Source organism: Ruegeria sp. CDSA246 (genome assembly GCF_059611225.1).
Genome location: NZ_JBXWPD010000012.1, coordinates 56671 through 152560 on the forward strand (window position 1 = coordinate 56671; position 95890 = coordinate 152560).

Consider the following 95890-nt stretch of genomic DNA (forward strand, 5'->3'; position numbering starts at 1 on the left):
GCGATCGGCGAGGCGCTGGTCGAGAATGGCAAGGTCATCGTGACCGGCTGTCTGGGCGCGGAACCGGATTACATCCGCGAACATCACCCGCGCATCATGGCTGTTACCGGCCCGCATCAATACGAGCAGGTACTGGATGCGGTGCATTCGGCAGTGCCGCCCGATCCTGATCCGTTTGTGGACCTGCTGCCTGCTGCAAGCGTACAGTTGACCCCCCGACATTACAGCTATCTCAAGATTTCCGAGGGCTGTAACCACAAATGCAAGTTCTGCATCATCCCTGACATGCGCGGCAAGCTCGCCAGCCGCCCGGCCCACGCGGTGCTGCGCGAAGCCGAAAAGCTGGTCGACAATGGCGTGCGTGAATTGCTGGTGATCTCGCAGGACACATCCGCCTATGGGTTGGACCGGAAGTATGACTTAAACCCGTGGAAGGACCGCGAGGTGCGCAGCCACATCACCGATCTGGCGCGTGAGCTGGGGCAGTTGGATGCATGGGTTCGGCTCCACTATGTCTACCCCTACCCGCATGTGCGCGAGTTGATCCCCCTGATGGCCGACGCCGGATGCAACATCCTGCCCTATCTGGACATCCCGTTCCAGCATGCCCATCCGGACGTTCTGAAACGCATGGCACGCCCGGCAGCGGGAGCCAAGACTTTGGATGAGATCGCCGCATGGCGCGCAACCTGCCCGGACATCACGCTGCGGTCGACCTTTATCGTCGGTTATCCGGGCGAGACCGAGGCCGAGTTCCAGACCCTTCTGGATTGGATGGACGAGGCGCAACTGGATCGTGTTGGCTGCTTCCAATACGAAAACGTCGATGGCGCGCGATCAAACGACCTGCCAGATCACGTTCCAGCCGAGGTCAAACAAGAGCGTTGGGAACGCTTCATGGAAAAAGCGCAGGCCATCTCCGAGGCTAAGCTGGCCGCCAAGGTCGGCCAGACCATCGACGTGATCGTGGACGAGGTTGATGACGAAGCCGCCACGTGCCGCACCAAGGCGGACGCGCCCGAGATCGACGGGAACCTGTTCATCGATGAGGGTTTCGATGATCTGAAGCCTGGTGACATCGTATCGGTCGAGATCGATGAGGCCGGCGAATACGATTTATGGGGCAAACGCACCTGACCCTAATATGCCCGTTCACCCCAGATGGGCAGAGCGTGATTTAAGTTTATTGGCTTGAGCCGGGATTTTCCCGGACCATGAATGAAAACCTCAACTTGCTGGAAGGAGGGTTTTCATGGCGTACTTTCGTGCAATCTCATTCAATTGCTTGGCCGCGATACTTGCGTCCCAACTTTTTTCTGGCCCGGCAACTGCAGGCAGCATCACCGTTGGAACGAGCGGCCAAGTTGTTGTTGGGTCAAAATCGCAACATGTTCATAACAGCAATAAAATCCGCATTCACCGGCACTATTACTCTCCGAAAGTCTACACACCAAAAGTCTACCACGCAAAACCGGCCCCTAAGAACGCGCCCTACGTTCAGCAAAAGCAAAAAAAGAAATCCTATCGCTACCTTTATGCACCACGGTACGAGTCAAGGCGTCAACACTATCACCGCAAGTCGTTTGGGCACGGATATTGACGGCTGGCGAGGCGATGATTGCCCATTTTCGACGCATTCTGATCTGACCCGCGCCGGCCTAAAGCGGGCACAAAAAAACCGCCCAACAAGGGCGGTCGGATGCGTTGAGTAAGCGGGCGGCCAAAACAAGACCGCCCGCAGAATTCTTACTGAGCGACCGGGTTACAGATGGTCTGTCCCGCTTCAGTCGTGGCCAGCTCGGTTCCAGCCGGGCAGCTCGGTGTGCCGAACTTGTCGTATTCAGGCGTGATGTAAACCGGCGTCGGCTCTTCCTGCTGCGAGCATGCAGCCAGAACCAGGGCAATTGCGCTAACGGCAGCAAATTTAAGTTTCATGTCCGTCATTCCTCTAAAAATTTTCTCATATTGCCCTATTATCTGGGGCCAGTCTCAAAATACGACCTCGTTGATATTATTGCAACAAAATCAATCACAGTTTTGTGAGAACGGCAAAACCATGCTGCTTGCATAAAGAAACATAAGCGCTCTACACGCCCCCGCGATGGCCTTATAGTTGTTTCACGACATTAGCCAAAAGCGGAGCAGCCACATGTCAGATGAGCCGAAACCTGCCCAAAAAGCCCCCTACCCGGTCGAAGTGACCGAAGGGAAAACCTATTTCTGGTGTGCTTGCGGCAAGTCAGAGCGCCAGCCCTTCTGCGATGGTTCACACAAGGGAACCCAGTTTGAACCAGTGAAGTTTACTGCCGAGACCAGCAAGAAGGTGTTCTTTTGCGGGTGCAAACAAACGGCCAATCCGCCGCTGTGCGACGGTTCGCATTCCAAGCTCTGACTAAGTCTTCAAAGCGTTCAGCGTTTCTGCATTCACGCAGAATTCAGGGGCCGAATCGGCTTTGACCTGTTGTTTCGACAACCACAATTCGCATTGGTCGCTGCATTCAGAGGCACGACAGCGTGTCACAATCTCCTCATAACCATTGGTGGTCAACCGCCCCTCGGCCATCGCTTCGGTCAACGAAACATCTATACATCTGGCTACCGACCGGGTTAGCCAAAAGTGTTTCTCCACGTCGCCCAGAGTATCTCGGGTCATTGGCAGATCTGCCTTTTGTTTGCACAAACGCGGCGATGCGCGGCATGATTTTTCTTAACCGTCGCGCTTGCTTTCCGACAGCGAAGTGAGGCGGTCAAACAGGGACGTATTCCTGCAGTATTCCGGGGTTTTCTGGCCTTGGGCAGATTGTGCCAGAAATTGCGCACAATGATCAGGGTTCGAACAATCACTGCATCGCAGGACCGCATCAGATATCTGGTCAATCGAGACATCACCGCCTATGGCCGCATCTTCCAGATCGACCCCGACGTGGGTTGCCATCTGGTCGACCAGTTCCGCATGTCGTTTCAGAGTATTTTTGCCAAGCATTGCGCTGTCTCCCTGTCGCACAGTTCTGACAGGATAGCGCAGCGGCCCGAACTGGCATTTGACTCAGGTCAAGACCCGGCGCCGATCTGGTCCAGATAGGCGCGGGTGGCATCCTGCACCCTGCGAAAGCGGTCACCGCCCAGCTTTTTACCCCCGTACCAGCGGGTGACAATGATGATGTGGCCCTCCAGTCCGGCCCTTTCGAGCATGCGCAGAATGACCATTCCGGCGCCGCTTTCGCCGTCGTCGGCCTTGAGAGCCCCTGTAGGCAAGATCGTCGCCCAGGTATTGTGCGTCGCCTTGGCATAGGCTTTGTCGGACTTGAGATCTTGCAGAACGGCATCCACGTCCTCGCGCGTTTGCACAGCAGCCCCCGACACCGCGTATTTCGATCCACGATCCGTCAGGATTACGCCCAGCCTTGCTATTTGGGTCATTGCGTCAGCCCAAGTTTTCGGGCCGTGTTCTGAACCATCTGCACACGCTGCGCATTCGGCGGATGTGACGCAAGAAAACTGTCCTCCGGGTCCGGGATGCGGTCAAAGTACTTTGCACCGATCAACGGGTTATATCCGGCATTGTGGGTAATAATTGTGCCCAACTGGTCAGCCTCAAGCTCGAAGGCCTTAACATTCAATTGCACACCCACTTCCGCCCCAATTTTCTGTGTACGCTCCAGGTCTTCTCCCTCTTCTCCAAAGAGCTTGCCCAGATTGTTGAATATGACTGCGCTTTCCTGTGCGTTTTCGGCCTGGCGCGGAATGTGACGCAGCAGATGATGAGCGGTCTCGTGCCCGAGTACAAAAGCCAGCTCATCTGGATTTTGCGCCGACTGAATCATGGATCGGGTCATTATGATCACCGGCTGGCCCCTGTCATCCAAGGTCTGAAACGCATTCGCTTCCGCTTGTGGATTGAGATCAACAAGAACCGTGAAATCGCAATTTTTGACTTTGGCCCGCTTCAGACACTCTGCCCGGGCTTCCTTGCCGATGGAGCGGCTGACATCTCGAACCGCGGCCGCCTCTACCTGATACTCACCCAAGGTCCCCGACCATTGGGTCGCGGGCTGCAATCGCATCTCGCCAGCACTACAGGCCGCCAGAAAAAGAGGAAGAAACAAACAGATCAGACGATACATTCATAATCCTTTGAAACGGTTGGCCCGTTTTCACGACCATAGCGCGGAGCCGCGCCAATCACCACAGCCCGATTGGTAAGGTACGGGTTGCATTGCATTCGGCTGACCTGCACTCTGCTTTCATGTTTTCGATTGAGCATGAATTCGACTCGACAGTCATTACTCTGGTGGACGAAGGCCCCAAGCCTTTGCAAGAGGATGTCGTGATCAACAGCTTCGCCGAATGTGTGACGCTTGAACAATTGGACCCGCGCACGGATCAGATTCAGAGGATCACGTTGTCCCCAGAACAGGTGCGCGATCTGGCGGCGGCTTTGGACTTGCCGGAAGGCGTGTACCAAATCCGGGAAACACCGGATCAGGGTGAATAGACAAATACCTTGTCGCGCGACGTCTGCCCCCGCTTGAGGATCAGAGTGGACGGTGCCACCCCCATGGCCACGGCCAAAATGTTGCGCACCGCCTCGTTTGCCTTGCCATTTTCGGGCGGCGCGGTGACGGTGATGCGAATGTTTCCCTGATCGGTTAAAATCCCATCCTTCGCAGCTTTCGGCGTGACCCGGACCTCGATCCCTTCATCGGGTACGGCGTGCGCGCTCAGATCCGGTACATTTCGCAGCTTTGGTTTGGCCATCTTCCCTCTCTTCTTCTTGAACATCCTTGCACGAACGCTCAGGGAGTGAAATTGATCTCCTGCATCCAGCCACTTGCCCTTGAAACCCGCCAGATGTTCAACCACATACACAACCGCCTATGTAAAGAAAGTTAACATATGTCCTTGAAGAATCCGGCCGCCCTGGAGTTTCTGCAATCGCGCCGGTCGCGCCCTGCAAAAACGCTGGTTGAACCCGCACCGACGCGGGAACAGCTGTTGCCCCTGCTGACAGCCGCCGCACGCAGCCCGGATCATGGCAAGCTGGAACCCTGGCGTTTCATCGTGCTTGAGAAAGGTGCCATGCCGCGTCTGGCGCAGCTGACCGAAGATTGTGGCGCGGCCCTGGGCAAGTCTGCTGAGGATATCGCCAAAGCCCGCAGTCAGTTCGACATGGGCCATCTGGCGGTCGCCGTGATCGAGGTTCAAAAACCCTCCGCGAAAATCCCTGCAATCGAACAGACCTATTCCGCTGGCGCAGTGTGCCTGGCTTTGCTGAACGCGGCGCTTGCTGCGGGTTGGGGCGCGAACTGGCTGTCCGGTTGGCAGACCCACAACCGGGACTTTTGCAAAAAGGCGTTCGGGCTACAAGATAATGAACGCGTCGCGGGTCTGGTCCATATCGCGACCGAGGGCAAAGCACCGCCCGAAAGACCCCGCCCTGACGTGGATGGGTTGACGCAGTGGGTTTCGGAATGACCATTCTCAACGCCTTTTTTGCAGCGCTGGGACAGATCGGCGACCCAAAGTTCCGGGCTGTCCTGTTGCGCGGCGTTGGTCTGACGATTGTTTTGCTGATCGCCGCATGTGCTTTGGCGATCTGGCTGATAAACAGGCTGTCGGGGAACGAGATCTCTCTGCCCTTTATCGGTGCCGTGCCGTGGTTGAACGACGTGCTGAATTATTCCGGCATCTTTGTCGTCCTGATCCTGCCCGTATTTCTGATGGTCCCGGTGGCCTCGGCGATTACGTCGATGTTTCTGGAAGACGTCGCGCAAGCGGTCGAAGACAAGCATTACCCGTCTTTGCCTGCTGTACCAGCCATTCCATTCAGCGAAAGCCTGCGCGACGGGCTGAGCTTCATGGGAGTTCTGATCGTTGCCAACCTGCTGGCCCTGATTCTCTATGCAATCTTTACCCCACTCGCTCCCTTCATCTTCTGGGGCATGAACGGTTTCTTGTTGGGGCGGGAATACTTTACGCTGGCGGCCATGCGCAGGTTGGGTCGCGAAGGTGCACGTAAGCTGCGCGCCAAACACGCAACGACCATCTGGATGGCAGGCATTTTGATGGCGATCCCGCTATCCGTGCCCCTGGTGAACCTTGTGATCCCAATCCTTGGGGTCGCAACGTTCACCCATATCTACCACAAGCTATCAGGGTCTATGGCTTAAAGATCAGCGCTGCGGCTCCAGCTGGTTCAGCCAGTCGAAGTCTCGCACGGAAATCATGCCGGACAGGATGATGCCTGCGATAATGGCCCAGATCACCACCGTGATACCGGTGGTGATCCACATCTTTTTCTTCAGGTGATGCTCTTCAGGTGCGCCCGCGTGGGTGCCCGGAACGATATCACCCAGATCGCCCTGTGTCTTGATGCGAATTGGCAGCACCACCAGCAAGGTCATGAACCAGATCACAGCGAACAGAACGGCCGCACCAGTAATCGACATCTTATCCCCTCCGCGGTTAGGTTACACCTGTTCCAGCTCGACCAGGCAGCCGTTAAAATCTTTGGGGTGCAGGAACAGCACCGGTTTACCATGCGCACCGATCTTGGGCTCACCCGAACCCAGCACGCGCGCGCCGGTTTCTTTCAGGTGATCGCGGGCAGCGATGATATCCTCGACCTCATAGCAGACATGGTGGATGCCGCCAGCGGGGTTCTTTTCCAGAAACCCGTTGATCGGGCTGTCATCGCCCATCGGATAAAGCAGTTCGATCTTGGTATTGGGCAGTTCGATGAACACAACTGTGACGCCGTGATCCGGCTCATCCTGCGGCGCGCCGACTTTCGCGCCCAGCGCGTTGCGATACTGCTCCGAGGCGGCCTCAAGATCGGGTACGGCAATGGCTACGTGGTTCAGGCGACCAATCATGGAACTCTCCTCTGTTCTGCGTTGCAGCGGTTATGGGGGCTGATTGAACAAAGAACAAGTGCGCCAAATTGCCGTTAACGCCCTGTTAGCCAGAAGTTCCTAGCGTGAGGTATCTGCTGATTAGGAGTTCCGCCATGGACGATTCGAGCCCCTTCGCCTCTCCCGCGCAGCCGACGGCCACGCGGCCCCTGCTGGGACAAACTATTTTGGTTGTGGAAGACAGCCGCTATGCCTGCGACGCCATTCGGCTGATGTGCCTGCACAGCGGCGCACGCATCAGGCGGGCGGATTGCCTGCAATCGGCACGGCGTCACCTGCAGATCTACCGCCCGTCTGTCATCATCGTAGACATGGGTCTGCCGGACGGGTCCGGCGCGGATCTAATCGCTGATCTGTCTGAGGCTGCGCCCCGCATTGGGGCCATTCTTGGCATGTCCGGGGATGACCATATGAAACGCACCGCAATGCGGGCCGGTGCCGACGGGTTCTTAGCGAAACCCCTAAAGTCGCTGGCCTATTTTCAGACGTCCATCCTAGAACGTTTGCCCGAAGATCGCCGACCCAGCAGCCTGCATGCCGTCCGGGATGAGATCATTAACGCCGATCCGTTGGCCTATCAGGATGACATGGCGCATATCGCCGACATTCTGGCCGGTCCGAATGATCAGCGCACGCTGGATTACGCGGCACAGTTTCTGCGCGGGGTTGCCCGCGATGCCGAGGATACGGTTTTGGCCGAAGCGGCCCAGCGGCTTGCCGAGTCGCGGGCAGACGGAACCCTAGTAACGGCCGTGGCTGCTCAGGTCGCCGGGATTGTGCAGACCCGTTTGGAACAGCGTGAGGCGATTTGAGATGATGACCGCTTACTTCATAACCGCAACGATCTTGTGCCTTTGGGTCTACTGGCAAACCCGCGCCACCGCCCGCGATATTCGCTCTAGCCGGAAGTCATTTAGGGACCCATGGGAATAGGTCGCCAACAAACGAGCTATGCAAACCTGCGACCAAGCGATGAATACCGGTCCATAGCCATGACCTTTGTACAAGCACAAGCTATGAAAAAACCCGCTGCAGGGTCAGCAGCGGGTTTTGCTATTCTCAGTCCTGAGGGATGATCCGCAGGCCCAGCTCCATCATCTGATCCGAGGTCGGATCGGATGGTGCGTCCATCATTAGATCCTCGGCACGCTGGTTCATCGGAAACATCATGACCTCGCGGATGTTGGCTTCATCGGCCAGCAGCATCACGATACGGTCGATACCAGCGGCGCAGCCACCGTGCGGCGGCGCACCATAATGGAAGGCGTTGAACAGCGCACCAAAGCGGCTTTTTACTTCTTCTTCGCCGTATCCAGCCAGTTCAAAGGCTTTCAACATGATTTCCGGCTTGTGGTTCCGGATCGCGCCCGACACCAGCTCATACCCGTTACAGGCCAGGTCGTACTGATAGCCACGCACGTCCAGAGGATTGCCTTCCAGAGCCTCCATTCCGCCCTGCGGCATCGAGAACGGGTTGTGTTCAAAGTCGATCGCGCCGGTTTCTTCGTCCTGCTCGTAGATCGGGAAGTCCACGATCCAAGCAAAAGCAAAGCGGTTTTTCTCGGTCAGGTTCAGTTCCTCACCGATCACGTCGCGAGCCTTACCTGCGACTTTTTCAAAGGTTTTTGGCTTACCACCCAGGAAGAACGCCGCATCACCAACGCCCAACCCCAGTTGCTGACGGATCGCCTCGGTGCGCTCGGGGCCGATGTTTTTGGCCAGCGGTCCTGCGGCCTCCATCCCTTCGCCCTGATCGCGCCAGAAGATGTAGCCCATGCCGGGCAGACCCTCTTTCTGGGCAAAAGCGTTCATACGGTCACAGAACTTGCGGCTGCCGCCGGTCGGCGCCGGGATGGCGCGGATTTCGGTGCCTTCCTGCTCCAGCAGCTTCGCGAAAATCGCGAAGCCAGACCCGCGGAAGTGGTCAGAGACCACTTGCATTTTGATAGGGTTCCGCAGGTCGGGCTTGTCGGAACCGTACCACAATGCAGCATCCTTGTAGGAGATCTGCGGCCACTCCTGATCGACCTTGCGGCCACCGCCGAACTCTTCGAACACACCGGTTAGAACCGGCTGGATCGTGTCGAACACGTCCTGCTGTTCGACAAATGACATCTCAAGGTCAAGCTGGTAGAAATCAGTGGGCGAGCGGTCGGCACGTGGGTCTTCGTCACGGAAGCAGGGGGCGATCTGAAAATACTTGTCAAAGCCCGACACCATGATCAGCTGTTTGAACTGCTGCGGGGCCTGCGGCAGCGCGTAGAACTTGCCCGGGTGCAAACGCGACGGCACAAGGAAGTCACGCGCGCCTTCAGGCGACGATGCGGTGATGATCGGCGTCTGATACTCGCGGAAGCCCTGATCCCACATACGTTTGCGCATGGAAGAAACAACATCCGAGCGCAGGGTCATGTTGTTCTGCATCGCCTCGCGGCGCAGGTCCAGGTAACGGTAGCGCAGACGCGTTTCTTCGGGGTATTCCTGATCTCCGAACACCATCAGCGGCAGTTCGTCAGCCGCGCCCAGAACCTCAAGCTCCCGCACGTAAACTTCAATCTCACCGGTCGGCAGTTTCGAGTTCACCAGCTCCGGGTCACGTGCTTTGACGGTGCCGTCGATGCGGATACACCATTCCGAACGTACTTTCTCAAGCTCGGCAAAAGCTGCACTGTCGCCATCACACAGAACCTGTGTCACACCGAAATGATCGCGCAGATCGATGAACAGCACGCCGCCGTGATCTCGTACCCGATGCACCCAACCGGACAGGCGGACGGTTTCACCGACATTGGCGGCGGTCAGTGCGGCGCAGGTGTGGCTGCGGTAGGCGTGCATGGATTTATCCCTTCGGGCGTAGAATTCGTCGCGCCGGTACACCCTGTCAGGCTTGGAAAGTCAAGGCAGGTCGCGCCGTCAAAACGGCCTTTGCACGTTGCCGGAATAGAAATAGATGCCCAGACCCGCCGCAAAGATAACATTACCCGCAATAGCATGCAGCAGGACCGCGTAGAAAAACGACCCGCGTTGGCGGTAGGCCCAAGTGAACAACAGCCCTCCGCCAAAGGTCATGATGGCGACAATCCAGCTCCAGTACATCAGGTGGGCCAGCGAAAACAAGGACGCGTTCAGTAGGTAAGCCGCCTTCCCGTTTGGCAGGATCGCCTGGTAGCGGCGGAAGAACAGCGACCGGAACAAAAGCTCTTGCGGAAGGGCCGAAGCAATCGGGTAAGCCAGCCAGATCACTGCCAGGAATTCGGGCCGGTAGAGAAGCATGCGAAATGCAACATCCGGTCGCATCGCCATGACGACCGCCGAGCAAAACGCCGCCATGGCAACAGTGAAGAGAGCGAGCTCGCGCCACGTCCAATTGCGCCAGTTGTACCGAAGTTCGGCCCAGGCAAAACCCGGCGTGTAATGGAGCAGGATGATACCGATGGCCGTGAAGGTGAACAGCGACGGAAACATCCAATTCGGAGGAAAAAAGACTGCAATCAGAACTGGCACTGCGATAAAGAACAGGCCGAACTCCAGCCGTAGCCGCAGGTGATGCGTCCCGTCATGCGCCCAATCGCTTTGTTTGCTCACAATACCGCCAATTCCGCCCGGATCAGGCCACGTAAGGAATTCCCTACGAAAACTTTTTCCGCGTTTTTCAGATCGGTCAAGGACAAGACGCTTTCGGTAACCTGTTTATTATCAATCAGTTCTTCTCGCAGAATCCCCGGAAGCAAACCACAGGTCAGCTTTGGCGTCAGACGACGGCCGTCCGGCATATGCAGGAACAGGTTGGTGATGGTCCCTTCGCACAGTTCTTCACGTTCATTCAGAAAAAGAAATTCGTCTATTCCGTCCGGCAGCGATGCGCGAGCCGTATCATAAACAGAGCGTTGTGTCGTCTTGTGCTGCAACCAAACATCCGACGCGGAAAGCCGCATTTTGGTGACCGCGACCCGCCATAATGGTGGGTTGTCGGCCAAAGCTCCGGTTGTCACATCGTATGTTCCATCAACTGCCAGTGTAAGCCGGCACCGCAGAGGAGATTGCCCTCCGACAGTGTCCAGTGCCTGGATGGCTGCGCCCACATCGATAGGCATGCCCATGGCCGCAGCTGACCGGGCCATACGGGATAGATGTCGATCCCGGCGAACGAACCCTTGGCCGGGTCGAAAGGCCAGTGTTTCGATCAGGCGGAAGTCAGGGTCAGCTGGTGGGCAAAGCGAGCTTTCCATAGCGCTTCCTCATATTCCGATGGGGCCGTGCTGTCCCAGATCACTCCACCGCCGACATTGAGGGTGGCCGCGCCATCCTCGACCATCAGGGTTCGGATGGCCACGTTGAATTCGGAACGCCCGTCCGGCGCAGCCCACCCGATTGCACCGCAATAAACATCGCGAGGCCAGGGTTCGAGATCGGACAGAATCTCCATGGCTCGAATTTTGGGGGCACCGGTGATGGAACCGCAGGGAAACAGAGCAGTCAGGATATCGGACAGCTCGGCGCCCATATGCAGCTGCGCCTGCACCAGCGAGATCATCTGATGCACGGTCGCATAAGTTTCGACTTTGAACAGTTCGGGCACCTTGACGGATCCGGGCATCGCGACGCGGCTGATATCGTTGCGCAACAGATCGACGATCATCAGGTTTTCAGCCCGGTTCTTTTCGTCGACCGCCAGGAACGCGCGACGCCGGGCGTCTTCAGCCATATCCTCGCTGCGGGGTTGGGTCCCCTTCATTGGGCGGGTTTCGATCCCGCGGTCCGCGTTCGTGCGAAAGAACAGTTCGGGAGACCGGCTGAGCAGATCGGGCAACCCATCCTGCTGGATCAGCGCGCCGTGACCTACGGGCTGTCCGGCCGTGAGCGCGGCATAAAGCGCGGCGCTATCGCCCTCTACAGTCATATCAATCGGGAATGTCAGGTTGGCCTGATAAATATCCCCTGCCCCAATGGCGTCGTGCACGTGTTGAAACGCCTGCGTGTACCGCGCCTCGTCCCAGCGCGGCTCAAACTGGGTCACGCCACCGGATGCAACCGGCAATTCCCGCTGAATGGGGCGATCATAAACGCCGAAGCATAGTAAAGGCAGCCGGCGGCCTTCTGGCAAACGCTCAGACAGGCGCGGTTCCAGCACGTACCCTAGCTCATAGCTGGCATAGCCGGCCAACCAAGCCCCTTGCGCGCGCGCCGCGTCCAGCGCCTCCAACGCTTGGGGCACGTCCTCCGCATTGTCCGCGCGGATCATATCGGCTGGCCGGTCAAAACTGGTTCCTGACCCGGCTGGCCCCTGATCAAAACGAATACGCAATTGCATCCTCATTTGTCGTGCTGCGCGGTATAGAGAATACGCCGCCAAGGGAAAGGGGGGAAAGCGGCAATTTCGCCCCTGTTTCCGATCCCCCTTGCACCTTTTCGCGCGGTCCCTATAACGCAGGACAATTTGGGCGCTTGGGGGTGCCCTGAATCGCGGACAATCGAAGGAACGTGGCCATGCCGAGAAGAACCGACATTCAGTCGATCATGATCATCGGGGCGGGCCCCATTGTTATTGGTCAGGCTTGCGAGTTCGACTATTCCGGCGCTCAGGCCTGCAAGGCACTACGGGAAGAAGGGTACCGGGTCATCCTGGTGAACTCAAACCCCGCCACGATCATGACCGACCCCGAATTGGCCGACGCGACTTATATCGAACCGATCACGCCAGAAGTTGTCGCCAAGATCATTGAAAAAGAACGCCCCGACGCGCTGCTGCCCACCATGGGCGGGCAGACCGGCCTGAACACCTCGCTCGCGCTGGAAGAGATGGGCGTGCTGGACAAGTTTGGCGTCGAGATGATCGGTGCCAAGCGCGACGCCATTGAAATGGCCGAAGACCGCGCCTTGTTCCGCGAGGCGATGGACCGGCTGGGCATCGAAAACCCCAAGGCCGAGATCGTGACTGCCCCCAAGAACGAAAGCGGCAAGAAAGACCTGGACGCCGGTGTGGCGCTGGCCCTCGAAACCCTTGAAAATGTAGGCTTACCCGCCATCATCCGCCCCGCCTTTACGCTGGGCGGCACAGGCGGCGGCGTGGCGTATAACCGCGAAGACTATATCCATATTTGTCGCACCGGCATGGATGCCTCGCCAGTGGGCCAGATCCTAATCGACGAAAGCCTTTTGGGATGGAAAGAATACGAGATGGAGGTGGTGCGCGACACCGCCGACAACGCCATCATCGTCTGCTCCATCGAAAACATCGACCCGATGGGCGTGCACACGGGTGACTCGATCACCGTCGCCCCGGCCCTGACGCTGACTGACAAAGAATACCAGGTCATGCGCAATCACTCGATTGCCGTGCTGCGCGAGATCGGCGTCGAGACCGGCGGATCGAACGTACAATGGGCGATCAACCCGGTCGACGGACGGATGGTCGTGATCGAGATGAACCCGCGCGTATCGCGTTCTTCGGCGCTGGCGTCAAAGGCAACCGGTTTCCCGATTGCCAAGATCGCCGCCAAGCTGGCCGTCGGTTATACGCTGGATGAGCTGGACAACGACATCACCAAAGTCACCCCGGCCAGCTTTGAGCCGACCATCGACTATGTTGTCACCAAGATTCCGAAATTCGCGTTCGAGAAATTCCCCGGCTCCGAGCCCTACCTGACCACCGCCATGAAATCGGTGGGTGAGGCCATGTCTATCGGCCGTACTATCCACGAATCGATGCAAAAGGCGCTGGCTTCGATGGAATCGGGTCTGACCGGGTTTGATGAGGTGGAAATCCCCGGCCTGAATGTCGGTGTCTGGGACGAAGCCGACGACAAGGCCGCCGTCATCAAAGCAATCAGCCAGCAGACGCCCGACCGTCTGCGCACCATCGCGCAAGCAATGCGCCACGGGCTGACCGACGATGAGATCTTTGGCGTCACCAAGTTCGACCCTTGGTTCCTTGCCCGTATCCGCGAGATAATCGAAGCCGAACGCCAGGTGCGCAAAGACGGCCTGCCCGTGACCGAGGAAGGCATCCGTAAGCTCAAGATGCTGGGCTTTACTGACGCGCGTTTGGGAAATCTGACTGGTCGTGACGAAGACAACGTCCGCCGGGCGCGCCGCAATCTGGGCGTTACAGCCGTGTTCAAACGCATCGACACCTGCGCCGCCGAGTTCGAGGCGCAGACGCCCTATATGTACTCGACCTACGAAGCCCCCATGATGGGTGACGTAGAATGCGAGGCGCGTCCGTCTGACCGCAAGAAAGTCGTCATCCTTGGCGGTGGCCCGAACCGGATTGGTCAAGGCATCGAGTTCGACTATTGCTGCTGCCACGCCTGTTTCGCGCTGACCGACGCTGGTTATGAAACCATCATGATCAACTGCAACCCCGAGACCGTGTCGACCGATTACGACACTTCGGATCGTCTGTATTTTGAACCTCTGACTTTCGAACACGTCATGGAAATCCTGACGAAGGAGCAGGAAAACGGCACCCTGCACGGCGTGATTGTTCAGTACGGCGGTCAGACGCCCCTGAAACTGGCCAACGCGCTGGAAGCCGAAGGCATTCCGATCCTGGGCACTACTCCGGATGCCATCGATCTGGCCGAGGATCGTGAACGCTTCCAGGCGCTGGTCAATGATCTGGGCCTGAAACAGCCCAGAAACGGCATCGCATCAACCGACGCACAGGCGCTGGATATTGCTGAAGAGATAGGCTTCCCACTGGTGATCCGCCCCTCTTACGTTTTGGGCGGTCGTGCGATGGAAATCGTGCGCGATATGGATCAACTGAGGCGCTACATCAACGAGGCCGTGGTCGTCTCGGGCGACAGCCCTGTGCTGCTGGACAGCTACTTGGCCGGTGCGGTCGAGCTGGACGTGGATGCGCTGTGCGATGGTACCGACGTGCATGTTGCGGGCATCATGCAGCATATCGAAGAGGCGGGCGTACATTCCGGCGACTCGGCCTGTTCGCTGCCGCCCTACTCGCTATCGGCAGAGATTATCGATCAGATCAAGGGCCAGACGTTCAAGCTGGCCAAGGCACTGAACGTTGTCGGCCTGATGAATGTGCAGTTCGCGATCAAAGACGATGAGATCTACCTGATCGAAGTGAACCCACGCGCCTCGCGGACCGTACCGTTTGTGGCCAAGGCGACCGACAGTGCGATTGCTTCGATTGCGGCACGCGTCATGGCCGGTGAGAAACTTTCGAACTTCCCCATGCGCCCCGCTTATAAGGAAGGTCAGGACACCAAGATTGCCGACCAGATGACGCTGGCCGATCCGGACATGCCGTGGTTCTCGGTGAAAGAGGCTGTTTTGCCTTTTGCCCGCTTCCCCGGCGTTGACACCATTCTGGGCCCGGAAATGCGTTCCACTGGCGAGGTCATGGGCTGGGACCGCGACTTCCCGCGCGCCTTCCTCAAGGCGCAGATGGGCGCAGGCATGGTTCTGCCCTCTTCGGGTCGTGCGTTTATCTCGATCAAGGACGCCGATAAAGGTGCCGCTATGCTTGAAGCCGCTCAAGTTCTGACGGAACAGGGCTTTTCGCTTGTCGCGACCCGTGGCACACAAAGCTGGTTGGCCGAGCAAGGCGTTGCCTGTGAGATCGTCAACAAGGTCTATGAGGGCCGCCCGGACGTGGTCGATATGTTGAAAGACGGCCAGGTTCAGCTGTTGATGAACACCACCGAAGGCGCGCAAGCGGTTGAGGACAGCAAAGCCATCCGATCCATCGCACTGTATGACAAGATCCCATACTACACGACAGCTGCCGCAAGCCACGCCGCCGCGCTGGCAATCAAGGCGCAGGCCGAAGGCGATGTCGAGGTTAGATCGCTGCAGGGCTGATCGGCCTTAACCTGCTTACACGACCGAACGTTTCGCGCGCCCGTTGACCTTGTGTCCCCGGGCGCGCATCTTTTCTATGATTGAGCAGAAGGAAAAAAACAAATGCGCAGGTTTATGGTTTTCGCCGCAATGATGACGCTTGCAGCGTGTGATGTGCCCTTTGTCCCGTTGATCTAAAACAGATTTCAGTGCTGTTTTTCTGTAACCCTCCGATATAAAGGCCGTGTGATACCGTCCCTATATCGGGGGAAGCCGTGCGCCTGTACGTCACTTATGGAACAAATGACCTGTCGCGGGCCATTAAGTTCTATGACGCGATCTTTTCTGTCTTGGATCTGCCACGCCTTCCGGGATGGACCAAAGATCGTGCGGGTTGGGGAACCGAACCAGACGATGGGACCGGGTTCTGGATACACACACCCTTTGACGGGAACCCTGCCAATGTGGGCAACGGGACGATGATCGCATTTCCCACCCAAAGCGCCGCAACGGTCCGACAGTTTCACACAGCAGGGCTGGAGCATGGTGGCACAGACGCTGGTGCCCCGGGTACAAGAGACTATTACGCACCTGATTTCTATGTCACTTATCTGCGCGACCCTGACGGGAACAAACTGTCCTGTTTTTATTATCACTATGACCCGGCAAGGGATCCGGGCGACTGAACCCGGCGCCAGAAATACCGATGAGCTGGCGATCTAAGCGCATGTAAGTTGGCGGCAACAATTCGAAATTGCCAGCAAGTTTAAGGCAACGACTTTGACACAAGAGCACTATCCGATTTTTGCCTCCAGCAGCCTTACGGAACTCGGGCTACGCCGCGAAATGAAACCGGGCCATGTTGGCCCAGACTATACCGAGCACGTGTACGACTATGACACGTTCTGGTACGATGCATTTTGGGACCGGGGCAGCCTGGTGGTTTTCTGCCCAAAACTGTTCGGCCTGTACCACGTGATCCGAGAAGGCCAGTTTTATCTGGATGAAGACAAAGTCGGGAAACCCCGCCTGAAGTCCCATGAGTTCTATGATCTATTGATCATCCGGACGTCAAAGAAGCCACAAACCCTAAGGTTTGAATGGCGCGGTTCTGGTGTCGAGTCGCCCGTGAATTCGGTCCAGCAGGATTCGGCCCCTCACACTGGGAAAAACGTGGCCGTAACCTTGTCGCGTGACAACGACCTGACCTGGATTGAAGATTTTGCCCGTTACCATTGTCAGATGCATGGGCTGGAGCAGATGCTGTTCTTCGACAATGCCTCAACCCGGTATGGGCTGGACGACATCCGCGAAGCGCTGAGGCGGGGTGGGATCCATAACCCAACGGTGCTGTCCGCGCCTTTCAGGTACGGCGTTGTTTCGCAAGACAGAAAGGGCAAAAACCGTCACAATACGATGTTTCTGCAGACTTCGCTGCTGAACATCGCGCGCTTGCGTTTTCTTTCGGGCGCTCGCGCGGTTCTTCAATGTGATATTGATGAACTGGTCTGGTGCAAAAGCGGTTCAATTTTTGACCTCACCCAAAAACGGCCAACCGGGTTTGTCCGCCTGGGTGTGGAATGGCGGTATCCGGATGCAGGCTGCACCGAAAATTTTCGACATTCCGATCACATCCGCAAAAAGGCGGACGACAAACTGTGCAGAGCCAAATACTGCATCGCGCCCTCTGGTCCTCTTTGGTTTACGTCATGGCACGTCCACACAATCGGGCTGTTGAAGTCACGAGGCAGTCTGATCACCCCAAAATCCAATGGCGTCTGGCATTGCAAGGCAATCACGTCGAGCGCTTGGCGAAGTTATGACACTAATGCCCGATCCAACTATGACATTGCCCCTGAAACGCAGGCGGCCTTAGACCGAGTCAATTGGTCGAAAAACCCGGCTGGATAGGACACCAGCCGGGTTTGAGAAATTCGACAAAAATCTGAGCTGTTACGCAGCGGCTTCTTTAATCTCACGCTTTTCATCTCGCGCGAAGAAGATCATGTAGAAGACGGGCGCTGCGACCATCGTCAGGATTGTCGCGAAGGCCAGGCCGCCCATAATCGTCACCGCCATGGACTTGAAGAACGCATCTGTCAGCAACGGCGCCATGCCCAGAATAGTGGTGATCGCGGCCAGCATCACTGGGCGCAGACGTGAGACCGAGGCCTCGATGATCGACTCGCGCAAGCCTTTGCCGGTTTCGCGGACCAGATCGATTTCCTCGACCAAAACAATGCCGTTCTTGATTAGCATCCCCGACAGGCTGAGCAGACCCAGCAGCGCCGTGAAGGTGAACGGAAGACCAGTACCCAACAACCCGATAACCACGCCATTTACGGACATCGGCACCAGCAACCAGATGATAATCGGCTGACGGATGGCGTTAAAAATCAACACCGAAATCAGCACCATGATCAACAGGCTGACCGGCAACTGACGGCCCAGGCTTTCGTTGGCGTCACCGGCGTTTTCGAACTCGCCACCCCACTCCATGCGATACCCTGCGGGCAGTTCCATCTCTTCGATGGCAGCGCGAACTTCCGAGTGGACCTGAGCCGCCGTCAGACCCGCCGGAATTTCGGCGCCGACGGTAATGGTCAGCACCCGGTCACGACGATGAACCAGCGTGTTGAGCGATTTGTACTCGAACCCGTCGACCATCTGTTCGATTGGCACAAACTTTTCGGACTGATCCGAGTACACGACCTGATCGACGATCGAGTAATCTCCGTCCGCAGGGCGGCGGATGATGATCGGGATCAAACGGTCGCGTTCCCGGAATACACCCGCCCTGATACCATCGGTCGAAAATTGCAGCGTTCCGGCGATGTCTTCACGGGTGACACCGGCAGTCTGCGCTCGTTCTGTCGCATAGATAGGCTGAACCGCCAGTTCCTTCTCACGCCAGTCCTGATAGACATGCAAAGCGTTCTCGGACGCACCGCGCATCCGCTGAATCGCTTCGTCCGCAAGCTGCCGCAGAACAGCCGGATCACTACCCGAGAACCGGGCCTGGATCGGATCACCGCCGCCAGGGCCAAAGATCAGACGCTTGGTGCGGAACTCACCTTCGGGGAATTGAGCGGAGCCAAACGCCTCTAGATCAGCCTGCAATGCGGGAATGTCATCCAGAGTTTCTGTACGGATGATCATGTGGCCATAGCTGGGGTTCGGTTTCTCTGCCGAATAGGTCAGCAGAAACCGGGTTGCCCCCTGCCCAACAAATGTGGTGACGGCAACGACATCGTCGCGTTTGTCCAGCCATTCTTCGAATACAGCCATATCCTCGGCCGTTCGCGCGATGGGCGTACCTTGCGGCAGTTTGTAGTGCACGAAGAACAGCGGCGTGTTCGAATCGGGGAAGAACTGCTGTTTGACCAGTCCAAACCCGGCGAAACAGGCAACAGTGACGCTTATCAAACCGGCAACAACCAGCCAGCGGAACCGGAGCGCCCAGCGCAGGATGCTGCCGTAGACACGGAACATGATCCCGCCATAGGCATCCACAGCGCCTGCCTCACCCTGCTTGAAGAAATAGTGGCCCAGCATTGGTGTCACCGTCAGAGCCAGCACCCAGCTCAGCAGCAGTGAAATACCGATCACCGCAAACAGAGAGAACAGGAACTCGCCCGTCGCATCCGGGCTAAGACCGATCCCTGCAAAGGCCATGATCCCGATGACGGTCGCGCCCAACAACGGGATTTGCGTCTTGGAAGCAGCTTCATCCGCAGCATCGCGCGAGTTTTTCCCGCGCAGCATCGCGATCTGCATGCCCTCAGCCACAACGATGGCGTTATCCACCAACATACCCATCGCGATAATCAGCGCACCCAACGAGATCCTCTCCATCTCGATTGAGAACATCGACATGAACAGCAGCGTTCCCACCACGGTCAGCAACAGGGTTGAGCCGACAACAACCGCCGCGCGCCATCCCATGAACACCGCGAGTACGATAACCACAATGGTCACGGACATGGCCAGATTTACCAGAAAGTCATTCGAGGCCTGCTCGACCACCACGTGCTGTTGGTAGATCGGCAGGATTTCGACGCCAAACGGGATTTGCGAGTCCAGCTCGGCGAATTTTGCATCAGCGCGTTTGCCGACCTCGACAATGTTTTCGGTGGACAGACCCGCAATGCCCAATGTGAAAGCTTCGGTCCCGTTGAACCGGATCATCACCTCGGGGTCGGTCTGGCGACCACGATACACGTCGGACATATCAAACAAGTTGATCACCTGCCCTTGCGAGCCTACCGACAATCCCGCAATCGCTGAGACACTGTCCGACCCTTCGGCAGTCAGGATGGTCGTGCGGTCATTCTCTGAGCGGACCGAGCCCGAAGCGTTCACCGAATCCGCATTGGCAATAGCTTCATTGATGGACTGCAGCGGCACATTCTGGTTCACCGAGATGGCCAGATCGGGTTCCACAAAGATAGCCTCTTGCGGCAGGCCCATCACTTCTACGTCTGCGACGCCTTCGACGGTCAGCAATTCGCGCCGCAAGAAGGTGGACAGCTCGTGTTTTTCAGCGTCCGAAAACCCATCAGCCGTTACCGCATAGAACAGCCCGAACACGTCGCCGAACCTGTCATTGACCAGCGGCGCCTGCACTCCGGACGGCAGGCTGCGGGCCGTATCACGCACCTTGGCGCGCAGCTTGGTCCAGATTTCGGGCAATTCGGTTCCGTCATATGTCGATTGGATCTCAACTTCGATCAGCGAAAGCCCGGGCTGATTCACGGATGTGATCGTATCAACCTCACCCATTTGCTGGATGGCGGATTCCAGTGGCTCGGATACCTCCAGCGCCACCTGTTCAGCCGTTGCACCGGGATACTGGGTCACGATGACCGCGTTTTTAATAGTGAAGGCCGGATCTTCCAGACGTCCCAACGACAGAAACCCCCAGACGCCACCAAACAGGGCGATCAGGATTATCAGCCACGTATAGATCGGGCGATCAATGGATGCGCGCGCAATGTTCATCGATCCGCCCTTCAGTTTGCAAAGCCGACAAAGCGGCGAACGGCTTGGCCATCTGTCAACGTGCTGCCACCCGCGACGACGATCTCGTCACCATCGTTCAACCCTGTCAGAACACGGACTTCGCCGGTCTGCGTGGGTTCGATGGTAACCGGCACAAGCTGGACGGCGCCTTCATCGGCCCCAACCGGTGAAAACACCATGACGCCCAGACCGCCCTCAGCGTCCGAAATGATGGCCGTTGCGGGCACAACGATACCTGTCCGGGCGTCCTGGACTTTCACATTCACGGTCACTGACGAACCCGGCAAAATCTGCAATCCTTCAGGTGGCGTGAGGCCAAACTGGATGCGGAAAGTCTGACCCACGCTCGAGGTTTCGGCGTCAAATTCCCGGATCTGCAGGGGGAAGACCTCGTCGCTGGTTGGAAACTTCGCCGTAATCGCAATGTCATCTTCCTGACCCGATCGTTGGAACAGGATTTCCGGAACATCTACTTCGATCCGCAATTCGGACATATCGTGGATACGCACGATGGGCGCCCCTGCGTTTACAGTGGTAAAAGACTCGACCGTTCGGCGTGAGACCAGCGCGTCAAACGGCGCGGTCAGTGTGGCGTGTTCCAGATCATATTCGGCATCGCGGACGGCGATATCCGCCAGTTGCGCTTCGGTTTCCGCGTCGTCCACCGCCACCTGGCTGGCTGTGGTTCCGCGCAAACGAGAAAGACGGGCCACGGTACGATCCGCCTGATCCTTTTGCAGGACAGCGCGGTCATAGCGGCGCTGGAATGGTTCCTGATCCAGTTGCGCGATCAGCTCGCCCTTGGGTATCACAAACCCCTCGGTCACCGGCATTTCGACGATTTGCCCGGAAACCTGAAAGGCCAGATCGACGGTTTGCCGCGCAGCGACGCGACCAAAAAACTGGCGCGAGAAGCCGGGCGATGTCTCTTGGACCATCATTAGTTTTACGGGCTTGGCGCTATCCTGCGCCAAAACGGAGGTGGCGAACACGGTCAGAGCGACGCTCAGTACAGTGAAGAGTTTCATTTCTTCAATCCCTCAGGAATTCCTGTTTTCATTATGTTTTCCCGGATCTTCCGGGCCAGTCGTGCAAATTCGGCAGTTTCGTCAGCATCCAGCCCAGAAGCTCTGCGGAACAGGTCTCCCGCCTCGGACATCAGAACCTGTCGCATCTCAAGCCCCTTGTCGGTCAGAACCAACAACCAAGCCCGACGGTCTTCCGGATCGCGCTGGCGGGTCAGGTACCCTGCCTCTTCCAGCGCGTCAGCGGTTGACGTGATGGTGGACGGCACCGTCAGCATGTCTGCAGCCAAAACGCCCATGCGTTTGGGTCGCTCAAGCTTGACCATCATATGGCATTCCTGATGGCTCAGCCCGACCTCTAGTGCGTCCAGGCTTTCTTCCAGTTTCCAGTAGAGCGCATAGACTCCCATCATCGCCTGCACTTCGGGGCTGAGGCAGCGGACCAGCGCACTGTCGTCATGGGTCATCGGTGAATCCGTTTGTAACTTTGGCCTCGCATATACTTCGAAATATGAACTATTCAAGATGTGAAGTGGATTTCAGCCCAAACTTTGACATTCCCTTGGGTCAACGTCTCTTGATCTAACCCATATATGACTGCATTTTGGGCGAATCCGAAACATTCAGGTCTTATCATGTACACGCCCGCGATCACCGGCTCAGGTGTTTTCACCCCCGAAAACGTCATCACCAACGCCGAACTTGTCACGGCCTTCAACGCCTATGCCGACAAGATGAACGCCCAAAACGCAGACGCAATCGCGGCGGGTGAGATTGAGCCGATGCAGCATTCGTCGGAAGAGTTCATCTTCAAGGCCTCGGGTATCGAGAAACGCTACGTGATGGACAAGGACGGTGTTCTGGACCCTGACGTGATGCATCCTTTGTTGCGTCAACGTGGCGATAACGAACCGGGCATCATGACCGAGATGGCCGTGGATGCGTGTAAAAAGGCGCTGGAACAGGCCGGGCGCAGCGCTGAGGACGTTGATCTGGTGATCTGTGCCGCGTCTAACCACGAACGCGCCTATCCCGCCGTCGCGATCGAAATCCAGCAAGCGCTTGGGATCAGCGGGTTCGGGTTTGATATGAATGTCGCCTGTTCTTCGGCCACTTTCGGGATTCAGGCCGCCGCGGACATGGTCCGCTCCGGCTCGGTCCGCGCCGCATTGGTGGTAAACCCCGAGATTTGTTCAGGGCATCTGGAATGGCGCGACCGCGATTGTCATTTCATCTTTGGCGACGTGGCCACCGCCACTTTGATCGAGCGGGTCGAAGACGCGAAGGGTCCGCATTTCGAAATTCTGTCAACACGCTGCGCGACCGAATTCTCGAACAATATCCGCAACAACAACGGCTTCCTGCGTCGTTCACGCCCTGACGGGGTGGTCGACCGCCGTGACATGCAGTTCATGCAGAACGGACGCAAAGTCTTCAAAGAAGTGCTGCCAATGGTCAGCAAGCACATCTCGGATCACATGGACGCGGAAGGCGTGAACAGCGATGACCTGAAACGCCTGTGGCTGCATCAGGCCAACAAGACCATGAATGACTTCATCGGCAAGAAGGTTCTGGGACGCGAACCCGAGGTAGGCGAACAGCCCAACATCCTGCAGGACTATGCAAACACGTCCTCGGCCGGTTCCATCATCGCGTTTTCCAAGTATTCAGATGATCTGTCAGACGGAGATGTCGGCCTGATCTGTTCCTTCGGCGCGGGCTATTCGGTGGGATCGGTAATCGTCAAGCGGCACGAGTGAAGTATTGGCGCCGCGACACATCCATCACAACCCAGGAAACGCCGTACCACAGCACGCAAAACGACATCAGGAACGCTTGATTGGGACGCAAAAGGTATAATGCCCGCTTAATTTACACTGCGGTGTAGAATCGTGGAAAGGCGTTCCGTTCCATCCCAATGGACAGCCTTCCATCCTGCAGATCGGGCTGCCTCAATATTCGGAAGGGTATCATCGACCAGCAAAAATTCACCCGGTAGGCGCCCGACCTCCTGCGCTGCGAAAGCGAAGAACTCAGGCGTTGGCTTTCTACACCCCGCTTTTGCAGAGTACACGATGCCGTCAACTTCGTCGCCAAGCTCCATTGTATGCATGAGATAGATTGCTCTCATGTGATCCTGGTTGGTTGCAAGATAAACAGGTATGCCTTTGCGTCTCGCCTCGCGCACATCCGCAACAGTGGTTTCGACTATGCGTGAATCCCCTCGAAACCAATAGTCTATCAAATCAGGGGCTTTGATGGTCGGTGCGACACGCTTCAGAACACCCTCTAGTATCGGCAGGAGTTCAGCCCGTCCCTCGACAATGGCAGTCCATTCAGTTTTGAAAAACTCTTCCGCAAGCAGTTTAGGATCAAGTCCCAGATCCTTCGATAAATCAGTGTCCCATCGCAGACCATCGCCGGGACGACCGTCGACGAGGACACCATCAACATCAAGCATCAGGCATTTTGCCATTACCGAACCATTTAGTGACGCAACTGTAGTGGTGCACTTGTCGCTTGTAGGACAATTGAAACGAAACACACCTGTTCAAATCCAACTCAATATAAGGACTGCTAAAAAGGTTGCGGGTTGTTCACAGGAACATCGTCCTAATCCCTGAGCGGCGCACACCGAAACTTCAGCTTACGCTTTCCTCTTCCAGATGCAGCTTCATATCCAGCAGAACTTGTTGCAGCTGGCTGGTTTCCCTCAGAAGACGCTTGGCTTCGTTTACCGTGATGATGCCATCCTCGATTGCTGACTGGTATTCGGTCATCAGCATTGCAAACCGCTGGCTCAGCGCGATGACGTCGGAATTCACTCCGCCAGTACGGGGGCTGTCGTCATTGCGCCCGTCATAGGACAGGGTGATATTTTTCAGATCGGCCAGCGCCGAGGTGACGTGGGGGAAGTTTGCCACTGCTTCAAGCCGCGCCACCGCATCGACCGGCATGAACCGATCAGTATGTTCGACATTGTCAGAATAATAACGGCCCAACGTGGCTTTGGATTTGCCTGTAATCTCACACGCGGATTCGATTCCCACGTCTTTAACCAGCGCTTCAGTGTGTTTTTTCAGGTAGGCCCCGATATCTGCCATGTTTTTACCTTTACTGCCTGCACGCCCCACTAAATCTGCCATTGCGGGGGAAAGGGAAAAGAAAATTCCCATACTCGATTCATAATTGAAATGTCATATGTTGGCTATCCCTCAGATATGCGGGGGTTTTGTGAGTGAGTGGAGGCATTTAATGCCAGTAATGAGTGATTGCGGGTCGGTATTCTTGTCCTGCTACGGTTAGGCCGCATGTTGGCCGACGGCGTCGCTGTTGTTGAGGCGGGGGAATCCATCCCCAATGGGCTTACGCTCGACCTCTGCAACAATAACGGCGACGTCGCTTATTAAAGCTCTTGATGGCTTGCCCGATCAAAGCAGGCGTTTTAGACCCGACCCATGGCAAAACTATACTTTAATTATTCGACGATGAACGCGGGAAAATCGACCGTGTTACTGCAAGCCTCGCACAATTACCGTGAGAGGGGGATGGACACCTATTTGATGACCGCGGCCCTTGATGGCCGGGCCGGTGTTGGCAGGATTGCGTCGCGGATCGGCATATCGGCTGATGCGGACACGTTCGCCGCTGGAACCGACGTGTTCGCGATGATTGAACAGCGCCTGAAAAAAGGGAACGTCACCTGCGTTTTTGTCGATGAGGCGCAATTTCTGACCGAAGAGCAAGTCTGGCAATTGGCCCGGGCGGTCGATGATTTGCGGGTGCCTGTCCTTGCCTATGGCTTGCGCGTGGACTTTCAGGGCCGCCTGTTTCCCGGTTCAGCTGCCCTGCTGGCGCTGGCCGACGAGATGCGCGAAGTGCGGACTATTTGCGAATGCGGACGAAAGGCGACGATGGTCATCCGTCAGGACGAAAACGGCAACGCCATTACCGAAGGCGCGCAGGTGCAGATCGGCGGCAATGAAACCTATGTTTCGCTCTGCCGCAAACACTGGCGCGAGGCCGTCGGGCGCTAGACCGGGTTCGGCAAAGATCGCCCCGCGACGAAAGCTGCAACGTTGTCCAGCGCTATATGCCCCATATCGGTGCGCACCTCTTCGGTCGCTGTGCCAAGATGGGGCAGTATCGTCACATTCTCCATATCGCGCAGGGCCTGCGGAACGGTGGGTTCGAACTCATAAACATCAAGGCCCGCGCCTGCGATCTGACCTGATTGCAGGGCGTTGACCAGTGCGGATTCGTCCACAACTTCTCCGCGCGCGATGTTGATCAAGATGCCCGAAGGTTTCATCGCCTCCAGCACCGGCGCATTGATCAGGTGGCGCGTTTGCGCACCGCCTGGAACGGCGAGCACCAGGAAATCGACCGCAGCCGCCAGTTCTTTCAGGTCCGGTATGTTTTCTGCGGGAAACTCCACCTCTTTCGGGCTGCGCGACTGGTACGCCACGTCCATCCCAAAACCGAAATGACAACGCCACGAAATGGCCTGACCAATTCTGCCCATCCCGACGATCCCAACGCGTTTTCCGGTCACATGATGCCCCAGCATTTGCGTCGGATGCCAGCCTTGCCATTTGCCCGAACGAACCAGCCGTTCCCCCTCGCCCGCGCGGCGCGCGGTCGACAACAGCAACGTCATCGCGATGTCTGCCGTGGCATCGGTTACCGCACCGGGGGTGTTTGAGACCTGAATCCCTGCAGCCCGCGCGGCTACGACGTCGATATGATTGTACCCTACGCCGAAATTTGCCAGCAGTTTGCAGCGCGGCTGCGGCACTTCCGCGAAAATTGTGGCCGAAAACTGATCGCCCAGGGTGGGCACGACCACATCAAATTCGGCCAATGCGTGCCGCATTTCGTCGGGCGACATTGGCAACGTGCTGCTGCGGATCTCGACGTCGAACTCGGCGCGAGCGCGCGCCTCGACGGCGGCCGTCATGGGGCGTGCGATCAAAAGTTTCATCAGTGCATCCGCCCGCCGGTTGGAACCTCGCCATCCGGACCGATCAGAACGATCTCGCCCTTGTCGTCGGGCAGGCCCAGCACCAGAACCTCGGACATGAACTTGCCGATCTGGCGCGGTGGGAAATTGACAACGGCCATCACCTGCTTGCCAACCAACGTCGTCGGATCGTAATGCGCCGTTATCTGGGCTGAGGTTCGGCGCTCGCCAATTTCGTCTCCAAAGTCGATCCACATCTTGATCGCGGGCTTGCGGGCCTCTGGGTAAGGCTCGGCGCGGACAACCTTACCGACCCGAATGTCGACCTTCAGAAAATCATCGAATGAAATCTCACTCACGGGACAGCTCCTTGGATCGGTCAGTTGCAGCCTTGACGGCGCGGTGCAACAGATCGGGGAAACCTTCTTCCTCATGCATCAGCACTTCAAGCGCAGCTTGCGTCGTACCGTTGGGCGACGTCACGTTGACACGCAGCTGCGATGGGTCTTCCTCTGCCGCCATGGCCAAAGCCCCTGCCCCGGCAACGGTCGATTTGGCCAGTTTCATCGCCAGATCAGGCGGCAAGCCTTGCGCCTGTCCGGCTGCTGCCAGCGTTTCGATCAGGTGGAAGACATAAGCAGGCCCCGAACCGCTCAGCCCGGTCACCGCGTCCATCTGCGCCTCGTCCTCAAGGCGAACTGTGTCACCAATTGCGGACAGCAGGTTTTCCGTTAGGGCTACATCGGTGTCTGAGGCGTTTGCATTGCCGATCAATGCTGTGATCCCCTGCCGGATCGCCGCCGGTGTATTTGGCATCGCCCGCACAATTGGGGTGCCTTCACCCAACAAAGCTTCAAAGGTGGCGATTGATGTGCCCGCTGCGACTGACACAAACAGGCTGCCGCCTCCGCCCAGCGCTTTGATCGCTGGCAGTGCCTCGCCCATCATCTGTGGCTTGACGGCCACCAATACGACCGCCGGGGCCTCGGGTAATGGAGTGTTGATATTGACGCCCTGCGCCTTCAGCCAATCCGAAGGATACGGGTCGATCACCCAGACGGCTGACGTAGGAAGGCCATGCTCCAACCAACCGGCGAGCATGGCCGAACCCATCTTGCCGCATCCCAGAAGAACCAGCCCCTGCTCGGCGACGCGTGACATGTCCATGATTGCCCCTCTCCATATCCGGTTTGGGGCAAATCTTTACGCGCGGCCGTAGGCCTCTGCAATGGCGACCTGCATCGCGTCCTCGGGATCGCGGTTGCCCCAGGTGACCAGTTGGATCGCGGGGTAATAGCGCTCGGCGCTCAGAACCGCGGCGGTGATCATTGTGTCGATCTGTTCCGGGCTGGCCATCTGGCCACCCGCCAGAACCAAACCGTACCGGTAGACCATCAGCTTTTGATTGGCCCAATACGTAAATGCACCAGCCCAGCACTGATCATTCATCTTGTTGAGCAGCTCATAAAGCTCGTTCTCGCGCTCGGATGGAGGTTCCATTTCGAAAGAACACACCATGCGGAGCGTTTCGTCATAGTTGGACCAGGCCAAGGTGATCGAATAGGTGCGCCACTGTCCTTCGACAGCCATGGCAATCTGATCATCCCCGATCCGGTCGAAATCCCAGTCGTGGTGTTCGGCAAGATGTTCAACAATGTCGATTGGATGAAGGTCTTCTTCGAGAAACTGTTCGGAAAGGGCCATAATGCCACCTCACTAATCTCTAGCCTTTTAGGGGCTGGCAGCGCCCCAGCGCTAGTTGCTTGCTCTACAAGCCGGGCTTCCCCAGTCTGCCTGTACTAGATATGGTGCGCCGCTGGCAGGGTTCTGGCAACCCTATTTGTTGGGGATAACATCAATAAGTTGTGGACAGTCGGCAACGGCGATCAAAATATTGGCGCCACCGCCAGCTTTGTCTTGATTAAATTTGGTAAGGTGTCAAAATACACAACACCGCACAATCCCAGCGTGGATTGCGCGGCGGTTTTCTTTTTTCAAAATCTCGAGTGTGCGGAACTTATTTGTCCAGCTTGGCTTCAAGCGCGGCAATACGTGCCTCAAGCGCTGCGTTCTCTTCGCGCGCCTTCTGGGCCATGGCGCGCACAGCATCAAATTCTTCGCGCGTGACGAAATCACGATCGGCTAACCAGCGGTCGATCATCGACTTCATGGCGTTCTCGGCTTCTTCCCGCGCGCCTTGCGCGACGCCCATGGCGTTGGTCATCAGTTGGGAAACGTCATCAAGAATCTTATTACGGGTTTGCATGGCTTTACTCCGGTATCGCGGTTGGTCTCTATATGGGCAAAGAATGGCCCGGGCTCAAGGTTGACTTGCCCCGCTAACCCCGGGCAATGAGACGCACATGCAGGCTGTTCTGAATTTCCCCGACCTTTCGCCCGAAGTTTTCTCGATCTCGCTGTTCGGGATGGAGTTCGCACTTAGATGGTACGCGCTGGCCTATATCGCCGGTATTCTGATCGCATGGCGATTGGGTACTGCGGCGCTGAAGCGTCCGGCCCTTTGGCCTGCAGATACTCCACCGATGAAACCGCAGCAGTTGGAGGATCTGATCACCTGGATCATCCTCGGCGTGATTCTCGGCGGGCGTCTGGGGTTCGTTCTGTTTTACCAACCGGCTTACTACCTATCGCACCCGTTGGAGATATTGATGATCTGGCAGGGCGGTATGGCCTTCCATGGTGGTTTGCTGGGGGTCGTCGTTGCGTCCTATCTCTATGCGCGGCGTTACCAGGTCCCGGTTTTGTCTTTGGCCGATCTGATCGCACACGCTGTGCCGCCCGGACTGCTGTTGGGGCGGTTGGCGAACTTCACTAATGCCGAGCTTTGGGGGCGACCCAGCGACGTTCCATGGGCAGTGATCTTTCCAGGTGGCGCCGCGCAGGACTGCCCTGGTGTTGTGGCCGGGATGTGTGCCCGACACCCCTCGCAGCTTTATGAAGCTGCACTGGAAGGTTTGTTGCTGGGCGCACTTCTACTGTGGATGGCCTATCGGCGTGGGGCGTTTCACAAGCCCGGTCTGGTGATGGGTGTATTTCTGGCAGGTTATGGCGCCTCGCGTTTCATTGTTGAGTTCTTTCGTCAGCCTGACGCACAGTTCGTCTCGGCCGGGAATCCGCTGGGGCTGGCGTGGCACGTGGGCGGCTATGGCCTGACCATGGGGCAAATGCTATCGCTGCCAATGATCGCGCTTGGCCTTTGGTTTGCACTGCGCGCGCGACGCACTCAATGAACCTTAAGGATCACCTACTGGCGCAAATTGCGCTGAATGGCCCGATGAGCGTGGCCGATTTCATGACTGAATGCCTGCTGAACCCTAAGTTTGGATACTACACCACCCGCGATCCGCTGGGGGCGCAGGGGGATTTCATCACTGCACCGGAAATCAGCCAGATGTTCGGAGAGTTGATCGGGCTTGCTCTGGCGCAAAGCTGGATGGATCAAGGCAAGCCGGACAGGTTCATTCTAGCAGAGTTGGGACCGGGTCGCGGCACACTGATGGCAGATATCCTGCGCGCAACCAGCAGCATATCTGGATTTCACGAGGCCGCAGAAATTGTTTTGTTCGAGGCCTCCCCTGCCCTGCGGGACAGGCAGGCGCAATTGCTGAGCGGTCACAACCCGCGCTGGATCGATACGCTCATCGACCTGCCCGAAGCCCCCCTGTTTCTGGTGGCGAACGAGTTTTTTGATGCCCTGCCAGTCCGCCAATTCATACGTGAAGGTGATGGCTGGCGCGAACGTCTAATCGGTGCGCAGGGCGAATCGCTTACGTATGGGCTGGGGCCGAACACGGCTCAGATCGGTCTGGCAGATCGCATGACCGACACCCAAGATAGCGATTTGGTTGAACTTTGCGCGGCCGCAATTCCGATCCTGACCGTGATCGCTGGGCGGATCGCCACTTATGGCGGGGCGGGTCTGATCGTGGATTACGGTGACTGGCATTCGCTGGGCGACACGTTTCAAGCTTTGCAATCACATGAACGTGTTGATCCCCTGCAAGCTCCGGGTCGGGCGGATCTGACCGCGCATGTAGATTTTGAGCCCCTTGCTATTGCCGCACGCGCCGCCGGTTGCGCCCATACAAAGCTGACACCTCAGGGCATGTTTCTGGAACGGCTGGGCATCACGGCCCGCGCACAGGCGCTGGCTGCGCCACTCGGCGGGTCTGAGCTTGAGGCGCTCATTGCTGCACATCGCCGGTTGACGCATCCCGAGGAAATGGGAAATCTGTTCAAAGTACTGGGCCTCTACCCTTCTTATGCTGCACCTCCACCGGGACTGGAACCATGACATTGGAAATTCTGACCTCGGACGTCCTATCGCCTGTCCGCCACGGGTTTTTCAGCCGTCGGGGCGGAGCGTCTTCCGGAATATTCGCGGGTTTAAACTGCGGCTATGGCTCGTCTGACCAAACCGAAGCGGTGGCAGTGAACCGTCAGCGCGTGGCCGCGGCGATGGAGGTCAACCCGGACGCATTGGTCGGGGTGCATCAAGTGCATTCCCCAACCGTTCTGACAGTGGACGCTCCGATAAATGGCGACAAACCCAAAGCGGATGCGGTTGTCACCGCAACCCCGGGATTGGCGCTGACGATTCTGACAGCGGATTGCCAACCGGTCCTGTTTGCCGATTCTGACGCGAATGTGATCGGGGCTGCGCATGCCGGGTGGCGCGGTGCTTTGGACGGTGTATTGGAGGCAACCCTGGACGCGATGGAGGCATTGGGCGCGCAGCGGGAAAACACCGTCGCTGTCATTGGTCCTACGATTTCTCAAAACGCGTATGAGGTCGGTCCAGATTTCCTGGATGAATTCGCAGCGGATTCGCCCGAAAACCTTAGGTTCTTCGCGAATGGCAATGGGGATCGACTGCAGTTCGACCTGCCCGCCTTTGGTCTGCACAGATTGCGACAAGCCGGGGTGGGTCAGGCGGAATGGACGCGGCACTGCACCTATTCAGACCCGGACAGATTTTATTCCTTCCGCCGCTCGACCCACGCGAAAGAAGCCGATTATGGCCGTTTGATCTCCGCCATTAAATTGTAGAGCGCGCCCAAAATGTGGCGAAATCGCCGCTTTTTCGCCACATTTGTTGTGTCTGTTTGAGTCGAGACATTTTGACTTTTATTGTCCGCACTCAGGTGTTTATCAAACGATTATCCCGCGGTGCGAGGCATTCCAAAGAAGAGGATCTGCCGACCTTCGACTTTACTGTTTAAATCCTGAGTCAGCCTTATCGGTGCCGCATTGACGCGCCACACTGATCCTACACAGGAACCCGGGGTAGCTGCCCCGGTACGACTAGGAATAATAACATGAAGGTTAAATCTCGTTTTCTCAGTGCCGTTGTTGCGGCCACGCGAGAACAGGCACCGGAAATGCCGTGGAAACGGGTTTCCAGTTCTTCGATCAGGGTCGCGCGCCGCTCGGCACGCCAACGCTGATCAAAAGCCCAAGGAACCATGCTGCCGGTTCCAAAGGTCAAGACGCACATCGGAGGGGTGCTCCGGGCCGGTGTGTGACCAACCGCTGAAATTTCCAGCGGCCTGGTTCAGGGGTGTGTGTGCGCAGGTAATTTCCGCCTGTGTTTTAGTGAGTTTGTCTGGGGGGTCAGTGTGTTGACCAAAGGAAAGCGAAAGTTCATCGCGTTGCGACGCCGCAAAGGCGTGCGCCCTGAGGTCGCTATCTCATTAAAGACAAAGAATACGCCGGTCAGGTTGCCCTGTACGGAGGGCTTTACCCATCTGAACGGTATTTTAGGAGGGACGGAATAAAAATGACAATTCCACATTCCTTGACGCGCGCAGCCAGAAACGCGGTCGAAACTTCGGCCATGCTGCGCGAAATTCCGAAGACAAACGCAAGACCAAAGGCGCAGTTGCGGCGCTATGAGGTCAGTACCTTGATGCCGAACGGAGATGTTTCGCAAACGCGCCACATCGCCCCGGCATTGCCCATGTTCGAAGACGCCTTTTGTGCCTTTACACGCGGATCCCTGGTGGAAACCGAAAACGGCCCATTGGCGATCGAAGATCTGCTTCCGGGCGACATGGTTCTGACGCAGGATGGCGCACTGCAGACCGTGTTGTGGAAGGGGTCGGTGACCCTGATTCCCGGGCGCGCGGATTCGCGTGGGCGTACACGCCCGCTAACTCGGATCATGGCCGATACATTTGGAATGCAAAAGCCGCTGTCCGGCGTAATCGCGGGACCTGCAGCACGTCTGCTGGGCGCACCTGCGCATCTGCGCCATTTACACGACGGGGGCGAAATTCTGACCCCTGTCCATGAATTCCAGGACGGTATGAGCGTGATCGAAACATTGCCGCCGACCCCGATTGAGCTGTTTCACATCTGCCTGAAACGTCATTCGGTCATCAAGGTCGATGGCCTGCAATTCGAATCATACCATCCGGGAGTCAATGCCGCACGCCAGGTTAGCCAATCGCTCAGATCGATCTACTTGAACTTGTTTGCGCATATCGAATCGCTGAGCGATTTTGGTCCACTGGTTCTACCACGCGCAGGAGACGGTGAGATAAATGCGCTTTCTGCGTGACAACGAAAACTAACTGCAATGTGGGGGCATTATGCAGCTGATAATTAGTTGGGTTCTATCATTAACGGTCGCTGCTTTTCTGCCGCCGTCAAAACCGCATCAAAAGCGAATGATGTTCACGCCGTCCGGTTCATTCGTTCTTCCAGAACGTCGAAGGGAACGCCGGGTTCGTCCTTGGCGCCGCGAATAACCAGCGATGTTTTTACGCTGGCTACATTGGGCGTGGTCAGCAGCTCACCCGTCAGAAACTGCTGAAAACTGCTCAGGTCGGGGGCGACGCATTTCAGGATAAAGTCCACCTCGCCGTTCAACATGTGGCATTCCCGGACCAGCGGCCATTCACGGCAGCGTTCCTCGAACGCGTTCAGTTCGGATTCGGCCTGGCTTTCCAGCCCCACCATGGCAAAGACCTGAACCTCGAACCCCAACTCGCGTGAGTTCACATCGGCATGGTAGCCGCGGATAAGCCCGGAATCCTCAAGCGTACGCACGCGCCGCAGGCAAGGCGGCGCAGAAATACCTACGCGTTTTGCCAGCTCTACATTGGTCATGCGACCGTCTGCCTGCAATTCTGCCAAAATCTTGCGGTCAATCTCATCCAGCCGTATCGCGACCATGAAATGCTCCTAATTTTTCGGTTGTTATATCAGCACCCGACCAATGCGCAATTATCTTTCGTACCTGCGCAATATTCTATATTTTCAATGTTCTTTTTTTGGGCGCCTTGCCGCAAATGCATTGCTGCCTGTCAAAAGGTTGGGGGTTTAAGCCCTGCGCGACGCTCGCTATATCCATCCGTCAGGGGCCACGCGCCCCAATCAGGCAGATCGAGTTGGGGGTACTATGGCCGAAACACGACACACCAGGGTTCTGATCATCGGATCGGGACCGGCCGGTTACACGGCCGGCGTTTATGCAAGCCGCGCGATGCTAGAGCCGATTCTGGTTCAGGGCATTGAGCCGGGTGGCCAGCTGACCACAACGACCGAGGTTGAAAACTGGCCCGGAGACACCGAGGTTCAAGGCCCTGACCTGATGGTGCGTATGCAGGACCATGCCAAGGCGATGGGTTGTGAGATCATTGGCGACATCATCACCGATCTGGACGTCAGCAAACGCCCGTTCACCGCAACAGGCGACAGCGGCACAGTCTATACGGCTGATGCTGTCATTTTGGCCACCGGCGCGCGCGCCAAATGGCTGGGGCTGCCGTCGGAAGAGAAATATAAGGGCTTTGGCGTTTCGGCGTGCGCGACCTGCGACGGCTTCTTTTATCGCGGGCAGGAAATCGTGGTAATCGGCGGCGGCAACACCGCCGTGGAAGAGGCGCTGTTCCTGACCAATTTTGCCAGCAAGGTCACGCTGATACACAGACGGGATGAGCTGCGCGCGGAAAAGATCCTGCAGGACCGGCTGCTGAAGCATGAAAAAATCGAACCCCTGTGGTTCCACGAGTTAGAAGAAGTGACCGGCACCGATGCCCCGCTGGGCGTCGAAGGTGTGCGGGTCAAAAACGTGAAGACCGGCGAGATTACCGAAATCCCCTGCAAAGGCGTTTTTGTCGCGATCGGACACGCACCTGCCAATGAACTGGTCAAGGACTCGCTGGAAAGCCATATGGGCGGCTATGTCGTGACCAAGCCAGGTTCGACCGAGACCTCGGTGCCGGGTGTATTTGCGGCGGGCGACCTGACTGACCACATCTACCGGCAAGCTGTCACCAGTGCGGGAATGGGATGCATGGCCGCACTGGACGCCGAGCGCTTCCTAGCCGAACAGGACTAATCAGATGCTGGAATTCTCTGGCCCGGTCTGGAGAATTTTGTTTCTGTCACAATTGGACGCCCCTTTGGCCCCTGCCCGGGCGCCAGAGGGGCGTTTTCATTACGCGGGACAATCGGCGCTTTACGCTTCGCACAGCGCGGAAGGCGCCGGAATCGCCATTCGGCGATATGTCACGGCAGGCGATCCACCAAGGGTGTTGGTGCAGGCAAACGTGACAGACGCAAAGCTGCTCGACCTACGGGGCCAGTCTGACGCATCCGTCATATGGCAGGATATTCACGCCAAATGGGGCACCTCGCCGACATGGCGGTTCTCGGACCGCGCGCGTGACGCAGGCGCTGACGGGTTGCTATATAGCTCACGCTCGCGCCCCGAACTCAGCCACATTGTCCTGTTCGACCCGTCTCCTTCGCTGATCCGTGTGAATACGCCGTCAACAGATTGGACGCCGCCCTATCCGCAACCTGCGCTTGACCGCTAAGCCGCGGCGTATCAGACTCGGCCTCAGGCGAGACCAACGCAGGTGATCTGATTGAAAACTGTTCTGTGGCAAGGCGGGTGGGCAACCCGGCTGAGGATCGGCAGCGGCCTGGTTCTATTCGCCTTTGCGTTCTTTCACTTCATCAACATCGGCCTTGGTCTGTTTCACACGGACTACCTGCATGACATGCAGGATGCCCGGCATGTAATCACACGTCACGATGTCGGCAGCATAATACTCTATGCTGCTCTTTTGATTCACTCGGGGTTAGCCCTGTACTCGATCAGCCAGCGCCGGACTTTGCGCATGCCGTTCAGCACAGGGTTGCAGATGGTTCTGGGGTTGTTGATCCCATTGCAGCTGATCTCGCATATCGTGCAAACGCGCTATGCGAACACGGTCTACGATGTGAACGATGAAATGGGCTATATCATCGTTCTGATGTGGCCCAGCTACGCGGTCTGGATGCAAAGCCTGTTGTTGCTGGTGGTGTGGGTACATGGCTGTATCGGACTGCACATGTGGCTGCGGCTGACCCGCTGGTGGCCCAAACTGGTGCCATATCTGATTGGCCTGGCTGTGTTTGTTCCCACATTTGCCCTTGCCGGAGTGCTGACGGAAGGGCGCCGTATCTGGGCCGATTTTGCAGACCCGTTTTTGCGCGAACAATATATCGAGCATTACAACTGGCCCTCTCCCGAAGACTTCCAGCACCTGTTCAGCGTAAAAGACAATGCGCTCATGGCGTTCTGGGTGGCCCTTGGCGCATCCCTGGCGGTATTTGCGATCCGCAAGCTGTGGCGCCGCCGACATTCCGTGCGCGTCAAGTACGCTCAAGGCCCTGAGGTCGTTGCCGAAAAAGGGATGACCCTACTTGAAATTTCCCAAGCCAACGGTATTCCACACACGGCGCTATGCGGTGGCAAAGGGCGCTGCACCACCTGCCGCGTGATTGTCGAGGCGGGCGGGGATCAACTGCCCGAACCTGGTGAGGTCGAAGCCCGAAGCCTAGCTGCGGTCAGCGCCCCGGCGGGTGCCCGGCTGGCATGTCAAATCCGACCGATGGCTCCGATCACAGCGTTTCGCATGTTCCGTCCAGATGGCGCCCGACACCGGGCACATGCAAGCCAGGGTCAGGAACGGCAATTGGCGGTCCTGTTTCTGGACATGCGCGGCTTTACCTCGCGCACCGCTGGCCAACTGCCCTATGACATCGTTTTCCTGCTAAACCGCTTTTTCGACGCCATCGTCCCCGCGATCACGGCCGAGGGCGGAGTGGTCGACAAATACATGGGCGACGGCCTGTTGGCCGTGTTCGAAACCAACGACGCCCAAAGCTCTGCTCGGGCCGGGATGAAAGCGGCCATTGATATCAGCCTTGCCTTGCAGCGTTTCAACCAGCAGCTGGAATCCGAGGGCAGCCCCCGGATCCGCATCGGAATGGGCCTGCATCTAGGGGACCTTGTTCTGGGTGAAATCGGTGCCGCAGGCCACGCCGCCCGTACAATCATCGGCGACACCGTAAATGTGGCCAGCCGGTTAGAAGCCGAAACCAAATCCCTGGGCTGCGAACTTCTGGTCTCGGAAGAGTTGTTGCTGGCGTCAGGATATGACGGCGATATGCGGCAGGTTCGCCCATTCGAGCTGCGTGGCGTGACGCGACCGATTCCCGCCCTGCCCGTCCCCAAAGCCGCGGATCTGAACGCCAATGTCACTGCATAAGAACACTCGCCCTGAATTGGGTGGAATTGTTGCCCACATCGGGAACCAGCTTCGCAGATTGCCACGCAAACCGGAATTTCCTTCCATTGCGTGGAAAAACCGCGCATATCGTCCTTTGTTTCACCAAGGTATATGGACTTCACCCAAAAGCCGGGGCAAACGCCCCGTAATCAACGGCAAAGCAGCACTTTTACAAGAGTATTCCCATGACGATGTTAAGTAACCTGGCCCCAATCCCCGAATTGTTCGTGTCCTACGATTCAGCACAGAAACTGAAGGTGGAAGCCGCCGATCTGACCAGCTGGGACCTGAGCCCGCGCCAAATCTGCGACCTGGAATTGCTGATGAACGGCGGGTTCAACCCTCTCAAAGGCTTCCTGAGCCAGGCGGACTACGACAATGTCGTTGAGAACATGCGGCTGGCCGATGGTACCCTTTGGCCGATGCCCATTACTCTGGACGTAGACGAGGCGTTTGCCGACAAAGTCGAATTGGGCCAGGACATCGCGCTGCGCGATCAGGAAGGCGTCATTCTCGGCACCATGACCGTCACCGACAGTTGGACACCGGACAAAGCCCGCGAGGCCGAGAAAGTCTTTGGTGCCGATGACGAGGCGCACCCGGCGGTGAATTACCTGCACAACGTGGCGGGTAAAGTGTATCTGGGCGGACCCGTGGTCGGCATTCAGCAGCCCGTCCACTATGACTTTCGCGCGCGCCGCGACACTCCGAACGAGTTGCGCGCCTATTTCCGCAAAGTCGGCTGGCGGCGTATCGTGGCGTTCCAGACCCGCAACCCTCTGCACCGCGCGCACCAGGAACTGACCTTTCGCGCCGCGAAAGAGGCGCAGGCCAACCTGCTGATCCATCCGGTCGTGGGCATGACCAAACCTGGCGACGTCGATCACTTCACCCGCGTGCGCTGCTATGAGGCAGTGCTGGACAAATACCCGGCCTCGACCACATCGATGTCGTTGTTGAACCTGGCAATGCGCATGGCTGGCCCGCGCGAAGCTGTCTGGCACGGGCTAATCCGTGCAAACCACGGCTGCACGCATTTCATCGTGGGTCGCGACCATGCGGGCCCGGGCAAGAACAGTCAGGGCGAAGATTTCTATGGCCCCTACGATGCGCAGGATCTGTTCCGCAAGTACCAGGATGAGATCGGCGTCGAAATGGTCGACTTCAAGCACATGGTTTTTGTGCAGGAACGCGCGCAATACGAGCCGAACGATGAGATTTTGGATAAGGACAATGTCACTATCCTGAATATATCGGGCACCGAGTTACGCCGTCGTCTGGCCGAAGGTCTGGAGATCCCGGAATGGTTCAGCTTTCCCGAGGTTGTCGCCGAATTGCGCAAGACCCGCCCACCGCGCAGCCAGCAGGGCTTTACTGTGTTCTTCACCGGCTTTTCGGGCTCGGGCAAATCCACCATCGCCAACGCGCTTATGGTCAAACTGATGGAGATGGGCGGCCGCCCGGTTACTTTGCTGGATGGTGACATCGTTCGGAAAAACCTGTCGTCCGAACTGGGCTTTTCGAAGGAACACCGCGACCTGAACATCCGTCGCATCGGCTATGTGGCCAGCGAGATCACCAAGAACGGCGGCATCGCAATCTGCGCGCCGATCGCGCCCTATGCCACGACCCGCCGAGCAGTCCGGGAAGAGATCGAACAATTCGGTGCCTTCTGCGAAGTTCACGTGGCCACCACCATTGAGGAATGCGAACGCCGCGACCGCAAGGGACTGTACAAGCTGGCCCGCGAAGGCAAGATCAAAGAGTTCACCGGCATCTCGGACCCGTATGACGTTCCTGCAGACCCAGAACTGAGCGTCGAGACCGAAAATGTCGAGGTCGACAACTGCGCCCATCAGGTTCTCCTGAAACTGGAAAGTATGGGGCTGATTGCAGCATCCTAATTGCTACAACGAACAAGCAAAGCGGCCAGCAGTGGCCGCTTTTTGTGTTGGATTGACAAGCGCACGCTGCCTTGGTGCAAATGCAGACCCTAACCAAAACGCAAAGTGCCCATGACCCGCGACCTGCCTGCAATTGCCAGTTTCTGGTTCGGATCAGACCTGAGCTGGCTCGAGGCGCTGTGCATTCAATCCTATCTGGATAACGGTCACCGGTTTATCCTGTATACCGTGCATGACATCCAAGGCGTGCCCAGGGGCGCCGAAGTACGGCCCGCTTCTGATATCCTTTGGCCCGCGCCGTTTGATTTCCGACCGGAAGACCGGTCAGGGGTCGCAGTGTTTTCCGACATTTTCCGGCTGCGGTTGATGCAGAAAACCCCGTTCATTTGGGTCGATCTGGATGCCTACTGCGTCAAGCCATTCGACTTTTCTTCGACTTACGTTTTCGGGTCGACGCAATCAGGCACTTTTCCCAATGGTGTTCTGCGTCTGCCACCAGACTCAGAGACGCTGGCGCTATGGATTGATTTCGTGATCTCTGCCAACCCGACCCAGCCCTGGCGTGGCGGTCGGCTGTTTCGACACAATCGCAGGCGCATCCGAAACGGAGAGACCTGGGGCATCGAAGCACTTCCCTGGGGCAGCTCCGGCCCCAAGGCGTTGGAGTATTTTCTGCGCCAGACCGGCGAGGACAGCCACGCGATGCAGCCGGATGTGTTCTATCCTTTGGACAAGGAACAGCTATGGAAACTGCACGATCCGCGCATTTCCACGGCCGAGATCGAACGGGATAAGGTGCATTCAGTTCACATCTACGGACATCAGAAAAAATTCATGGCAGCCAAAACCGCCGGGCTGCCGGTCAGCGGATCATATCTGCAGCGCCTTTGCCTTCGACATGGGATCAACGCGCTGGCGAATCCGATCTTGCCGGTGGGATGGCTGGCCCCGCGGCCATTGGACGACTAGGCCGCGTTTATCTGTTCCCGCAGGGTTCGCACCGCTCGGCCTTCAAAGTCACCGAACTCTGCCGCCTTGCTTTGTGCAGCTTTCAGATGCGGCAGGTGTTCGGCATAGTCGTCAGCGGACAGGCTGTTGATTGCGCGCTGAATGTCGGCCTCGGACTCACAGAGGATCATACCGGCTGTGTCCATGAAGTCCCCGATATTCGGGCACCCCCAATAGATCGGGACCGTTGAACACAGGACCGCATCCGTCAGCTTTTCCGAAAAATAGTTCTTCTCGCGCACATTCTCGATCACAACGGAATAGCGATACGGAGCCAGCCCGTCTGATTTACGATCAAACGGCGTGTATCCCCGCCCCATGATATCAACGTCAGCGCCCGTTTCCCGCACCCAGTCAATCACCGAATGGCGAAGTTGGTGCCCTTCCAGATCGCGTTTGGCTGAGGCGATGAGCGAGCAGGATTTCGTTTTCTCTACGTTGAGGTCTCGCCAATCCGGCACCATCGTCACGCCGTAGGGCAGAAACACAGCGTTCGGAAGGTTCTGCAGCAACACGTCGTGGAACGTCATCACGCGAAAGAAACGCCGCCACGTGTAGCGCAGCATCTTGTCGTGCTTGGCGTGAATTGCCGACGGCTCACCCATCATCAGGGAAATCCGGGCGCGGGTCCCTCGGCGCAGGCGCAGATGGACGGTTGAATTAGGGTACATGATCAGGTGATCGGTACGCTCAAGATCGCCAACCGTTTTGCCCATCAGGCGCTCGGGGCACCCTTCGGGCCAGATCAGATCGGACAATGGAACCGAAGCCAGTTTCGGACCCAACCGATGCCCATAAGGAAGGATGGCGATCGCGGGTTCAGTCATTACAGTTGCCCGGGCAAATTGACCTGACCACGCATCAGAATATAGCCACGGCCCGCCACCTTGATACCGGTCATCGCATCGGCAGGTCCAACGCGTGTAACGGTCGCTTGGCCGGGGCGGCCCAAGTCGTGGCCCTGTTCTGCCGTAAACGTGTCCTTGGGCATCAGACCATATTTCCAGAGATAAGCTGCCATCGCCCCGGTTGCGGAGCCGGTGAACGGATCCTCGGGCGGGCTGGGCGGCAACATCAAAAGGCGTGAGAACGTGTCGCCCGCCTCGCTCGCGCCCTCCAGTGTCACAATAAATGGCTCGGCCATGTCCGATCCGGAATACCCTCCGGCCTCTATCACCTTGCACAGTGGTTCTTGTGCCAGCTTTGCGGCACGTAGCGCTTCGACGTCGCGCAGCACAGTGACGCAAAACGGCAACCCTGTGGATACCATCTGAGGTGGCGAGATGATCGCGTTTTCCGGCAGGCTGATGGCGGCGGCAACCAGATTGGCAGGAACCGTCGCACCGAATTGCGGGGCAACCTGCGTCATCTCAATTTCATCACCATTGAGTTGGATGGAAACGATCCCTGCCCCGGTTTCCAGTGTCAGTGCATCCCCCTGAAACAGACCCCGCGACCGCATCGCCGCGACAGTGGCAATGGTAGGATGCCCCGCAAAAGGAATTTCACGGCTGGCCAGAAAATAGCGCACCTTGATATCAGCCACATCCGACGGCCCGGTAAAGGTACATTCGACCAAGGACGTTTCGCGCACGTAAGCGGTACAGACATCTTCGGGCAGGACGGCCCCACCATGCACCACGGCGCATCCATTGCCGCCAAATGCGCGGTCGCTAAATGCGTCCACCCAGTCAAAATCAAACCAGCTCATGTTTGGTGCCTCCGCCCTGCGAACCCGTATTGGTTCGCATATCTCACCCGTGGGGCGGCGGATGTCACGGGAAAATCACACGCCGCGGGGGCCGTATTAGTGCACGGCCACCGGGGAAAAGTCATGTTCGCGCGCCAGAATAAAGGCCAGCTTGCGATCTGCGACCAGGGCCAGTTGCTGACCATCCGAGTCATGCACAGCGTAGAGCTGATCCAGATCACCGGCCTGTTCGCGCACTTCACGCGGCAGGTCAGCCACATCGACAGCTTTTACATAGACGATCCGGTCGCCTTCGGTGTTGATTTCAATCGGTGTATTCATAGCTCTTACCCCTTCCGTATATTGATTGTCTGAACCACGGTTTCGGGCACGGCGCGGGTCAGATCCACATGCAGCAGACCGTTTTCCATGATCGCCTCGCCCACCTCGACACCGTCCGCCAGCACAAACATGCGCTGAAATTGACGTGCCGCGATGCCGCGATGCAGAAAGATGCGCCCCTCGCTGTCGTCGCGTTGACGGCCCCGGATCACCAGTTGGCGATCCTCGATGGTAATCGACAGGTCCTGTTCCGCAAAACCGGCCACGGCCAGGGTGATGCGATAGGAAAAATCCGAGGTCTGTTCGATGTTATAGGGCGGGTATCCTTCGTTTCCGGCCTTTGCAGACCGTTCCAGAAGGCGTTCCAATTGCTCGAACCCCAAAAGATGCGGGTATGAGCCAAGAGTAAGTTTCGACACGTATTTTCGTCCTTTATTGCCAAAGCGACGTGTGGTGCGGTCCCGTTCTGGCAACCGCGTATGATAGAATATGGGAATATGCAGGGATGTCCACAAGGTCTGGCCGGATAAACCCTGACACACTATCTTGTGTGGAAAGCACCAGAACAACAACCGAGTCGTCCATGAACGCGCCCACTGACATTTCAATGAAAACAGATGAAGTTCTTCGGGTCGAGCTGGAGGTCTTTCGCCGCCAGCACCGCGATCTGGACGAAGCGATCGAGGCGCTGCAGGCCACGGGGACTTCGGATCAGTTGACGATCAAGCGGTTAAAAAAACAGAAACTGCGCCTCAAGGACATCATTCGCCTGATCGAAGACCGCCTGACCCCGGATATCATTGCCTAAAATCCCTGTACCGCATTGCCAGATAGGCCGATTTGGCTATAGTGCGCGCTCTTTCGACGGGCAGAGGCGACAAGCGGATGAGCGATGTAAAAGTGGGGATCATCATGGGCAGCCAGTCGGACTGGCCCACGATGAAAGAGGCCGCGGATATTCTGGATGAACTGGGCATTGCGTATGAAAAGCGCATCGTTTCGGCGCACCGCACCCCCGATCGCCTGTGGGACTATGGTAAAACCGCCGTTCAGCGCGGCCTGGATGTAATTATTGCCGGTGCGGGCGGTGCTGCGCACCTTCCGGGGATGATGGCCTCAAAGACGCGCGTACCGGTGATCGGCGTGCCTGTGCAGACCCGTGTGCTGTCCGGCGTCGATTCGCTATACTCCATCGTACAGATGCCCAAAGGCTTTCCGGTGGCGACGATGGCTATCGGCTCTGCCGGTGGGGCCAATGCCGGGTTGATGGCGGCTGGCATCCTCGCCTTGCAGGACGCAGCACTGGCTGATCGGCTGGATGCCTGGCGCGAAGCTTTGTCTGCTTCTATCCCCGAGGAACCCCAAGGATGAGCCGTATCGGCTTTATCGGAACCGGACATATCGCAGCCCCCATTGCGCGTTTTCTTACGGACAAGGGGCATAGCATCGCCGTTACAGAGCGAAACGCCAAAGTCTCAGCTGAGTTGAAGGTTGAACTGGGCGTAACGGTCACAAACCCACAAGCGGTTATCGACGCATCGGATATCGTTTTTCTTTGCCTGCGCCCTCAGATCGCCCCGGAAGTTTTGGACAAGCTGAGTTTTCGCTCGGATCAGCAAATCGTATCGGTGATGGCAGCTGTATCGGTGGACCAGCTTGCATCCCTGTGCGCTCCGGCGACTGACTTCGTTCAAACAATCCCTTTGGGTTTTTTGCGGCAAGGCGGATGCCCGCTTGCGGCGTTTGGCAACGATGCCTTGCTGGCCGAATTGTTTGAACCCGAAAACCCAGTTGTAAAAGTCGAAACCGAGGTAGCGTTGAACGCACATTTTGCGATCTGCGCGATGGTGCCGGGGATTCTGGACGTTATGGCGACAGGTGCCGAGTGGTTGACCGAGCAAACAGGCGACGCGGATGCCTCGGAGTTCTACACAACACAGCTGCTGTCCGGATTTCTGCAGACGATGCAAACCGGGCAAGCCGGGCGTCTCGCCGAGGAACGGGACGCGCTGGCGACGGATGGAACACTCAGCCTGCAGATGACGCAGGCATTGCATGCGGGCAAAGCACATGATGCGCTGCGCTCGGCCCTGCAAGCGATTGGAAAAAGGTTGGAGACTGATTGATGACGGACATGCTTTCTCCGGGCGCGCGGATTGGAATTCTTGGCGGTGGTCAATTGGGCCGGATGTTGTCCGTCGCGGCAGCTCGGTTGGGCTTTGTAACCCACATCTTTGAGCCGGGTGCCAACCCACCCGCCGGTCAGGTGGCGGATCGTGTGACCACTGCAGCCTATGATGACGCAGCAGCGCTGAAGGCCTTTGCCGAGTCCGTCGATGTCATCACCTATGAATTCGAAAATATCCCGACCGAAGCGCTAGACCTGTTGGAAGCACATTGCCCAATTCATCCGGGGCGCGAAGCACTGCGCGTCAGTCAGGACCGCCTGACCGAAAAGACGTTCCTTGCCGGGTTGGGCTTGAAAACAGCGCCGTTCGCCGACATCACCGATCTGGACTGCCTAAAGGCAGCAATTGACCAGATTGGCACGCCAGCCATCCTGAAAACACGTCGTTTCGGCTATGACGGCAAAGGACAGGCGCGGTTGCGCGGCCCTGAGGATGCCGAGGCCGCACTGGCCGATATGGCAGGCGCGCCCGCAATCCTCGAAGGGTTCGTCAATTTCAGCCACGAGGTATCGGTCATCGCCGCCCGCGGTATCGACGGGCAAGTCGCCTGTTTCGACCCAGGTGAAAACGTGCACCGCGATGGCATCCTGCACACCACCACGGTACCCGCCCGCCTCGCCCCGGCGCAGCGAACCGATGCCGTGCTGTTGGCCGCGAATATCCTGAACGCGCTGGATTACGTCGGTGTCATGGGTGTCGAACTGTTCGTGACACCGCAGGGTTTGATCGTGAATGAAGTTGCGCCAAGGGTGCATAACTCGGGCCACTGGACGCAGAACGGCTGCGCGGTGGATCAGTTTGAGCAGCATATTCGCGCCGTAGCCGGTTGGCCGTTGGGCGACGGTCAACGCCATTCAGACGTGGTTATGGAGAACCTGATAGGCGACGATATGGACCGCGTGCCGGAATTGGCGCGGGAACGCGACGTTGCGCTTCATCTCTATGGCAAGGCTGAAGTCAAACCGGGCCGCAAGATGGCGCATTTCAACCGCATCACGCGGTAACTCAGCCCACGAACCGTGCGGCGATATCACCGGACATGAAACTAACCCGCCCGCCAGCCAGCGTAGCAGCGACGTGGTGGGACCGAGCGTCAAGTATCACTAGGTCTGCGCGTTGACCCGGGGCAAGAGTGCCCCGGTCCTGCAACCCAAGAACCCGTGCCGGACCGGACGAGACCAACGCCCAGGCTCCGGCCAGATCCAACAGACCGGATTTGGCCAGCATCAAAGCCGCTCGCCTGGGACTGGGATAATGGTAATCCGAGGCCAGCGCATCACACAGCCCCATGGTGATCAGATCCAGCGCACTAACGTTGCCCTTGTGCGATCCGCCGCGCACCACGTTGGGTGATCCGAGAATAACGTGGTCCCCAGCAGCCCGAGCGGCCTCAGCCGCCTCTAGCGTTTCGGGAAACTCGGCAATCTGAGCACCTCGCTCCCGCCAATCGGCGCGAGTTTCAGCCGTTGCGTCGTCATGGCTGCCCATACGGACACCCTGCTCGGACAATGCCGCACAGAGCGCGTCCAAGGCTGCGGAAACCTCATCGCCTCGGGCATGCATGGACAGCAACATCTCAAAATGTGCTTCAGGATTACGCCCGGCCTTAAGCGCCTGCCCCGTCAGGCGCGGCGGCTTGCGCCCCTCGGCCAGCCTGTCATGTGGCAGGTGATCGTTGAACACCACGTATGGCACACGCCACGCGGCAATACGTTCAGGCAGGCTCGGATATTCCTCGAGCATGTGGGTTTCGAACCGTAGCTGAGGCAGCAAATCGGTGACGACGCGATCTTTGACCGACGCAATAGCATCGAACACTTGGCCAGCGAATTCAGGGCCGCGTACGCCGCCCTCCCAACTTAGAAACTGGGCCAGGACCGCCGTCGTGATCCCGTTGGCGGCCAGTTCGGCCTCGACCGACAGGATGCCCTCGTCCATCTGCTTCATCGCCCCTCGTCGCGGTGCGATGTGACGCTCGAACCCGTCGCCGTGCAGGTCGATGATGCCGGGCATCACCAGATATCCAGACAGGTCGATTGTCCGTCCCGCCCGGTCCCGTTGCACGGCCCCGTCAGAAATGGACAGATCGGCACGAGTCATGCCCTGATCCGGCAACAGAACCTCTGCGCCGGACAAAGTCAGAGAAAGTGCGGTCATTCAGAGCGCTCCGAGTCCGGTTCCGAGCAATCCTGCCCAATGCAGATTTCATCGATGATTTCCATCACCCCATCCAGCCATGTGATCTGCGGATCAAACTGACCGAACTCGATGAAATGCAGCGCTTGCGCCATCACGCGTGGATTGTTCATCATGAACGTGTGAGTCACCGGTAGGACGATATGATCCGCCATCCCTTCGACCTTGGTCGTTTCAACCGAAACTTTCCCGTCATCCGAGCCATCGATCATCGAAGAAAACAGTGGGTTCAACGAATTCTCCCCGGCGATCACACCAAGTTCGAAATCCACGGGGGGCAGTCGTCGTGGGATACCTTCGGGGCCCGTGCCCAGCGCCAGACCGGCCGGGCCATTCAACATCCCGAACACCTCATACGCGCTAAGTTCGTCCACCAGCTGGCTGCCCTGATTGGGCGGGCCGAGCATGACTACGCGACCCAGGTTTTCCGGATGATTGTCCTGCAGCCAATAACGCAACAGAATACCGCCCATCGAATGCGCGACAACATTGACTTTGTCGTCGCTGCATTCCGCAAATGCACCCGGCAGCGTCTGTGCAGCCAGATCGGGAATTGGCAGGTCGGTAGAGGAATACCCCGGGCGCACGACGGTATAATCATGCGTTTTGAACAACTGTTCCATGACGGTAAAAGACGCTTCGGTCCGTGCCAACCCATGCAGCAGGACCACGCATTTTGCCTGCACAATGGCAGGCACAAAGAACAGAAAGAGGGCAAGCAAATAACGCATAGCCGCCAGATAAGGCCTAACGTCCAGCGAATAAACCCCTACCGCGGCGTCCTGCGCAGAACGGCCAGTGCAATTCCGCCCAATACCAGCCCGGCCCCCATGATCAGGCGCAGGCTGGCGGCCTCGCCCAGCAGGAGGACACCGCCAATAATGGCTATAATCGGAACGCTGAGTTGCACGACGGCCGCCGTTGTGGGCGTCAATTCCCGCAGAACCTGATACCACAGCGCATACCCCATCCCTGATGTGACCGCACCGGCCAACGCGGCCAGCAAGTATCCGTTAGCAGTCATGTGCCACGCCCCTCCTGTCGCCAATAAAACCAGCGTTGTCACTGGCAATGCCACGACGAAATTTGCAGCAGTGCCGGATAAGGCATCCGGTTCGGACTTGCCAACCAGCGAATAGATCGCCCAGCCGATCCCGGCAGCAATCATCAGAGCTGCTCCGACCGGGTTGACCTGTATCGATCCGGACGGCCAAAGCACGTAGCCCAACCCCAGCAACGCGATTGCGGCGCCCGCGATCTGCCGACCAGTGGGCAGAGTGCCTTTCACTGATGTCACAGTGAACATCGTCACCTGCACCACCCCGAACAGGATCAGCGCGCCAAGACCCGCGTCCAGCGTCAGATAGGCGACAGAGAATCCGATCATGTACAGGGACAACGACCCTGCCCCGGCAATCCTGCGCCGGTCAAACAGGGGCAAATGGCCAGCCCTCAGAAGAACCAACCCGGCCAGCACCACTGCACCGGCTAAAACCCGCACCACGGCAAAGGCAGCGGGATCGCTGGCGCCACTATCAATCGCTAGCCGATTAAGTATCGAGTTGGACGCAAAGGCGCACATCGTCAGGCACGTGAGTAGGAACAGTTTCATATCAACCGCATAGCCGGTTTCGGCGCGTTTTGCACACTCACATTCCTGCGGGATGGTCCGCAAAACGAAACGGGGCCGCCCGAAGGCGACCCCGTCCCTAGATACTAAGGCTTCCCTCTCGGCAGCTTGGCCTTACAGCCAAGCGCCTGTCGGGACCGTCAGAATTCGCCGAGGCGAATTCGACGTCTTACATCATGCCGCCCATGCCGCCCATGTCGGGCATGCCGCCGCCAGCAGGCGCGCCGTCTTTGGCAGGCTTGTCAGCAACCATTGCTTCGGTGGTGACCAGCAGGCCAGCAACCGATGCTGCATCTTCCAGCGCAGTGCGGACAACTTTGGCCGGATCGATAACGCCGAACGAGAACATGTCGCCATACTCTTCGGTCTGAGCGTTGAAACCAAAGGCCGCTTCCGAAGATTCGCGAACTTTGCCTGCAACAACTGCGCCGTCGACGCCCGCGTTCTCAGCAATCTGGCGCAGCGGCGCTTCGATGGCTTTACGCACGATATTGATGCCTGCGTCCTGATCAGCGTTTGCGCCTTTCAGAGTGTCCAGTGCTTTACCTGCCTGAACCAGCGAAACGCCACCGCCCACAACAACGCCTTCCTGAACGGCTGCGCGCGTTGCGTTCAGAGCATCGTCAACACGATCCTTACGCTCTTTCACTTCAACTTCGGTCATGCCACCTACGCGGATAACAGCAACACCGCCTGCCAGTTTGGCAACGCGCTCTTGCAGCTTCTCACGGTCGTAGTCCGACGAAGTTTCTTCGATCTGAGTGCGGATCTGAGCAACACGTGCTTCGATCTCGGCTTTCTCGCCAGCACCGTCAACGATGGTGGTTTCGTCTTTGGTGATTTCGATTTTCTTGGCGGTGCCCAGCATATCCATGGTGACGGACTCGAGCTTCATGCCCAGATCTTCACTGATGACCTGACCGCCGGTCAGGATTGCGATGTCCTGCAGCATGGCTTTGCGGCGATCGCCGAAGCCAGGTGCTTTGACAGCAGCAATTTTCAGGCCGCCGCGCAGTTTGTTGACAACCAGAGTTGCCAGCGCTTCGCCTTCAACGTCTTCAGCAATGATCAACAGCGGCTTTTGCGACTGGATCACCTGCTCGAGCAGCGGAACCATCGGCTGCAGCGAGGACAGTTTCTTTTCGTGCAGCAGGATCATGCAGTCGTCGAGATCTGCGATCATCTTGTCAGCATTGGTGACGAAGTAAGGCGACAGGTAGCCACGGTCGAACTGCATACCTTCGACAACATCGGTCTCGGTTTCCAGACCTTTGTTTTCTTCGACGGTGATAACGCCTTCGTTGCCAACCTTCTGCATCGCGTCTGCGATTTGCTGACCGATTTCGGCTTCGCCGTTGGCCGAGATGGTGCCAACCTGAGCGACTTCTGCCGAGTCTTTGACTTCACGCGCCATCTCTTTGATGCCTTCAACGACTTTGGCAGTTGCCAGGTCGATGCCGCGCTTCAGGTCCATCGGGTTCAGGCCCGCTGCAACCTGCTTAAGACCTTCGCGAACGATTGCCTGTGCCAGAACGGTTGCGGTGGTGGTGCCGTCGCCGGCTTCGTCATTGGTGCGGCTGGCGACTTCTTTCACCATCTGCGCGCCCATGTTTTCGAACTTGTCTTCCAGTTCGATTTCCTTGGCAACCGATACACCGTCTTTGGTGATGCGCGGTGCGCCGAAGGATTTGTCCAGAACCACGTTGCGGCCTTTGGGGCCCAGGGTCACTTTGACAGCATCGGCCAGGATGTTCACACCTGACAGCATGCGGTTGCGGGCATCGGTGTCGAACTTGACGTCCTTAGCAGCCATGTTGTTTCTCCTTGAGAAAAATGTTGGAAATGAAGATCAGAGAAGCGTGGGCGCTTACTCGATGATCCCCATGATGTCGCTTTCTTTCATCATCAGCAGCTCTTCGCCGCCGACGTTGACCTCGGTGCCCGACCACTTGCCGAACAGGATCTTGTCGCCAGCTTTTACAGCCATTGCGATCAGTTCGCCGCTGTCCTTGCGCGCGCCTTCACCGGTCGAAACGACTTCGCCTTCGCTGGGCTTTTCTTTTGCGCTTTCGGGAATGATCAACCCGCCTGCGGTTTTTTCATCGCTTTCGGTACGACGAACCAGCACGCGGTCATGAAGCGGTTTCAATGCCATCTTTGCAGCTCCTTGGGCTCAAAGTTTATTATCCTCCCCTCGCCGGCTGGCGAGGCGTTAGCACTCAAGGGTAGAGAGTGATAACGACGCATAGCTAGGGGGTCGGAAACCCCGAGTCAACAAGCTGTGATGGATTTTTTAGTTGCGAGGCTCAGCCGGTCTCTTCCCAGCTATAGGCCCAGTGTTTCAACCCTTCGGCTCCTGTGGTCGACAGCGCATAGACCCCCTTATCGACCTTTTCGAACCACCCGTAGTGATTATCCCGCATCAGGCGCGTGGCCTCGGCGACGCCGGTGGATTGGGCAACTTCCGCCCCCTTTGTCGCTCCGCATTCGGCCAGATGGGCTGCACATTTCAGCGCGTCCTGACGATAGGCCGTCACGATCCCGTGCCGGGTGGCCCCTCCTGCATTGGGATCACCTTCAAGCCGGTCAAATTCACGCAAAAGACGAGCCGCTTTTGCTTTGTTTTTTCGCGGTGCATACGGGCCAGGGTCACATTGCACCTCGACCGCACCGTCAGCACGTACGGTGATCAGACCCAGACCAAGCCTGCGGCACAGCGCCAAATTGTCCTTTAACGCACGCCGCGCGGTTCGCCCCTTGGGTTTGCACACACCGATATAGACCTGGTCAGTCACCCTTAACCGCGTGATTGCCTGATGAAACAGCGCCAATGAGAACCGCAGCTTCAGCTCAACAATCACCGGCTCATCGCCATCCCGAACAGCGACGATATCGGCAGCGCCGACTTCGCCTTTGACGGTATAGCCCTGACGCTCGAACAGCGCCTTGATCGGCGGGTATAGATCCTGCTCACGGTCCATTCCGCCATGCTATGCAAATTTGCCGCGAACGCCAGCCATCACCTGCATCTGGCTTGAATACATTGCTGCGTAAAGGCAATGTCGCGGTCACACTGAAGATTCCGAGATGATCCTTATGCGCTTGTTTGCACCTCTGCTGTTCCTATTCCTGCCCGCCGCCGTACAGGCCGCATGCGAAGGGAATGATCTGAGGCCGGGACTTAGCCCCGCGGTAAAGTCCGAACTGCAACAGACAGTGGCCGATATCCCGTTTGCCGAGGGCAATCACTGGATCGCGTCCAAGGGTGACACGATCCTGCACCTTGTTGGTACGTTGCATGCCAATGACGCACGTATGGACGCAGTGGTCGAACGGCTAACGCCGACCCTCGGCGATGCGGACGCGTTTTATTTCGAGGTCACGCGGGAAGAAATGGACGCGTTCGAAAAAGACCTGGCCAAGGACATGAGCCCGGTGATGATCACCTCGGGACCCAGTCTGATTGATCTGATGTCCGAGGAAGACTGGTCCGCCCTGTCGATCGGGCTGTCCGAACGCGGTATCCCCGGCTGGATGGCAGCCAAAATGCGGCCCTGGTTTCTGAGCATGATGCTGGGCGTCCCTCCATGTATGATGCAGGACCCCAGTGCGAACCACGGGATGGACGCCCGTCTGGACCAGTTGGCTGACGAGTTGGGTATCCCCAAACGCTCGCTAGAACAGATTGCCGATCTTATGAGTATGTTCGACAGCCACCCCATCGAAAAGCAGGTTCAGTCCCTTGTGCGGATGGCCGGTGCCATGGGCGGTAGCGAGGATCAACTGGCGACGATGGCCAACGCCTACCTGGAAGAGAAACATGTCGAAATCATCCAGCTCGCCCGTCTTCAGGGATTGGAAGACTCGGGCCTGTCGCCCGAAGTATTCGACGAGGAATGGAATGATTTCGAGCAAAAACTCCTGGTCGAGCGCAACAGCAACTGGATGCAGAAAATTCTGAACATTCAGGACCAAAACGTCGTGATCGCGGTCGGTGCCGGGCATCTTGGGGGCGACTACGGGCTGCTGAACCAATTACAACAGGCCGGGTACACCCTGACCCGCGCCCCGTTCTGACCAACCTCGATTTCAGACCAACCGTCGCAGCGTAAACACTGTCGGGTGACAACCCCGGCGGACCGCCCTATAAGGCGCGCAAAATGATCACCCTCAGGACGCTGACATGACAACGCTCGTATTTGGACATAAATCCCCCGACACCGACTCCACAGGCTCACCTATCCTGTGGTCATGGTACCTGAACGAAATCAAAGGCGAACAGGCCGAGCCAGTTCTGCTGGGCGAACCCAACACCGAAGCGGCATTCCTGCTGCAGCGCTGGGACCTGCCCAAGCCGCGCATCATCGAAGACGTGGCCGAGGGCACGCCGGTTGTCATCGTGGACACCAACAACCCGGCCGAGCTGCCAGCCAGCGTAAACAGCGCGGACATCCGGGCAATCATCGACCACCACAAGCTGGTTGGTGGCCTGGAAACCAAAGGCCCGATCGACATCACCGTGCGCCCGCTGGCTTGCACCGCGACCATCATGATGGACCTGATCGGTGATGACGCCGCTACGATGCCCGACGCCATCAAAGCCGCCGCACTGACCTGCATCCTGTCGGATACGCTGGAATTCCGCTCTCCCACCACCACCGCACATGACCGCGCAGTGGCCGAGAATCTAGCCGCTGATCTGGGTCTGGACGTCGCGACCTATGCCGCGGAAATGTTCGCGGCCAAATCGGATGTCTCGTCCTTCTCGGACGCCGAACTGATCCGCATGGACAGCAAGGAATATGAGGTCGACGGCACCAAGTTCCGCGTTTCGGTTCTGGAAACCACCGCACCGGGCGTTGTACTGGACCGCAAGGCCAGCCTGGCGGGTTCGATGGCTGACGTAGCCAAGGAAGACGGCGTTGATCAGGTTCTGCTGTTCGTGGTCGATATCCTGAACGAAGAGGCCACTCTGTTGGTACCCAACGATCTGGTCAAGGGCGTCGCAGAAAAGAGCTTTGGCGCAAGCGTGGATGGCGATGCCGTGGTCCTGCCCGGTATCATGAGCCGCAAAAAGCAGATCATCCCGAACCTCAAGGTTTGACGCGGACAAACATCCCAACCGAAAGGCGCCCCACCCGGGCGCCTTTTTTCTTTGCTACTAATGTTTTGCGCGAATGGCATCCGTTGGTAGTCTGACATCAATAGCCAGACAGCGAATTGGGTCAGACGACGTTCATGAGTTCCCGCAAGTTCAGCACCACACGCGACATCCTGAGATTTGAAGGCAAGGACAAATCTGCCTATTGGCGACGGTTTGCCATGCTTCTGACCTTATCCGTGGTGATCGCCACGATGGGCATGCTACGCGACTCTGGCGCGGTGGTCATTGCCGCAATGCTTGTTGCGCCATTGATGACCCCGATCCTTGGGGTTGCGGCGGCGATGGTGATGGGATGGCTGGGTCGCGCGTTCAAACTGGCTTTGATTGTCTGCGGTGCCGCGGTAATCAGCGTCTTGCTGGCGTGGCTTCTTGTCTATGTCGCAGACGTCCCGCGCGGCATTCTGATCCCCGATCAGGTTCTCGCCAGAACGGATCCGGGCACCGAGGATCTGATCGTTGCCCTCGCCGCCGGAGTGGCCGCAGCTTACGTTCAAATCAACCGGTCCGAGGCCAGCCTGCTTCCCGGTGCAGCCATCGGCGTGTCCTTGGTGCCACCTCTGTCTGCATCGGGTGTTTTGCTGTATTTCGACGAGCCCGCCGAGGCCTATGAGGCCGGCCTGCTGTTTGCCACCAACCTTGGAGCAATCATTCTGTCGGCCTGCGCGGTTTACATCGTATATGCGGCGCGCGCGGTGGTGTTTAGCAAGGGTCGGCGCAAGCTGAACTTCACCGCAAGCGTGGTGGTGACACTGGCATTCCTGGCCTTCGTTGTCCTTCAACTGGGAAAGTCGACCTACAACCGTTACCTCGAAACCCGGACCGAGGCGCAGTTGGCGCAAACGATCCGGGACTGGGCCGATCCGGTGTCGGTCGAGATCATCCGCGTGGACGTGAATGCCAAACGTAAACACGCCGATATTTGGCTGATCGTGGACCTTCCGATTGAAGCGGCTTACAAAGTATCCTCGATCGCCGGTTTGCTGCCCGAGGCCCTGCGTGACACGCCTTTGGTCGACGTACTTCAGAAAGAACTGGGGCCGGGTTTTCTGGTCGTAGTGCGTTTCCAGAACAGGATCGGCGCACAGATCATATTGGGCACCGAAAACGTCCAACAAGCACCCGATGTCGAAGAAATCGTCGAATGACGCGATCAGACACACCGTGTTCGACCAGCAATTGATATTGCGGGATGGCCAAGAGGTGAAAGCTTTGCCATAGCTGTCACAACTCAGAATTTCAGGTCCCGAGGCTCCCATGACCCAGATCATCCACACGCTTTCCGAGATTTCAGGCCGCTACAAGTCACTGTTCGTTGACCTGTGGGGATGCGTTCACAACGGCATCACTGCCTATCCCGATGCGGTCGCGGCTTTGCAAAACTACCGGGCGCAAGGCGGGATCGTTGTGCTGGTCACCAACTCACCCAAACCGCGTGCTGGCGTGGCTGAGCAGCTTGGGCAGTTCAATGTCCCCGCAGATGCCTATGACACCATTGCCACCAGCGGGGACTCGGCCCGGTCCGCTATGTTCCGTGGGGCGGTTGGTGAAAAAGTCTATTTCATGGGGGAATGGGAACGCGACGCGGGATTCTTTGAGCCGCTGAAAATACTACACCATCCGATCCACATCGAACGTGTCCCGCTGGATGAGGCCGAAGGGATCGTCTGCTGCGGGCCGTTCGACCCAATGGCGGATCCGGCGGTCAATCGCGCCGATTTCCTCTATGCCAAGCAGAAAGGCATGAAGCTGCTCTGCGCCAACCCCGACATCGTTGTCGACCGGGGCGAGATACGCGAATGGTGCGCGGGTGCGTTGGCGAAGCTGTATACCGAGATGGGAGGCGAGAGCCTGTATTTCGGAAAACCCCACCCGCCGATCTATGATCTTGCGCGGCGCAGGCTGCAGGAATTGGGTCATGACATCCCTGATGGCGACATTCTTGTGATCGGCGACGGCCCGCATACGGACATTCTGGGTGGTATGGGCGAAGGGATTGATTCTCTGTTCATCTCGGGTGGTTTGGCCGCAGCGGAAACAAAAACTGAGCATCATCCGCACCATGAATCCCTAAGTGATTATATTGCAAAGGAAAACATTAATCCTACCTACACAATCGGTCGATTGAGGTAGTCAGAAAAGACTTGATTTTCTGCAGTTGCGAAGTAATAAAGTTGCCAAACGGGGGCGACTTGAGTTGTTTTGTTGCCCATTGAACTCGAGTGAGGGCGACATGTTGGATAATCTTCCACGCGGCACGATCTGTATTGAAGACATCGAGATGGGCATGACCCGCCACCTGCGCAAAGTGGTGACGGACGAAGATATCGAGATGTTCGCGCAGGTTTCGACGGACCGGAATCCGGTACACCTGGACGACGACTATGCCCGCGACACGATCTTCGAAGGTCGTATCGCCCACGGCATGTTGACGGCGGGCCTGATCTCAGCCGTGATCGGCGAGCAGCTGCCGGGCCACGGCACCGTGTATATGGGGCAGTCGCTCAAATTTCTGGCTCCAGTGCGCCCCGGAGATATGGTCTATGCCGAGGTCAAAGTGATCGATATTGATTTTGCCAAGCGTCGCGTGAAACTGGATTGTCACTGTGCGGTCGACGGCAAAAAGGTGCTGGTAGGCGAAGCCATGGTTTTGGCCCCTTCGCGCAAGTTCGACTGACGATTCGATACCTTTTTCCTTTTGAAGGGCACTGGGAACGGTGCCCTTTTTTGTTGCGCGGCATTTGTACCAATCAGGTGCTTGAACCCGGTCACCAGTCCCGCTAGGCAAGCTACATGCAGATCATCCGTGATTTCCAGTTTGTCGAGCCAGAAGACCGCGGTGCCAGTGTGGCAATCGGGAACTTTGATGGCGTGCATGTGGGCCATCAGTCGGTGATTGAACTTGCACAAAGCGTGGCCCCGGATGCTCCGCTTGGTGTTCTGACGTTCGAGCCTCACCCTCGCGAGTACTTTGCACCCGATGCCCCACCTTTTCGTCTGATGCGCGGAAACGCACGTGCGCACCGGTTGGAGAAACTGGGTGTACAAAAGCTGTACGAATTGCCGTTCAATGCAGCGCTTGCCGGTCTGACGCCCGAAGGCTTTGCCCGCAATGTCATCTGCGAGGGACTTGGTCTATCGCACGTCGTGGTCGGCGCGGATTTCTGTTTCGGCAAAGGGCGCAGTGGGACCGCCAAAGATATGGCCCGGTTCGGGCAAGAAATGGGGTTTGGCGTCACCATTGCACCGCTGATGGAACGGTCTGACGATGTGGTATCCTCGACTGGTATCCGCACCGCGCTGACCGATGGCCGCCCCCGCGACGCCGCGGCAATGCTAGGCCATTGGCACCGCGTCGAGGGCGAAGTAATCGGCGGTGAACAACGCGGGCGCGAGCTTGGGTTCCCTACCGCGAATATGTCCATCGAAGGGTTGCACCCACCAAAGTTTGGCGTCTATGCGGTGCTGGTCGATGTGCTCGACGGACCTCATCAGGGCAGCTATCACGGCGCATCCTCTGTCGGCGTACGGCCTATGTTCAACGGAGAGGTTCCGAATATCGAGACCTTCCTGTTCGATTTCTCAGGCGATCTGTACGGTTCGACTCTGTCCGTCGGCCTGGTCGAATACCTGCGCCCCGAGATGACGTTTGACGGGCTGGATGCCCTGATCGCGCAGATGGATGCCGATTGTGACAAGGCGCGCATCCTGCTGGCCGCGCTATGACCACCGATCCGATCAATCGCAAAGGCCTTGGCCCGCGGTTCTGGGAACGCAAACCCCTAACCAAGATGAACCAGCGCGAATGGGAAGCCTTGTGCGACGGCTGCGGCAAATGCTGCCTGAACAAGCTTGAGGATGAGGACACCGGCGAGGTCGCCCTGACCTGCGTCGCCTGCCGTCTGCTGGACGATGAGACCTGCCGCTGCACGCAATACGACATCCGCCACCAATTCGTCCCGGAATGCATCGTGATGAAGCCCAACAACATCGACGATCACGCCTATTGGCTGCCCCAAACCTGCGCCTATCGGCTGCTGTGGGAAGGGAAACCACTTTACGAATGGCATCCCCTGATATCAGGTACACCGGACAGCGTGCACGCAGCTGGCATGTCAGTTCAGGGGCGCACGGTATCCGAATTCGAAACCCCCTTGGAAGAGTGGGAAGACTATATCATTGAGGAACCCAGCTGATGTATTTCGCCTCTGACAATTCCGGTCCGGTTCACCCGCGGGTTATGGCCGCATTGAACGAAGCCAATCAGGGCTATCAAATGGCCTATGGCGCGGACACCCTGATGAACGAAGTGCGCGATCGTATTCGCGGAATCTTCGAAGCGCCAGGGGCCGCAGTTTATCTGGTAGCCACCGGGACAGCCGCGAATTCGCTGGCTCTGGCGACACTCTCAAACCCATGGGAAACCGTGTTCTGTTCACCCGTCGCGCATATCCACGAGGATGAATGCAACGCGCCCGAGTTCTATAGCGGCGCAAAGCTGACACTGGTGCCGGGCGGCGACAAGATGGAGCCCGCAGCGCTGCGTCGCTCGATTTTGGCCGAAGAAACACGTGGCGTGCACGGTCCCCAGCGTGGGCCCGTGTCGATCACTCAGGTGACAGAGCGTGGCTCGGTATACTCACTGGCCGAATTGCAGGCGCTTTGCAGTATCGCCAAGGAATACGACCTGCCAGTTCATCTGGATGGTGCCCGGTTCACCAACGCGTTGGTCGCGCTCAATTGCTCGCCTGCTGAGATGACGTGGAAAGCGGGCGTCGATGCGGTCAGCTTTGGCGGCACCAAGAACGGGTTGATGGGTGTCGAAGCGGTAGTTTTCTTTGACGAATCCAGGGCCTGGGAATTCGAACTGCGGCGCAAGCGTGGTGCGCATCTGTTCTCCAAGCATCGTTACTTGTCCGCCCAGATGGCCGCATATCTGAACGATGATCTGTGGCTGCAGATGGCGCGACAAGCCAACGCCAACTGCGCGCATCTGGCCGACGGTCTACGCGGCAAAGGCGCAACCTTTCTACATGAGCCGCAAGCCAATATGATCTTTGCGCAGTTTTCGCGCGCGCGTCACAAGCAGTTGCACAAAGCGGGTGCGGTCTATCATCTGTGGGGCGCAGAACTGGACGGTGCGGATGACGACGAGATCCTGGCCTGTCGACTGGTCTGCGACTGGTCGATCAACTCGGACGAAATCGACCGGTTCATCGGCTTGTTGTGATTTCAGGGATTAGGGGCGTCATCCTGTCCACAACATGGTTCAGGATAGACCACCCCAAAACTTTCGAATGACGGCAGCCGTCTGATCCGGGTGAGTGATTGGGACCATGTGGTCAGCACCCGAAACAACGCCCGTTCCGGCATTGGGAAGCCGCCGGGCAAGACCTTCTCCGATCGCGGGCATAACGGGGTGCGTCTCAGACCCGCTCAGGATCAGAACCGGCATAGATGCGCGGTCGAGAACGCCAGGGTTCAGCATCCCCTTCTGATCAAGGAACAAAGCGTCATCAACGGCGGGCACAACGTGAATACCACGGATCATTCCCGCGCGTGTCCGCTCTGGCAATTCGGGCCATCGTGGGCCGTCCTGTGCGCCCCACATCCGGTTGAACAAACGGGCGGCCTGCTCAAAATTTCCGGCCGCGAGCGCATCAGAGACAGGTTTCGCCTCTTCATCATGTTGCCGCACCAAATCGGGCGTGTCCTGAATCGCAACCGCAAAGAACACAGGCTCGATCAGGACCGCACTGCGGACCAGGTCCGGAAATTCGACAGCCAACCGAAGGGCAAGCATTCCACCGAAGGAATGCCCAATCACGTCCATCGGTTCGGTCAGATGCGCGGCCGACAGTTGGATCACTTGGTCAAAGAAATCCCCTCTCCCGTCCCAATCGGAACTGCGGCCATGGGACGGCATGTCGGGGGCCGTAAATGTCGCCTCGCCCTCTAGAGCCGTCGCCAGCCCCGACCACGCCCCGGAATGCGCGATTGTGCAGTGCAGGGCGAGCACCTCGCGCGCGCCCTGCCCCAACGTTCTGACAAAAGTGTTGTCTGCCAGGGGGGTGTCCCTCACCCCTTCAGTTCCGACAAATGACGATCCAGATCATCCAGCCGGTCCTGCCCCCAGAACCGCTGATCATCTTCGGTAATATAAAACGGCGCGCCAAATACACCGCGGTCCACGGCCTCTTCTAGATTGGCGGCATAAGTTTCCGCGCCCACCAGAAGGCCGCTGTCCGCCAGCCCTGGATCAAAACCGGCCTGCGTTAGGCAATCGCGGATCACATCATCCTGCGCGATGTCTTTCTCCTCGGCCCAACAGGCCCGCACGAAGGAATGCGCAAGTTTGCCAACATCCCCTGACCCGTCCTTGATCGCAGCGATGATCGCATAGGATGACGGCGCCGCATTGGTCGGCCAATGCGCGGGCTGTAGATTGAATTCCATACCAAGTTGCTTGGACTGTCGCTGTAGTTCCTGCGTCCGATATTCGATGCGAGAGATGTGGCGGTCTTTGGGAGGAGTGCCCCCCGTACGCCCAAACAGAGCGACAATATCCAGCGGTTTGTAGTTGATCGTCGCGCCATGTTTCGCCGCCACCTCTTCCAACCGCATACCTGCAAGGTAGGTATAGGGCGAGAGTGTCGCAAAATAGTAGTCAATCTGGGTCATCTGCACTTTCTCCGCTGCGTTATCTTTGCTGGACGTTAGACCCGTGCTAAGCGGTGTCAACATCACGAATCTGTCACATTGCCATTGCTGCCCGGGGACCTCAGCCGATGCCGACACTCAACGAACCCAAGCTTATCGCTGGGAACGCCAACCTTCCTCTTGCCGAATCCATCTCGCGACGCATGAGCCTGTATCGCGGCGTCGATCAGAATCTTGTCGATGCGCGGGTCGAGCGCTTCAATGACGGCGAGATTTTCGTCGAAGTTTTCGAAAACGTGCGCGGCGAGGATATGTTCATTGTCCAACCGACGTCGAATCCGGCGAATGACAACCTGATGGAGCTGCTGATCATCGCTGACGCGCTGCGTCGGTCTTCCGCACAGCGTATCACCGCCGTGATCCCTTATTTTGGTTACGCCCGTCAGGACCGCCGCACCAAGGCGCGGACGCCAATCAGCGCCAAGTTGGTGGCCAACATGCTGACCGGTGCAGGGATCGAGCGGATCCTGACCATGGACCTGCACGCAGCACAGATTCAGGGGTTCTTCGACATGCCTGTCGACAACCTTTATGCGTCGCCGATTTTTGCGCTGGATGTGAAACACCAGTTCCAGGACAATCTGGACGAGCTTATGGTCGTATCACCTGACGTTGGCGGCGTTGCCCGCGCGCGGGAATTGGCCAAGCGCATCAACGCCCCCCTGTCGATCGTGGACAAGCGCCGCGAAAAGGCGGGCGAAGTGGCCGAGATGACAGTGATTGGTGACGTCAAAGACAAGATCTGCCTGATCGTCGACGACATGTGCGACACCGCCGGTACGCTATGCAAGGCCGCTCAGGTCCTGCTGGATAACGGCGCGAAAGAGGTTCATTCGTACATCACCCACGGTGTCATGAGCGGCCCGGCGGTCGAACGTGTGACGAATTCGGTGATGAAATCTCTGGTGCTGACCGACACGATCCAGCCTACCAAAGAGATCACCAACGCCAAGAACATCCGCATCGTGCCGACCGCGCCTATTTTCACTCAGGCGATCCTGAACATCTGGAACGGAACAAGCGTGTCTTCATTGTTCGAGGACAAGACACTGACACCGATCTACGAGTCGATGTATCACATGGACTGACCGAGTTGGGCGGCGTTAAAGCCGCCCTTTTTTTGTCAACACAACAAGGCAGGACGTACCCGTGACAGCCTCAAAACGCATTGTTCTTTCCAGCGACCACGCGGCCATCGAGTTGCGCCAGGCGGTTGCCGACCACATCGCAGCGCAAGGGTGGGAGGTCGTCGATATCGGTCCCAAGACTCCTGAAAGCACACACTACCCTATCCACGGAAAAGCGGCGGCTCAGGCTGTTGCTGCTGGTGATTGCCACCTTGGGATCGTCCTATGTGGTACTGGTCAGGGGATCATGATGGCGGCCAACAAGGTTCCGGGCATTCGCTGTGGCGTATGTTCTGACGCCTTCTCGGCCCGCATGATCCGCGCGCACAACAACGCCAACATGCTGTCGATCGGCGCGCGTGTCGTGGGCGAAGGTCAGGCCCTTGATATCGTGGATGCGTTTCTGGAGGCCAAGTTCGAAGGCGGGCGTCACGCAACCCGTGTGGACATGATCGAAGAAAACGATTGATAGGGTTCAAGTCCATAGACCTTTCGAAGCGAAACTAAGTGCAAAAAAACGCTTGTTCACGGCACTGATGAAAACACATTACGCCCACCACCTTAGGGATCGGGCAGGTGGTTGAGGGGACCCGCCTGTCCTCGTCACACCCCCATTTTCGATGTATTTCAACGCTTGCTCCCGCTGGAAAACCTTTCACAAGAGAGGCCACCCGACCAATTGTCACCACATTCTCGCGGCAAGTTGCAGTTTATTGCGAAACCAAAAGAAATCACCTTATGTCAAACGCCAATTTTCACGATCGCATACAACGCATCAACGCCAAATCCCAACAACCTCGGGCAACGTTGTATGGCGGGTCACAAACCGCCCCGTCACAGTTAAAAAAGAAACCGAACCTAGCTGTTGTGTTTGCCGGTTCTCTCTTAATGTGCATGGGACTATATATTATCAAGGACCTAAACGAAGAATACGAAGTGCTTCGCGATAGCAATGGCCTAGGGTTCATAACTGCGTTTGCTCTGAGTGGCTTGGTTTTTCTTCTAGCGGGTTGCTTCATCCTCTTTCGCGCTTTTTTGAGCAAACGAAGTTCCCGCAATGGCACTGCGCTTCAAAGTTCAGAGAACGGTGAACCCCAAATCCTAAGAGCATCAGGCAAGGCGCAAACACTAAGCTCGGTTTTCGGCCTCATACTCGGTGTTGGTGCATGCGTTTGCTTTTTATCAGGGGTGATGGCTACAAGAGTTGCAACTGAGACCGCGTTTGAGGTCTTTCAGAGTACTTTAGTGGTTTCGATTTCTTTGCTTGTTTCTTCGATACTCATCGGACTCGTTGGCGTATTTCTGCGTGGATATGCGCTTGGCCGAGTTCCGGTGTATTTTGCAATCGGCGCATTGGCGACCTTTTCGATAGTCCTTTTTACAGGATTGCCCGAGCAGTTAATGGAGTACTTCTATTCCGCTTTGCAGTAACTACGAGCGAATGGAAACAGAGGTGGTGCCAAATGATTGACCCTCAGTATTAAGAGATATTCCAATCGTCGTCATGGGCCACCTCTCCGATTGCGGTCCATGTGACCCGTATCCGGGCGATCCGTGTATCGGACCATGTGCGGAAAACGGCGCTAAAGCCCTCTGGTGTGATGTCTTCAGCCGTGACTTCGGCGCGCAGAGCGGAAGATGTATCCACATCCCACAAAGAGACACCGATCTGAACCACCGGATTGGATCGGAACGGTTGGTTGAAAACAACACTCGACCGCCTCTGGCGCGGTCCTTCGCCCGTCCACATTTCGCCACCATCGGCGAATTCGGAAAAAATAACTGCCTCGCCTTGGTCAATACCAATTGGATGGGTTCGAAACGTCTTCATTGATTTGTCTTTATCTATGTAATTCCGGACCTTAACCCGTCGCATTGATGAAATCACGATAAAAAAACGGCCCCGTGTTTACGGGGCCGTTTCTAACTGTCGGAATGCGATGAGCCTTATAGGCTCATATGCGTTCCAAGGGCTTCCATGTCGGCCAGCAGTTTGGCAGCGTCATCGACAATTGTCTGATCATCGCCTGCCTTGGCTGCTTCGTGCGAAGCACGCGCCTCGGCGACCAGATCGTCCAGATGCGACCGTGTCACTTCGGCGACCGGAATGGCTTTTTCGGCCAGAACCGACAGGCCATCGCCATTGATCTGAGCAAACCCGCCGGTGACCAGGTATTCACTGGACCCTTCGGGTGCCTCGACCTTCAGGATGCCCGGGCGCAGCGTCGTGATGGTGGGGGCATGATCAGGCATTGCCGTCATGTCCCCGTCCGCGCCGGGAAGCTGGACCGCGGTCGCGCTGAGCGAAGCAAGGCTCCGCTCGGGGCTGACGAGGTCAAATTGCATCGTGTTTGCCATCAGGTGTGCTCCTTAGGCGGCTTCTGCGGCCATCTTCTCCGCTTTGGCGATCACGTCGTCGATGCCGCCAACCATCAGGAAGGCTGCCTCGGGCAGGTGATCGTATTCGCCAGCCACAACGGCCTTGAACGACGCGATGGTGACATCCAGAGGAACCTGAACGCCAGGCGAGCCGGTGAAGACCTGTGCCACGTCGAACGGCTGCGACATGAAGCGTTCGATCTTACGGGCACGGGCCACGGTCAGTTTGTCCTCTTCCGACAGTTCGTCCATGCCGAGAATGGCGATGATGTCCTGCAGCGACTTGTAACGCTGGAGGATCTGCTGAACGTCAGTCGCAACCTTGTAGTGCTCTTCACCAACGATGGCCGGGTCGAGCAGACGCGAAGTCGAGTCGAGCGGGTCAACCGCCGGGTAGATACCCTTTTCCGAGATCGCACGGTTAAGAACGGTGGTCGCGTCCAAGTGAGCAAACGAAGTTGCCGGTGCAGGGTCGGTAAGGTCATCCGCAGGCACGTAGATCGCCTGAACGGATGTGATCGAACCCGACTTGGTCGAGGTGATGCGTTCCTGCAGGGCGCCCATGTCGGTGGCCAGTGTCGGCTGGTAGCCCACCGCCGAAGGAATACGACCCAGCAGAGCCGAAACCTCGGAACCCGCCTGCGTGAAGCGGAAGATGTTGTCGACGAAGAACAGAACGTCGGTACCGGACTGGTCGCGGAACTGCTCGGCCAGGGTCAGGCCGGTCAGAGCAACACGCGCACGTGCTCCCGGAGGTTCGTTCATCTGGCCGTAAACCAGGGCAACCTGCGATTCCGACAGGTTGTCAGGCTTGATGACGTTCGATTCGATCATCTCGTGGTACAGGTCGTTTCCTTCACGGGTCCGTTCACCAACACCCGCGAACACCGAGAAGCCCGAGTGCACTTTTGCGATGTTGTTGATCAGTTCCATGATCAAAACGGTTTTACCAACGCCGGCACCGCCGAACAGGCCGATCTTACCGCCTTTGGCGTAAGGGGCCAAAAGGTCAACAACCTTGATGCCTGTGACCAGAACTTCCGACTCGGTCGACTGTTCTGCGAAGGTCGGCGCAGGCTGGTGAATTGCGCGGGATTCGGTTGCCTCAACCGGGCCCTTTTCGTCGATGGGGTCGCCAACAACGTTCAGGATGCGGCCCAGAGTGGCGTTACCAACGGGAACCGAGATCGGTGCGCCCATGTCGGTTACAGCCTCGCCGCGGACCAGACCTTCGGTTGCGTCCATCGCGATGGTGCGGACAGTGTTTTCACCCAAGTGCTGAGCAACTTCCAACACGAGGCGCTTGCCGTTGTTGGTGGTTTCCAGCGCGTTCAGAATTTCAGGCAGCTGATCTTCGAAGTGCACGTCGACGACGGCCCCGATGATCTGTGTGACTTTGCCTTTTGCATTCGCCATGTTTCGTCTCCGGTTTGTCTCTACAGCGCTTCGGCGCCGGAAATAATTTCAATCAGCTCGTTGGTGATCACGGCCTGACGCGAACGGTTGAACTGGATCGTCAGCTTGTCGATCATCTCACCCGCGTTGCGTGTTGCGTTGTCCATCGCGGACATACGTGCACCCTGTTCCGAGGCTCCGTTTTCGAGCAGAGCCGAGAAGATTGCAGTCGCAACCCCCTTGGGCAGCAGGTCGGCCAGAATAGCCTCTTCGCTGGGCTCGTAGTCGAACACGGCACCACTGTCGTCGCCCTCGGTGTCCTCGAACGAGGCAGGGATAACCTGTTGTGCCGTCGGGATCTGGGTCACAACGTTGACGAACTTCGAATAGAAGATCGTGGCAACGTCGAACTGACCCCCGTCGAAGCGGGACAGAACATCCTTCGCGATGTCTTGCGCGTTGGTGTAACCCAGACGCTTGACCTCGCTCAGGTCGATATGTCCAACGAACAGATCGCCAAGATCACGCTTGAGCGCGTCGCGGCCCTTCTTGCCGACAGTCAAAACCTTGACCGTCTTGCCTTTCAGGCGCAGCTCTTCCGCTTTGACACGGGCCAGCTTGGCGATGCTCGAGTTGAAGCCGCCACACAGGCCGCGTTCAGCTGTCATGACAACCAGCAGATGGACATCATCACTGCCCGTACCACGGAGCAGCTTGGGGGCGCTGTCGCTGCCCCCGACCGATGCCGCCAGCCCCGCCATCACGGCATTGAACCGTTCGGCATAGGGACGAGAGGCTTCGGCAGATTCCTGGGCGCGGCGCAGTTTTGCAGCCGCGACCATCTGCATGGCCTTGGTGATCTTGCGGGTCGATTTGACCGACTCGATCCTGTTTTTAAGATCCTTAAGATTTGGCATGTGCCCGCCTCTCCCTTAAGCGAAGGTTGCGGCGTATTCGTCCAGCGCAGCCTTGATCTTGTCGGAAGCGTCGCCCTTGATCTTGGGATCTTCGTCGGTGATCCACTGAAGCAGGTCGGCGTGCTTGCCGCGCAGGTGCGCCAGCAGGCCAGCTTCGTAACGGCCAACATCGGACACGTCGATCTTGTCGAGGTAACCGTTGGTGCCGGCGAAGATGACGCAGACGATTTCAGCGTTGGTCAGTGGCGAGTATTGCGGCTGTTTCATCAGCTCGGTCAGACGCGCACCACGGTTCAGCAACTGCTGGGTCGCGGCGTCAAGGTCGGAACCAAACTGCGCAAACGCAGCCATTTCGCGGTACTGAGCCAGTTCCAGCTTAACCGGACCGGCAACCGACTTCATCGAGTTGGTCTGAGCCGAAGAGCCCACACGCGAAACCGACAGACCGGTGTTCACAGCAGGACGGATGCCCTGATAGAACAGTTCGGTTTCCAGGAAGATCTGGCCGTCGGTGATCGAGATCACGTTGGTCGGAATAAACGCCGAAACGTCACCACCTTGCGTTTCGATAACCGGCAGAGCGGTCAGCGAGCCAGCACCAAAGTCTTCGTTCAGCTTCGCCGAACGCTCCAGTAGGCGGGAGTGGAGATAGAAAACGTCGCCAGGATAGGCTTCACGTCCGGGCGGACGACGCAGCAGCAGCGACATCTGACGATAAGACACAGCCTGTTTCGACAGGTCATCATAGATGATCAGAGCGTGGCGGCCATTGTCGCGGAAGAACTCGGCCATTGCGGTTGCGGCATAGGGTGCCAGGAACTGCATCGGCGCCGGGTCGGACGCGGTTGCGGCCACAACGATCGAGTAGTCAATCGCGCCGGACTCTTCCAGTTTCTTAACCAGCTGCGCAACGGTCGAACGCTTTTGGCCGATCGCGACGTAAACGCAGTACAGCTTCTTCGACTCGTCGTCGCCTGCCGCATCGTTGTAGGTTTTCTGGTTCAGGATCGCGTCCAGAGCAACGGCAGTTTTACCGGTCTGACGGTCACCAATGATCAGTTCCCGCTGGCCACGGCCAATCGGGATCATGGCGTCAACCGACTTCAGGCCGGTTGCCATCGGCTCGTGAACCGATTTACGCGGGATGATGCCCGGTGCTTTGACGTCAGCAACGCCACGCTCGGTGGATTCGATGGGGCCTTTGCCGTCCAGCGGGTTACCCAGGCCGTCAACAACACGACCCAGCAGACCGTTACCAATCGGAACGTCCACGATCGAGTTGGTGCGCTTGACGATGTCACCTTCTTTGATGTCACGGTCGGAACCGAAGATAACGACACCAACGTTGTCGCTTTCCAGGTTCAGCGCCATGCCCATGATGCCGCCGGGGAATTCGACCATCTCACCCGCTTGCACATTGTCCAGACCGTATACGCGGGCAATCCCGTCACCGACGCTCAGCACGCGACCGATTTCGGCCACTTCGGCTTCCTGACCAAAATTCTTGATCTGGTCCTTCAGGATTGCAGAAATCTCTGCAGCTTGGATTCCCATTTATCCGACCTCTTTCATTGCATTCTGTAGGGAGTTGAGCTTCGAACGGATCGAGCTATCGATCATCTTCGAGCCCACTTTAACGACAAGACCGCCAATGAGGCTTTCATCAACGGTCGCATTTATTGTCACGGTCTTGCCCACACGCTCGGACAGCGTCTTGGACAGTTTTTCCAGTTGTGTCTTGGTCAGCGCCTTGGCCGACGCGACATCGGCGGTCACTTCGCCACGTTCGTCCGCCAGCATGTCGCGCAGAACCTGCACCAACTCGGGAACGACGAACAGACGGCGCTTCTGTGCCATCAGAGCCAGCGTGTTACGCATGATGGCGTGCAGACCCATTTTGTCAGCGATTGCGATAATGGCGCCTTCTTGTTCGGCGCGAGACACCAGAGGCGATGCGATCAGGTCGCGCAGCTCGGCGCTTTCGCCCAATGCTGCTGCCAGATCGTTGATTCCGGTTTCCAGACCTGCGAGGTCATTATTCTCTTTGGCGATCTCAAAGATCGCGGTGGCATAGCGCTTGGCGATGCCTGTGGAAATCGAAGCTGGTTCGGACACGTCCACCCTTCCGATATTTTGGGCCCCGAATTCGCGTTGCGGCAGCTACCCCGGGGGCGTGAAGAAACCCCGGCCAGACGGTCGGGGATCAAAATCACCGGGGATGTAGCAGAGCCGAACCCAGCTAGCAATATATTATCACGGCAACAGGTTTATCCACAAAATGTTCAATTTCAATAACTTAAGAAGGGTGCGACCCTTTTATCCGGCTTACGCGAGCGAAAAATGTTACGAAAGTGTCGGTTTTTGCGATTCCTGTGTCCTTTTTCCCTCAATATTTACGAATTGAAGAGGGAATATGACCCAGCTGCTCAGGCTGGTTTCAGAAGGCCATCAAGCGCCTTTATCGGACGACGTTCGGCATCCTTTGCAACACTGCCACTGGGCGGTCGGATGTGTTTTGTCACCTCAACCATCAGCACTCCGCCAGCCATGACTGTTGGCAGCCTTTGGCCAGTCTTTTCGATCAGGCTCGCCGACTTTAGCCAGAAACGGCGGAATGACGGCGGCAGATATAGAGCCGAGCAATGGCTTTCCGGGATGAAGTGATGCGCCTTGAGCTGACTTTCCAGCTGCGAAGCTGTGTACGGCCGACCAAAGCCAAACGGGGTCTTGTCCGTCCGCGACCACAAACCCGCCCGGTTTGGCACAACAAAGAATGCGCGCCCCCCTGGCCCCAGCACACGCCAGCACTCGCTCAGCAATTGGCTGGGCCGCTGCGAGGTTTCAAGCCCGTGCATCACAATCAGCTTGTCGACATGACCCGTTTCAATGGGCCACAGGGTTTCTTCGGTCAGAACCGACACATTGGGCATTCCGGCGGGCCAGGGCATGACGCCTTGCGGGCCTGGCATCAAACCGATAACGCGGCGGGCGTCCGCAAGATAAGGGCGCAGCAATGGGACCGCGAAGCCGAATCCTGCAACCGTTTGCCCCTTGGCCTCGGGCCATTGCTCGATCAATCGCCCACGGATCGCCGCTTGCGCGGCACGACCCAGAGTGCTGCGATAGTAGAAGTTCCTCAAATCCTGCACATCAAGATGCATTGCAGACACCCGGTCAATCGGCTTAGCTGGGCGCAGTCTAGCAACGAAAGGGCAAAAGGCCATGCCTCTTGAGGTCGTTACCATCCCATGTCTCAGCGACAATTACGCATTTCTGGCGCATGACGCCGCAAGCGGCAATACCGCACTGGTCGACGCGCCCGAAGCCGGACCCATTCTGGCCGAGTTGGACAAGCGCGGCTGGACATTATCCCATGTTCTTCTAACCCATCACCATTGGGACCATGTGGATGGCCTGTCTGCCATTTTGGAAAAACACCCGGCCAAAGTTGTTGGCGCGGCCGCCGATGCGCACCGCCTGCCCCCGCTGGATCAGCAGGTCAGCGACGGCAATATGTTTGAATTCGGAGGCGAGCAGATTCGGGTGCTGGATGTGTCCGGCCATACTGTTGGCCATGTCGCCTTTTACATGCCGGACAGCGCAGTTGTTTTCACCGCAGACAGCCTCATGGCTTTGGGATGTGGACGCTTGTTTGAAGGCACGGCGCCACAGATGTGGGCTTCTCTCAGCAAATTGGCCGCCCTTCCCGATGAGACAATCGTATGCTCGGGCCACGAATACACGCAATCAAACGCAAAATTCGCTTTGACCGTCGATCCCACCAATGCCGCACTGCAAAAACGCGCCGATGATATCAACCGCGCTCGCGCTGCCGGAGAACCCACAGTCCCTTCGACGATGGCGCTGGAAAAGGCCACAAACCCGTTCTTGCGGGCCGCTGACCCGGCGATTCAGGCGCATTTGGGAATGCAAAATTCGGACCCCGCAGAAGTTTTTGCTGAAATTCGGACTAGAAAAGACAGCTTCTAGTACCCAAATTGCCTTCCTCACGGCCACGGTCACGTGAAATGTGACTGTCAAGAGCAAGAAAACCCTTGAAGCCGGGCCACGATCAACCAAACTCTAATAGTATGAGGACATGGTTGGGATGGGGTTCCGGCCGAAGCCTGCCCCTTTCGACCCAAGACAGAGGAGCACCCGCGTGCCTTCATTCTCGAGCACATTAGAACAAGCCATCCACGCGGCCTTGGCAGCTGCGAATGAACGGCGTCACGAATTTGCCACGCTAGAGCATCTGCTTCTGGCGTTACTGGAAGAACCTGACGCCATCCGCGTCATGAAAGCCTGCAGCGTCGATCTGGAAGAACTGCGCAGCACTCTGGTTGAATTCATTGACGAAGACCTGTCCAATCTGGTCACGGATATCGACGGTTCTGAGGCCGTGCCAACGGCCGCTTTCCAACGCGTCATACAACGCGCGGCGATCCACGTCCAAAGCTCGGGCCGAACCGAAGTGACCGGTGCAAACGTTCTGGTCGCCATCTTCGCCGAACGTGAAAGCAATGCGGCCTATTTCCTGCAAGAGCAGGACATGACGCGCTATGACGCGGTTAACTTCATCGCGCATGGCGTGGCCAAAGACCCTGCCTACGGCGAAAACCGCTCAGTTTCGGGTGCGGACCAAGTCGAGGAAGAGGCTCAACCTGGCGTCACCGAAGGCGAACAAAAGGAAAGCGCGCTTGGGAAGTACTGCATTGACCTGAACGCTAAATCGCGCGCAGGCGATGTCGACCCGCTGATCGGCCGTGCTGATGAGGTTGAGCGTTGTATTCAGGTCCTGTGCCGCCGCCGCAAGAACAACCCGCTGCTGGTAGGTGATCCCGGCGTGGGCAAGACCGCCATCGCTGAAGGCCTGGCACGCAAGATTGTTGGCGGCGAAGCGCCAGATGTGTTGTCTGAGACCACAATTTATTCTCTCGACATGGGTGCTCTGCTGGCAGGTACCCGCTATCGCGGAGACTTCGAGGAACGCCTGAAGGCGGTTGTGACCGAGTTGGAAGACCACCCGGACGCGGTGCTGTTCATTGACGAGATCCACACCGTGATCGGTGCCGGTGCCACCTCGGGTGGCGCGATGGATGCGTCGAACCTGCTGAAACCTGCCCTGCAGGGCGGCAAATTGCGCACCATGGGCTCGACCACATACAAGGAATTCCGTCAGCATTTTGAAAAAGACCGCGCGCTGAGCCGCCGGTTCCAGAAGATCGACGTGAGCGAGCCTTCGGTCGAAGATAGCGTGAAAATTCTGCGCGGTCTGAAACCCTATTTCGAAGAGCATCATGAGATCAAATATACCGCCGATGCGATCAAGACCGCGGTGGAACTGTCGGCCCGCTACATCAACGACCGCAAACTGCCCGACAAGGCCATCGATGTAATCGATGAGGCCGGTGCGGCGCAGCATCTGGTGGCCGAAAGCAAACGGCGCAAAACCATCGGGGTCAAGGAAATCGAGGCGGTCGTCGCCAAGATCGCCCGCATTCCGCCCAAGAACGTCACCAAAGACGATGCCGAGGTGCTGAAAGATCTCGAGGCTTCGCTGAAACGTGTGGTGTTTGGCCAGGATCTGGCAATCGAAGCGCTTTCCAGTGCGATCAAGCTGGCACGTGCCGGTCTGCGTGAGCCAGAAAAGCCTATCGGCAACTACCTGTTTGCTGGTCCTACCGGCGTGGGTAAAACCGAAGTCGCGAAACAACTGGCAGATACGCTGGGCGTGGAACTGCTTCGGTTCGACATGTCGGAATATATGGAGAAACACGCCGTCAGCCGTCTGATCGGTGCGCCTCCGGGCTATGTAGGCTTTGATCAGGGTGGTCTGCTGACCGACGGCGTCGACCAGCATCCGCATTGCGTGCTGCTGCTGGATGAGATCGAAAAGGCCCATCCGGACGTGTTCAACATCCTGTTGCAGGTGATGGACCACGGTGAGTTGACCGATCACAACGGACGTACGGTGAACTTCCGCAACGTTGTGCTGATCATGACCTCGAACGCGGGTGCGCAGGAACAGGCCAAGGCTGCCATCGGCTTTGCCCGTGACCGTCGCGAGGGTGAGGATACGGCCGCAATCGAACGTATGTTCACGCCGGAATTCCGCAACCGACTGGACGCCGTGATCTCATTCGCGCCACTGCCGAAAGAGGTCATCCTGCAGGTGGTCGAGAAGTTCGTGCTGCAGCTCGAAGCGCAATTGCTGGATCGCAATGTGACCATCGATCTGACCCCCAAAGCTGCCGCGTGGCTGGCGGACAAAGGGTATGATGACAAGATGGGTGCTCGTCCTCTGGGTCGTGTCATTCAGGAACACATCAAAAAACCACTGGCCGAGGAGTTGCTGTTCGGAAAGCTGGCCAAGGGTGGTGTGGTCCGCGTGTCTGTCAAAAAGGGCGATTTGAACCTGGAAATTCTTGGCCCCGATCAACCGCGTATTCCGGGCGACAAACCTCCGCTTTTGACCGCAGACTAAGACCCAATTTACTCAATGAAATTGATCGCCCGGTTGCCCAGCAACCGGGCGATTTCGCTTCCGTCACAATCGAATGCGACGGAATAACCAACCCCGCGCGTTTCAATGTCACAGTTGAATCGCAAAAAGGGGATTTTGATGACCAAAACCGTCGCCGTTTGGAGCATTGCTTTCACTCTCTCCGCCGTTGCCGCCATTGCAACCGCCCAGCATCGATTTCGGTATCATGATGAGACGGAAACACGACCGTTGCGCTTGCAGGCCGCAACGGTTGATCCGGGGCACAGCCACTCCGAAATCTCTGAGACCCGCAAAAGTATACGCGTCTCGGCAAACGGGATCCCCGATCACCTTGTCGGGCGCTTTCCGAACCAAGGCAACCCGCACAGCATTTCCGAGCAACGTGTCAATGTGAAAGTACCGACGAACCCGAAATCCAATCGATCCACCACCCCGCTTGAAATGGGTTGGAATTTTGGTGTGTCTCTGAACGGCGTCGTGTTCGACCCGCTGGCCGCTGAGTTCTGGCAGGGCAATCCCCGCTCAGGCTGGTCATACAATGCGCTTGGGGGCGCGGTTACTTTGGGGTTCGACGAAAACTATGCGCACGTTCAACCCAATGGAAAATACCATTATCACGGCATTCCCACCGGTTTTGTTGAGCTGCTGAACTATTCACCCAACCGACATTCACCGCTGATCGGATATGCGGCAGACGGCTTCCCAATCTATGCGATGACCGGCGTTGTGGATGGGAAAGTGACACAAATTAAGTCGTCCTACCGTCTGAAGAACGGCAACCGCCCCGGAGGAAACGCGCCCGACGGAAAACATGATGGCACGTTCAATGAGGACTACGCCTATGTAGCAGGCGCCGGAAATCTGGATGAATGTAACGGAGCCTTTACGGTTTCGCCTGAATATCCATCTGGAACGTATGCCTATTTCCTGACTGAAAGTTACCCGGTCATCCCGCGCTGCTTTGCGGGCAAGCCCGATAGCAGCTTTCGGTTCGGTCGTCGCTAACCCGGGTTTCTTAACGAGTGTCTCGGTTACCTTTCGGTGAGTTTCAGCTCGATTCGGCGGTTTTGCGCCCGGGCCTCCGGGGTGTCTGCCGGGTTTACGGGCTGGAACTCACCAAAACCGTTTGCGGCCAATCGGCTCGGCGGGATACCCAGCGCATCGACCATGTACCGCACTACGGACAAGGCACGACCCTGACTAAGTTCCCAATTGTCGCGATAGCGCCCGGAACCGGCCAGCGGCACGTTATCAGTGTGACCATCAACGCGGATCACCCAGTTCAGGCCTTCGGGAATTTCAGCCGCCACGCTGCGCAGGATATTTGCCACCTTGGCGATGTCCTGCTGCCCGGCCGGTGACAAAACGGCCGAACCCGTGTCAAACAGGACCTCGGACGAGAACACAAAACGGTCGCCTTCGATCCGAACGCCTTCTTCATCCCCTAGGACGTCGCGCAATCTTCCAAAGAACTCTGACCGATAGCGCTGCAGGTCCTCGGCCTGCGCCGCCAATTCCTGATTTTGTCCAGACAGAGCTTCGGCCTCGGCCTCCAGCCGGGCACGCTCAGCCTCTTCCAACAGACGCCGACGGCGTTCTTCCGAGGCCGCGCGGGCCAAAGCTGCGTTCAGGTCCTGACCCAGGGTCTGAATTCGAATGTCCGAAGCGGCGTTGCGTTCTTCATAGTCGTCCAACAACGCCTGCAACCCGCCAAGTTGTTGGCGCAGTGCCGCCATCTGTTGGTTCAACAACGCCGTCTCTCGCTGCGCTTTTGCGGAAATCGTTTTCTCATCTGAAATCGCATCACGGGCCACAGCCAACAGGTTTGCACGCTCTTCGGCCAATGAGCGCTGCGTTTGTGCCTCGGCCTGCGCCTCGGTCTGCGCAGCCAAAGCGGCTTGTAGTTGCGCCTGCAACTCCTCCGCATCCAGCGCACCAAACTGGCGCTCAAGCTCGGCCCTGGCGGCTTGTGCTGCGGCAAGCAGGGTCAATGTATCCTCAGCTTCTTTGCGCTGTGCTTCCAAGGCCAGTGTCATTGCTGTCAACTCGGCATCTGCATCCTGCAGACGGTTGCGCAGGTTCTCGGCAGCTGCAGCTTCGGCTAGCTTGGCGGCCTCTTCCGCACTGATCTGTTCTTCCAGTTCACTGATCCGGGTGGATTGCGCCGCGTCGCTTTGTTCAAGATCCGCAACCAACGCCTCCAGCGCCTCGCGTTGGGCGGCAGCCAGCCGGGCGGCTTCGGCCTGTTCGTCGATCTCAGATCGGCTTTGCGCCAGTGCGAGGTTCAGCGCCTCTTGGTCCTCCAGCAACTTGGCGCGCTGGGATTCCAGTGTTGCAATGGCACCGCGCGCCCGCTCCTGATCCGTCAGAAGTGCGGCGACCTGCGCCTCGAAATCCGTGATACGTGCCTGCGACAAGGCCAGGTCCACTTCGGCCCGCGCCAGCGTATCTTCAGTTTGCGACAGGGTCGTGTTCAACGCGCCAAGACGGGCCTCCAGGCGGCTATTCTCACGCTCCTCCAATCCCAATGCCCCGGCCAGCGCTGCGACTTCGTCCGACAGGGCGGTCAATTCGTCCTCTTGCCCGGAAATGGTTTCGCGCAACACGAACTGCACCACCATAAAGATGGTCAGAACGAAGGTCAGCACCATCAGCAAACCGGTGATCGCGTCAACAAAACCCGGCCAAACCGAGCCCTGAAAACGCTGACCTGTGCGACGGGACAGAGCCATGGATTACTCTCCTTCCGGAGCGGTGCGCACGGCGCCTCGGGGCAATGTCAGAGCTTTGACCAGCAATTCGATATCCTTGCGCAGTTCGCTCATGCTTTCCTGACGACCGGCCGAAATTTCTTCGAGGATACGCAAAAGTTGAACGTCCATCGACCGCAGGCGCATCCGGCTTTCGGCGTCAATTCCTTCACCCGTGCCCTGATCACGCATGTGATCCAACAGGGCGTCCTGCCCAAGGGCCACACGCTCCAATGCGGCTGTCACCCCTTCGGATTCAGACTGTCGCACATTCATCTCACCAATCGCGTCGACCAACTGGCCCAGTTTGACCGAAACGGCAGCGCGATCAGCCTCATGCCCTGAAAACAGGTCCTGCAGCGCATCCATCTGTTCGGACATCGCGTCCAGAACTGGGGTCAGAACCGCAATTTCCGCCCCACCTTCCTCAGCCGCGGCAAAGCCAACACGGGTGATTGAGGACAACCATTCCTCAAGCTCGCGGTAGAACCGGTTCTGGCCGTGACCAGCGAATAATTCCAGCAAACCGACGATCAGAGATCCGGCAAGGCCCAAAAGGGACGACCCGAATGCCACGCCCATTCCTTGTAGCTGGGCCTCAAGCCCCACCATCAGGCGGTTGAACACGGCCAGCCCTTCTTCGCCCTCTTGCGGGTTCAGGCTGCGGATCGTGTCGACAATGGCTGGGACGGTGGTCGCCAGTCCAAAAAACGTGCCCAAGAGACCCAGGTAAATCAGAACATTGGTAATATAGCGCGTGATCTCACGCTCTTCTTCGACGCGTTCCGCGACCGAATCCAGGATCGACCGGGTCGAACTTGAGCTGATCTGCGATCGTGCACCGCGTTCGCGCAGCAATGAGGCTAAAGGTGCCAGCAATTGCGGCGTGCGCGCGTCTTCGCGGACAACGCCGCCAACAAAAGCTTCAATCCAGCGCACCGACCCAATCAGCTGTGTCACCTGAAAGAAACAGGCAAAAACGCCGATTATGAAAACCAGGATGATAAAGCCGTTCAGGTACGGGTTGGCCTGAAATACCGGCAACACATAAGGCAGCGCCATAAAGACGCCCAAGCCTGCCAGGCCAATTGCGACCAACATCATCACAATTTGACGGATGGGATGCGAGAATTGGGGTCTCGCGCCCTGATGTGCCTGCGCCATGCGCGTACTTCCCGGTTCTTGCCTGCTCTGGCGTGAATCTAGCCAAAATCCGCCGGGTACGCCAAGGATTTATGCGGTAATGCTGCGCACCCGTTGCGCTAACCACTCAAGATCGGGATCGCGCAGGTCGATCTCGGCCAGATGTTCAGCAGTATTATACAGGTATTCTGTGTTCGGACCGCGCCCACCAATTGCGTGTGCTATGATCTGCGCCTGCTCTTCCAATGGCATACCGCCACAATATTGGACGTGATCCGCGTCGATCACATAGGTCACCGCGGTGACGACTTCGCCATTGTTCAAATGCACATCAAGGTTTTTCTCGACATAGGCTGACGAAATCAGCTCACGCTCGCGCAACTCATGCAAGGTGCGCTCTTCATGGCCGGCCTCGACCGAAAGTGCCAAGCCAGTGCAATTGGCATCGGCCTGTTCATCCAGTGCCAGCACAAGGCCGGGGTGTTCTTCGGTGCCGCGATGGTGGATCGAGCTCATGCAGAACGACCGGGCGTATCCATGCAATGTGGCGTGTTCGCTGCGGGCGACCGGAAAGCCCGGATTCCACAGCAGTGATCCATATCCAAAAACCCACATCGTCATAGCTCTGGTCCTTGCCCGTTTCGGCCTATAAACATCAAATTCAACGCGGGAAAAAGGGCCAACTGCCATGCGCGGTCTAATACGAGTAGTCATTTTCTTAACGGTTATCTGGAGCGCCTATTGGTTCGTTGCCGGATTCGGTTTGCGCAACGCAATCACCGCCTGGTTCGACAATCAGCAGGAACAAGGCTGGCAGGCGGACTTTTCCGATGTTTCAACAGCCGGGTATCCGTTTCGTCACGTTACGCGCCTGAACAGTCCTGCTCTGGCAGACCCGGTCAACGGCACCGCGTGGAGCGCGGATTGGATTGAGTTCCAAAGTCCTGCGATCTGGCCCGGGCGCCAGGTGCTGCGCTTTGCCGACACGCCCCAGCGCCTGTCCTATTTTGATCAGACTGCGACCATTGAAGCCAGCGATCTGCAAGCCGAGCTACAGCTGCAACCCGGTGTGGCGCTGGAGCTGGAAAAAATGGCTTTGACCGCGGGTTCATGGTTGATCACCGATGATGCCGAAGCGCTGGCTGGCGGCGATACGCTGACATTGGTTATGGAACAGACCTCTATTCCGGTAACCTATGCCATCGGCGCTCGAATAGACGGGTTTACCCCGGGAGATGGTCTGCGCGATTTGATGCGGTCTGCGACCACGTTGCCGCAGGCGTTTGAGACGCTCGAACTGGACATGACGGCCACGTTCAACAAACCGTGGGATCGTACGGCTCTTGAACAGGGCAGACCGCAGCCGGTGAAGATTGACCTGAACCTGGCCGAGATGAAATGGGGCGCTTTGCGTTTGTTTGCGGCGGGTGAGCTCGACATTGACTACCAGGGCATCCCAACGGGCGAGATTGCGGTCAAAGCTGAAAACTGGCGCGACATGATTGCCATGGCCAATGCCGCAGGCGCCCTGCCCGATCAGGCCGTTGATCCTGTGACACGGGCACTAAACTTTATGGCCGGACTAGGTGGAAACCCAAACGCGCTGGACTTGCAATTGAACTTCCGCGACGGCTTCGTGGCACTTGGACCGTTGCCGCTGGGGCCTGCGCCCCGCCTGATCTTGCGTTAACGGCAATATGGCCCGCGACGATGGCGGGCGGTATCCAGATGGAAATGATCCCGGTGATATCGGTCGGCGTTTGGCCCTAGTACAGTGCCAAACGGCCCGCACGCTTCGCGCCAGATCTTGACCAGTTGTTTTTGGGACGGGTTCTTGCGCCACCCGTTCAGGACCGACACAACCTCTCCATCGGCCATCTTGAAAGCCGAGATATCAATTGCACGGCCTTTGCCGTGCTCGGAAATACGGGCGCCTTTACGGTTGTTTCGCGTCCGACACGCATAATGCGCGGCGACCTGCAACTGGACCACCGGCCCGCGTCTCTTGAAGGTCGGCTTGACTGCCTTTTCAACCCACTTGTTCAGCGCAACAGCCGTTCCACAATCCATCGTGGAAGGACGACTAAGCGTCACCCCCGAGATCGAGGTGATCTGCACTGCGTCCTTGATCCCACACGCCTTGATCTTACCCGGTACAGTGCCGACTGGCTTGCCCTGTATATTGATGTCGCCGCATACCGACCCCTTACGCAACTTACGCTTTTTGAACAGCGCCTCCTGCTCAAGGGCTTTGGGCCGCAGGTACGGCTTCAGCGATGTGTCTGGTCCAAGCAGGGGCAGGTCTGCGGGACGGGCCGCGACCGCCAAAACCTGCGGCGACGCTGGCCGCAACTCCGGGCGTATCGTCGCCGGAGGCAGCTGAGGCAACACCGCGCTGCTGAGGACGATCTGTTGCGGGACCAGTACAGTGCCGGGCCGCGACAACGGTACTAACGAGCGTTCCAGTGAACCAGCCTGAGTCGACGCTGCGCAAAGCGCTGCAAATGCAATCAGAGTGGTTCTCCAGCCCCGTGTCATGGGTTCGTTTTCCCCCGTCCGAAATCTGGCGCATCCGTGTCTTGCCCGGCGTCAATGATGCCGCGGCGGATCGCGCGTGTACGGGTGAAATAGTCGAATAGTTGCTCGCCGTCACCTGTTCTGATTGCGCGCTGCAAGGCAAACAGCTCTTCGGTAAACCGGCCAAGGATCTCCAGCGTCGCTTCCTTGTTGGTCAGGAACACGTCACGCCACATCGTCGGATCCGAGGCTGCAATGCGGGTGAAGTCCCGGAACCCCGCAGCGGAATACTTGATAACTTCGGTATCGGTGACCCGACGCAGATCATCCGCCACGCCAACCATTGTGTAGGCGATCAAGTGCGGCGCATGCGATGTCACGGCCAGAACCAGATCATGGTGATCCGCGTCCATTTCATCAACGTTTGAGCCCATGCCTTCCCACATCGCTCGCAGGCGGGCAATCGCGTCCGGATCAGAGCCTTCGACCGGAACCAACAGGCACCAGCGGTTATCAAATAGCTCGGCAAATCCCGATTCCGGGCCAGAATGCTCGGTCCCCGCCAACGGGTGCGCGGGTATGAAATGAACGCCATCAGGGATTTCAGGCCCAACGGCCTGAATAACGTGGTGCTTGACCGAGCCGACATCTGTCACTGTCGCCCCAGGTTTCAATGCGGGCGCAATTTCCTTTGCAACAGCCCCCATCGCGCCGACAGGGACGCAGAGCACGACAAGATCCGCTCCCTCGACCGCCTCTTGCGCGCTGTCGCAAACGCGGTCGCACAGACCGATACGGCGGGCCGTTTCGCGGGTGGCCTCGGACCTCGCATAGCCAGTCACCTCGCCCGCAAGCCCGGCGCGTTTGATCGCCCAGAACATTGACGAGGCGATCAGGCCCAGCCCGATCAAGGCCACACGGTCGTAAACTTGGCTCATGCGGCGCCCCCTTTGAACGCAGTGATGGCCGCAACAACGCGGCGGCAGGCTTCTTCGTCGCCCACGGTGATCCGCAGGGCATTTGGCAGGTTGTAGCCCGCCACGCGGCGCACGATCAAACCCTGGGTCTTGAGATAGTCGTCACACGCTTCGGCCTCGGCCTGGTTGGCAAAGCGGGCGAGGATGAAATTGGTGCAGGACGCATCCGACGGAATCCCGATCTTGTCCAGTTCTTCCGACAGCCACACCCGCAGGCGCGCGTTTTCAGCCTGGCAGAAGGACAGGAATTCCAAGTCATTCACCGCTGCCTCTGCAGCAGCCAACGCGGTCAAGGACAGGTTGAACGGCTGGCGCACCCGATTCAGAACGTCGATAATCGACTGTGCGGCATAGCCCCAGCCGACACGCATCCCACCCAGACCGTACACCTTGGAAAAGGTGCGCGTCATAATCACGTTGTTAAATCGGTCTACCAGCGATGCACCGCCGTCGAACCCTTCGACAAACTCGGCATAGGCCCCGTCGATCACGATCAGGCAGGTCTTGGGTAATGCCTCGGCCAAACGCAGCAATTCAGCCTCGGGGATCATAGTCGAGGTCGGGTTGCCCGGGTTCGTCACGAACACGATCCGGGTCTGGTCGGTCACGGCGGCCAAAATGTTGTCGACATCCACGTGGCGGTTGCGCTCGGCCACCATCACCGGTGTCGCGCCGGCCATACGGGCGATGATCGGGTACATTGAAAACCCGTGCTCGGTATAGATGACGTCATCGCCCGGCCCGGCATAGGCCTGGGCGATGAATTGCAGCACCTCGTCACTGCCTACGCCGCAGATTAACCGCGCAGGGTCCAACCCGTGCCTTGCGCCTACCGCTGCGCGCAAACTGGCGTGGTCGGTGCTGGGATACCGATGAAGCGTCGCCGCACTACCGCGCACGGCCTCGATCGCCTTGGGGCTGGGACCAAACGGATTTTCGTTGGAGCTGAGCTTGATCACATGCTCTACCCCCGCCACATGCGACTGGCCGCCCTGATAGAGCGCGATGTCCATAATGCCGGGTTGCGGGGTGATCTTGTTCATAAGAGGCTCCGTTGTTGGAGCCTCTCATACCCGTCTCAACGCGTTGAGAAAAGCGGCAATTCCGTCACGCCGCTTTGAAGCGGGCGGTCGCCGGGTCGGCGTTGTAATAAGGGGCGAATTCTTCTGTCCTGTGGGACAGGTCATTGACGCTGTCGATGATGAACTGAACCGTCTCTTCGCTCATAAGATACGAGAAATTCAGGCGGACCCATCCGGGTTTCTTCATCTCTTCCCCTGCGGACAAAGCAGCATGCAGTTCAGCGGACGTCTCACGGTCGATATCCAGCAAGCGATGCGCATATGGCCCGGCACACGCGCAACCACCGCGCGCCTGAATGCCGTAGATGTCGCTGAGCATCCGGGTAAACAGCTGCTGATGCACCGGCTGGCCAGAGTTGTCCCGCACAAGGAAAGAATAGATCGGCAAACGATGCGGGTTTTCAGTACCTAGCAAAGTCAGGTTCGGATTGTCGCCCCACCCTTTCAATGCCATTTCATTGTACCGGGCTTCGCGTTCAGCAATTTCATCCGTGCCGACGACATCCTTAACGATGAAGGCCAGCGCGGCGCGAATATCTCCGATCACATTGGGTGTTCCGGCTTCTTCTCGCGTGGCCAAATCCTCGCTGTAGTCATGGCGCCAGGGCGACACAAAGCTGACAGTGCCGCCACCAGGCCAACTTGGGCAAGTGCGGCGAACTGCGTTCTGATTGACGATCAGCACACCGGACGCGCCCGGGCCGCCCGGGAATTTGTGCGGGGATACTACGATGGCGTCCTTGCGCGCATCTTCTGGCCCCATGTCCATCGGCAAATATGGTCCACCACCAGCGTAATCCCAGATCGAAACAGCGCCATGAGACTTGAGCAGCCGCGTGATCGGGTCCGGGTCTGTAATGATACCGGTTACGTTAGAGGCGGCGGAAAAAGACCCGACAATCAGATCGGAATCTGCATTGTCCACCAATGTCCGTTCAAGTGCACCGAGATCAACGCCGCCTTCGGGCGCTTCGGGAATTTCGATGACCTGCGCTTTGCTTTCCCGCCAAGGGAGGATGTTCGAATGATGCTCATACGGCCCGATCAGAACAACCGGCCGGTCAGCCCCCTCAATTCCCGTCAAACTGACCAGCCGGTTAAGACCCGCAGTGGCGCCGGACCCGGTAAAGATCACCGCGTCGTCTTCCTTTGCTCCAACAATGCGGGCTATTTCCGCGCGCGCTTCGCGGCGCAGACGGGTCATGTAAGACCCGCAATAGGAGGCCTCGGTATGGCTGTTGGCATAAAAAGGCAGCACCTCATGGGCGACAAAATCCTCTACCTGCTGCAGCGCACGACCGGAAGCGACGTAGTCCGCGTAAACCAGCGGAACGTCCCCATTCAGACCGGGGATCAGAACATTCTCTCCGATCAGCCCTTCGCGCAGGGTTGAATTGCGAGTGGTGGATTGGAGGTCTGCGCGAAATTTGGACAAGGTCATGATTGGTTCTCCGTATTGCACTACCAAATATGATTGAATGAGGATACAGAAACTTCACCTTTCTTTTGGTAGATTTCTAAAATTTCGTGTCATATGCTTCGATATGGCCGAAAAACTAGATCAAATTGACAAGCGTATCCTTCGCGAACTTCAAACAGACGCAACACTGTCGCAGCGTGAGTTGGCAGACCGAGTCGGGTTGTCGCAAAATGCCTGTTGGCGGCGGCTGAAGGCGTTGAACGAAAATGGCGTCATTACCGGTTCGACCGCTCGGATCGCCCGCGAGAAATTGGGACTGAGCCTTGTGGTCTTTGTTATGCTGCGCACCCGGCACCATTCGGCGGAATGGCTGCAAGCCTTTCGAAGCCATGTCCTGACCATCCCCGAGGTGGTGGATTTTCACCGCATTGGTGGCGACTATGACTATCAGTTGAAAGTCGTCACACAAGATATGACGTCATATGACAAGGTGTATCAGCGATTGATCGACAAGGTCGAACTGGACAGTGTGACCTCGTACTTTGCGATGGAGGCCATCGCCGAAAGCAGGCCGCTGCCAATTTGACTCAGCGCCTTCGGCGGGCTTGATCAGTGATTTGGCTGCAAGGCTGTTCGTAGGTTGTTACGCGTTCAATTCGAAATGCAGCTTGTGCAAGCCGAGCGTGAATTCCAGCATCCCACCCAATGCGGGCGTTCTGCTGAGGCACTTCGGTTGATACTTTTTGAAAACCCGAGACGCAAATTTTGGACATGCCGTCAAACCCAATACGCGTCGTCACATGACCAAACAAAAAAGGGCCGCGCAAACTGCGCGGCCCTGGAATTCTGGGTGTCGGCGAAAATTAGTTCTTCGCGTAGAATTCGACGACCAGGTTCGGCTCCATGACGACCGGGTACGGCACATCGCCCAGGCCCGGCGCGCGAACGAAGGTCGCTGTCATTTTCGAGTGGTCGGCGTCGATGTAGTCAGGCACGTCACGCTCGGCCAGAGCGGCAGCTTCCAGAACAACGGCCAGTTGCTTGGATTTGTCGCGTACTTCGATTACGTCGCCTTCTTTGACACGGTAGCTAGGGATGTTGACCCGCTTGCCGTTCACTTTGACGTGGCCGTGGTTCACGAACTGACGTGCAGCAAAGACAGTTGCAACAAATTTGGCGCGGTAAACAACAGCGTCCAGACGACGCTCCAGCAGGCCGATCAGGTTTTCACCGGTGTCGCCGTTCACACGTACGGCTTCGGCATAGATGCGGCGGAATTGCTTCTCGGTCAGGTCGCCATAGTAGCCTTTCAGCTTCTGCTTGGCGCGCAGCTGCAGACCGAAGTCCGACAGCTTGCCCTTGCGGCGCTGGCCGTGCTGGCCGGGGCCGTACTCACGACGGTTGACTGGGGATTTCGGACGACCCCAGATGTTTTCCCCCATCCGGCGGTCAATTTTGTACTTGGCAGACGTGCGTTTGGTCACGGCTGATCTCCTTCTTTAGGTCGAGGCCCACACAGGCCACTATGAAGGGCGTTGTCCTCTTGAGGTTTCCCCCATGACAGGAATCCCCTTACGGGGCCCACCAACACCAATGAAGCCGCGCTTATATCCGCAGAACTGGCGGAGTCAACACGACTATGGTTTTTTTGCTATGTGCGAATGCAGGCAGCCTGATTGGAACCTTAGTCTGCTACGCGTCGGACGCCCGCAACTGCGTTTTCCCACCCATTATCCATCGGCGACCGCGTCGGGAAAGCGACAACGGTTTGGTCCGGGAGGCTGGAATTGCTTTCGCTTTCAAACTCGGTATACGCGCTGACCCAGAATTCCTGATCGCGCGCAGGATACCCGTTTTCGAAAACCAGCGTCGGGTGTGTGTCTCCGGCAACCGAAAACAATAGCGCCGTGTACTTTTGTGCGCCATTGGTCAAAACGATACGACCCAGTGCTCCGTCTGCCAGATTCGGCGGCGGCGCTATGCTGCTTAGCACTTTTGATGCGTATGCTTCGGCCTGACCCGACAACACAAGGCCCTGTTCGGCCGGACTGGCCAATGAAAGAGCCTGCCCACGCCACGACCATGCGGCTCCTACTTTCAAAAAAGACTGAGGCGCCGCCTCAAGTCCGTTTAACTCTGTCTGCGTCCACGAAATGGATATGCGACCGCTGTCCCCGGCTGTCATTGTATCCGCCTGTACCTTTCAACAAATCACTGCTTACTGCACCTTCTTATCAGGACAGAATCTGGCGGAAAAGAGACCGAAGTGCAGCAATCACGTAAATGTTTCCGGTGTGTCAAGTCAAACTGATACTAAAAGCGAAATTAATTCAACCTTAGATTGTTTCTGACAAATAACGACGCACTAGCCTCAAGAAATCTCAAAGCGATTCTCTACTCAAATATTTGTTTTTAAATTGCAAAATAAGCCTAGGGTATTCGCTCTTCGTGTACCACCAATTCCAAGCGGTATTTTGGAAACCATGATATTCCGGTTCATCCAATCCTATCTGGGCCTCCGATTTGAGACGTCCGATCGTTGCATTGCAGCAACTAAATTGGGCAGCGGTACCAATCTGGGCCTGCCCTTGCTTCAACTCAACAATGGGTGCCATCCGACCGCTTCAGCTTTTCCAAGTACGCGCGTTTCGCGGCCGCCACCTCTTCATCGCTCAAATTCGACCGGTTCAGGTCCACAAAATAGTCTGCGCCTCCGGCTGGCTGGACGTTCCGATTTTCACTTGTGATGAGCCTGTCGGATCTCACGTTCAGAATGGAAAGTGCCTTGATCAACGGGAAATCGTGATCGCCCAGACCAGAAACGTTGACAGATTCGACCTCGGCACGCGGTGAAACCACTTCATTCACCCGGCGCACCACCGCCTCAAGATCTGCACCCTGTTGCAACGCCCTCCCGTATTGTGACAGATCCTCGCGGATTCTGTGGCTGCGAAGGTTTTGCCAATACGTACTTCTGATCCAATCGGCCGCGTATCTGGTCGTAAACAGAAAGATAATGCGATCCCCGGCATCAGTCAGGCGCGAAACCTCATCCAACAGGGCTTTGGAAAGAACGTGCGTTTGCTCATATGACCAAACCCCTTTGCGACCGGGGATCAAACCAGCGAATTCTTCATTGCTGATCAGCAGAGGTTTGCCACTTTGGTCTGCAAACGGCTTAAGCGCCTCGCGAACGGTTGCTCCGAAATTGCGAAGGGTGCGATCCTTGGGGGCGACCGCATACCGCCGCGCAGCCAGGCTGGCTTCTTGCAAGTCATCAGGCAAAAGAACATTCACGCGATCTTTCAGGTATCCCCGATTTTTCGAGAGCGTCTTTTGCAAGGTCGTTGTGCCCGTTTTATGAAAACCTTGATGAATTACGACCTTCAAAACATAACGTCCCGTTCGTCCTTGGCCTGCGTGGTGTTGGGCTTTCAAAAAAATGCCAAACCTGCTCAACACAGGTTTGGCGCTTCTTTGGTCAGACCAATTTGAATGTAAAATGACCCATAGTTTGCCCATTTGGCAAACACTTTTGGCATGCAAATCATAGCCTTAATCGAGACCCATCTTTGAATGTTACTCTTTGGCGCCCATAAAATACACATAGCATGCACATTAAATCTAAATACTATTTCTCATGAAATTTGAGCCCTCAGTTTGAGCTGATGGTTGTTTTAATGCCTTAAGGCCCACGAAGTCGCCCTCTCGCACTACTGAAAATCAAAGACCAACTGCTGTGAGGCATTCAGCAGCCCGATTTTTCGCCCCATTGAAGCTTCTGCTTTCAAAGTAACTTCAGCAGCAGCACGTGCATCTTCTCCGGCATCATGGTGTTTGAATTGAAGCCCTAACACCTTCTTGAGATTGGCCAGACCATGCCCACCATTGCCCCTCAACTCCGGCCAGGCTTGGCGAGCGATGGTAACGCTGTCTGACCATACCGACTTCAACACTTGAAGTCCTGCAAGTCGGCACGCTGCATCAAAGGCTTTCTCATCGTAACGGCTATGTTGAATAAGCGGATTTGCTTCAAGAACCGGACGCAGGTCTGGCAGTACTTCTGCAAATTTGGGGGCGTTTTTGACAGTCGCAGCATCAATGCCATGCAATCGGGTGTTGCCTGCAGCGAATGGCGTGCAGGGATCGATGTATGCACTATAAGTTACAATTGAGCTGTCAAACCCAACAAAAGCGAGGCCAATTTGACAGATGCTCGCGATATCGTACCCGGCAGTCTCGACGTCCACAGCTATGAACCTAAGGTTGTCGCTCAGCGGTTCGACCTGATTGAAACAGGTTGGTAAAGACAAAGATGCAGCAATGGCCATGATAACGACTTTCACACGCTCACTGACTGATGCAAAGCCCGACCAGTAGCTGAGCAAAGCAGCCAGGCTTCTTTTCCTGACCACGCAGCACATGATAGCAGTCATTGGTACAGATTGTAGCGAACAGCGTAAGAGAGCCCAAACTAACGGATGCTGCGACACGCACGAAAGGCGGCTTACAAGCGCGGTATGCGATGCGATTAAGAACTCTGATCAATAGGTCAAAGAGACAACATGATCGATCAAGAGCAATGAAAAAGAGTTCTTGCTACTTATGATAAGCTGATTAACCAGCGAGGGTTGCCGGGTGTACTTGTGAACCCCGTACGCGCGGAATGGTGTGGTCACGAAATGGCGGATCGTGACAAAAAAATCGCCCTATTGATCATCAAGGAGCTTCAGAAGAGATTTGCAGCGTCACATCTGCACGAACCAAAGATCCTGATACAGGGGTGCGTTGCAAAGATTTATCCCGGTGAAGTCATAGAACGGACCTCTAGTCTGACTGATCAGTCATAGATTTCTACCGACAGCGCATCCATCGCATATGAGGTTTCGATATTTGCCCGGCCGTCCACGTAATTGAGTGACTGGGACCTGTTCAGTGCCCGCATTTCTCCGCTTATCCAGACTGGCTTATATAACTCATCGATTTCGAAGCCTTGTTCATATCGCACATAAACCATCTGATTGGCTGGAGGTGGTGGTGTGTGAATGCAGGCTCCAACTGTCGGAACCAGAAGGAATTCGACCGCCTTCTGGTCGACAATATCCAGGGGAAGGAGATAGCCGGGAAGGCGCACGTTCTCTCCTAAAAGGTCAAGGTTCGGTTCGCGCGCGGCAATCAACCGTTCGTTCATCACAATTTCGCGTTGTTCAAACAACCAATCTGGGTCAAGGCCTTGAGATACGAGGTCTTCGCGTATCTGAAACGCTTCGGCGCGCTTCTCGTCATCCGCAGTGTCCGCATGCAGAACCTCAATCCGATAAAGCATGGCCAACGCATTGACCTGAGAATATTCTAGGGTGGTAAAAGGATCGTGGTAGGGCCGCTCTTCAGGAAGGAGATCCTGCCAACTTATGTTGCGCGGATCCGCTGCTAGAAGAGGCCCCGCAATCGCAAGGGCGAATAAGATATTCAGAAAATGCGCAATGGTCTTCATTTCAGCGGATCCTTTTATTCAAAGCCGCACCGACAGTCCGTCTGATAGCGTCATACGGTACACCCTTAACGCAGGTATAATACTGGCAAGAAGACCAGAGCAGAAAACGAGGGCTATGAGAAGAACCTCGCGAAAACTCGGCAGGCCAACACCGATGCGAAGCCCAAAATTTGCGGCAAGAATCGGATCTATCACGAGCGTGAGAACGCTGAGCGCGATTACTCCAAGCACGATGCCGGCCAACAACAGTAAAACGGCTTCAAGCAAGATCAGGGAAAATACGCCGGCTGGTGTTGCGCCCACGGATCGAAGGATCGCAAATTCACGCCGCCGGTTGTCGAGCGAAGCAGACAACATGACCACCATGCCGATCATTCCAGCCACTGCCACAGCGCCTGCCATCAGACGCAGCGCAGTCTCGGCCGTACTGGTAATCGACCAAAGCTGCAACAGCGCAACATTAGGAAGAACAGCGGTCAGTGCCTCGTCGCGATGGTCTGCCAGTTGCCGTTGAATTGAAAGCACCGCCGTTTTCTCCTCCAGCCCGGCAAAAATCGCGTTGATGGTCCCCGGTTCATGATCATGGCCATCGTGATCGTGCCCGTCAGAGGTCGTGACAGTTTGCCCCTCGTCTTCATGGCCGCTACCGTGAGCATGGCGGTCGTCATGTTCCTGATGCCCTTCTTCGTGCTCGTCAGGCTCGTCTAACTCCACATGGTCATGGTCTTCGTGTTCTCTGGCGACTTCTGGTGCTTCGATCAAAACGAATGGGTCCGCAACCTCTGACGCAGGTTCTTCGTGCAAGGCGTTAAAACCCTCGAGTGAGACAAAAACCATTCTGTCGACGGCCGTCCCGGTATGCCCCAGCACGCCGGTCACTGTGAATGGCGCTTCGTCGTGCACATCAAAGGCGACTTCCCCTGAGCCATGGGCATTCACGATTTCAGTACCTGACGTGTACCCGAAAGCCTGAGCAACTTTTGCTCCAATCACTGCGCCATCTGGAGATTTAAACGGAACACCTTCAGCAAAAATCAGTTGCTGGCCGCCACTATGACGAAAGTGGTCAAAATATTGCTCGGACGTTCCGATCACGGGATATCCACGATGGTTGTCACCCATCATGATTGGCACTGTCCAGCTTATCTGGGGCAGATCTTCGATCATCTCGTAGCTGTCCCAGCTGATACCAGCGCCAGTTGTGCCGACACCAAAAACCGTTGCCATCAGGATCTGCACATCGTTTCCGCGTGCCGCAATGATCAGGTCGATCCCTGATGCAGAATTGGCAAAACCCGCTCGTGCCTCTGTTCGCAGTCGTTCAACCCCAACAATCAAAGCCACGCTCAAGGCAATGCTAAGAACAGTTAACGCAGCGATAAAGCGGCGATTGAGAAGGCTTTTATAACAAAGAATAAACATCACGTTTTGCCTGCGTTCAGCATCGGCAAGTCAACGCTCCGATCGAAGTGTTTTTCTAGGCTGCGATCATGGCTGACAAATAACAAACTCGCCCCTGATGCTTTGCATTCCTTCAACAACAACTGGACAAACGTGTCTTTCGCTTCCTCATCCAAAGCCGAGGTGGGTTCATCCGCCAAAACTACTTCAGGCGCCCCTATCAGAGCACGCGCCGCCGCAACGCGTTGTTGCTGCCCAACACTCAGTGCGCTGGCAGGTCGATTGATCAGCTCAGCATCCTCGAGACCCAGCTCACTTAGCAACCGTGTTGCGGTAGCTTTGGGGTCTGGCCCCGTCCGATTGCGCCGTTGCGCTGAAAACCGGCAGGGCAGCAACGTGTTTTCAAGCGCGCTGAGCCAAGGCAAGAGATTAAAGACCTGGAAAACAATCCCCAAATGATCCACACGAAAACGGTCACGATCACCTCCGGCCAAAGCCCCGACATCCGTGCCTGCAACGCGAACCGCGCTTTGCGGTACATCGATCACGCCAGCAATTGCCGAGAGCAACGTGGTCTTACCGCTGCCACTGGGGCCTCTCATAAACACGCTTTCCCCGGCCTCAAGATCGAAGCTATCGACTGAGAGAACCGGGTCAGATTGACCGGGCCACCGAAACACCAAGGATTTGAGCTCTACAGTTTTCATTGATGACACAGATGCTTTGGCTTGGTTTTTCAAAGATAATTGAGCTTTTTAGTGATCCAGAAAAGGATCTCTGCCAAAACACCAATGGCTCCGGCTTTGTCTGTCTTGACCAAAGCTGTTCCTGACGTTCCAAATTGCAAGGAATTACTGTCTGCACCTGCAGGTATTTCAACCAATACGATGTAGCTGGATATCCCGGCTAGTTCGCGCAATGAGGGAAGACCTGATCTTAGATCAACAGTACCTTCGACAGTTCCGACCGGAAAATCGGAAATACGGCCGGTAATTTCTCCACCGGGTTCCGTTCTAAAAGCAAGCCGGATTTCATCACCGACCGAAACATTAGCGCGACTAGATTGGGGCAGAGTAGCAATTACTGCATAGTCCCCAGGTTTGACAAAAGTTATTGCCCCTTGTAGCGGAGTGGCGCGGTTACCTGGTCGTAGTGATACAGCCGTGACAACGCCGTTTCCCGGCGCTTTTACAACTGTTTGCTCTAAATCCCAAAGAGCTTGCGCAAGTGTCTGCTCGGCCTCCACAACACCTGCGTCACGCCCGTCGATCTTCGCGGCGATACGTCGCTCAAGGCTTGTCTTCCGGGCTTCTGCTGCGCGGATATTCGCGGTCAACTGGTCGATGGTTGAGACAGCCTCTTGCAGTTGGAACGTGGTTGATGCCCCGCGTTCTTCCAAACGGATGATGTCATCACGACGCTGAATTCCGAAAGTCAGCTGAGCAGTCAGGGATTCAATCTCGGCCTCGGCAGCTGATAAATCTGATACCAGTTGGTCGGCAGATGACTTTGCAGTTTCCAAGACAGCTTCGAGCCGGGAAACCTCGGCTTTGAAAACCTCATTATCTATCCGGAATAGGGTCTCGCCCTTTGCGACTTCCTGGTTTGGCTCCACAACGACTTCTGTAACCGTGCCCGCCACGTTCGGAGCAATATTCGTTGAAACACCCTGAATGGATACCGGGCCAGTCGGAGTTGAGTGGTTCAGCGCACCGATGACCACCAGAGCGATAACAGCGGCTACACCGTAAACCAGAGTTTTCCAGAATCCATTCCAGGGGAGAAGGTGAAACTTGGAAAAGACCAGCCAGACTATTCCAAAGTAGAGGCCGAGTACGATTAACAAGACTTCATTCCTTCGTGATGTTTCCGGAAAATTCGAACGACCACCCAAACTTACGAGTGATCGCCCTGTTTGTCATGATGACTTAGTTGTCACCTTGCTCTTCCAACACTTTGCGGTTGGCTTCACGATGGCGCCACGCCGCGCCCATACTCTCTTTCAGATTTTCGGGAAGCGCTTCCAGAGGAACAACAAGGTCGTCATCAACTGGCCACTCTGTCAGCAGCTCAGGATGATATCCCTCGGGATAGTACAGCTTAGGATCGATCTCCATATCGCGCACGTAGGGTTCTTGAATGTCTTCGCGCCGATGGGGTGGCTTCGGCACGATCAATTGACCATTGCTAAAGTCAAACTGCGGCGCACGTGAGTTTGGAAACTCGGGCAATATGCCTTCGCGAACCCATATCTGATCTTTGGTGACGTTCACAACGATCCCGTCAGGCGCTCCAAAGTGATAGGGGCCTTTCCAATGCTCTCGGATTTCCGCTACGGTTTCCTCGATCTGATAGGGGTCATAGCTCATGTGAGTGTTCATCAAAAGCCTGGGTTGCACCAGGTTGGCAATGTAGCCGGCCGCATAGCTGGGCGTGTGATGGGTATCGACGGTATACCGCCCGAGGAATGGCGGCACGCCTTGAACTCCGGATGAGATTTCGATGATTTCCTGCTGCTGTTCCGTGACGAAGACATCACAGCCTTTGGCAAAAGGAACATCGATCATGTTGGGTCGACCGTCACCCGTCCAGATGAAGCACATGCCATTCCAATCCATCCGGTATCCGGACGCACCGTCCTTGGCATGGCTTCTTTGCCAGTGTGTGACTTTGACCCCGTCTTCATCATAGATCACGCCACCATTGTCACGGAAATCAAATTCGTTGACTTCGATGTCCCAACCTTTGCCAACGGGAAAGACGCTGAACGCATCCCGGTGCCAGCCGGTCATCATTTTCATGCCTTCTACCATCGTTGCGGTGCCGTACTCCTTGGTGCGGCCGGATGGGCCGTGGACCGTCAACTGCTCGTGCCATCCACCTGCCCAGGTTCCGAACATCCACAGGTACGGCAGCCCACCAAAGTGGTCCACGTGCAGGTGCGTGATGAATACATCGGTAATTTCATTCAGTGCATATCCACTGGCAATGATGTTCGCTGGTGAGCCCTCACCAATGTCAAACATGAAAATCTTACCGTTACCCAGCTCAACAAGAATGGCTGTGTTCATTTGCCCAGGGCGAATGAACGGGGCAGATCCCATGAAGATAATTCTCATCTCGTTGGGCTGTACATCTTCTGTGCGTGGGAACCAGTTTGCCGCACTTTTCAACCACGGTTGAGGAGAGATGCCCTCAAAGGTCAGACCCTCTTTCCAACGTCCCATTGGGACGCCGCCAGTCAGTGCAGCCTCAATATCTTCTTGGGATGAGGGCTCCTGTACCGGAGGAGCCTGACCAAACGCATTTGTGGCGAACAATGTCGCTGCGACGGCGAGTGCGCTGAGTGACTTAATTGACTTCCTCTGTCTGTCTTGCAGCATATTTTCAGTCCTTTGTTCGAGCCTGGGTGAATATGGGAACCACTTCTGAAATGGCTTTCGGGACAATCTCTGAATTGGTGAATCGAGAGAGATGCTCGGCGATTTCCTCGGCTAGCCCGTCTAGGCTTTCGGTGACAGGATCGATCAGACATGGTGACGTCCGCTCATTGACCTTCCGGGCCCTCTCCAACTCGGTTGAGAGCAACTCGAAGTCACCGCAAAGTGCCTCGAATCCACGATGGTTCTTTCGCATAACGCGGATGCGGCTGATTTGGTCCGGAAAAGCGAGCTCTAGTAAGTTGATGTCCGTCATTGCCCTGGCGCCTAGTCCATCTCTGGGCACTAGGCTGAGGGCACATCGCGCAACGCGGAAGGGTTACACCGTGAATTTAGGGTGACATTCAAATATTCATTTGACAGTATGAGGTTGAAAATACAGAGAAACTTGAAGTTTCAGATGCCCGACAGAGAATTGACCCTTGATCCGGAACGTCACGCGACCCGTGTGAAGTACGCGCTGGACCAGGTATTGGCGAGTGACATATTTGGCAAGGCGGAACGCCTTCGGAATTTTCTGAGCTACGTTGTCGAAGAAGCCATTGCGGGTAGATCCGAGGCTATTCTTGGCAAAACAATCGCTCAGGATGTTTACTTCAAGAGTTTTGCCAGTGATGACGGCCACATCAACGTTGTTCGTGTGGATGCGGGGCGGTTACGGCGGAAACTTCAGCAGTACTATGAAACGGCAGGTGCTGGAGACGATCTGCGCATTCACATTGATAGCGGCGGCTACGCGCCTTGGTTCGAGGACCGCTCTGGTACAATTCAGAGCAATGTCGATCACACGCCATTCAGGCCAGGATTACCTTGGCGGATTGGTATCCCTGCTGTCACCATAGCGATCATTGCTCTTGCTTACGTCTTGGGCGGGCGCATGGAACAGGTTGTCGACCTCAACCCAAAGACATCCGCGCGCTCACTTGAGCGACAGGCTCTATCCGCTAAATCACCCGCTGCAGTACAGGCGTCAAATTACTGCGATCAAGCTCGGGGCCTGCTGTTTCCAATCGCAACTATCGATAACCAGATCCTGGCCAGCGACGTATTTAGAATGGCAATAAATGAGGCTCCCGATTTTTACTGTGGATATGCCGGATTGGCCCATAGTCTGGGAACCCAGGCTCTACTAACGCGAGGCGAGGAAGAGCGTGACGCGCTGATACTGTATTCAGGACAAATGGCACAGAAAGCTGTGGATATTGCGCCCTCAAACGGCTGGAGCCAATCGGCAATGGCATGGGTGTCTTACGTTTCTGGCGACTATGACAGCGCATTGGAATATTCAGCACTCGCCCAGTCGCTTCGACCCAATGACGGAAACGTTCTGGACTTTCGCGGCGTGATACTACTGGTTATGGGTCGCTTTGAAGAAGCGTATGACGTCAGCGACCCAAGCCACCCCAGAGAGATAGGAAGTCATCGGTTTGCCCACAGGAACATTCACGCGGTTGCCAGTTTTCACATCGGTGAGTTTAGGGAAGCAATCGCATCTTTGAAATTTGCGAGTGACAATGGGGACCCGGTCAGCGCGCTCTCTTTGGTTTATTTGGCGGCTGCCCATCAGAGTTTGGGTGAATTCGAAGAAGCAAAGGCAACACTAAAACAACTTAAACAGTCCTGGCCAGAGTTCAGGCCAGATCTTGTACTAGCTGTGTTTTATTCCAGTCCAGATTTATCAGAAGAGGTGATTTCAGCCTTAACGGATGCGGGATGGCGGTTTTAAGATATACCCTTTCGAGCCATGGTTGGAGACAGGCCCACGCACGTAAAGTGTGTTTTACCGCCAACACAAGCGAACATACCTTGGTAGTTTTATTGAACGCCGAAAGCGGTCATTGGAATTTGTTGTAGCTAACGGCGGAATTGTCCCGCATCTTACCAGTTTAAGCGTCGTGTAGCGAACGCCTGCTTCTCGGCAATAGATGCATTCCGCATGGTCTGTATTTACCTGAACCGATTCAGAGCCTAAGTGCTGACAGTGACTGGGGCAGCGGCCTCTCACAATGGAGATTTTGTGAAAGAGTCCCGGGCCTAACGCCCGTTCCTGCCGACGCAAATTCAGGAACACCCACACTGATAGGCACACTCATGCGCGACGCTGAGTGGCCCGTTTGTTGTACTTTCGTAAAATCGAGACATCCCAATGAACATCTCAAAGCACGAGCAACGTGTTTTGCATGAACTCGCTTTAGGCGGCGAGATAAAATTCGTGCGCGCTGACAACGGCAAGGTCAAATCCGTACAGTGCTTCACACGTTACGGCTTCGTATTCTCAGCTTGCACCTTGGACGTATTCACGCGGCTCAAGGAAAAGCGCTTCATCAAATCCATCAAAGGCGGCCAATACCGCATCACCAAACTGGGCAACACATCCGTGCGCGCCCAAATGAACCAGACTTGAGGAAACACACATGAAAAACGATGACATTGACGCCATTCTAGACGTCCACCGATTGGCATTTGGCGAGGCCGAAGGCGAAGATATAGCTCAGCTCGCCAAGAGCTTCCTTGACCATCCGGAGACGATTTCGATCAGTGCTGCACGGGACAGGAAACTCGCGGGTAATGTGCTGTTCACGCCATTTGTCTTTGCGGATCATCCCGATGCGACATGCTACCTGCTCGCACCGTGCGGCGTTGTTCCAGAATACCAAGGCCATGGCGTTGGAAAAGAAAACATGGAGACTGGCATCGAGCACCTCAGGTCCATCGGAACGGACGCAGTGTTCGTGTTGGGTGTCCCGACATTCTACCCGAGATACGGCTTTGTGCCGACCCAAAAGCAGGCACCTTATCCTGAATTGATGAGAGCGGCTGATGCTTGGATGGCTCTGGAGTTGACCTCAGGTATAGTCGAAAGACTGAGCGGCCCGACAAAGGCTATCCCACAATTCATGCATCCGCATTGGTGGGATACGTCACAACACGGTTGATGTCTGCATCGCCAGCAGAACCAGGCACTCGGTTTCAATGAACGAGTGCCTGGTTCGTCCCGCGATTGAAATCAACTCCACCAAATGCCGCAATTTCCCAATTTGAATGCTATCGCCATCCAATAATACGGTTAGATCAATAATCATACCAATTAGTATGTGTCTGACGTCAGCGCCAATGGGACAGTTTAGGTCGATTTGATAAGAGAGGGTTTCTGGCTCATCGTAACCGCCAAG

The 95890-nt window shown here is 56.9% G+C and carries 104 protein-coding genes (1 of these 104 cut by a window edge); 44 read left to right on the forward strand and 60 right to left on the reverse strand.

The features are described from left to right. On the forward strand, window positions 1–1137 hold the 3' portion of the coding sequence (rimO, locus tag AC2FI9_RS16130) for a 30S ribosomal protein S12 methylthiotransferase RimO (RefSeq protein ID WP_496769027.1). Its footprint begins 252 nt before the window's first position; the window shows 1137 of its 1389 coding nt (coding positions 253–1389); the start codon falls outside the window, past its left edge; the stop codon is at window positions 1135–1137. A 609-nt stretch (window positions 1138–1746) separates the two neighbouring features. Here the strand turns inward: rimO and AC2FI9_RS16135 are convergent. After that, complete coding sequence (locus AC2FI9_RS16135; protein ID WP_058275732.1) at window positions 1747–1935, reverse strand: hypothetical protein; 189 nt, start codon at window positions 1933–1935, stop codon at window positions 1747–1749. A 214-nt stretch (window positions 1936–2149) separates the two neighbouring features. Between AC2FI9_RS16135 and AC2FI9_RS16140 the strand changes: the two genes are divergently transcribed. Then, window positions 2150–2392, forward strand: coding sequence for a CDGSH iron-sulfur domain-containing protein (locus tag AC2FI9_RS16140; protein WP_496724077.1), 243 nt, complete (start codon window positions 2150–2152; stop codon window positions 2390–2392). On the opposite strand, the gene AC2FI9_RS16145 is transcribed toward AC2FI9_RS16140, so the two are convergent. From AC2FI9_RS16145 to AC2FI9_RS16160, 4 genes are all read right to left on the reverse strand, one after another. Next, on the reverse strand, window positions 2393–2653 hold the full coding sequence (locus AC2FI9_RS16145) for a DUF6455 family protein (protein WP_496769029.1): 261 nt from the start codon (window positions 2651–2653) through the stop codon (window positions 2393–2395). A gap of 54 nt (window positions 2654–2707) precedes the next feature. Further along, complete coding sequence (locus AC2FI9_RS16150; protein WP_109313235.1) at window positions 2708–2983, reverse strand: DUF6455 family protein; 276 nt, start codon at window positions 2981–2983, stop codon at window positions 2708–2710. A 68-nt stretch (window positions 2984–3051) separates the two neighbouring features. Then, window positions 3052–3420 (reverse strand): YigZ family protein, encoded by a 369-nt coding sequence (locus tag AC2FI9_RS16155; RefSeq protein ID WP_496769032.1) that lies wholly within the window; start codon window positions 3418–3420, stop codon window positions 3052–3054. Continuing rightward, window positions 3417–4124: a M48 family metallopeptidase gene (locus tag AC2FI9_RS16160; protein ID WP_496704770.1), complete on the reverse strand. Its 708-nt coding sequence runs from the start codon at window positions 4122–4124 to the stop codon at window positions 3417–3419. Before AC2FI9_RS16160 ends, AC2FI9_RS16155 begins: the two co-directional genes overlap by 4 nt. 122 nt (window positions 4125–4246) lie before the next feature. Here AC2FI9_RS16160 and AC2FI9_RS16165 point away from each other — a divergent pair, with 122 nt between their 5' ends. Beyond that, window positions 4247–4495 carry a DUF8831 family protein gene (locus tag AC2FI9_RS16165; protein WP_108859312.1) on the forward strand — a complete coding sequence of 83 codons (249 nt, stop codon included), beginning with the start codon at window positions 4247–4249 and terminating at the stop codon, window positions 4493–4495. Here AC2FI9_RS16165 and AC2FI9_RS16170 read toward each other — a convergent pair. Then, window positions 4483–4758, reverse strand: a complete 276-nt coding sequence (locus AC2FI9_RS16170; RefSeq protein ID WP_496724578.1) for a DUF167 domain-containing protein — start codon at window positions 4756–4758, stop codon at window positions 4483–4485. The genes AC2FI9_RS16165 and AC2FI9_RS16170 overlap by 13 nt on opposite strands. 138 nt (window positions 4759–4896) lie before the next feature. Between AC2FI9_RS16170 and AC2FI9_RS16175 the strand changes: the two genes are divergently transcribed. Together AC2FI9_RS16175 and AC2FI9_RS16180 are read left to right on the forward strand one after the other, a co-directional pair. Continuing rightward, window positions 4897–5475 carry a nitroreductase family protein gene (locus AC2FI9_RS16175; RefSeq protein ID WP_496769034.1) on the forward strand — a complete coding sequence of 193 codons (579 nt, stop codon included), beginning with the start codon at window positions 4897–4899 and terminating at the stop codon, window positions 5473–5475. After that, a complete protein-coding gene (locus AC2FI9_RS16180) occupies window positions 5472–6170 on the forward strand; it encodes an EI24 domain-containing protein (protein WP_496769036.1) in 699 nt (232 codons plus the stop codon). Before AC2FI9_RS16175 ends, AC2FI9_RS16180 begins: the two co-directional genes overlap by 4 nt. Window positions 6171–6173: 3 nt before the next feature. On the opposite strand, the gene AC2FI9_RS16185 is transcribed toward AC2FI9_RS16180, so the two are convergent. Continuing rightward, entirely contained in the window at window positions 6174–6449 is a 276-nt protein-coding gene (locus AC2FI9_RS16185) for a DUF1467 family protein (protein WP_496769039.1), read from the reverse strand. A 21-nt stretch (window positions 6450–6470) separates the two neighbouring features. After that, entirely contained in the window at window positions 6471–6875 is a 405-nt protein-coding gene (gene mce, locus AC2FI9_RS16190; protein WP_058275955.1) for a methylmalonyl-CoA epimerase, read from the reverse strand. Window positions 6876–7009: 134 nt separating this feature from the next. On the opposite strand from mce, the gene AC2FI9_RS16195 reads away from it, so the two are divergent. After that, entirely contained in the window at window positions 7010–7726 is a 717-nt protein-coding gene (locus AC2FI9_RS16195; protein ID WP_496769041.1) for a response regulator, read from the forward strand. A 247-nt stretch (window positions 7727–7973) separates the two neighbouring features. Here AC2FI9_RS16195 and aspS read toward each other — a convergent pair whose 3' ends face one another. The 4 genes from aspS to AC2FI9_RS16215 form a co-directional block, all read right to left on the reverse strand. Continuing rightward, on the reverse strand, window positions 7974–9749 hold the full coding sequence (gene aspS / locus AC2FI9_RS16200; RefSeq protein WP_496769043.1) for an aspartate--tRNA ligase: 1776 nt from the start codon (window positions 9747–9749) through the stop codon (window positions 7974–7976). A gap of 78 nt (window positions 9750–9827) precedes the next feature. Next, a complete protein-coding gene (locus AC2FI9_RS16205) occupies window positions 9828–10499 on the reverse strand; it encodes a CPBP family intramembrane glutamic endopeptidase (RefSeq protein ID WP_496769044.1) in 672 nt (223 codons plus the stop codon). Continuing rightward, entirely contained in the window at window positions 10496–11143 is a 648-nt protein-coding gene (locus tag AC2FI9_RS16210) for an aminotransferase class IV family protein (protein ID WP_496769046.1), read from the reverse strand. The genes AC2FI9_RS16205 and AC2FI9_RS16210 overlap by 4 nt, the downstream gene beginning before the upstream one ends. Continuing rightward, window positions 11098–12225 (reverse strand): aminodeoxychorismate synthase component I, encoded by a 1128-nt coding sequence (locus AC2FI9_RS16215; RefSeq protein WP_496769154.1) that lies wholly within the window; start codon window positions 12223–12225, stop codon window positions 11098–11100. The genes AC2FI9_RS16210 and AC2FI9_RS16215 overlap by 46 nt, the downstream gene beginning before the upstream one ends. A 176-nt stretch (window positions 12226–12401) precedes the next feature. On the opposite strand from AC2FI9_RS16215, the gene carB reads away from it, so the two are divergent. The 3 genes from carB to AC2FI9_RS16230 all read left to right on the forward strand — a co-directional run bounded on the left by carB (window position 12402) and on the right by AC2FI9_RS16230 (window position 17636). Continuing rightward, the gene (gene carB, locus AC2FI9_RS16220; RefSeq protein ID WP_496769050.1) at window positions 12402–15746 is read left to right on the forward strand and encodes a carbamoyl-phosphate synthase large subunit; all 3345 of its coding nucleotides are present in this window, start codon (window positions 12402–12404) and stop codon (window positions 15744–15746) included. Between the two features lie 254 nt (window positions 15747–16000). Continuing rightward, a complete protein-coding gene (locus tag AC2FI9_RS16225; RefSeq protein WP_496769052.1) occupies window positions 16001–16411 on the forward strand; it encodes a VOC family protein in 411 nt (136 codons plus the stop codon). Between the two features lie 160 nt (window positions 16412–16571). Next, complete coding sequence (locus AC2FI9_RS16230) at window positions 16572–17636, forward strand: hypothetical protein (protein WP_496769054.1); 1065 nt, start codon at window positions 16572–16574, stop codon at window positions 17634–17636. Window positions 17637–17678: 42 nt separating this feature from the next. Here the strand turns inward: AC2FI9_RS16230 and AC2FI9_RS16235 are convergent, their stop codons facing one another. From AC2FI9_RS16235 to AC2FI9_RS16245, 3 genes are read right to left on the reverse strand one after another with little or no spacing between them, the layout of a single operon-like run. Continuing rightward, window positions 17679–20726, reverse strand: a complete 3048-nt coding sequence (locus AC2FI9_RS16235; protein ID WP_496769055.1) for an efflux RND transporter permease subunit — start codon at window positions 20724–20726, stop codon at window positions 17679–17681. Window positions 20727–20737: 11 nt separating this feature from the next. Beyond that, window positions 20738–21775, reverse strand: a complete 1038-nt coding sequence (locus AC2FI9_RS16240; RefSeq protein WP_496769057.1) for an efflux RND transporter periplasmic adaptor subunit — start codon at window positions 21773–21775, stop codon at window positions 20738–20740. Further along, window positions 21772–22239 (reverse strand): MarR family winged helix-turn-helix transcriptional regulator, encoded by a 468-nt coding sequence (locus AC2FI9_RS16245; protein WP_282151756.1) that lies wholly within the window; start codon window positions 22237–22239, stop codon window positions 21772–21774. Before AC2FI9_RS16245 ends, AC2FI9_RS16240 begins: the two co-directional genes overlap by 4 nt. 168 nt (window positions 22240–22407) lie before the next feature. On the opposite strand from AC2FI9_RS16245, the gene AC2FI9_RS16250 reads away from it, so the two are divergent. Further along, entirely contained in the window at window positions 22408–23532 is a 1125-nt protein-coding gene (locus AC2FI9_RS16250) for a beta-ketoacyl-ACP synthase III (protein WP_496769059.1), read from the forward strand. Window positions 23533–23639: 107 nt separating this feature from the next. Here AC2FI9_RS16250 and AC2FI9_RS16255 read toward each other — a convergent pair whose 3' ends face one another. Together AC2FI9_RS16255 and AC2FI9_RS16260 are read right to left on the reverse strand one after the other, a co-directional pair. Next, complete coding sequence (locus AC2FI9_RS16255; protein WP_496769061.1) at window positions 23640–24233, reverse strand: HAD-IA family hydrolase; 594 nt, start codon at window positions 24231–24233, stop codon at window positions 23640–23642. Window positions 24234–24414: 181 nt separating this feature from the next. Continuing rightward, window positions 24415–24876 carry a hypothetical protein gene (locus tag AC2FI9_RS16260; RefSeq protein ID WP_058275729.1) on the reverse strand — a complete coding sequence of 154 codons (462 nt, stop codon included), beginning with the start codon at window positions 24874–24876 and terminating at the stop codon, window positions 24415–24417. Window positions 24877–25230: 354 nt separating this feature from the next. Between AC2FI9_RS16260 and AC2FI9_RS16265 the strand changes: the two genes are divergently transcribed. Next, the gene (locus AC2FI9_RS16265) at window positions 25231–25809 is read left to right on the forward strand and encodes a thymidine kinase (protein ID WP_496769063.1); all 579 of its coding nucleotides are present in this window, start codon (window positions 25231–25233) and stop codon (window positions 25807–25809) included. On the opposite strand, the gene AC2FI9_RS16270 is transcribed toward AC2FI9_RS16265, so the two are convergent. The 5 genes from AC2FI9_RS16270 to AC2FI9_RS16290 form a co-directional block, all read right to left on the reverse strand. After that, window positions 25806–26756, reverse strand: coding sequence for a 2-hydroxyacid dehydrogenase (locus tag AC2FI9_RS16270; RefSeq protein WP_496769065.1), 951 nt, complete (start codon window positions 26754–26756; stop codon window positions 25806–25808). The two genes, AC2FI9_RS16265 and AC2FI9_RS16270, sit on opposite strands and share 4 nt — an antisense overlap. Further along, a complete protein-coding gene (locus AC2FI9_RS16275) occupies window positions 26756–27094 on the reverse strand; it encodes a tRNA-binding protein (protein ID WP_058275547.1) in 339 nt (112 codons plus the stop codon). Before AC2FI9_RS16275 ends, AC2FI9_RS16270 begins: the two co-directional genes overlap by 1 nt. After that, entirely contained in the window at window positions 27087–27902 is an 816-nt protein-coding gene (gene proC, locus AC2FI9_RS16280) for a pyrroline-5-carboxylate reductase (protein ID WP_496769067.1), read from the reverse strand. The genes AC2FI9_RS16275 and proC overlap by 8 nt, the downstream gene beginning before the upstream one ends. A gap of 36 nt (window positions 27903–27938) precedes the next feature. Further along, on the reverse strand, window positions 27939–28439 hold the full coding sequence (locus tag AC2FI9_RS16285; RefSeq protein WP_496724030.1) for a type III secretion system chaperone family protein: 501 nt from the start codon (window positions 28437–28439) through the stop codon (window positions 27939–27941). Between the two features lie 313 nt (window positions 28440–28752). Continuing rightward, window positions 28753–29001: an accessory factor UbiK family protein gene (locus AC2FI9_RS16290; RefSeq protein ID WP_050604795.1), complete on the reverse strand. Its 249-nt coding sequence runs from the start codon at window positions 28999–29001 to the stop codon at window positions 28753–28755. A gap of 97 nt (window positions 29002–29098) precedes the next feature. Here AC2FI9_RS16290 and lgt point away from each other — a divergent pair, with 97 nt between their 5' ends. From lgt to AC2FI9_RS16315, 5 genes are all read left to right on the forward strand, one after another. Continuing rightward, window positions 29099–29986, forward strand: a complete 888-nt coding sequence (gene lgt, locus AC2FI9_RS16295) for a prolipoprotein diacylglyceryl transferase (protein ID WP_496769069.1) — start codon at window positions 29099–29101, stop codon at window positions 29984–29986. Then, a complete protein-coding gene (locus tag AC2FI9_RS16300) occupies window positions 29983–31050 on the forward strand; it encodes a class I SAM-dependent methyltransferase (RefSeq protein WP_496769072.1) in 1068 nt (355 codons plus the stop codon). The genes lgt and AC2FI9_RS16300 overlap by 4 nt, the downstream gene beginning before the upstream one ends. After that, the gene (gene pgeF, locus AC2FI9_RS16305; protein ID WP_496724024.1) at window positions 31047–31805 is read left to right on the forward strand and encodes a peptidoglycan editing factor PgeF; all 759 of its coding nucleotides are present in this window, start codon (window positions 31047–31049) and stop codon (window positions 31803–31805) included. Before AC2FI9_RS16300 ends, pgeF begins: the two co-directional genes overlap by 4 nt. Before the next feature lie 269 nt (window positions 31806–32074). Further along, on the forward strand, window positions 32075–32203 hold the full coding sequence (locus tag AC2FI9_RS16310; RefSeq protein WP_496769074.1) for a hypothetical protein: 129 nt from the start codon (window positions 32075–32077) through the stop codon (window positions 32201–32203). A gap of 332 nt (window positions 32204–32535) precedes the next feature. Beyond that, on the forward strand, window positions 32536–33318 hold the full coding sequence (locus AC2FI9_RS16315) for a Hint domain-containing protein (protein WP_496769076.1): 783 nt from the start codon (window positions 32536–32538) through the stop codon (window positions 33316–33318). Between the two features lie 116 nt (window positions 33319–33434). Here the strand turns inward: AC2FI9_RS16315 and AC2FI9_RS16320 are convergent, their stop codons facing one another. Then, entirely contained in the window at window positions 33435–33935 is a 501-nt protein-coding gene (locus AC2FI9_RS16320; RefSeq protein ID WP_108859290.1) for an Lrp/AsnC family transcriptional regulator, read from the reverse strand. Window positions 33936–34161: 226 nt separating this feature from the next. Between AC2FI9_RS16320 and trxB the strand changes: the two genes are divergently transcribed. The 5 genes from trxB to AC2FI9_RS16345 all read left to right on the forward strand — a co-directional run bounded on the left by trxB (window position 34162) and on the right by AC2FI9_RS16345 (window position 40200). Continuing rightward, the gene (gene trxB, locus AC2FI9_RS16325; protein WP_496738199.1) at window positions 34162–35103 is read left to right on the forward strand and encodes a thioredoxin-disulfide reductase; all 942 of its coding nucleotides are present in this window, start codon (window positions 34162–34164) and stop codon (window positions 35101–35103) included. 4 nt (window positions 35104–35107) lie between these two features. Further along, the gene (locus AC2FI9_RS16330) at window positions 35108–35584 is read left to right on the forward strand and encodes an RES family NAD+ phosphorylase (RefSeq protein WP_496738200.1); all 477 of its coding nucleotides are present in this window, start codon (window positions 35108–35110) and stop codon (window positions 35582–35584) included. Window positions 35585–35635: 51 nt separating this feature from the next. Next, window positions 35636–37306, forward strand: a complete 1671-nt coding sequence (locus tag AC2FI9_RS16335; protein ID WP_496769078.1) for an adenylate/guanylate cyclase domain-containing protein — start codon at window positions 35636–35638, stop codon at window positions 37304–37306. A 206-nt stretch (window positions 37307–37512) separates the two neighbouring features. Then, entirely contained in the window at window positions 37513–39231 is a 1719-nt protein-coding gene (locus AC2FI9_RS16340; protein WP_496769080.1) for a bifunctional sulfate adenylyltransferase/adenylylsulfate kinase, read from the forward strand. Between the two features lie 111 nt (window positions 39232–39342). Next, on the forward strand, window positions 39343–40200 hold the full coding sequence (locus tag AC2FI9_RS16345; protein ID WP_496769082.1) for a hypothetical protein: 858 nt from the start codon (window positions 39343–39345) through the stop codon (window positions 40198–40200). On the opposite strand, the gene AC2FI9_RS16350 is transcribed toward AC2FI9_RS16345, so the two are convergent. The 4 genes from AC2FI9_RS16350 to AC2FI9_RS16365 all read right to left on the reverse strand — a co-directional run bounded on the left by AC2FI9_RS16350 (window position 40197) and on the right by AC2FI9_RS16365 (window position 42690). Continuing rightward, entirely contained in the window at window positions 40197–41066 is an 870-nt protein-coding gene (locus AC2FI9_RS16350; protein WP_496769083.1) for a hypothetical protein, read from the reverse strand. The genes AC2FI9_RS16345 and AC2FI9_RS16350 overlap by 4 nt on opposite strands. Then, on the reverse strand, window positions 41066–41950 hold the full coding sequence (locus tag AC2FI9_RS16355; RefSeq protein ID WP_496769085.1) for a PhzF family phenazine biosynthesis protein: 885 nt from the start codon (window positions 41948–41950) through the stop codon (window positions 41066–41068). The genes AC2FI9_RS16350 and AC2FI9_RS16355 overlap by 1 nt, the downstream gene beginning before the upstream one ends. Window positions 41951–42046: 96 nt before the next feature. After that, the gene (locus AC2FI9_RS16360; protein ID WP_058275531.1) at window positions 42047–42271 is read right to left on the reverse strand and encodes a DUF1150 family protein; all 225 of its coding nucleotides are present in this window, start codon (window positions 42269–42271) and stop codon (window positions 42047–42049) included. 5 nt (window positions 42272–42276) lie between these two features. Then, window positions 42277–42690, reverse strand: a complete 414-nt coding sequence (locus AC2FI9_RS16365) for an Hsp20 family protein (protein ID WP_058280036.1) — start codon at window positions 42688–42690, stop codon at window positions 42277–42279. 164 nt (window positions 42691–42854) lie between these two features. Here AC2FI9_RS16365 and AC2FI9_RS16370 point away from each other — a divergent pair, with 164 nt between their 5' ends. The 4 genes from AC2FI9_RS16370 to AC2FI9_RS16385 all read left to right on the forward strand — a co-directional run bounded on the left by AC2FI9_RS16370 (window position 42855) and on the right by AC2FI9_RS16385 (window position 45464). Beyond that, window positions 42855–43079: a YdcH family protein gene (locus AC2FI9_RS16370; protein ID WP_058275529.1), complete on the forward strand. Its 225-nt coding sequence runs from the start codon at window positions 42855–42857 to the stop codon at window positions 43077–43079. Window positions 43080–43156: 77 nt separating this feature from the next. Continuing rightward, the gene (gene purE, locus AC2FI9_RS16375) at window positions 43157–43642 is read left to right on the forward strand and encodes a 5-(carboxyamino)imidazole ribonucleotide mutase (RefSeq protein ID WP_496769086.1); all 486 of its coding nucleotides are present in this window, start codon (window positions 43157–43159) and stop codon (window positions 43640–43642) included. Continuing rightward, entirely contained in the window at window positions 43639–44397 is a 759-nt protein-coding gene (locus AC2FI9_RS16380; protein ID WP_496769088.1) for an NAD(P)-binding domain-containing protein, read from the forward strand. The genes purE and AC2FI9_RS16380 overlap by 4 nt, the downstream gene beginning before the upstream one ends. Continuing rightward, window positions 44397–45464, forward strand: coding sequence for a 5-(carboxyamino)imidazole ribonucleotide synthase (locus AC2FI9_RS16385; protein WP_496769090.1), 1068 nt, complete (start codon window positions 44397–44399; stop codon window positions 45462–45464). Before AC2FI9_RS16380 ends, AC2FI9_RS16385 begins: the two co-directional genes overlap by 1 nt. A gap of 1 nt (window position 45465) precedes the next feature. Here AC2FI9_RS16385 and AC2FI9_RS16390 read toward each other — a convergent pair whose 3' ends face one another. The 6 genes from AC2FI9_RS16390 to AC2FI9_RS16415 all read right to left on the reverse strand — a co-directional run bounded on the left by AC2FI9_RS16390 (window position 45466) and on the right by AC2FI9_RS16415 (window position 51267). Then, window positions 45466–46617, reverse strand: coding sequence for an alpha-D-ribose 1-methylphosphonate 5-triphosphate diphosphatase (locus AC2FI9_RS16390; RefSeq protein ID WP_496724000.1), 1152 nt, complete (start codon window positions 46615–46617; stop codon window positions 45466–45468). Beyond that, entirely contained in the window at window positions 46614–47387 is a 774-nt protein-coding gene (locus AC2FI9_RS16395) for an alpha/beta fold hydrolase (RefSeq protein WP_496723998.1), read from the reverse strand. The genes AC2FI9_RS16390 and AC2FI9_RS16395 overlap by 4 nt, the downstream gene beginning before the upstream one ends. 38 nt (window positions 47388–47425) lie before the next feature. Beyond that, complete coding sequence (locus AC2FI9_RS16400) at window positions 47426–48268, reverse strand: DMT family transporter (RefSeq protein WP_496769091.1); 843 nt, start codon at window positions 48266–48268, stop codon at window positions 47426–47428. 187 nt (window positions 48269–48455) lie between these two features. Further along, window positions 48456–50099, reverse strand: a complete 1644-nt coding sequence (gene groL / locus AC2FI9_RS16405; protein WP_496723994.1) for a chaperonin GroEL — start codon at window positions 50097–50099, stop codon at window positions 48456–48458. Between the two features lie 54 nt (window positions 50100–50153). Then, window positions 50154–50441: a co-chaperone GroES gene (locus tag AC2FI9_RS16410; protein WP_496723992.1), complete on the reverse strand. Its 288-nt coding sequence runs from the start codon at window positions 50439–50441 to the stop codon at window positions 50154–50156. Between the two features lie 151 nt (window positions 50442–50592). Next, complete coding sequence (locus AC2FI9_RS16415; protein WP_496769093.1) at window positions 50593–51267, reverse strand: DUF2161 domain-containing phosphodiesterase; 675 nt, start codon at window positions 51265–51267, stop codon at window positions 50593–50595. A gap of 106 nt (window positions 51268–51373) precedes the next feature. Here AC2FI9_RS16415 and AC2FI9_RS16420 point away from each other — a divergent pair, with 106 nt between their 5' ends. The 8 genes from AC2FI9_RS16420 (at window position 51374) to AC2FI9_RS16455 (ending at window position 58677) form a co-directional block, all read left to right on the forward strand. Further along, a complete protein-coding gene (locus tag AC2FI9_RS16420) occupies window positions 51374–52363 on the forward strand; it encodes a TraB/GumN family protein (RefSeq protein ID WP_496769095.1) in 990 nt (329 codons plus the stop codon). 106 nt (window positions 52364–52469) lie between these two features. Continuing rightward, the gene (locus tag AC2FI9_RS16425) at window positions 52470–53390 is read left to right on the forward strand and encodes a manganese-dependent inorganic pyrophosphatase (protein WP_496769097.1); all 921 of its coding nucleotides are present in this window, start codon (window positions 52470–52472) and stop codon (window positions 53388–53390) included. Between the two features lie 134 nt (window positions 53391–53524). Beyond that, entirely contained in the window at window positions 53525–54595 is a 1071-nt protein-coding gene (locus tag AC2FI9_RS16430) for a DUF389 domain-containing protein (protein WP_496723984.1), read from the forward strand. A 109-nt stretch (window positions 54596–54704) separates the two neighbouring features. Next, window positions 54705–55580 carry a TIGR01459 family HAD-type hydrolase gene (locus tag AC2FI9_RS16435; protein ID WP_496723982.1) on the forward strand — a complete coding sequence of 292 codons (876 nt, stop codon included), beginning with the start codon at window positions 54705–54707 and terminating at the stop codon, window positions 55578–55580. Window positions 55581–55680: 100 nt separating this feature from the next. Continuing rightward, window positions 55681–56124 carry a MaoC family dehydratase gene (locus tag AC2FI9_RS16440; RefSeq protein ID WP_058275996.1) on the forward strand — a complete coding sequence of 148 codons (444 nt, stop codon included), beginning with the start codon at window positions 55681–55683 and terminating at the stop codon, window positions 56122–56124. 116 nt (window positions 56125–56240) lie between these two features. Beyond that, window positions 56241–57173 (forward strand): bifunctional riboflavin kinase/FAD synthetase, encoded by a 933-nt coding sequence (locus AC2FI9_RS16445; protein WP_496769099.1) that lies wholly within the window; start codon window positions 56241–56243, stop codon window positions 57171–57173. Then, a complete protein-coding gene (locus AC2FI9_RS16450) occupies window positions 57170–57643 on the forward strand; it encodes a YcgN family cysteine cluster protein (RefSeq protein ID WP_282118967.1) in 474 nt (157 codons plus the stop codon). The genes AC2FI9_RS16445 and AC2FI9_RS16450 overlap by 4 nt, the downstream gene beginning before the upstream one ends. Continuing rightward, entirely contained in the window at window positions 57643–58677 is a 1035-nt protein-coding gene (locus AC2FI9_RS16455) for a threonine aldolase family protein (protein WP_496769101.1), read from the forward strand. The genes AC2FI9_RS16450 and AC2FI9_RS16455 overlap by 1 nt, the downstream gene beginning before the upstream one ends. A 39-nt stretch (window positions 58678–58716) precedes the next feature. Here the strand turns inward: AC2FI9_RS16455 and AC2FI9_RS16460 are convergent, their stop codons facing one another. Both AC2FI9_RS16460 and AC2FI9_RS16465 read right to left on the reverse strand, forming a co-directional pair. Further along, window positions 58717–59529 (reverse strand): alpha/beta fold hydrolase, encoded by an 813-nt coding sequence (locus AC2FI9_RS16460; protein ID WP_496769103.1) that lies wholly within the window; start codon window positions 59527–59529, stop codon window positions 58717–58719. Beyond that, on the reverse strand, window positions 59526–60128 hold the full coding sequence (locus tag AC2FI9_RS16465) for a 2-hydroxychromene-2-carboxylate isomerase (RefSeq protein WP_496769105.1): 603 nt from the start codon (window positions 60126–60128) through the stop codon (window positions 59526–59528). Before AC2FI9_RS16465 ends, AC2FI9_RS16460 begins: the two co-directional genes overlap by 4 nt. 107 nt (window positions 60129–60235) lie before the next feature. Here AC2FI9_RS16465 and AC2FI9_RS16470 point away from each other — a divergent pair, with 107 nt between their 5' ends. The 3 genes from AC2FI9_RS16470 to AC2FI9_RS16480 all read left to right on the forward strand — a co-directional run bounded on the left by AC2FI9_RS16470 (window position 60236) and on the right by AC2FI9_RS16480 (window position 62725). After that, window positions 60236–61255: a ribose-phosphate pyrophosphokinase gene (locus AC2FI9_RS16470; protein ID WP_058275513.1), complete on the forward strand. Its 1020-nt coding sequence runs from the start codon at window positions 60236–60238 to the stop codon at window positions 61253–61255. A 61-nt stretch (window positions 61256–61316) separates the two neighbouring features. Then, window positions 61317–61763 carry a ribose 5-phosphate isomerase B gene (gene rpiB, locus AC2FI9_RS16475; RefSeq protein WP_496769107.1) on the forward strand — a complete coding sequence of 149 codons (447 nt, stop codon included), beginning with the start codon at window positions 61317–61319 and terminating at the stop codon, window positions 61761–61763. Between the two features lie 269 nt (window positions 61764–62032). Next, on the forward strand, window positions 62033–62725 hold the full coding sequence (locus AC2FI9_RS16480) for a hypothetical protein (RefSeq protein WP_496769108.1): 693 nt from the start codon (window positions 62033–62035) through the stop codon (window positions 62723–62725). Window positions 62726–62774: 49 nt separating this feature from the next. Here AC2FI9_RS16480 and AC2FI9_RS16485 read toward each other — a convergent pair whose 3' ends face one another. The 7 genes from AC2FI9_RS16485 to AC2FI9_RS16515 form a co-directional block, all read right to left on the reverse strand. After that, window positions 62775–63125: an H-type lectin domain-containing protein gene (locus AC2FI9_RS16485; protein WP_282151793.1), complete on the reverse strand. Its 351-nt coding sequence runs from the start codon at window positions 63123–63125 to the stop codon at window positions 62775–62777. A gap of 116 nt (window positions 63126–63241) precedes the next feature. Further along, window positions 63242–63652, reverse strand: a complete 411-nt coding sequence (locus AC2FI9_RS16490) for a F0F1 ATP synthase subunit epsilon (protein ID WP_058276005.1) — start codon at window positions 63650–63652, stop codon at window positions 63242–63244. Between the two features lie 12 nt (window positions 63653–63664). Then, the gene (atpD, locus tag AC2FI9_RS16495) at window positions 63665–65089 is read right to left on the reverse strand and encodes a F0F1 ATP synthase subunit beta (protein ID WP_108859264.1); all 1425 of its coding nucleotides are present in this window, start codon (window positions 65087–65089) and stop codon (window positions 63665–63667) included. A 20-nt stretch (window positions 65090–65109) separates the two neighbouring features. Then, window positions 65110–65985: a F0F1 ATP synthase subunit gamma gene (locus tag AC2FI9_RS16500; RefSeq protein ID WP_496723962.1), complete on the reverse strand. Its 876-nt coding sequence runs from the start codon at window positions 65983–65985 to the stop codon at window positions 65110–65112. A 15-nt stretch (window positions 65986–66000) separates the two neighbouring features. Next, window positions 66001–67539, reverse strand: coding sequence for a F0F1 ATP synthase subunit alpha (gene atpA, locus AC2FI9_RS16505; protein ID WP_058275507.1), 1539 nt, complete (start codon window positions 67537–67539; stop codon window positions 66001–66003). Next, window positions 67540–68100 (reverse strand): F0F1 ATP synthase subunit delta, encoded by a 561-nt coding sequence (locus AC2FI9_RS16510; protein ID WP_108859262.1) that lies wholly within the window; start codon window positions 68098–68100, stop codon window positions 67540–67542. It abuts the gene before it with no gap. Window positions 68101–68411: 311 nt separating this feature from the next. Continuing rightward, window positions 68412–69146, reverse strand: coding sequence for a class I SAM-dependent methyltransferase (locus AC2FI9_RS16515; RefSeq protein WP_058275506.1), 735 nt, complete (start codon window positions 69144–69146; stop codon window positions 68412–68414). 61 nt (window positions 69147–69207) lie between these two features. Between AC2FI9_RS16515 and gloB the strand changes: the two genes are divergently transcribed. The 3 genes from gloB (at window position 69208) to AC2FI9_RS16530 (ending at window position 73498) form a co-directional block, all read left to right on the forward strand. Further along, the gene (gloB, locus tag AC2FI9_RS16520) at window positions 69208–69975 is read left to right on the forward strand and encodes a hydroxyacylglutathione hydrolase (protein ID WP_496769110.1); all 768 of its coding nucleotides are present in this window, start codon (window positions 69208–69210) and stop codon (window positions 69973–69975) included. A 172-nt stretch (window positions 69976–70147) separates the two neighbouring features. Beyond that, window positions 70148–72472: an ATP-dependent Clp protease ATP-binding subunit ClpA gene (gene clpA / locus AC2FI9_RS16525; protein ID WP_496738222.1), complete on the forward strand. Its 2325-nt coding sequence runs from the start codon at window positions 70148–70150 to the stop codon at window positions 72470–72472. Between the two features lie 138 nt (window positions 72473–72610). After that, window positions 72611–73498, forward strand: a complete 888-nt coding sequence (locus tag AC2FI9_RS16530) for a YHYH protein (RefSeq protein WP_496769112.1) — start codon at window positions 72611–72613, stop codon at window positions 73496–73498. A gap of 26 nt (window positions 73499–73524) precedes the next feature. On the opposite strand, the gene AC2FI9_RS16535 is transcribed toward AC2FI9_RS16530, so the two are convergent. From AC2FI9_RS16535 to AC2FI9_RS16545, 3 genes are all read right to left on the reverse strand, one after another. Continuing rightward, window positions 73525–75225: a peptidoglycan -binding protein gene (locus tag AC2FI9_RS16535; RefSeq protein ID WP_496769114.1), complete on the reverse strand. Its 1701-nt coding sequence runs from the start codon at window positions 75223–75225 to the stop codon at window positions 73525–73527. Between the two features lie 3 nt (window positions 75226–75228). Beyond that, a complete protein-coding gene (locus AC2FI9_RS16540; RefSeq protein WP_496769116.1) occupies window positions 75229–76407 on the reverse strand; it encodes a biopolymer transporter ExbB in 1179 nt (392 codons plus the stop codon). Window positions 76408–76476: 69 nt separating this feature from the next. Then, window positions 76477–77007 (reverse strand): gamma-glutamylcyclotransferase, encoded by a 531-nt coding sequence (locus AC2FI9_RS16545; protein ID WP_496769118.1) that lies wholly within the window; start codon window positions 77005–77007, stop codon window positions 76477–76479. A gap of 67 nt (window positions 77008–77074) precedes the next feature. On the opposite strand from AC2FI9_RS16545, the gene AC2FI9_RS16550 reads away from it, so the two are divergent. Continuing rightward, the gene (locus AC2FI9_RS16550) at window positions 77075–78076 is read left to right on the forward strand and encodes a DUF2125 domain-containing protein (protein WP_496769120.1); all 1002 of its coding nucleotides are present in this window, start codon (window positions 77075–77077) and stop codon (window positions 78074–78076) included. Here AC2FI9_RS16550 and AC2FI9_RS16555 read toward each other — a convergent pair. The 4 genes from AC2FI9_RS16555 to AC2FI9_RS16570 all read right to left on the reverse strand — a co-directional run bounded on the left by AC2FI9_RS16555 (window position 78073) and on the right by AC2FI9_RS16570 (window position 82403). Continuing rightward, window positions 78073–78924, reverse strand: a complete 852-nt coding sequence (locus AC2FI9_RS16555; protein ID WP_496769122.1) for an extensin-like domain-containing protein — start codon at window positions 78922–78924, stop codon at window positions 78073–78075. The two genes, AC2FI9_RS16550 and AC2FI9_RS16555, sit on opposite strands and share 4 nt — an antisense overlap. Beyond that, window positions 78921–79841, reverse strand: coding sequence for a prephenate/arogenate dehydrogenase family protein (locus tag AC2FI9_RS16560; protein WP_496769124.1), 921 nt, complete (start codon window positions 79839–79841; stop codon window positions 78921–78923). Before AC2FI9_RS16560 ends, AC2FI9_RS16555 begins: the two co-directional genes overlap by 4 nt. Then, window positions 79838–80923, reverse strand: a complete 1086-nt coding sequence (gene hisC, locus AC2FI9_RS16565; RefSeq protein WP_496769126.1) for a histidinol-phosphate transaminase — start codon at window positions 80921–80923, stop codon at window positions 79838–79840. Before hisC ends, AC2FI9_RS16560 begins: the two co-directional genes overlap by 4 nt. 64 nt (window positions 80924–80987) lie before the next feature. Beyond that, window positions 80988–82403, reverse strand: a complete 1416-nt coding sequence (locus AC2FI9_RS16570; protein WP_496769128.1) for an aminotransferase class V-fold PLP-dependent enzyme — start codon at window positions 82401–82403, stop codon at window positions 80988–80990. Window positions 82404–82506: 103 nt separating this feature from the next. On the opposite strand from AC2FI9_RS16570, the gene AC2FI9_RS16575 reads away from it, so the two are divergent. Next, window positions 82507–82968: an Lrp/AsnC family transcriptional regulator gene (locus AC2FI9_RS16575; protein WP_108859492.1), complete on the forward strand. Its 462-nt coding sequence runs from the start codon at window positions 82507–82509 to the stop codon at window positions 82966–82968. A gap of 277 nt (window positions 82969–83245) precedes the next feature. On the opposite strand, the gene rpsD is transcribed toward AC2FI9_RS16575, so the two are convergent. The 10 genes from rpsD to AC2FI9_RS16625 all read right to left on the reverse strand — a co-directional run bounded on the left by rpsD (window position 83246) and on the right by AC2FI9_RS16625 (window position 92973). Beyond that, window positions 83246–83866, reverse strand: coding sequence for a 30S ribosomal protein S4 (rpsD, locus tag AC2FI9_RS16580; RefSeq protein ID WP_058275494.1), 621 nt, complete (start codon window positions 83864–83866; stop codon window positions 83246–83248). A 200-nt stretch (window positions 83867–84066) separates the two neighbouring features. Continuing rightward, window positions 84067–84567 carry a hypothetical protein gene (locus AC2FI9_RS16585; RefSeq protein WP_496769130.1) on the reverse strand — a complete coding sequence of 167 codons (501 nt, stop codon included), beginning with the start codon at window positions 84565–84567 and terminating at the stop codon, window positions 84067–84069. A 413-nt stretch (window positions 84568–84980) separates the two neighbouring features. Then, the gene (locus tag AC2FI9_RS16590; RefSeq protein WP_496769132.1) at window positions 84981–85724 is read right to left on the reverse strand and encodes a hypothetical protein; all 744 of its coding nucleotides are present in this window, start codon (window positions 85722–85724) and stop codon (window positions 84981–84983) included. A gap of 371 nt (window positions 85725–86095) precedes the next feature. Next, window positions 86096–86713 (reverse strand): 3'-5' exonuclease, encoded by a 618-nt coding sequence (locus tag AC2FI9_RS16595; RefSeq protein ID WP_496769156.1) that lies wholly within the window; start codon window positions 86711–86713, stop codon window positions 86096–86098. Between the two features lie 509 nt (window positions 86714–87222). Beyond that, a complete protein-coding gene (locus AC2FI9_RS16600; protein WP_496769134.1) occupies window positions 87223–87876 on the reverse strand; it encodes a DUF3299 domain-containing protein in 654 nt (217 codons plus the stop codon). A gap of 18 nt (window positions 87877–87894) precedes the next feature. After that, window positions 87895–89298, reverse strand: coding sequence for an ABC transporter permease (locus AC2FI9_RS16605; protein WP_496769135.1), 1404 nt, complete (start codon window positions 89296–89298; stop codon window positions 87895–87897). Continuing rightward, window positions 89298–89984: an ABC transporter ATP-binding protein gene (locus tag AC2FI9_RS16610; protein WP_496769136.1), complete on the reverse strand. Its 687-nt coding sequence runs from the start codon at window positions 89982–89984 to the stop codon at window positions 89298–89300. The genes AC2FI9_RS16605 and AC2FI9_RS16610 overlap by 1 nt, the downstream gene beginning before the upstream one ends. A gap of 29 nt (window positions 89985–90013) precedes the next feature. Further along, window positions 90014–91171: an HlyD family secretion protein gene (locus tag AC2FI9_RS16615; protein WP_496769138.1), complete on the reverse strand. Its 1158-nt coding sequence runs from the start codon at window positions 91169–91171 to the stop codon at window positions 90014–90016. A gap of 34 nt (window positions 91172–91205) precedes the next feature. Next, the gene (gntH, locus tag AC2FI9_RS16620) at window positions 91206–92660 is read right to left on the reverse strand and encodes a guanitoxin biosynthesis MBL fold metallo-hydrolase GntH (RefSeq protein WP_496724566.1); all 1455 of its coding nucleotides are present in this window, start codon (window positions 92658–92660) and stop codon (window positions 91206–91208) included. 4 nt (window positions 92661–92664) lie between these two features. Beyond that, window positions 92665–92973 carry a hypothetical protein gene (locus AC2FI9_RS16625; RefSeq protein WP_496769140.1) on the reverse strand — a complete coding sequence of 103 codons (309 nt, stop codon included), beginning with the start codon at window positions 92971–92973 and terminating at the stop codon, window positions 92665–92667. Window positions 92974–93054: 81 nt separating this feature from the next. Between AC2FI9_RS16625 and AC2FI9_RS16630 the strand changes: the two genes are divergently transcribed. The 3 genes from AC2FI9_RS16630 (at window position 93055) to AC2FI9_RS16640 (ending at window position 95653) form a co-directional block, all read left to right on the forward strand. Further along, on the forward strand, window positions 93055–94443 hold the full coding sequence (locus tag AC2FI9_RS16630; RefSeq protein ID WP_496769142.1) for a tetratricopeptide repeat protein: 1389 nt from the start codon (window positions 93055–93057) through the stop codon (window positions 94441–94443). 420 nt (window positions 94444–94863) lie between these two features. Next, on the forward strand, window positions 94864–95121 hold the full coding sequence (locus tag AC2FI9_RS16635; RefSeq protein WP_496769145.1) for a YjhX family toxin: 258 nt from the start codon (window positions 94864–94866) through the stop codon (window positions 95119–95121). A 10-nt stretch (window positions 95122–95131) separates the two neighbouring features. Next, window positions 95132–95653: a GNAT family N-acetyltransferase gene (locus AC2FI9_RS16640; protein WP_496769147.1), complete on the forward strand. Its 522-nt coding sequence runs from the start codon at window positions 95132–95134 to the stop codon at window positions 95651–95653. On the opposite strand, the gene AC2FI9_RS16645 is transcribed toward AC2FI9_RS16640, so the two are convergent. Further along, on the reverse strand, window positions 95639–95890 hold a 252-nt coding region (locus AC2FI9_RS16645), incomplete at its 5' end, for a hypothetical protein (RefSeq protein ID WP_496769149.1). The two genes, AC2FI9_RS16640 and AC2FI9_RS16645, sit on opposite strands and share 15 nt — an antisense overlap.

Coding starts and splice junctions, on each gene's coding strand:
- AC2FI9_RS16135 (WP_058275732.1), bottom strand. CDS start 1,935: ATGAAACTTAAATTTGCTGCCGTTAGCGCAATTGCCCTGGTTCTGGCT.
- AC2FI9_RS16140 (WP_496724077.1), top strand. CDS start 2,150: ATGTCAGATGAGCCGAAACCTGCCCAAAAAGCCCCCTACCCGGTCGAA.
- AC2FI9_RS16145 (WP_496769029.1), bottom strand. CDS start 2,653: ATGACCCGAGATACTCTGGGCGACGTGGAGAAACACTTTTGGCTAACC.
- AC2FI9_RS16150 (WP_109313235.1), bottom strand. CDS start 2,983: ATGCTTGGCAAAAATACTCTGAAACGACATGCGGAACTGGTCGACCAG.
- AC2FI9_RS16155 (WP_496769032.1), bottom strand. CDS start 3,420: ATGACCCAAATAGCAAGGCTGGGCGTAATCCTGACGGATCGTGGATCG.
- AC2FI9_RS16160 (WP_496704770.1), bottom strand. CDS start 4,124: ATGTATCGTCTGATCTGTTTGTTTCTTCCTCTTTTTCTGGCGGCCTGT.
- AC2FI9_RS16165 (WP_108859312.1), top strand. CDS start 4,247: ATGTTTTCGATTGAGCATGAATTCGACTCGACAGTCATTACTCTGGTG.
- AC2FI9_RS16170 (WP_496724578.1), bottom strand. CDS start 4,758: ATGGCCAAACCAAAGCTGCGAAATGTACCGGATCTGAGCGCGCACGCC.
- AC2FI9_RS16175 (WP_496769034.1), top strand. CDS start 4,897: ATGTCCTTGAAGAATCCGGCCGCCCTGGAGTTTCTGCAATCGCGCCGG.
- AC2FI9_RS16180 (WP_496769036.1), top strand. CDS start 5,472: ATGACCATTCTCAACGCCTTTTTTGCAGCGCTGGGACAGATCGGCGAC.
- AC2FI9_RS16185 (WP_496769039.1), bottom strand. CDS start 6,449: ATGTCGATTACTGGTGCGGCCGTTCTGTTCGCTGTGATCTGGTTCATG.
- mce (WP_058275955.1), bottom strand. CDS start 6,875: ATGATTGGTCGCCTGAACCACGTAGCCATTGCCGTACCCGATCTTGAG.
- AC2FI9_RS16195 (WP_496769041.1), top strand. CDS start 7,010: ATGGACGATTCGAGCCCCTTCGCCTCTCCCGCGCAGCCGACGGCCACG.
- aspS (WP_496769043.1), bottom strand. CDS start 9,749: ATGCACGCCTACCGCAGCCACACCTGCGCCGCACTGACCGCCGCCAAT.
- AC2FI9_RS16210 (WP_496769046.1), bottom strand. CDS start 11,143: ATGGAAAGCTCGCTTTGCCCACCAGCTGACCCTGACTTCCGCCTGATC.
- AC2FI9_RS16215 (WP_496769154.1), bottom strand. CDS start 12,225: ATGCAATTGCGTATTCGTTTTGATCAGGGGCCAGCCGGGTCAGGAACC.
- carB (WP_496769050.1), top strand. CDS start 12,402: ATGCCGAGAAGAACCGACATTCAGTCGATCATGATCATCGGGGCGGGC.
- AC2FI9_RS16230 (WP_496769054.1), top strand. CDS start 16,572: ATGAAACCGGGCCATGTTGGCCCAGACTATACCGAGCACGTGTACGAC.
- AC2FI9_RS16235 (WP_496769055.1), bottom strand. CDS start 20,726: ATGAACATTGCGCGCGCATCCATTGATCGCCCGATCTATACGTGGCTG.
- AC2FI9_RS16240 (WP_496769057.1), bottom strand. CDS start 21,775: ATGAAACTCTTCACTGTACTGAGCGTCGCTCTGACCGTGTTCGCCACC.
- AC2FI9_RS16245 (WP_282151756.1), bottom strand. CDS start 22,239: ATGACCCATGACGACAGTGCGCTGGTCCGCTGCCTCAGCCCCGAAGTG.
- AC2FI9_RS16250 (WP_496769059.1), top strand. CDS start 22,408: ATGTACACGCCCGCGATCACCGGCTCAGGTGTTTTCACCCCCGAAAAC.
- AC2FI9_RS16255 (WP_496769061.1), bottom strand. CDS start 24,233: ATGCTTGATGTTGATGGTGTCCTCGTCGACGGTCGTCCCGGCGATGGT.
- AC2FI9_RS16260 (WP_058275729.1), bottom strand. CDS start 24,876: ATGGCAGATATCGGGGCCTACCTGAAAAAACACACTGAAGCGCTGGTT.
- AC2FI9_RS16265 (WP_496769063.1), top strand. CDS start 25,231: ATGGCAAAACTATACTTTAATTATTCGACGATGAACGCGGGAAAATCG.
- AC2FI9_RS16270 (WP_496769065.1), bottom strand. CDS start 26,756: ATGAAACTTTTGATCGCACGCCCCATGACGGCCGCCGTCGAGGCGCGC.
- proC (WP_496769067.1), bottom strand. CDS start 27,902: ATGGACATGTCACGCGTCGCCGAGCAGGGGCTGGTTCTTCTGGGATGC.
- AC2FI9_RS16285 (WP_496724030.1), bottom strand. CDS start 28,439: ATGGCCCTTTCCGAACAGTTTCTCGAAGAAGACCTTCATCCAATCGAC.
- AC2FI9_RS16290 (WP_050604795.1), bottom strand. CDS start 29,001: ATGCAAACCCGTAATAAGATTCTTGATGACGTTTCCCAACTGATGACC.
- lgt (WP_496769069.1), top strand. CDS start 29,099: ATGCAGGCTGTTCTGAATTTCCCCGACCTTTCGCCCGAAGTTTTCTCG.
- AC2FI9_RS16300 (WP_496769072.1), top strand. CDS start 29,983: ATGAACCTTAAGGATCACCTACTGGCGCAAATTGCGCTGAATGGCCCG.
- pgeF (WP_496724024.1), top strand. CDS start 31,047: ATGACATTGGAAATTCTGACCTCGGACGTCCTATCGCCTGTCCGCCAC.
- AC2FI9_RS16310 (WP_496769074.1), top strand. CDS start 32,075: ATGAAGGTTAAATCTCGTTTTCTCAGTGCCGTTGTTGCGGCCACGCGA.
- AC2FI9_RS16315 (WP_496769076.1), top strand. CDS start 32,536: ATGACAATTCCACATTCCTTGACGCGCGCAGCCAGAAACGCGGTCGAA.
- AC2FI9_RS16320 (WP_108859290.1), bottom strand. CDS start 33,935: ATGGTCGCGATACGGCTGGATGAGATTGACCGCAAGATTTTGGCAGAA.
- trxB (WP_496738199.1), top strand. CDS start 34,162: ATGGCCGAAACACGACACACCAGGGTTCTGATCATCGGATCGGGACCG.
- AC2FI9_RS16330 (WP_496738200.1), top strand. CDS start 35,108: ATGCTGGAATTCTCTGGCCCGGTCTGGAGAATTTTGTTTCTGTCACAA.
- AC2FI9_RS16340 (WP_496769080.1), top strand. CDS start 37,513: ATGACGATGTTAAGTAACCTGGCCCCAATCCCCGAATTGTTCGTGTCC.
- AC2FI9_RS16345 (WP_496769082.1), top strand. CDS start 39,343: ATGACCCGCGACCTGCCTGCAATTGCCAGTTTCTGGTTCGGATCAGAC.
- AC2FI9_RS16350 (WP_496769083.1), bottom strand. CDS start 41,066: ATGACTGAACCCGCGATCGCCATCCTTCCTTATGGGCATCGGTTGGGT.
- AC2FI9_RS16355 (WP_496769085.1), bottom strand. CDS start 41,950: ATGAGCTGGTTTGATTTTGACTGGGTGGACGCATTTAGCGACCGCGCA.
- AC2FI9_RS16360 (WP_058275531.1), bottom strand. CDS start 42,271: ATGAATACACCGATTGAAATCAACACCGAAGGCGACCGGATCGTCTAT.
- AC2FI9_RS16370 (WP_058275529.1), top strand. CDS start 42,855: ATGAACGCGCCCACTGACATTTCAATGAAAACAGATGAAGTTCTTCGG.
- purE (WP_496769086.1), top strand. CDS start 43,157: ATGAGCGATGTAAAAGTGGGGATCATCATGGGCAGCCAGTCGGACTGG.
- AC2FI9_RS16380 (WP_496769088.1), top strand. CDS start 43,639: ATGAGCCGTATCGGCTTTATCGGAACCGGACATATCGCAGCCCCCATT.
- AC2FI9_RS16385 (WP_496769090.1), top strand. CDS start 44,397: ATGACGGACATGCTTTCTCCGGGCGCGCGGATTGGAATTCTTGGCGGT.
- AC2FI9_RS16390 (WP_496724000.1), bottom strand. CDS start 46,617: ATGACCGCACTTTCTCTGACTTTGTCCGGCGCAGAGGTTCTGTTGCCG.
- AC2FI9_RS16395 (WP_496723998.1), bottom strand. CDS start 47,387: ATGCGTTATTTGCTTGCCCTCTTTCTGTTCTTTGTGCCTGCCATTGTG.
- AC2FI9_RS16400 (WP_496769091.1), bottom strand. CDS start 48,268: ATGAAACTGTTCCTACTCACGTGCCTGACGATGTGCGCCTTTGCGTCC.
- groL (WP_496723994.1), bottom strand. CDS start 50,099: ATGGCTGCTAAGGACGTCAAGTTCGACACCGATGCCCGCAACCGCATG.
- AC2FI9_RS16410 (WP_496723992.1), bottom strand. CDS start 50,441: ATGGCATTGAAACCGCTTCATGACCGCGTGCTGGTTCGTCGTACCGAA.
- AC2FI9_RS16415 (WP_496769093.1), bottom strand. CDS start 51,267: ATGGACCGTGAGCAGGATCTATACCCGCCGATCAAGGCGCTGTTCGAG.
- AC2FI9_RS16420 (WP_496769095.1), top strand. CDS start 51,374: ATGATCCTTATGCGCTTGTTTGCACCTCTGCTGTTCCTATTCCTGCCC.
- AC2FI9_RS16425 (WP_496769097.1), top strand. CDS start 52,470: ATGACAACGCTCGTATTTGGACATAAATCCCCCGACACCGACTCCACA.
- AC2FI9_RS16430 (WP_496723984.1), top strand. CDS start 53,525: ATGAGTTCCCGCAAGTTCAGCACCACACGCGACATCCTGAGATTTGAA.
- AC2FI9_RS16435 (WP_496723982.1), top strand. CDS start 54,705: ATGACCCAGATCATCCACACGCTTTCCGAGATTTCAGGCCGCTACAAG.
- AC2FI9_RS16440 (WP_058275996.1), top strand. CDS start 55,681: ATGTTGGATAATCTTCCACGCGGCACGATCTGTATTGAAGACATCGAG.
- AC2FI9_RS16445 (WP_496769099.1), top strand. CDS start 56,241: ATGCAGATCATCCGTGATTTCCAGTTTGTCGAGCCAGAAGACCGCGGT.
- AC2FI9_RS16450 (WP_282118967.1), top strand. CDS start 57,170: ATGACCACCGATCCGATCAATCGCAAAGGCCTTGGCCCGCGGTTCTGG.
- AC2FI9_RS16455 (WP_496769101.1), top strand. CDS start 57,643: ATGTATTTCGCCTCTGACAATTCCGGTCCGGTTCACCCGCGGGTTATG.
- AC2FI9_RS16465 (WP_496769105.1), bottom strand. CDS start 60,128: ATGACCCAGATTGACTACTATTTTGCGACACTCTCGCCCTATACCTAC.
- AC2FI9_RS16470 (WP_058275513.1), top strand. CDS start 60,236: ATGCCGACACTCAACGAACCCAAGCTTATCGCTGGGAACGCCAACCTT.
- AC2FI9_RS16480 (WP_496769108.1), top strand. CDS start 62,033: ATGTCAAACGCCAATTTTCACGATCGCATACAACGCATCAACGCCAAA.
- AC2FI9_RS16485 (WP_282151793.1), bottom strand. CDS start 63,125: ATGAAGACGTTTCGAACCCATCCAATTGGTATTGACCAAGGCGAGGCA.
- AC2FI9_RS16490 (WP_058276005.1), bottom strand. CDS start 63,652: ATGGCAAACACGATGCAATTTGACCTCGTCAGCCCCGAGCGGAGCCTT.
- atpD (WP_108859264.1), bottom strand. CDS start 65,089: ATGGCGAATGCAAAAGGCAAAGTCACACAGATCATCGGGGCCGTCGTC.
- AC2FI9_RS16500 (WP_496723962.1), bottom strand. CDS start 65,985: ATGCCAAATCTTAAGGATCTTAAAAACAGGATCGAGTCGGTCAAATCG.
- atpA (WP_058275507.1), bottom strand. CDS start 67,539: ATGGGAATCCAAGCTGCAGAGATTTCTGCAATCCTGAAGGACCAGATC.
- AC2FI9_RS16515 (WP_058275506.1), bottom strand. CDS start 69,146: ATGCATCTTGATGTGCAGGATTTGAGGAACTTCTACTATCGCAGCACT.
- gloB (WP_496769110.1), top strand. CDS start 69,208: ATGCCTCTTGAGGTCGTTACCATCCCATGTCTCAGCGACAATTACGCA.
- AC2FI9_RS16530 (WP_496769112.1), top strand. CDS start 72,611: ATGACCAAAACCGTCGCCGTTTGGAGCATTGCTTTCACTCTCTCCGCC.
- AC2FI9_RS16535 (WP_496769114.1), bottom strand. CDS start 75,225: ATGGCTCTGTCCCGTCGCACAGGTCAGCGTTTTCAGGGCTCGGTTTGG.
- AC2FI9_RS16540 (WP_496769116.1), bottom strand. CDS start 76,407: ATGGCGCAGGCACATCAGGGCGCGAGACCCCAATTCTCGCATCCCATC.
- AC2FI9_RS16545 (WP_496769118.1), bottom strand. CDS start 77,007: ATGACGATGTGGGTTTTTGGATATGGATCACTGCTGTGGAATCCGGGC.
- AC2FI9_RS16550 (WP_496769120.1), top strand. CDS start 77,075: ATGCGCGGTCTAATACGAGTAGTCATTTTCTTAACGGTTATCTGGAGC.
- AC2FI9_RS16555 (WP_496769122.1), bottom strand. CDS start 78,924: ATGACACGGGGCTGGAGAACCACTCTGATTGCATTTGCAGCGCTTTGC.
- AC2FI9_RS16560 (WP_496769124.1), bottom strand. CDS start 79,841: ATGAGCCAAGTTTACGACCGTGTGGCCTTGATCGGGCTGGGCCTGATC.
- hisC (WP_496769126.1), bottom strand. CDS start 80,923: ATGAACAAGATCACCCCGCAACCCGGCATTATGGACATCGCGCTCTAT.
- AC2FI9_RS16570 (WP_496769128.1), bottom strand. CDS start 82,403: ATGACCTTGTCCAAATTTCGCGCAGACCTCCAATCCACCACTCGCAAT.
- AC2FI9_RS16575 (WP_108859492.1), top strand. CDS start 82,507: ATGGCCGAAAAACTAGATCAAATTGACAAGCGTATCCTTCGCGAACTT.
- AC2FI9_RS16585 (WP_496769130.1), bottom strand. CDS start 84,567: ATGACAGCCGGGGACAGCGGTCGCATATCCATTTCGTGGACGCAGACA.
- AC2FI9_RS16595 (WP_496769156.1), bottom strand. CDS start 86,713: ATGGCCATTGCTGCATCTTTGTCTTTACCAACCTGTTTCAATCAGGTC.
- AC2FI9_RS16600 (WP_496769134.1), bottom strand. CDS start 87,876: ATGAAGACCATTGCGCATTTTCTGAATATCTTATTCGCCCTTGCGATT.
- AC2FI9_RS16605 (WP_496769135.1), bottom strand. CDS start 89,298: ATGTTTATTCTTTGTTATAAAAGCCTTCTCAATCGCCGCTTTATCGCT.
- AC2FI9_RS16610 (WP_496769136.1), bottom strand. CDS start 89,984: ATGAAAACTGTAGAGCTCAAATCCTTGGTGTTTCGGTGGCCCGGTCAA.
- gntH (WP_496724566.1), bottom strand. CDS start 92,660: ATGCTGCAAGACAGACAGAGGAAGTCAATTAAGTCACTCAGCGCACTC.
- AC2FI9_RS16625 (WP_496769140.1), bottom strand. CDS start 92,973: ATGACGGACATCAACTTACTAGAGCTCGCTTTTCCGGACCAAATCAGC.
- AC2FI9_RS16635 (WP_496769145.1), top strand. CDS start 94,864: ATGAACATCTCAAAGCACGAGCAACGTGTTTTGCATGAACTCGCTTTA.
- AC2FI9_RS16640 (WP_496769147.1), top strand. CDS start 95,132: ATGAAAAACGATGACATTGACGCCATTCTAGACGTCCACCGATTGGCA.